Genomic DNA, 113,920 nt, shown 5'->3' on the forward strand with positions numbered 1-113,920 from the left:
CGGAAACACCGGGCCAGATGACAACTAAAATGCCAAACAGCACGGCCGCGATGCCCCGGATAATCAGCGCAGTTCCTGATCCCTTAAACAATTGTTGTGCCAGTGTGTCAGACATAGCCAGACCTCTGTTTCTGGAAACGGTTAATTCGTAAACTTGCCGGCCGCGGCCTTCGAACATGGTCTATTCTTTTGCTGTGCTCCCCAGCGTGACTTTCAATGACTTTGTGTCTTGCCCGCGCTGGAATTCGACGTCGGACTGCTGCCCCGGCTCTTTCTTGCGGATAGCGGCCAGGAGGTCGGTCACACTGGCGATCTTCTGCCCGTCGAACTGGCTGATGATGTCCCCTGGCTGCAGTCCCGCTTTGGCTGCCGGTCCTCCCTGGGCAACTTCGATGACCAGCGCGCCCGACGTCTTGGGGAGGCCAAAGCGGCTTGCGACCTCAGGAGAGATGTCGGTCGGAATAATTCCAAGGACCGCGTGCGTGGCCACCCCGCTCTTCAGTATCTGGTCCGCTACGTCGATCACAGTCGCCGCGGGAGTCACGAACCCGATCGACACGGCGCCCGAGCTGGGTGGCAGATACGCTTCTGAGAGCCCTATGATCTCCGAGTTGTTGTTGACCACGGCTCCACCGGAATTGCCCGGGGAGATGGGCGCGTCCGTCTGGATGAGGTCGATAAGCCCCTGAGGCGATCCCTCTGACGGTGGCATATTACGGTGAAGTGCGGAAACGATGCCCGCCGTGACGGTCTGCTCCAGCCCCAGCGGACTGCCAATAACAACCGCCAGCTGCCCAACTTCGGGAAGCGTCGTCGAGAACCTGGCGGCCGGAAGGTTGCTCCGATCAGTCTTCACCACTGCCACATCGGTTGGGTCGTCAACACCGACGACGGTGGCCAACGCCTGAGATCCGTCCGCGAAGTGGATCCGGACGCTCTTGAACGGCTTCTTTTGATTGTCCTCCACCACGTGGGCGTCCGTGACGATGGTGCCGTCGCTGCGGTAAACCACTCCGCTGCCGATGCCGCCTGATGTCTGGATCGTGACCACAGAGGGCTCGACTTCTCTAACGATCCCAGGAACGGCTGAAAGGTCCCCTGTGGAACTGGAACCCCCAGCGCTGGCGGATTGTGACGGAGCCGGAGGCGACCCTGTACATGCTGACCCGAATATGAGTAATCCCGCGCCGAGAATGGCGGTCCACGCCCGCCTGCGTCCTGGCGCCGGGGGCGAGGCCTTTCCCCCGGCGGCCGCTGGTCTGCTCATACTCATTGGATTCCCGCTGCCTTCTCTGGCTGTCTACGGAGACATGTATCAGTCTGAGTCTCCTCCGCCGCCATCGCGCCCGCATGGCCCCGGGACGCCCAAAAACCGCCCGTATTTGACTCCCTCAGGTCAAAACGCAGGCAGCCGATGCGCGCTTCCACTTCGCGCTTGATCTGAGCCGTCAGCGCGGCCGTGCGGATCGCAGGCGCCAGGCGCGCGTGGCAACGTGCAGGTTGAGGCGGGTCTCGGGGTCAGCAAGGTCAAAACCGGTAATCTGCCGGATGGACTTCAGCCGGTATCGCAGCGTGCTCCGGTGAATGGCAAGGCTGTCGGCCGTGTCGTCGTAGTTGCCGCCGTGATCCATATACTGCGCCAAGGTGTGCACCAGATCAGATCCTCGGCGAGCATCGTTGCTCTGCAGGGCACCTAGCCACTCCTCGACGTAGCCGGAGAGGTCAGTTTCGCTGCCGGGCATGTCGAGGATGCGGTAGATCCCCAGCTGGTCGTAGCGCGTGAGCCCATAGGGGTCGATGGAATGTACCCGGATGTGCAGCGCACGCAGGGCCTCCGCGTAAGAGCGTGGGAGCTGGTTGACATCGCGGCTCGGGCCTCCGATGCCCACAGCTCCGGTGGTGCTACGCAGAGTCCTTGCCGCAACGGTAAAGAGCTCTGTATCGAGCGGATCTCCCGTAGCCACGGCAAGTGTTATGTCCGAACGCCGTGAAACGAGCGCAGGGGTCTGGAGTTCCCGCAGCGTCCTGCGCAGGGCGACCACGACCGTATCGTCCGTTCTTGGCGGTTGCCACTGAGCGACGATGACGTGCTGCGGACCCGTGATGTCATATCCCAATGCCTCGGCACGCACGGCTGCGGTCTCTTCATCCATTCCGGACACCAGTTCATACACCAGGTCGCGCCCCAGCTTCAGTTCCAGCTGGGCAATGCTGCGGCGGTGCGACAACTCGACCTGCAAGAGCCGCGTTCCATACTCCAAGGCGAAGACGTCGTCGGCCGTATAGGGCCTGCCGTTCTCGAGCAAGCACATTGCCCCGAGCACGTCCCTGTCCGGCAGAACCAGAGCAACGAGCCCTCGGGGTTCTTGGACCGGCAAGCCGGAGGCAAGCCAGAGCTGCGCCGTTCGTGACCTGTCGGTTGCGCTGGGCCGGGGGTACGGGCGCCCGGATTTGGTCCCGGCCGCGGCGCGGATATTGCCGAACCCGTCCTCAATGCAGACCGGGCGCCCCGTCAGCAGTGACAGGACTTCCGCCAAAAGGGACTCCCGCGACGTCATTTGTCCGAGGGGGGCGGTGAGAGTGCCATCCAGGGCGTTCTGGATCGACGTTCGGGTTTCGAGCTGCAGTACCGTTGCCGAGAGGATACGCAAGCGATCGTCCATGTCACGGGCATTTGAGAGCAAGGCCGTGTGCTCCTGCTTGTGTGCTCCTGCCGATTCCCCAGCTGGGCCGGGGACTGTTGTTCGGGCCGTTGCGCGTAGCTTGATCATCTGGGCCGGACTCGGAGCCGTGCCGGCGTAGAGGACAAGGCATCCGTTCAGTTCTCCGCTGGCGCCAAAGGTGGAGAGCGCGTATCGCCATCCCGGGGCTGGGGTCGGGAGTGCGGCATCCCTGCCTTGGAGCTGGCGGACATCGTGGCCCTGGGTCGTCGGCGCCCGGTTCGGGCTCGGAATCAGGTGACCGTCCACCACAAGATAGGAAGCTGCTACATGGCAGAATTCCAGTGCAGAAACAGAGTGTAGGGCCTTGCCGAGAATCTCCTCGGCCCTTAGTCGATCGAACATTTAGTTGACCTGCAGTCTCTGTGCACAGCTAAGAGACTCGCTCGTGGGCGAGATGTGTGGCGGCGGATCCCCGAATTATCCCAGCGTCTTCGAGGATACGCCTGTGGAACCTATCCTGGTAGGTCAATTCCCTGGAGCATATTTGGACCCCGGAGGGTCATGCCGTCGTTCCCCTCCACGGGGCAGACTCAACCCTGTAAGGCCCCATGACAAAGCCCTTTGAGCCTCGCGGCCCGGCAGGACAGGGCGTGGAATCATGCGGTGCAATCTCGGGCGGACGTCGCCACAGGACAGGGTCGCGCCCTCTAGGACCGGAGCGAGTCATGGCCAAAGCAGTAGGAATTGATCTTGGGACAACCAATTCAGTGATCGCCGTCTGGGAAGGCGGGGAAGCCCGCGTTATACCCAACGCGGAAGGAGCCCGGACCACGCCCTCGGTTGTGGCTTACACGGACAGCGGGGAACGGCTTGTGGGGCAACTGGCCCGCCGGCAGGCGATTCTCAACCCCAAGGGAACTATCACGTCGGCCAAGCGGTTTATCGGCCGACACTATGACGAGATCACGGATGAGGCCAAGGCCGTGAGTTTCGACGTCGTAGCGGACGACAACGGCGTGGCGCGTTTTCAGGTTCAGGGCAAGAAAGTCGCACCCGAAGAGGTGAGTGCGCTCGTTCTCCGCAAGCTAGTGGACGACGCCGCGAAGCAACTGGGCGAAAAGGTGACGGAGGCCGTTATCACGGTTCCCGCGTACTTTAACGACGCACAGCGCACCGCGACCAAGGACGCGGGCAGGATTGCCGGGCTGGAAGTCCTGCGCATCATCAACGAACCGACGGCAGCCGCGCTGGCGTATGGCATCGACAAACGTCAGCATGAGACGGTTTTGGTTTTCGACCTTGGCGGCGGAACTTTTGATGTGAGCCTGCTGGACGTGGGGGACGGGGTTGTGGAGGTCCGCTCCACGGCGGGTGACACGCACCTTGGCGGAGACGATTTTGACCGCCGCCTTGTCGATTACTTGGCCGACGACTTCCAGAAGCAGGCGGGCATCGACCTCCGGTCGGACGCCCAGGCGTTGCAACGCCTGTTTGAGGCGGCCGAGAAAGCTAAGGTCGAGCTGAGTTCTGTGACCCAGACCCAGGTCAACCTTCCCTTTATCACTGCCGACGCCACGGGCCCCAAGCATCTGACAACCACCGTTCGGCGCTCCGTTTTTGAAGACATCACCCATGACCTGGTGGAACGCACCATGGATCCGGTCAAGCAGGCGATGACGGACGCCAAGGTAACCGCCAACGACATCGATGAAGTGATTTTGGTCGGCGGCTCCACCCGCATTCCCGCGGTACAGAACGTCGTTCGGCGTCTGACCGGCGGCAAAGATCCCAACATGAGCGTCAATCCGGACGAAGTCGTGGCTATCGGTGCGGCGATCCAGGCCGGCGTGCTTAAAGGAGAGGTCTCGGACGTCCTGCTACTAGACGTTGTGCCGCTTTCCCTGGGTGTCGAGACCCGCGGCGGTGTGATGACAAAGATCATCGAGCGCAACACGACCATCCCCGCAAGGCGCAGCGAAGTCTTCTCCACCGCCGACGATAACCAGCCCGCCGTGGACGTGGTGGTCTTGCAGGGGGAGCGGGAACTGGCGGCGGATAATCGGGTGCTGGGCCGGTTCCAGCTGACCGATATCCGGCCAGCGCCTCGCGGAGAACCGCAGATCGAGGTCACGTTCGACGTCGACGCTAACGGCATTCTGAACGTCACCGCCCGCGACAAGGACACGGGCAAGGAACAGGGCATCACCATCAGCGAAGGCTCCAACCTCGACGCCAAGGAAGTCGAGCGCATGATTGCCGAGGCTAAGTCCCACAGAAGCGAGGACCTGCAGAACCGGGAGCGGATCGACACCCTCAACGAACTCGATGCGGTGGCCTACCGTGTTGAGCGGGCCGTCAATGAGCTTGGTGGCGCAGTCCCGGTGCACGACAAGGCCCGAGCGGAGCTGCTGGTTGGCCAGGCGCGCGACGCCGTCAGCAACCAGGCGGACGTTGGCACCGCGAGGGAACTGATTTCCGAGCTTCAGCAGCTGCAGGCGGCGCTGAGTGCCTCCGCTGCCTCCGCGGCCACTGTAGGGGCGGGCCAGGGATCCGCATCTCAGCCCGGAGCGTCCAACGATGTAGATGAGGATGACATCGTCGATGCAGAATTCGATCGTGGCTAGGAACGGCCATGAGCGACCAGGCAGGGCCGGCTGGACAGGCCCATCCAGGAAGTGACGAGGCAGAGGCCGCCGCACCCGATGAAAGGGAAACCGAAGCGGCGGCACAGGCGAACGCGCTGGCCAAAATGGAGGATCTGTGGCGCCGTGCGCTGGCTGACGCAGATAACGTTCGAAAGCGCGCCGCACGGGACGGCGCACAGCTAAGGGCACAGGAGCGCGCAGCGGTCTCTTTGGCGTGGCTGCCTGTCCTGGACAATCTGGAACTGGCCTTGGCTCACGCCCCGTCTGCCGGGGACCCGCTCGTCGATGGCATAGCCGCTATCCGATCCCAGGCCATCGATACCCTGGCCCGCCTGGGCTACCCGCGGATCGACGCCGAGAACGTCCCCTTCGACCCGCGGATTCACGAGGTGGTCAGTGTGTCGGAAACGGACGAGGCTCCCCCCGGGACTGTGTTGACCGTACTGCGCCCGGGCTACGGCGGCACGGACACCATCCTCAGGCCAGCCGCCGTCGTTGTGAGCCGGGCGGTGAACGCTGACCGTGGCTAAGGACCCATATTCCGTTCTCGGCGTCTCCCGGACGGCGGACGCCGACGAGATCCAGCGCGCCTACCGCAAGCTGGCGCGAAAATATCATCCGGACGTCAATCGCGATCCGGACGCCGCTGACCGGTTCAAGGAAATCGGCGAGGCCTACAGCACTCTTTCGGATGCCGAAACGAAGGCGCGCTACGACCGTTTCGGCGCCGATTTCCGGCAGTACGCCAGCAGCGGTGCCGGTCCGGCTGGAGGCACTCCGCGATGGGGGTCCGGCGGCCCTCGGCCAGGTCCGCGGCCGGGACGCGGCGGGTACGGCAACGTCGACGTGAATATGGGTGGCGACGTCGATTGGGAGGATCTGCTCGGTGGCTGGTTCCGTCAGCAGGGAGCAGGCCCGGCCCAGGGGGCGGACCACGAGGCCGAGCTTCGGCTGACCCTCGAAGAAGCGATCCGTGGCGGGCGGCGCACCGTCCGGCTGGCCCAGCCGGGTGGCGAAACCCGGAACTACGACGTCGACGTGCCCCCCGGTGTGCTGGACGGCCAGCGTATCCGCCTCGCGGGGGAGGGCGCCGCGGGCCGCGACGGGGGTCCGCCGGGGGATTTGTTCCTGACCGTACAGATCGAGCCCGGCGCCAAGTACCGGCTCAAGGGCCGGGACATTCACTTCGAACTTCCCGTCACGCCGTCGGAAGCCGCTCTCGGGGCCAAGATCAAGGTCAACGCGCCCGCCGGCCCGGTCAGGATCACCGTACCGGAAGGCTCCTCCAGCGGGCGCCGGCTGCGGCTGCGCGGGCAGGGGATGCCCGATCCGAAGGGGCTGCCGGGGAACCTCTACGCAGAGATCCGCATCGTGGTGCCTCGCCGTCTCAACAAGGAGGAGCGCGAGTTGTACGAGAAGCTCGCTGCAGTATCCGACTTCAATCCGAGGGAGGGGCTGTGACCCTAGCCTATCCATTGGCCTATCCATGGCGCCTGAACCTTGAGGCCGTGGCGCGGAGCAGCGGTGTCCACCCCGACGTCGTCATGAGGTTTGTGGAGCTGGATCTGATCCGGCCGCTGGGCGATGCCTCGGGCGGACCCTGGTTCAGCCCTCGGGCCCCGGAACTGATAGCGCGCGTCATGAGACTCCATTCGGAGCTGTCGCTGAACTACGCGGCAATCCCGTTGGTACTCGATCTGTTGGTGCGGGTCGACTCGCTTGAACGACGATTGGTTGAAATCACGCAGGTGGAAGGGACTGCTTCACGATGAACATGGAGAGTTTGACGCAAAAGTCGCAGGAGGCCTTGGCAGAGGCTCAACGGATAGCCCAACGCAATGGGCACCATGAGACCGACGGCGAACACCTGCTGCTGGCCCTGCTGGAGCAGGAAAGTGGCCTTGTCCCGCGCCTGCTCGTGGGCATGCAGGTGGATGTGGATGAGCTGAGGGCTGCCGTCGAAGCCGAGCTGAGGCGCAAGCCAAAGGTCACGGGCCCGGGAGCGGCACCGGGCCAGGTGTATGTGAGCCGCAGGCTGGGCGCACTCTTGGACGCCGCCGAACGTGAAGCCAAGCGACTCAAAGACGAGTATGTCTCGGTGGAGCACCTGCTGGTTGCCTTGGCGGAGGAAGGACGGTCCACTGCGGCCGGAAGGGTGCTGGCTGATCACGGGATCACCCGCGAGGCATTTCTGTCGGTACTGACCCAAGTACGGGGAAATCAGCGCGTCACATCGGCAACACCGGAGCAGACCTACGAGGCGCTGGAGAAGTACGGCCGCGATCTGGTGGCGGACGCCCGCACCGGAAAGCTGGATCCGGTCATCGGCCGCGACGCGGAAATCCGGCGGGTCGTCCAGATACTTTCACGCAAGACCAAAAACAATCCGGTGCTTATCGGCGAGCCTGGAGTCGGCAAGACCGCCATTGTGGAGGGACTGGCCCAGCGGATCGTCCGGCAGGATGTGCCGGAAGGGCTGAAGAACAAGACCATCTTCTCGCTCGACCTGAGCGCCCTCGTGGCCGGTGCCAAGTACCGCGGCGAGTTCGAGGAGCGGCTGAAGGCGGTGCTGGCCGAGGTGCTGGCGGCAGAAGGCAGGATCCTGCTCTTCGTCGACGAGCTGCACACCGTCGTAGGGGCAGGCGCGTCCGAGGGGTCGATGGACGCCGGGAACATGCTGAAGCCAATGCTGGCCCGCGGGGAGCTGCACATGATCGGCGCCACCACCCTTGACGAATACCGCAAACACATTGAGTCGGATGCGGCTTTGGAACGCCGCTTCCAGCCGGTCACGGTTGACGAGCCCGACGTCGAGGACGCCATTTCCATTCTTCGCGGGCTGCGGGAGCGGCTTGAGGTCTTCCACGGCGTCCGGATCCAGGATAGCGCTCTGGTGGCTGCGGCCACCCTGTCACACCGGTACATCACTGACCGGTTCCTTCCGGACAAGGCCATTGACCTCGTGGATGAGGCGTGCGCCCGGCTGCGGACGGAAATTGATTCGATGCCGGCGGAACTGGATGAGCTTACCCGGAAGGTCACGCGGCTCGAGATCGAAGATGCGGCACTCTCCAAGGAGACCGATCCGGCCAGCAAGACCCGGCTCGAGGAGCTGAGGCGTGAATTGGCGGACCTGCGCGCGGAGGCCGACGCGAAGAGGGCCCAATGGGAAGCCGAGCGCCAGGCGATCCACAAGCTGCAGGAAATCCGAAGTGAACTGGAGCGGGTGCGGCAGGAGGCTGAGGAAGCCGAGCGGAACTACGACCTCAATCGGGCGGCGGAGCTGCGCTACGGACGCATTGCCGACCTCGAACGGCGGCTGATCAGCGAGGAGGAAAGGCTGACCGCGAAACAGGGTGAAAAACGCCTGCTCCGCGAGGTGGTGACGGAGGACGAGATCGCCGAAATCGTGGCGGCCTGGACGGGCATCCCCGTTGCACGGCTGAAGCAGGGCGAACGTGAAAAGGTCCTGCACCTGGATGAAATCCTGCGCGCCCGCGTGGTTGGCCAGGACGAGGCCATCCAGGCGGTCACGGACGCCATCATCCGCGCCCGCTCCGGTATCCGGGATCCCCGCCGGCCCATTGGATCGTTCATCTTCCTGGGCCCGACCGGCGTCGGGAAGACCGAGCTTGCCAAGGCTCTGGCTGCGGCGCTCTTCGACAGCGAGAACGCGATGATCAGGCTGGACATGAGTGAGTACCAGGAGCGCCACACCGTTAGCCGCCTGCTGGGGGCGCCTCCCGGGTACATCGGTTACGACGAGGGCGGCCAGCTCACGGAAGCGGTACGCCGGAAGCCGTACTCGGTGGTGCTGTTCGATGAGGTGGAAAAGGCCCATCCGGACATTTTCAACACCTTGCTGCAGGTCCTCGACGACGGACGGATTACGGACTCGCAGGGCCGCACCGTCGATTTCCGCAACACCGTCATCATCATGACCTCCAATATCGGCTCCCAGTATCTTCTGGAGGGTTCGGCCGAGGGCGGGGTCATCACCGAGGAGGCGCGCGGCATGGTGGTGGGTGAGCTCCGGGCGCATTTCCGCCCCGAGTTCCTCAACCGCGTGGACGATACGGTCCTGTTCGCGCCCCTGGGACTGTCGCAAATCGAACGCATCGTTGATCTTCAGTTCCAGCAGCTCCGGCAGCGGCTGACCGAACAGCAAATACAGCTGCATCTGACCGAGGAGGCGCGCCTTCTGATAGCCGAACGCGGCTTCGATCCGGTCTACGGAGCCCGGCCCCTGCGCCGCTACATTTCCCACGTGGTGGAAACGCAGGTGGGCCGGGCCCTGCTGCGTGGCAGCATCGCGGAGGGCGGAGCGGTCACGGTGACCGCATCCGGAGGGGAACTAGTGGTTGACTACAGCACGATGGAGCTGGAAGGGGCCGGAACAGCATGAACAAGGCCATCATCAAATGTCCCAATTGCGGCAAATCCAACCGCGTGCCGGCCGTCGCCGACGGCAGGCCACGCTGCGGGAGTTGCCGCCGGGAGCTTCCCTGGGTTGTTGAAGCGGGCGACGACGACTTCGGCGAGATCGCCGAAAGGTCCGGCGTTCCGGTACTGGTGGACTTTTGGGCGGTGTGGTGCGGACCCTGCCGGATGGTCAGCCCGGTGCTGGACGAGTTGGCACACGAACGCGCGGGGCGGATCAAACTTGTGAAGGTCGACGTGGACCACGCGCCGCAGCTCTCCGCCAGATTCGCCATTCAGGCAGTGCCAACGTTGCTGGTCATCGTCGACGGCAAGATCGTCGCGAGGCAGGCCGGCGCAGCTCCCGCGCCCGTGCTGAGGTCCTGGCTGGAGGGGGCAATCACGAAGTAGCTCAAGAACAGCGGACGACGGCGCGAATCTCGCCGGGTTGGGGTCAACTGTACTGACACATATTTTCCGGCCTTTCTCACTACAATTGACCCAATGTGGGATCTCTGGACGACTTGTCGGACCAAAAACTGCGCTCTGCAGGGAACTTTGACCGTCGGCCCGACTGTAGAGACAGATTGGCGGGATGAGCCGACTGTGCTGAACGGTACGTACCCGATCCGCTCTCCAGCCGCCAGCGCACCCTAACATCGAGTTCCAGGCATTTCCAGAAGAACGTCAAGACACTGGGAGCGACGACGTCAGGTTGGGGTGTGCCCTAACCGGACGCTCTCCCTGCCCATGAGCCAGGTACTCCGGACCTGATGAGTCCGGTTACACAAGGGGCCGTGTTCGCCAAAACTTTGAACAGGCCGGCCCAGCTCAGAAGGCACGAATAGTTTGAAATCGAATATGCACGCAAACCAGTGTTTGTGGTGGTCCCGAGACTAGCCCACTGCAAAAACAAGGGCGCCCGCCACCCCGGGAGGGAGGCTGGCGGGGCGCCTTTTACAGTACGCTTCCAGCTGTCGTAGGGGTCGGCCATGCCGATGTATTGGGTAGTGGGTGTATTCGGCGATTCGTTCTGAGCCGCCTTCGCGGCCTAGGCCGGACTGTTTGACACCGCCGAAGGGTGCTGCGGCGGTGGAGATGACGCCGGCGTTGAACCCGACCATGCCGAATTCGATCTGTTCGGCCACGCGCAGGAGCCGGTTGAAGTCCCGGCTGTAGAGGTAGGAGGCGAGCCCGTATTCGCTGGCGTTGGCCAGCCGGATGGCGTCTTCCTCCATGGCGGGTTCGGTGCCGCGTCCGGTGTTCAGGGCGCCCATGCGGCGGCGAACTTCCCATGCTCTCAGCATGTCGGGGACCGGCCTTGCATGGTTTCGGCAACCTGGAGGCGTGTTTTCTAGGCACCTGGAGGAAAAATTCTGACCGGACGTTGGGGAGCTTGCGAGCGAGGGTCGGAAATAGCTGCGGCGCGGCTGGCACGGCAAGAGTCCGTCCATTATTCCATTGTTGTATCATTGCACTAAGAGCTTCTTCACCTTGCCTTATCGCGGGGAGGCTGACATTTTTGTTCTGATCGCATCGCCAAGCCCGTCTGATGACGGTCGACAGGGGGGGCAGTGGCCACCAGCACCTCAGACATGTTCCTCCCCGTCAACGTTGACCGCGCTTCGCAGGTCATCGTCGACCAGATCAAAGTTCTCATTCGTGCGGGTAAGTTACAGCCGGGCGATCGGCTGCCCAGCGAACGCGAGTTGTGCCAGCGGTTTAATGTCAGTCGTGTGACTGTCCGCGAGGCGCTAAGGGTGCTTGAGACTAACGGACTGCTCACCATCCGCGTCGGCTCTCATGGTGGCGCCTTCCTCACCAGCCCTACGGCCGAGCGACTCGGCGTGGGTCTGGCTGACCTCATTTCGCTCGCGCCTGTCACGGCACACAACGTCACCGAAGCGCGCTTCATCGTCGAGCTTGGCACCCTGCCCCTGGCGGTTGAGCGAGCCACGGAGGAGGACATCGCGGCTCTTTTCGCGATGGTCGAAGAGGCCGAGCATGCCATTAAGGCGGGTCAGTACAACGTGGAGCTCTCCGCCGCATTCCACACCCGGATCGCACAGTGCACCCACAACCCAGCGATCGAGATGCTGATGCAGAGCTTCAACGGTCCCATGCGGATGTCACTCGAGGAATCGCACATTTCCGCGCCCATGGGCCAGCAGGGCGTTGCAGAGCACCGCAGGCTTGCCGAGGCCATCGAAGCACGCGACATCGAAGCCGCACGGACGGTCATGACTGAGCACCTCGGCCGGACTGCCGAGCGCGTTCGCACCCACACCCCCTAGGCGGGGCCGGGCAAAGAACCGCCTTAGAAACTCAACGGGCGAGCCCGGGACTCACCGCGCCGGATCTGGCCAAGGTGAAGGTCCCGGCGACCTTTGGTTACCCAAGGAGATGTCCGATCGTGGCCCTCGTGGGCGAGTCTGGCGACACGTCACCGCATCCCCGCTATCTTCCACCGGACGCACGTCCTGCCCCGCTGAGGAATGCGCTTGGAGGGGCGGTCGGCTCGCGGCGCCGACAGCTAACCGAATGAATCCGGTGCAGCCGAAAGTCGCAAAGCAAGGGTTTCGTGAGTTGGATCCATAGAACTTCGCAGTCCTGCACCTCAAACAAGCGCCTCGCTCCGCTTCTTGTTGAATCCAGAGCCGCGGCCTCTCTGAGTTCAAAAAATGTCTCACTTCAACTCTCGCCAAAAGGGCTCGGTGGCATTACGGTATAATGGACTAACCAAAGGAGGTTCACATGACCATCCCCGCTCCCGGAACCCTCATCGTCGGTGCCAGCCAGGCCGGCCTGCAGATTGCAACATCGCTGCGCGAATTCGGTGACACCGAGCCCATCATCCTGGTCGGCAACGAAGACGTCGCCCCGTACCAGCGCCCCCCGCTGTCCAAGGCCTACCTCGCTGGCAAAGCATCGGTCGAGTCTCTCGGCTTCCGCTCAATGGACTGGTACGCCGAGAAGCAGATCGAGCTGCGACTCTCCACCCACATCGAGAACGTCCAGCTTGACGCTCCGGGCTCAGGCAGCGGCGTCGCTATCACCAGCACAGGAGAGAAGCTCCCCTTCGCGCGCCTCGCACTCGCCGTGGGGGGCACGCCGCGCCGGCTCCCCATTGCCGGCGCCGAGCTCGACGGCGTGTGTGTGCTGCGCGATATTGCGCACGCTGAGGATCTGCGCACCCGCCTGGGAACGGCGGAGAACGTCGTCGTCATTGGCGGCGGGTTCATCGGGCTAGAGGCGGCTGCCGCCGCGACGACCGCTGGTAAGGACGTGACCGTGGTCGACGTCGCCGATCGCCTTCTCGGCCGAGCCGTGGCCCCGGAGGTCTCGGCGTTCTACCTGGCGGCGCACCAGCGCCGCGGCACCAAGGTGCTCCTGTCCACCGGCATCGACGCGATCGAGGGCAACGACCAGAACACCGTGACCGGTGTCCGCCTCGCCGACGGGACGGTGCTTCCGGCCGACATCGTACTCGTGGGCATCGGGCTCGTGGCACACACTGATCTCGCCGCCAAACTCGGTCTCGAGATCGATCGCGGAATCGTCGTGGATACGCTGGCTCGCACCAGCAACCCGAACATCGTGGCCGCGGGTGACTGCGCCACGCTCCCCCATCCGCTCACCGGTGAAGGCCGCCATCGCATCGAGTCGGTCCAGAACGCGATTGCTCAGGCGCAGATCGCCGCAGCGACGCTCGTGGGGCGCCCGCAGGGCGCGGCTGCCGTGCCCTGGTTCTGGTCGGACCAAGGGGACCTCAAGCTCCAGATTGCCGGCCTCTCCACCGGCTACGACGAAGTGGTGGTTCGTGGCGAGCCGGACACGGAGCAGTTCTCGGTGCTCTATTACGCTGCCGGACGCCTGATCGCGATCGACTCCATCAATGCCCCGCGCGACTACATGGCGGTCCGGAGGTTCCTCGGCACCGGCGGCACCATCCCCGCCGACCTCGCCGGAGACACGAACATTTCGCTCAAGGACCTCCTGGCAGCCCCGGCAGTCTGATCCAGCCAACAGTCTGTGCGGCACCCAGCAAACGACGGCGCCCCTCACCTCCTGGAGGTGAGGGGCGCCGGCATTATTGCCCGGATGCTCGGCTCAGGAAGCCGCGGGAACGCGTGCGGCCAGTCCCGGATAGACCTCAACGGCGTTCTCCAGGAGGATCCGGCGTTCATTCTCCTCAGACAGACCGGCACTCTGGACGTAGACCAGGGTGTTGTCCCACTCCACCCCGGTCTCCGGGTCCGCGCCACGCACGGCACCGAGCATCTCGGAAGCGAAGAGGATATTGCGGGACGGGACAACGCGGGTCAGCAGGTCTATGCCCGGCTGGTGGTACACCGCGGTGTCGAAGAAGACGTTCTTCAGCAGCTCGGAGGGGTCTTGCCAGCCGTTACGCATGGACAGGCCACGGTAACGGCCCCAGTGGTACGGGATCGCGCCGCCGCCGTGCGGGATCACGAAACGCAGTCCCGGGAAGCGCTGGAAGAGGTCCGACTGCAGCAGCTGCATGAACACGCTTGTGTCCGCATTCAAATAGTGCGCACCGAGTGTATGGAAGTTCGGATTGCACGCCGTGGACACGTGGATCATGACGGGGATGTCGAGTTCCTGGATAACCTCGTAGAGGTCAAACCAGGACGCGTCCGTCAGTGGCTTTCCCGCCCAGGTCCCTGAGGGATCCGGGTTAAGGTTCGCGCCCACGAAGCCAAGCTCGGTGACCGTGCGTCGCAGCTCGGCAATGACACCCGCGTGGTTGCCCTCCGGTGTCTGTGGCAGCTGGGCCACCGGCGCGAAGTGCTCCGGGTATAGCTCGCTCACACGATGCACCAGGTCGTTCGAGGCCTGCGCCCACGCGTTCGCGATGCTGGCGTCCGGGACGTGGTGTTCCATGCCCGAAGCCCGCGGGGAGAAGACCATGAGGTCCCCGCCGCGCTCCCGCAGCACGCGAAGCTGGTTCGGCTCCACGCTTTCGCGAAGCTCGTCGTCGCTGATCGCCGCGAGCGTGGCGTTCCCACTGGTGAGCTGGGCCTTGCGGAAGGCGAAGAGCTGCGCAGGCTCCGTGGTGTAGTGGCCGTGGATGTCGATGATCACTTCCTGGCCTCCTGAGTCCAGTCCTCGTAAGAGACGTAACGGATGCCAGCCTTTTCAATCAGCGGACGCATGTTGTTGACGTCCAAGGCAACCTCGCCCGCCTGGTACCGCGCACGCGCCTTCGCTTCCTTCTCCTCGCGCGCCTTCGAGGCGGCGAGTACCTCGGCTGCCTTGAGGCGAGGCACGACGACGACGCCGTCGTCGTCGGCGATCACCACGTCACCAGGGTTAACAATTCGGCCGGCGATCGAGATGGGGACGTTAACGTCGCCAAGGGTTCCCTTGCCCGTTCCCTCGGCCGAGACAGTCTTGGACCACACCGGGAAGCCCATCTCCTGAAGATCGGCCACATCCCGCACCCCTGCTTCGATGACGAGTCCGCGCACGCCGCGTGCTCTGAGCGAGGTGGCAAGGAGGTCGCCGAAGTAGCCCATATCGCACGGCGCGGTGGGCGCGACAACCAGCACATCGCCGTCGGCGCACTGCTCCACCGCAACGGCGATGGTGGTGTTGTCGCCCGGGGCGACCGTGACGGTGACGGCGTTGCCGGCGATCCGGGCTCCCGTCTGGACAGGGTTGATGTGTGAACCGAGCAGGCCCTCGCGACCCTGGGCCTCATGAACAGTGGCGACGCCGTAGCCAGCGAAGGCGTCCACGATGTCCTGTTCGGCGCGCGGCGGGTTAGTCACGACAAGGCCGGCCATCAGCGCACCGCTCCGCCGGGCTGTCCGATCAGTTCGGGCATCATCGAGACGTGGATGGCATCCTCATCGGTTTCGCCGGCGAGCACGCGTATGGCGTGGTCGACCTGGTCGATGCCGTAGCGGTGCGTGGCGAGCTTCTCCAACGGGTAGCGGTGGGAGGCAAGCTGAGCCACCGCAAGTTCGCAAGCGTTGAAGGAGTGGCCGCGGGCCGATTTGATGGTGATTGCCTTCTCGGTGACCTGCTTGACCGGGAAATCCGGGAATGCCGCCAGCTCGCCCTGAATGAGCAGGGTGCCCTCGCGGCGCTTGAGGACGTCGACGCCGAGCAGCACCGGAGCAGTACCGGCTCGGGAGGTGCAGTCGAGCACGTAGTCCACGCCCCGGCCGTTGGTCAGATCCATGATCTTCTCGCGCGGGTCCTCGGTGAGAACGTCGATTACCTCATCGGCGCCCAGTTCCTTGGCCAGCTCGAAGCGGGCTTTGTCACGCGTGGTGCCGGAGACGATCACCCTAGCAGCACCGGCGGTTCTTGCGGCAACAAGCTGGGCAAGGCCCTGCTGGCCGGGACCCTGAATTAGCACTGTGTCGTTGTAGCCGACGCCGGCGGTCAGGAGCGCCCATTCGATGCCGTTGGATAGCGGCATGACCAAACCGGCCTCTTCCGCGGTGACGGTTTCCGGGATCTTGTGGAGCACCGCGTTCCACGGCAGATACATGTATTCCGAGAATCCGCCCCAGAGAGTTCCGGGGAAGTCAGCGGAGGTGTATCCGAAACGGCGCGCGTCCGGGTTGGTACGCCAGTCGGTGGCCTCACAGTGGCGATATTCACCGATGCGGCACCACTCGCAACTGAAGCAGGCAACATAATGCTCCACGAAGACGCGGTCGCCTTCTTCGAGTCCTTGGCGCTTCTTAAACTTTTCGCCGGCCTCCACGATGACGCCGACGTTTTCATGGCCCATAATCACCGGGCCCTGCGTGGCCGCGGTCCTGGGCGGTTTGGAATAAAGCTTCACGTCCGTGCCGCAAATTCCTGCGACCTCGATCCTCAACAGGGCCGACTCATCGTCGATATTCGGTCGGTCAAATTCCCGCATTTCGGTGGTTCCAGGAGCAACCCGGACCGCCGCAAGCACCTTCTCAGACATCTACTGGCTCCCTCGAGCATGGCCTACAGGCCTTGGCAAAATGGTTAGTCCAATCTAACATGCAAGTGTTGGCCATCACTAAACCTCATCGGAGGCAATATGCCCGTCCCGCTTTCCGCCCTCAGCCGATCCCAAGGGAATAACAGCCGTGTCAAGGACGGTACGGTCGTCCCTGAAGGCTTCTCGCTCGACTTCGAGGAGGTGCCCGTCCTTGTTCAGGGATTCCGTCGCATGGTCCGCGGGCTTGCCTTCGACGTCAGCGAAATGGCGCTCACCACATACCTCACCGCCAGAGAACACGGCGTAAAGTTCACGGCCCTGCCGATCTTCCTGGTCCGCGGTTTCCACCACAACGCGATCGTGGTCCGCCGAGACTCGTGTATCACTGATCCCGGGCAGCTTGCGGGTAAGCGGGTCGGTGTGAACCGCGGATACACCGTGACCACCGGCGTCTGGGCCCGCTCAATTATGGCCAACCAGTATGGCCTTGACCTCGACTCCGTCACTTGGGTCCTCTCCGGCGACGAGCACGTCAAGGCGTACACGCCGCCATCAAACGTCATTTCCGCTCCGCCTGGCAAGACGCTTGAACAGATGCTGCTCGACGGCGAGCTGGAGGCCGCGATCGGCGTCAAGAGCGATTCCCCCGACATTGTCCCGCTCATCCCGAACGCGAACGACGTCGCCCTCACAGCCTTGCGCGCAACGGGCCTCTACCCGATCAACCACCTCGTGGTCATCAAGGACGAGGTCCTGGGGGCACGCCCGGACGCAGCCGTTGCCGTGTTCGAGGCGTTCGCCGAGTCCAAGCGCCAGTATGTCGCCGATCTGAAGGCCGGTGCGATCGCTAAGCCCGATTCCGCTGACCGCCTCCACCTTGAGGTCCTCGAGGCGACAGGCTGGGATGATCCGCTCCCTTACGGCATCGAGCCGAACTGTGCCGCGCTCGAGGACCTCATTGAACAGGCAAGCAAGCAGCGCATCTTGACCAAGACCGTGAAGCTGGAGGAGCTATTCGCGGAGTCCGTTCGAGGGCTCGTCGGCTAAGCAAGAGACTGCTCGTAATGCGTATCGCCGTCGCCGCCAACCACAACGTATCGAGCTCAAAGCTCGGCTGCTGCTGCGGCTCCGCGAGCGTGCCCACGCGACGTTCGACGCCGGGGCTTACGAGCCCGGCGTCGTCGTCGATCATCCGCCGTTATGCGCGGCGGTTAGCCGCCGTGTCGCCCTCTAAGAAGCGGAGTTGGCGGTGATCAGCGAAGTCGAAATCACGGAACTAGAATCTGCGCCTGGATAGTGACCGGGACCGCGGTGCCCAGCTCTTTGCAGCCCGTTTGATCCAGGGACATCCCCGTGCAGACGTGCATCAGGGCCCGCAGCGCATTGCCATGCCCCACCACCACCACGGTTCGGTCCGCGGCGAGTTCCGGGGCCAGGACATTGTGCCAGTACGGCATCATGCGTTCTACGACATCCGCCAGGCTCTCCCCGGAAACGGCCGCCGCTTCAGGAAGCGCGGCATAGCGCGGATCGGAGCGCTGGGCGGCAAGTGCGGCGTGGTCTGCCTGGGGCGGTCGGCCGTCGGCGCCACGGCGCCACCACTGAACTTTTCCGGCGCCGAACCGCGCCCGGGCTTCGTCCTTGACCAGGCCCTGAAGCGCGCCATAATGCCGCTCATTCAGCCGCCAGTGTGCGCTCGGTGTCAGCTCCCAGCCGGCTTCCTCGATCAGCAGGCGGGCCGTTTCCACAGCCCGCCTGAGAACGGAGGTGTGTACCGCGTCGGGACACAGCCCCGCAAGGCTCCCGGCGGCGTCGCGCGCCTCGGCGCGGCCGCGCTCGGTGAGGGGAACGTCGAGCCAACCGGCGAATACATCCTCGGCATTCGCGACGCTTTCACCGTGGCGCAGCAGCACCAGGCCGGGCATCAGTACTGCTCGAGGAAGGCCCGGATCCGTGCGGGGGCAGTTTTCGGAGTCTGTTCGGCAACCGGAATGTCCCAGTAATCGTGAAGCGGGAGGCATTCTTCGAGGTAGCGCGCGGCGGATGGCGCGTGCGAGCTGTCTTGGCCGGGCACAATCAACCCAGGCACCTGGAGGGTCATGAGATCCTCGGCCTCGACACCCGGCACCGTATCCCTGTCAAAGAGACCGCGCACGGTTCCGTCCACGATGAGCTCGTACTTCTTCACGTCCAGGGCTGCGTAAGCCGCGGCGAACTCATCGTTGCTGCGCAGCGGCGCCGCCCAAGGCCCGACGCGCGGGTCCTTGCTGAACCCGGCGGTGCTCGAACGGGCGAGCTCGACGACGGCCTGCATGCCGTGCTCCATCGCGAAGGCGAGGTGCTGGGTGAAGCGGCGGTGCTGTCCCATGCGGTATTGCGGCCCTCCGGCGGGCGAGAACAGCACCATGCTGCGTACGCGTTCCGGGTGCCGCACGGCGAGTGCGGCCGCCGTCGAACACCCAACGCAGCCGCCCATGGTGTGGACGGTATCGTAGCCGAGGTGATCGATGAGCCCCAGCGCCTGGGTGACATAACGGTCCCAGGTGAGGCGCTCCACGCGGCCGCCCGACTGTCCGGACTCGCGACGGTCAAAGACCACGCAGGTGTAACTGTCCTTGAGTGCATCAACGAAGCCGAGGTCGCGGTAGCGGCCGAAAGTTGTCCAGTTTTCCAGGGTGGAGTCGAATCCGCCCGGGCTGAACATCAGCAGCGGCGGGCCGTCACCCACCGCTTCGTAGCGGGTGGGGATTCCATCAATTTCGACAACGGGCATGACTACCTCCTGTTAGCCTTGGCCGCGCAGATGCTGCGCCGCGCGAATATCGGCGATGCACTCGGTGAGGGCGTCATAGGCGACTCGCCCAACATTGGCATAGGTGGTGGGTTCCTTGTCTATCCACTTGGCGTTGTAACCGATGGCGGCGGTGGACATCCGGATCCGGCCGTCAAGCCAGGGACCGCCGCCGAAACCGCCGAGCACCGGGATGGACACGGCGTCCACCACGGCTGGCCCCACCACGGGACCCGAGTTCGTGAAGTTGAGCGCGACGGCGCCCGCAGATTCGAGCCGCTTGGCCTCAGTGACGAACTGCTCCACCATCTCGTCCGGGACCAGGGCGCCTTCGGCTTGCGAATACGCGACGCCGTACTTGAGTGCCGTCTGTGGTGTGATACCGAACTGCGCAAAGACGGGCACGCCGGCACGTGTGACGGCCTCGACCGCCTCGGGGAAGTCGGCGGCGCCGTCGAGCTTGACGAGATCGACGCCGGCCTCTTTCGCAAGGCGGATGGCTGCACTGACAGCCTCTTTAGCACCCTCCTGAAGGGGGCCGAAGGGGAAGTCGCAGCTCAGGAGCGCGTTGTCGACGCCACGGCGCACCGCTTTGGCGGCCACGAGGATCTCCTCCATGGTGATCTCCAGCGGATGCGACTGGCCCCAAAGGTTGACGCCCACGGAGTCGCCCACGGAGATGACGTCCGCGCCAGCGCGGTCGGCGATGCGTGCCATCTGGTAGTCCCATGCGACGATGCAGGCACTCTTTTGACCGGCCGCCTTCATGGCTTGGAGCTGGGGAATGGTCATGGTGCTCATGCGCGGGTGGCCCTCAGCAGTTCAATCAGATCGTTTTCTTCCGCCGGGACCAGCAGAATCCTGGCGTGGGGACGGAGGTGGAAGAGGGCGTCACTGGTGAGCGCACCCGGGGTGACGACCAGACCTGCCGTCATGATGCCGCGTTCACGGGCGAGGTCACCGATGGCGGCGACCGCCGTCGCGTTCTCGCCGGAAGTGGCCACCATGACCACCGTGTTGGTGTCGGTCATGACCTCATCCAGGGGCAGGTCCGATCCGCCTACCTCAGCCAGCACCTCGCCCGGGTCGGTTATGGAGAAGAAACGAGCCTGACCCCAGTCAAGCAACGCCGCAGAGCGAATGATCCGCTCCGCTTCGTCGTCCAGGGCGACGACGCGGGTGTTCCGCGCGGCCGACAGAGGGTAGTCGATCCGGTAGGCCGCTTCCTTGGCGGTCGCAGCCTCAGCGCACGAGCTCGGGCCAGCCGGCACCGAGCGCGGACCACCCGCGTGGTCGTGATCGTGGTTAGACATGGCTCAGACCGAGGTGTGCGGCTTGGCGGGTTCGGCGACCATGGCTTCGCCGATGCCCTCGACGAAGGACTGATCGGCCGGGAGCACGATCGCGACCGAGCGAACCTTCTGGTCCTTAGCGCGGTTGCCGGTAGGCTCGACGCCGTCCTGCAGCGCCTTGACGGCCTTGTAGAGCTTCTGGCGGGCCTTGATGATGCCGGCGTCGGTGGCGACGAGGCGTTCCTTGGTCCGGTCCACGAGCGGGCCCATTGACTCCTGCAGCGAGGAGTCTTGAAGCGCGATTCCCTCAATGCCCGAGTAGTTTTCGCCGCGCTTCTGTGACTCACGGTCCATCAAATAGTCGTTGTCCTTGTTCGCCAGTGGGCGGTAGGACGCGTCGTTCGCGCTGTGGACACCCTTGCCGGCACGCATCGCAGCGACCTCGGCGTCCGTGAGCTGGCGGGTGGGGTGGTAGTCGAAGCTGTATGCCCAACAGTTGTCGTCGTCGATCGGCACCCAGAAGTGACCGTGGACGGGGTGGTCACCACGCGGCGGAACCATGGTGAAGTTCGGCAGTACCCACGGTGTCACGCGCCAGTAGTACTTACCTTCTTCAGCGTTGCGGCGGGCCCCGATCAGCAGGCCGCCTTCGGAATCGACCACCTCGAAGAAGGGCTTGAGATCGCCCTTGTTGTACTCGTTGCCCTTGGAGCCCTTGAAGAGCGGGTCGCTTTCCAAGTTGCCACCGTGCAGGAAGGTGACATGGCTCGAGTCGATGCCGCCCTCGAGCGCCTGGAGCCAGTTGCACTCCTGCAGGCGCTTGGAGGTGAAGACCTGGCCGTCCGGAACCGTGTAGGCCTCCCACTCAGGCAGCGGCGGCTGAGCGGCAGGGTCGCCAAGGTAAGCGAAGAGCACGTCGCCTCGCTTGACCATCGGGTAGGACTTCAGCTTGACGTTGGCGCAGAAGTTGCTCGCCGCCGGCTCGCTCGGGACCTCGACGGCCTGACCGGTGACATCGTACTTCCAGCCATGGTAGGGGCAACGCAGGCCGCCTTCTTCGTTACGGCCGAACCACAGCGAAACACCGCGGTGGGCGCAGAACTCGTCCATCAGGCCGTAGCGGCCCTCAGAGTCGCGGAAAGCAATGAGACGCTCGGAAAGCACCTTCACGCGTACCGGCGGGCAGTCGTTCTCGGGGAGTTCCTCGGCGAGCAGCACCGGCTGCCAGTAGCGGCGGAATAGGTCACCCATGGGGGTTCCCGGACCCGCCTGAGCCAACAATTCATTGATGTCCGTACGCAACATGCGAAGGATCCTTTCGTCCTGACTGGAGTTGAGAGTTACTCACTGTTGTCCGGGCACGACATGTACCTACGCCCGGATGGTGAGATTTAGGGCTGAGTGGGGGGCAGGTCGACGACCAAACCGTCGAGCTTCTCTTCAAGCACAATCTGGCATCCGAGGCGGCTGCGATCGCGCGGCTCCGAGACGCCCATGTCGATCAGGTCCGCCTCTATGTCACCCGGGGCGCCGACGGTGTCCCAGAATTCTTCGCGTACCCATATGTGGCAAGTAGCGCAGGAGTTGTTCCCACCGCACTCGCCGATGATGCCGGACACTCCATTACGGAGAGCGACCGACATGACCGAATCGCCGGTCTCGGCGTCAACAACACTGGTTTCGCCTGCGGCACTGACATACGAAATCTTAACCATCTCGACCTCCTACTAATGGTCTAACCATTATGCCCTTGTAGGAGCGGAGGTGTCAACGGTTTCTGGCAAGCGGAGTTGCGGAGCGTCAAAATTTTCTCGTGATGACGAGGGGGCGGTGGCCCGTCTTCGTTCAATTCCAGCGAATTTCCACACGCCAAGGTGCGCGAGCCAAGCCGTCAAGAAGGGCCCGACAAGCAAATAAAAAGCCCACGCCGTCCAATCGATGCTCGGGATCACCGCAAGCGGGGCAGCCTGTTTCCCGACACTGGAGGCAGGCAATTCTGGCCGCGGCATTCACGAGGTTGCGACGGTCGTGCCAAAGCGCACGTGTCGTAACGCTAGCTCGTGACAGACCTCAGGCAACTCGATTCGACCGGACTCACCCTGTGATCAACCCCGCCAGCACGCCCAGGGCCAGCTCGCTGTCACGCAGTTATACGCCGTCTCGAAGGCTCGGGGTGCATTGTCCGCGAAGACACCACATGGATAAAAAGGAGCTTGAGAAGCTCTTGCTCTCCCTCGCCTGACCTGCAGGGAACCACGACGCCATACCGGGGGAGTGGCCCCGAACTGCCCTCCGCACGGTCCCCAGCTAGCTGTATTGACCACGGACGTTAGTGACGCTCGGCGTGGTTTGGTGACATGAAGAAGACCTCCGGGTGGAGTGGGGCTTGTCTAGAGTCCAATTCCACGCACGGAGGTCTTCATGTCCCACCCTAACGCTCTTCTGACCCCGCGTGGCCGGTTGCAGCTCGCGCAATGTGTCGTTGACCAGTGCTGGAGTCTGCGCCGGGCCGCGGAACGGTTCCAGGTCTCGGTCCCGACCGCTGCGCGCTGGGCCGAGCGCTACCGCGAGCATGGCGCGGAGGCGATGACGGACCGCTCCAGCCGCCCGCACTCTTCGCCCCGGCGGACTGCAACGCGTATCGAGCGGCGGATCATCGGCCTGCGTGTGAACCGTCGGTGGGGTCCTGCCAGGATCGGTTATCTGCTGGGCATCCACCCCTCCACTGTGCACGGGGTGCTGTCCCGCTACCGGCTGGCGAAACTGACCTGGCTGGATCGTGCCACCGGAAGGGTGATCCGCCGCTACGAACACGCCAGGCCCGGGGACCTGGTCCACGTGGACATCAAGAAGCTCGGCCGGATCCCGGACGGCGGCGGACACCGGGTCCTGGGCCGGACCGCTGGGTGGAAGAACAAGGCAGGCACCACGGCCAACCGCGGGCCCGGCTACCACTATCTCCATAACGCTGTCGATGACCATTCGCGCCTTGCTTACACCGAGATCCTGGCGGACGAGGCAAAGGAAACCGCGGCAGCCTTCTGGCAGCGCGCCAACGCCTGGTTCCAAGCCCAAGGGATCACGGTCCAGCGGGTCCTGACCGATAACGGCAACTGCTACCGGTCCCGGGCCTTCGCCGAAGCCCTGGGCCCGGACATCAAGCACAAACGCACCCGCCCCTACCGCCCACAAACCAACGGCAAGGTCGAACGATTCAACCGCACGATGCTGGAGGAGGGCGTACATCCGGCCCTACCGCTCAGAGTCCGAGCGCGTCGCCGCTTTCTCCGACTGGCTCCATGCTTACAATCACCACCGAGCCCACACTGCACTCAAAGGCCAGACACCTGCCAGCCGCGTCATCAACCTCTCAGGTCAATACAGCTAGCTGAACCACGACCCTATACATCCACTGGTGTAACACCGAAAGAATCCCCACAATGCTCGAGGGCCTGAGCCCGGTAGAATACCGTGCTCAGGCCCTCGCAGCCGAGGCTCTTACTTAGCCGGTCCAATTTTCGGGGACCAGTTCACGTCTGTCAGGAGCGTCTCATGCTCTCCGGAATCTTGCCCGGCTTCGGCTGATGCTGCTCCTGTGAAATGCTCCGTAGTCGTTGGATCATCTTCGCTGATGTAACCTGCCGGCGGTTTGCGGTTTATCCGCAGCTGGAAGACGTCATTGCGGTTGTAATGCCCCGCGAAATCCTGCGCGATCTTCTGACGAGCCCATTGGTCGAAGTCTAGGTCAGCGTAGATAATTCCCTCCGTTCTGCCGTCGAGCGGGCCTGCGAGGACCCTGGTGTCCGGGCCGATGATGGCCGATCCCCCCTGACCGGCGCCTGAGGCGATCTTCTGCGCTGATTCCGCGCTGATCCCCAGATCTTCGGCGTAACCGGGATGAACGATTCCACAAGCGCTGATGACGAAGGCCTTCGACATTAACGCGAAATTTTGAGCAGCGAGCAGCGAAGTCTGGGGCATCAATGACGTTCCGTTTGCAGCGGAACGAAAATGCGGCGGCCAGCTCATCCCGTGCAATCGGGTTCCCGCGGCGGTCAGGGCAAAGATTTCCAACGGATTGGAGTTCTCGCCGCAGACCAAGGCGCTCACAGGTCCGTATTCCGTTTCAAATGGGCCGAGAGTATCTCCCCACCCTCCCCAGTGCACGATACGTTCACCAGCCGTGGGCTGAAGTTTTTGATGCTTGCCCAGGTATTGGCCATCCGGTCCGAAGAAGAGCTGCGAGTTGAAGAGGGAGCCTTGCGCACCCGAGGCCCGCTCGCACACCCCCAGGACGACGTACGATCCCGCGTCCCTAGCCGCTTGACCAATCGCCTCAACCTCCGGGCCAGGTACTCGTACAGCGTTCTTGAACAATCTGAGATTCAGTTCGTTAGAGAGCGGGCTGCTCACTGGTTGGAAATGGAACCAGGTCGGGTGGCCCGGCAAGAAACCCTCAGGAAAGACGATAAAGTCTGCCCCTTTGGAGCCAGCCTCCCGGATGAGGTCACAGGCCTTGGCCGTGCTCCTCTCCAGGTCGAGGAATACCGAGGAGGCCTGAACGGCTGCACCCGATAGATCCGAAGAACTCAGCCATTTTTTTCCTTTCGTGAGTCCCTTGCCTGATTCTGACAGGAGAACTCGAATGGGCGGTGGTAGCAGGGGCACAGACTAGCCGCTCGAAGTGCTTGAGGCGCGGCTGAGTTGTCACAGCTCTTGCCAGTATTTGTAAATGCTCTGAACGTCTGCAATGGTCAAAGAAGCAGCCGACTTAATGGTGAAATGAGTAGCTTCCAGAATCCCCTTCAACTGATCATCGGTAAGTTTTCCATCCCTGGAGCTCATCGGAATTTCCTCTTTGATGATCCTCGCGGCGAGCTTCGGATCCATTCCCCAATCCTCAACCATCATTTGTGTGGCCAAGCTCTCGTCGTCCATGATCCTGGCCGAAGCCTTGTAGTAGCACTCGGCGAACGCTTTGACCTCTTCCGGCCGCTCGTTGATCATCTTGTTGCTCGCGAACACCACGGTCATGGCGTTGGGACCCACGACATCGCGCACGTTCTCCAGGACCTTGGCGCGGCCAGCCATCTCGAGACCGAAGGCCGCGTGTCCGCCCCAGAGGAACGCATCCACCGTTCCACTTTTTAGTCCTGCCTCGATGCCGTCGAGGCTGCCCATGGTCACCTTCTTGAACTCGTCATCACTCCACCCCGCTCGCTGAGCCAACTTCTGGGTGGCGTAGTCGCCTGCCGAGCCAAAGCTGCTGATCGCAAAGGTCTTGCCTTTCAGATCTGCAAAAGATGTGGCAGAGCTGTCAGGCCTGACTACCAGGTATTCATCAAAGGCAGACATTGAAGCGCCGATGATCGACGCGTCCAAACCCTGCGAAACGGCACCGATGACTCGATTGGGGGAGGCGATCCCGATATCGGCGCTACCAGCAGCGACGGCCTCGGCTACTTTCTCACCGGCGGACACGCTGACTTTCATTTCCGGATCGCAAGTAGACCAGATATTGAGGTATTCCCCGGCCTCCGCGCCCAGCTCAGTGGGGTCGTGCTTGTTCGATTGAATGACGCGGATTTCCCGCGAGCCTTTGTCGTTGGCACCCGCAGAACCGCCGCAGCCACTGACGAGCAGCACCAAGATAGCCCCCACGGCGCCTATCCGGATACTTTTCGTGGCGGCAGACCGGGCAACATTTCTGACAAGCATGTGACTCCTCTATCTCTGATTGTTTGGGAGCGAGTTCAAGTCTGGCGTTCGTAGGGCAGGTGGTGTCCGCTTGACGCGACGGTCTTCTGCCGTGGTGATCTACGCCACAACCCTGTCGCATCTTATGGCGCTCTCGATTGGTCTGTCAATTATAATGAACTAATGAACTGCTTGGATTGGCAAGCTCTTTTGCACGCGCATATTCGTGCCTTTACGCACTATGTGGCGGGGGTTGCCCGACACCTTCTTGGCGCGCAATCTGGATCGAGACTGTAAGAGGAGCGGTGGGAACGGCGTGGCCTGACCGAACGGCAGGAGGCGCGCGAGTGGGCGTGAGCCTGCTTGACCGTGGCGAGCTCCCGGACGGCCTCACAAAAACGTGCTGGAAGCGGAGAGCGCCTTGGCCACGAGAGGCCTGGGCCGGCCGAGAGCGGGAACGCCCGCAACGGGACCCGGTCCAAAACCGTATTCACGGAAGTCGGCCCGGTGGAGATCGTGGTCCCAGGGACCGGGAGGGCAGCTTCGAGCCGCAGATTGTCAAGACAATCCAGCGCCGCCTGGTTTCGGAGGAGATGGCCGTGAGTCAACAGACCCTTGTCCGCGTCTACCCGGTGGTTTTATTGACGCGATCAATGTCAAGGTCCTTGAGGGGCAGGTCCGCCGCAACAAACCCTTCTAGATCGTCCTTGGCGTCACCGTGAACGGCTAACGCGACATCCTCGGGATCTGGGCCGGAGGCCGCGGCGAGGGAGCGAAGTACTGGCTCGGGCGCTCACGGCGTTCAAGAACCGCGGCGGAGGACGTGTCCATCTCGGTCTGCGCCGGGCTCAAAGGCCAGCCCGACGCGAGCACTACGGTCTGGGAGCAGGCCACCGTCAAGACGTGCATGATGCACCTGATCCACGGTGACCCCAACTCCGGCCGCCGGCCTCCACCGGCAATATCAATGGCCCTCGAAAGGCATTAGCGGGCGGCTTCCAAAACTTCAAATACCTGACCACCGGTGTCGAAATGGACGGCTATCCGGCGTGATCCATAACCGCGAACCCGAAACGGGCTCTACGCGGGTAAGCCGCTGGCCGCTCGGATGGCCACCCGTCCAGGTGCTCGTCATAGCTATCTGTAATGCCACGCACGACAGGCCTCTATTCACAAGTCCGGAGGAATTAACTCGAATAGCCGGCATCACCCCGGCCGAATTCAACGCGCCGGGCGGGCTGCGCGGTCCAATACGGACGGGAATGATGCTAACAGGACGTAGACACTATAAATCTGTAGGCGGATTCTGGCTCTTGCCTAGCGGACGCCGCTTAGTCTTCCTCGCGATAACAAAAAAGGAACCAGACGAGGCCGCTTAAGCGGCAATAATGTCATTGACCTTCAAGACTTGTGCGTACTTGGCGTTCATCTCGAAGAGGCTGACATCATGGCTTAGCTTTGCGCGATCGAAGGACGCATCTTCCGCGACGACGACCGGCCACCCGAGAGAGTGTCCGTCCACTACCGTGGCACGTACGCAACCGGACGTCGTGCACCCCACGACGATAAGAGAGTCGACCTTTTGCTTAATTAGCAGACCTGTCAATGGCGTCCCGAAGAAGGCGCTGGCTCGCGCCTTAGGGATGACAGCTTCCCCGGGAAGGGGGGTGATCGCGTCCGGAATTTCGGACATCGCCGATCGGCTGGCCGGCCTGTCATCGACCACGTTTTTCAAGGCCCCACCGAGGATACCTGAATCTCCCACTGTGTAAATGACGGGAAAGGCCCGGTTTCGCGCCCACTCCAGGAGAGCCTGAACCCGCGGCAGTGCCAGCCATCCAGCCGGTCCGCAACTCAAAGGTCGATCGGCAAGCGAGGCTGCCAGCGAGAGGCCCTCTTCACCCAGGAAAGCGGTGACAACATCGATAACTAAAAGCGCCGGTCGCTGCCCCACTACGGGGGTGCGATCTCGGACGGCGTCGAAATTTTCGTAAGCTTCGTCCGACATAACGTCTCGCCAAGAATTCACGGTTATTCCTCGTTAGTTAGGTAGCTGCGTGTCGTCCGCGCCACTGCGGGCGCTAGAAACGACACTTTGCGTACTGTCTTACAATTTCATGGCACATAATCCCCGCATCAGGCAGGGGTATCAAAAAAATAGAAAACGCCTTGTACTATTTTCGGCGAAACGATTGGCTGATAAAACATGTGGAAAGCGACAGGTCGATCCGGATACTTGGCAACGCGTGACATCTGTATATGGAGCTTTCTAGCTGAATCGTCAGTCCAAGAATGGCCGCAAGTTAGGCTTTGGAGTGGGGCTGCCCGTCCGGTACATGAACACGACCGCTAGAAAGGCAATTGCAGCTAGCGACGCGCCGATCAATAGGACACCTTGAAAGCCTGCCAGGAAGCGGTCGGCAGGGATCTCGGCTGTTGCGGGAGAGCCAGCAAACAGCTGGTAAAGCAACACGGTGAGCGCCACTCCTATGGACCTACCCAGGTTCCGGAGAGTTGCGATTGTGCCGTTGGCGACTCCCGCCTGGTCCTGCCCTAAATCGCCCATCACGGCCGAGCTGTTCGGCGAGCTGAAGAGCCCGACGCCGACACCCAAGAGCGCCAGAAGAACAGCAACCAACCATGGCGAGGAATCCGCCTCGAGGAACGACGCGGCTAGGAACGTGAGGACCATGACAACCAAGGCCACCAAGGCCGGCCGTCGGGAACCGACGCGATCACTCCACCAGCCCGAAACGGGCGACACCAGGAGCATCGCGAAGGCTTGACACGTCATCACCAATCCGGTTAAGCCAATCGACCAACCCAAAACCTCGTGCAGGTAAAGAGGAAAAAGAAACGCAGGAAACAACATAAGGATGTACGAGAGGAACGCCGCCAGCATTCCCCAGCCGTAGACACGTCTGCGGAAGAACCGGAGGTTAATAAGGGGGCCAGTGGTGGTTAGCTCGCGCAAAATGAAGAGCACGCAAGCGATCACAGCCGCTGCCAGCAGAGCGACGACCATCTCGCTCGACCACCCGAGGCTCGGCGCGAAACCTAGTCCAAGCAGCAGAGTGGACGAAAATGCAATGAATAAAGTCAGGCCGAGCACATCCAGCTGGAGCGCCCCGCGCACCTTGCTTGAGTCCTTCGGGAGCAAGACCAGGGTGCCGATTGCACCTACCAGCCCGACCGGGACATTTATCAGGAAAATTGCGCGCCAGCCGAACGCTCCCGTAAGGACTCCACCCAAGGCTGGCCCTAGCAACGTCCCGGCGGCCACCATACTGCCGATGATTCCGAGAATCCGCCCCCTTTGGTCCACCGGGAAGATCGCCAGGGCCATTGGAGTGATAGTCGCCATGAACATGCCGGCTCCAATTCCTTGGAATACTCGGAACAGAATCATGACCCCCAGAGCCGGCGCCATGGCCACACAGAGTGAAGCGACGACGAATATAAGCAGGCCTAGGCTCAGGATTCTCTTTCGGCCGACGGCATCCGAGAGCTGGCCAAAGAAAGGCAGCACCGCCGTGATGGCTAGGAGGTAGGCTGACAGCACCCATTGCAGAGCGTCAATTCCAACGCCGAACTCCCTGGCCATCGTGGGCAATGCCACAACCACCGCTGTGGCATCGACATTGGCCATGAACGTTCCTGTCGTGATGGAGAAAAGAATTATCCATCTTGGCAGTACCCCCAAGGACCGGCGCCCGGTCGGTTGCACTTCGGTTTCGGACATGCTCCACAGCCTTCCAGTCATTGCGTTTTTGGACATCGGTCCGAATCCACCAGGTCTAGGGTGGCTTCGGCCAAAGCTCGGCGATCTCGGCTGCAAGACCGGTCATCACTCGCTCCTAAACCTGGACGGGCCCTCTCTAGTTAGTGGGCGACATTGATAATTTTTCCTCGATCGCGCCTAGGCGTGAGCAAGAGGTTGACCAATCCTTGAAGCACCCCGACTAGGGCCATGAGCAGAATGATCATGGCAAAGGCCTGGGGAGCAGCGAAGGTTTGACTGTTCAGCGCCAGTTGGTAACCGAGTCCCGCCGTCGAGGCAAGCATCTCGGCGAAAATGACCGTAATCATTGAGGCGCCGGCACCGATGCGTACTCCGGAACTGATAAGCGGCAATGCACTCGGCAACTTGATTAGGAAGTCGGTCTGGAATGAGCTGGCGCCGAACGCCTTTGCCACCTTCAGCATCGTGGGCTGCACCGTAGCAAAGGCTCGCAACGAGTTATAGGCGATTGGGAAGAAGGCGCTGACTGCCCCGTAGCCAATTTTCGACCCCACTCCCGTGCCGAAGGACAGAATAAAGATCGGGTAGAAGAGGATTAATGGTGCGAGGTAACCCCAGACAAAGATTGATTGGAAAACCTGCAGCCGCAAAGGTGTCCTCGCAGCCCAGAAGCCCGCGGCAAGGCCGAACACCGATGCGATGATGAATGCGGCGAGGATTTCCCCGAAAGTGATCGCGGCCGCTTCATAGGTCGAGAACTGCGACAGTGCTTCCCCGAGCGCTTCCAACACCCTGGGGATAGTAGGCAAAACCAGCGGCGAGATCCCTCCAGGACCATTCCCGAAAGCCCAAACGCCAATCAACGCGCCGAGCCCAAGCGCCCGCAGCGGCCATACAAGCGGGGAGGTTTTGTGTTCTTTCATCGATCTTCCCTACGCTCTCTGCGGTTCTAGCGGATTCGCCTGCTGGTCGTGGCCCATGGCCTCGTTCAGCATTAAGAAGAGCTGGGAACGCAATTGGGCGAAATCTTCTTGGGCGATAAATTCGAGTGGGCGTGGCCGCGGCTGCCGGATCTGGACTTCGGCCATGACTCGGCCAGGGCGCGCCGACATGACTATGACGCGATCCGCCCAGTAGATGGCCTCGTCTAGGCTGTGTGTGACTAGGACCACCGTCTGCTTGTTCTGCGTAAGAACTGTCGAGATACTTTCGCCTAGCGAACGCCGAGTTTGTTCGTCCAATGCACCGAACGGCTCGTCCATGAGCAGGATTGACGGATCCATCGCCAAAGCTCTGGCCACCGCTACGCGCTGCTGCATGCCGCCTGACAACTGTCCCGGATGAGATTCACCCCACTGGGACAAACCCATCATCTCGAGCAGCTCCTGACTTCGCTGGCGTCGTTCCTGTTTTCCGACTCCGGCGAACCGCAGACCAACGCCAACATTGTCCAGAATGTTTTTCCAGGGCAACAGAGAATAGTCTTGAAAGACGAAGGCGGCCCTCCGCGGATCCGGATTTTCTACAACTGAATCGCCGACGACGATCTCGCCCTTTGTGGGCGTCATCAACCCTCCCAAACAAGTCAACAGCGTGGACTTGCCGCAGCCGCTTGGACCAAGAAGGGCTACGAATTCTCCTTCGTGCAGCGACAGGTTGATATCTTTGAGTGCTTCGACCGTCGATCCGGCACGCGTGAACGTGACTGAAACATCGTTGATGGACATTCGCATTGCTGTTTACCTAACTTGTCGCGGTTGTTGTTGCGGCTCCGGCGGCGGAGCTTTGCCGCCATCGCGTCAGCCGTGTTTCTAAGTGATTCCAGATAGTGCCCGCAATAATGGCGAGAAAGGTGACTGCCAACATTAGGGCGAGGGTCTTGTCTGTGTGGAGTTGTTCCGCGTAGACCCGGATCAGTCCACCTACCCCATCCGAAGAAGCCCAAAGTTCCGCGATCAAAACCCCGATGAAGGCATGTCGGATCCCGAACCACAGGGCCGTAAAGATCCCAGGCAGCGCAGAAGGGAGCACCACGGCAAGGATGGTCTGTGCCCAGGACGCTTTGAATGCGCGTGCCACCTTCATGTGGCGATCTTCGACGAGCGCCATGCCTGCGGCCACGTTAATAGTTACGAACACCGCCGCTTCGAACGCGCCGAAGACAACGGCAGACGTGGAACCGATGCCGCATAAAAGGATGAAAATCGGCAGGAATATCGACTTCGGCGTGGACATCAGGAACAACAATGGAGCCGAGTATGCCTGCCACAGCGTTTTGGACAGGCCCATCACAGTCCCGGCGATAACGCCAATGACCGTACCGATGATGAATGCCAAGAGGATATTTCCTCCTGTGCTGGCCAACGCTGACAATACTTCTGAGTTGCGCAGCATCTCTGTGAACGCAACGCCTACGGCGATTGGAGTGGAAACGAAATCGCTGTCGATTAGGTCGAACCGGGTTAGGAGTTCCCAGACGAGCAGGCCCGCCACGACGACCGCGACCCGGCCGATTCGTGCTTGGGTTTTCACATCGGCAGTCCGCAACGACTTAGGAGTGGAAAGTCGTGGTTGTGTGCGAGGTGGTGCTGAAAGATTGGTTTGCATCGGTTCAGCTTCCTGTGCCCTGGCGAGTCATCATCACAGGCTCTTCCAATGCTTGTACATGCCCTTGACGTCGTCGATGGTGAGCGACTTAGCGGATTTGATCGTAAACTGCGTAGCTTCAAGGAGTCCTTCCAACTGGTCCGGGCTCAATTCACCGTCCCGCGAGCTCAGGGGAATCTCTTCTGCGACAATCTTCGACGCAAGTGCCGGCTCCATTCCCCAGCTTTCGACCAGCATCTTCGTGGCCAGGCTAGAGTCGTCCATAATTGCCTCGGTGGCCTTGTAGTAGCACTCGGCGAAGGCCTTGACTGCCGCTGGGTTCTTCTGGAGGATCTCGTCGCTGGCGAAAACTACTGTCATGGCGTTTGGTCCAACAAGATCCTTCACACTGCCGAGAACCCTCGCGGATCCTTCCAGTTCCAGACCAAAAGCCGCCTGGGCGCTCCAGAGGAAGGCGTCTGCTGTGCCGCTTTTGAGCCCCGCCATGATTCCATCAAGGCTGCCCATAGTGACAGTCTTGAAATCGTCAGGACCCCAGCCCTCCTCACGGGCGATCTTCTGAGTGGCGTAATCTCCCGCAGAGCCGAAGCTGCTGATGGCAAAGGTGGAGCCCTTCAAATCGCTAAACGACTTGGCCCCGCTGTCCTTCCTAACAACCACGTACTGATCCCAAACCGGCATGGATGATCCTATGATCTTTCCCTTGAGTCCCTGGGACATCGCACCGATAACGCGGTTCGGGGATGTAATTCCGATGTCAGCGCTGTTGGCCGCCAACGCCTCAGCCACCTTCTCGCCGGCAGTTAGGTCGACCTTCACCTCTGGGGAGCATTTCGACCAAATATTGATGTAGTTGCCAGCTTCCGCTCCGAGCTCGGTCGGATCCTGCTTGTTGGACTCGATGACCCGAAGCTGAATCGGCGCGCCGTCAGAGTTGGATGCGCTGCCACTACCGCCGCAGGCGGTTAGCGCCAGCGCCGCCACTGCTGCCATTGAGGCCAAGGCGGGGAGACGCGCGGGGCGGTACTTCTTTCTGGCCAGTATCCAAGCAAACATCAAAGCTCCTCTTTAGGTTCAAACAGCTGTGAAATGGGTTCGACGCATTGCAACCGGGAGTGGAGCAGGCGAACCACGCTGTTCAGGCAGCGAAGTTTGCTGCCTCTTGAAGGAGAGTAATTTACATCACGAAGGCATGTCAATAGTATGGTCAAACCATTGGCCCAAAGTGGAGGATATTACGTGAAACGGCTTGATACTACGAAGGCGGCAATCGTCGTCATCGACATTCAGAACGACTTTTGCCACACCCGCGGCTACCAAGGGCTACGTGGCCGGGACGTCGGGCGCGTGCAATCCGTCGTTCGCCGTATTGAAGAATTCACGCAGGAAGCCAGGCAGCTCGGAGTGCCTGTCGTCTTCATGCACAACCTGCATGATCCCGATACTGATACAGACGAGTGGCGCGCTCGTCATCTAGAGCCCCGCGATTCACAGTCCTGCCGGCCCGGAACGTGGGGGGCGGAGTTCTTCACACTAGTACCGCAGCCACAGGACCACGTGCTGCCCAAAGCACGCTACAGCGCCTTCACGAACACGGGGTTGGAAGAGCTCTTACGATCTCTCAATCGCACGTCTTTGTTCTTCTGCGGGACAGCAACGAGCATCTGCGTAGAAACCTCGCTACGTGATGCAACTTGTCGCGACTTCCTGGTCACTCTCGTCGACGACTGCTGTGGAGACTACTCGGAAATAGCCCACAACAACACTGTCAGGTCTGTCGCGAGCGGCTTCGGCGCCGTTACGCAGAGCAAGCACGTTATTGAGGGGCTCCGGATCTCCGCCGAACGCGGGTGACCTTAGTCCCAGGGGCTGCGATCCGAGGCCCTCGGAAGCGGTCACTTCATGGGAGAAATACTCCTTCTCGAGCACGTCCCCCGAGGGCGTGGACAATCTTGCCCCGCATTCGGTCTTTACTGTTGCATCAGTACATCCGCCGATCGTCCAGTTCACGTCTGTGGGGAAGAAGGATTCGCTGCGCAATATCCGCGCCCGCGGGGAGTTCCTAGTCATGCCGTGGTTGATCCGGACATTCTGGATGGCAGCCACCCACGCATCGACCTGCTGGAACGGCCGGCACGGTTGGGGCTAGATGAATGGGGCACAACGGGTTCGGTCAGGGAACTGAAGCGGATCCGCAGGGCAGACTGGCCTGGCGAATTCCGCCGGAAGAACCGCTCCGAGGGCTAGCCGTTGCGGGGTACCCGGATGGTCCCGGACGCCCCGCAACGGGGCTTGTTGGTTAGCCGAGGCCGAGCTGGACGAAGATAAGCCAGACGAGGAGCGGCACTACACCGATCATCGCGATCGCCCAGAGCAGCAAAGCCCTGAAGAACATCCGCTCATCCTTCGGTTGGGCGCTGGCCATGAGAAGTGCCCCGCTGGTGGACATCGGACTGACATCCACCACGGAGGAACTGATGGCGATGGCTGTGATCACGCCGATGGGGGAGAGCAACGGGTCCATAGCGATGGGGGTGACGATCGGGCTGACCACGCCGAGAGTGCCGGTTGTAGAGGCAAAGGCGGAGACGACCGCCACCACGTAGCTGGCGATCAGGGCGGCGAGGGAACTGTCGCCCAAGCCGGCGATACCTGCCTCCAGTTCCTTCAGGGCGCCCATTTCTTCAAGCATGCCCACGTAGGTGACGATGCCGGTGACCAGGATGATGGCGGACCAGGGCATGCTCTCAACAGCAGGCTTCTGTACGCCGGGGTTCACGCAGATCAGCACCAGGGCGACGACGAGGGACGCCACTCCGACGTCGATGCCCAGAACTGTCGTCAATGCCAGCAGCGCTCCCAGGCCGATAAGGGTCAGGATCCGCATCGGAGTTGCCGCCACCTTGACCGCGCCCTGACGCAAGGCGGGGTCCGTGGCGACCCGCGCAGGAGCTGCAACGGTGAGCACCGAGGCCCCCGACTCGCCGGCCACGCCCCCGGCCCCGGGATGTACGGGGTCCCCGCTGTCATCGGCTCCGGCGAGACCCGTTTCACTGCCGCTCTCACGTGTAACGCGGCGTTTCATGATCCACTGCACGAGGACGTAGGCGATGACTGCCAGGACGGCGTTGAAGACGAAGCAGTAGACATACAGCTTCAAGGAATCGGCGGACGCTCCTGCCTCATCGAGCATGACGTTGGCGAGCACGCCGAAGGGGTTGACCGGAGAGAATGCTCCGGCGTTTGCGCCCTGGACGATGACCAGGCCCATGGCCAGGGTGCTGATTCCGAACCGCAAACCAAGCGCCAGGGCCACCGGGGCGACGATCGCGATGGCGGCCGGCGTGAATGCCCCCGCCGACGCGAGAGCAGCGGTCAGGAGGAACATCAGGACGGGAACGAGCACCTTGCGATCACCGGCGAGACGTTCGGCCCAGTAGGCGAGCAGGTCAATGGTGCCATTGATCCTCACGATGGCGAAGAGCAAGGTGGCGCCGACGAGAATGAAGAACAGGCCCGCCGGGAACTGGCCGATGACGTCCTTGATGGGCATGCCCACCAGAAGCGTGCCTACGCCGAAGGCGGCGACGAGGGCGAGGAGTCCGGCGTTGATCCTGGTGAACGAACCGATGGCAAAGGCGGCTACAAGGGTGAAGAACGCTATGAGGGATAGGGACATGGCTGTGTCCGTTTAGATCGTCGCGCCGGTAAGGGCGCGCGTTCCCGAAAGTAGACTGCCGGCGCCGGTGATGGCCGGAGTGTGCCCGAGTGCCTTCAGGATTTCGTACGTCGTGGCCGTCGCCGCGGTGATGACGGGCAGGCCGAGCTCATCTTCAACGGCCTGGACCGCCGGAAGTGAAGGCATCTGGACGCAGGCGGAAAGAACAATGGCTTCGGCGCCTTCGCGCTTGAGGTTACGCGCAATGCCCGGCAGGTTCTGCGGGTCCAGGCAACCGACCGCCAGGTTGTCGGCAACTTCGAGACTGGTTGCATCCAAGACGGTGATTCCGGCGCCCTCGATGTACTCGACCACCATCTGGGTCAGCGGCTTCATGTACGGGGTGATCATGGCAACCTTGCGGACGCCCATCTCCTGCAGGGTTCGTACCAGCGCTCCGGCGCTGCTGGTAACCGGTGCCGGATGCCCGTTTCCGGCGGCGGCAGCGGCGATGACCTCTTCGGATCCGGCATGGGCTCCCGGCCCCTGCGCCATGACAGCGACCAGGCAGGCGTAAGCGATGACGTCCACGTCGGCGTCTGACACGGCTTCGGCGCAGCCCGCAGCCTTGCCCACCATCGCCAATAGCTCTTCACGATTGACGTTTTTCATGCCCGCCCTTGCGGAGTGGAAGGTGTACTTGTGCCCGGTGGCCTCGGACTGGCGGCGGAAGAGCTCGGGAAGCTCGGTTTCCATAGTGGTGTTCGAACTGGGAACAATCAGGCCGACGCGGGACGCACCAGGGCGCTTGGGTTCGGCGGCAGTTTCACAGGTGACTTCAGGCGTGCTCATGGTTTCTCCACGACGTTGTGCTGACAGGTAAACCCATAATCTGGGTTGCCATCCCATGATGTGGGTCTCACTGGTAGAATGTCAAACGGATCACACACCGCTTGCGGGAGGCTACGGGAAGCCCGCTTCCCGCTTGTCTAGGATGGGATCCGCGCAAGATCGGGAATTACAGCAGAAAGGACCCTCCGTGACATCCGAGCAGGGCTCAGGCTCCTCACCGCTTCTGGTGCTCCACAAGGTCGCCGAGATACTGGACTGTTTCTCCGTCGCCGAACCCGAGCCGACTCTCCAGCAGATCATCCGGCGGACGGGACTGCCCTCCAGTACCTGCCAGCGGCTCGTTCAGAACATGGTCCGGGAAGGATTTCTGGACCGGGAGGGAGACCAGTACCGGATCGGAATCGGCATGGTCCGCTGGGCCGCACCCGGAACCCTGGGGCTCGACCTCGTCAAGCTGGTAAAACCCGTGCTGCAGCAGCTCCGCGACGAGACAGGCGAAAGCGCATGTCTTTACGTCAGGGACGGAGCGTTCCGTACAGTGGTCGCAGTCGCAGAAACGCGCCACGTGGTGATGCGGCCCTTCATGGTCGGAATGGTGATGCCTCTTCACGCCGGAGCTCCTGGCAAGATCTTCCTGGCGTATGACCCGGATGCCTGGAGTTCGTTGTCCGAATCGGAGATGAGACGCTATACCCCTGCAACTCCGGACACCCTCGAGCTTCTCCGGCAGCAGGCGCAAGCGGCCAGAGAGCAGGGTTACTATGCGGCCTTCGGTGAACGGAACGAAGACGTCGGATCGGTCAGCGCACCCGTTTTTGACCACACCGGCCGGCTCGCAGGCGTTCTGGGCCTCGGATTTCCCACCCAACGCATAGCGCCCGCCGACGTGCCCAGGCTCGGCCCCATCGTGGCACGGGCCGCCGCCTCCGCGAGTAGCGCGCTGGCGCATCAGGATATGAACGCATAACGGGGACACTCGACCGCCGATTCGGGTCTTCTCCGGGATGACACTTGCCGGCTGGTGGCCCCGTGCGCCCATACGCCTTATATACGGCTGGGTCCTTCGCTTACTGGACGGTCTCCTCGGTAAAAGCTCCGTGTCCGACCACGTCGGTTCAAGAGTTCCTCCTAGTCCACGGGACACAGCAACTTCCACCGTTTGCTTCCATTGGCTCGCTGGAAAGAAGCCTCTATGTCATTTGACTTGAACGGGCCCGCTTGCTCGCCTCAAGAAACGGAACAGCCGTCTAAGTTCGTTCGCGTGCCAGCCGTTTGCGGCGCTCCTCCTCGCGCTTTGAGTACGCGGCCGCTCGGATCGCTTCGTCCGACTCCAGGCCCGTGCCAAGGGCGCCTCCGACGGTTGCCGCCGACGCGACGAACCACGTCAGCACGAACAGGTCGCCGTAGCCGACTGATGCGTGGAGATGGCCGCCCATTACAGCGGGGTCGAGGACAAGCAGCGCCCAGACCAGATTCACGACGTTGAGCGCCAGATAGCATATGAGCACCCCAATGGTCAGGGTCACCAGCGTCGAGGTGTTGTAGAGGCGGGACCGCTCCCTTGCCTCGGCAGAGTTTTCGTCGGGCCGGTCCCATAGTTCGCCATCAATCACGAGCCACGCGACAACGAGCGCGATGGAGGCGATCGTCGCGATCATCAGGCGCCACCACGGCAAGGAGCCGGCCAGTAACCAAACTGTGGCGACGGCTCCGGTTGCCAGTGCCGCCACCAGCGCGGATTTGAGCCCGGGCACGAGGAGCCACGGACGGTTGGCGAGCACCATGCCAAGGAGCAACTGCCAGCGGCCTCTGAGGCGGGGGAGTGGCACGCGGTGCTCGTCCTGCGAGGTTGGCTGGGCCATGCCTCTGACGAGCGCGCCCACCGCTTGACGGGCGCGTGCAGGCGGAGCCCGCCGAGCGCGGGTAACGACAGCACAGCCGTGCGTCGTTGCGGGTCGGTTTGGGCCAGGAGGTACCGGCGGTTATCGTCGTCGCGGAGCGGAAGCTCGGTCAGTCCGATGACGAGGTCCCATTCGTGCCGGCGAGCCTGGTCCCGCAGCCGTGCCAACGCGGTGTCGACGTCCTCGGAACCCACGGTGAATGGCTCGCTCACGACCTCGAGGTCCCAGGCGTCGCGATCCTCGCGGCCCGGCGGTCCGAGGTCGCTCATCCGGCGCGCGATCGAGCTGGGCGAGGCGGGGTCAGCGACGAGTCCGACGTGGATCGCTTTCATCCCGGTAGGCTGCGCACAGCGCACGCGGTGTTGGTCAGGTGCGTCTTATGCATGTGCATGGAGTTCCACCTTGCTGTTACCGAATTTCGATCGATGTAGAGCGAGGGCACTCTGGGAGGTGTGTCTCTTGATTTCCATCGCCACCTAGCCAGTCAGCGCATGGGCCAAGTGACGCTGCGGGGATGTCGACTGATGGCTTAGGTCGCCGCGCTTCTTACCGAAGCGGGAGGAGATCCCGCGGGCGGAATCTCGCTGAGCATCGCCGTCTCGGATTGTCCGCGCCCAACGTCCCGAACGAGGGCATATGGCTCTCCGACGTATCCAGGTCTGCGGCGATCAGAACCAGCCCATGGGCTGCGTCCGTTGTAATTCCGGTAGGCGTACCTGCGCATGGTCCACGACGGATTGGCCGCATCAGGCCCACCTACCGGAAATTGCTCGTTCCGATATCGAGATTCTCTTAGGCTCCGGCCGGGTGGAGGACGACCTTGGTCCAGCCGTCTTCGCGGCTGTCGAAGTTCTTGTAGGCCTCGGGGGCCTGATCCAGCGGCAGTTCGTGGCTGACGAGGAAGGAGGGGCTGGCTTTCCCGCCGGCGATGAGGTCGCGCAGGGCCCGATTGTATTTCTTAACCGGACACTGGCCCGAGCCCATCGTTTGTCCCTTGAACCAGTAGTTTCCGTAGTCGAAGGCCACCTGGCCCTTTTGGGCGAGTTTGTCGGGTGCACCGGGGTCTTGGGGTAGGAACACACCTACCACGCCCAGACCACCGACGAACCGGACGGAGTCCACGAGCCGGTTCAGGGTCAGGTTGGGCTGTTCGTTTCCGCCCGGGTCGTGCGCCTGGTAGCCGACGCATTCGCATCCGCGGTCCGCCCCGAATCCCATGGTCTGGTCCTTGACGAACTCGACAGGGTCCACTTCGGAATCGTCCACGGGGATGGCACCGATCTGTTCCGCCAGCTTCAGCCGGTCACTTTGGCGGTCCACGACCATGACTTTTCCGGCGCCTTTGATAATGGCTGAGTAGGCTGCCATGAGTCCGACGGGTCCTGCACCGTAAATAACTACCGAGTCGCCCGGGTATACCCCGGCGAGCTCGGTGGCATGCCATCCGGTGGGGAAAATGTCGGCGACCATGACGTAGTCGAGCTCTTTCTCCACGGAGTCCTCGCCCAGGCGCAGGCAGTTGAAATCCCCGTACGGCACGCGCAGGCATTCGGCCTGTCCGCCCTGGTACGGGCCCATGTCCGCGAACCCGTAGGCCGCACCGGCGAGCTGGGGTTCGGGCTGCATGGTCAGGCAGTAATTGGTGAAACCACGTTCGCAGTTCTTGCAGAATCCGCAGGCGATGTTGAACGGCAGCACGACACGTTCGCCCACCTTGACTTTGCTGACCGCCGGGCCGGTCTCGATCACTTCGCCGAGGTTCTCGTGCCCGAAAGTGCGTCCGGGCTCAAAGCTGGTGCGGCCCTCGTACATGTGCAGGTCCGAGCCGCAAATATTCGTCGAGGTAATCCGCACCAGCACATCCGCGGGGTGCTCAATCTTGGCATCCGGTACGTCCTCGACGCTAACGTCGTTCGGTCCTTTGTAAACTACTGCCTTCACTTTTCCGCTCTTTTCTTTTATCCCATCCCGAGCAGGCCAAGCAGTTGTAGCTTCCGGGGCGTTGCAAACTCAGAAAGCTGAAGGGCCGGGCCCGAAAGGCGGCGCGGACGTCACCCAATAGGCCTATTTCAGTCGGGAAGGGGGATGGGGGAATTGGGATTGTGGCCTGTGAGTCCACCCGAAGAGGTTGGGAGGCCAGAAGCTTTCAGACGGCAGGCTGTGGGAAAATCCACCAGACCGGGTCTGTACGCAATAAGAGGAACTCGTCGAGGCTCAATACTAAGCACACTTAGCAAAGGTGTCGAGGGGCGCGTTTACGCAGCCAGGATACCCGGCTGTCGGCACCGCCGGGCCGCCGCCACCGCAGTAGCGCGCTGACCTAGCGAGATGTGTCACGTGAGGGCTCGAGCAGAGTGCCGCCGGCACCCCTAAGTTCTGTCTGCGCCGACCCTAAGGAGGCGAAGCTGCCCAAGAACGATTCGTGCCGCCAGCGGCCACGCGTTCAGTTCCGTGTGCTTCGCGTGGGGTTTCCTGGATCGTCTTGTAGGCCGAGCGCCTCGTTCCACATCACCTTGGTGAGGGGGATTGCATCGAGCACCGCAGCTCTCGGCAGGGCGGGCTGATGCCATTTTGCCATTGACGGCGGAGTATGGCGGGGTGGCTCTGTGACTACCCGCAAGTGGGGGACTGCCACTTGGCCGAAGAAACGGGAAGCTTACTTATTAAAAGTCCTTGACCTCTCCCGCTGACTGGTGGAAGCCTGAGACCCTCTAACGGCCAGCTTCTGAGGCGGCAATGATGAAGGCAATGGTTTATCGCGGACCGTATAAGGTCCGGGTGGAAGAAAAAGACATTCCGAAGCTTGAACATCCCAACGATGCCATCGTGCGTGTTTCCCTGGCTGCGATCTGCGGTTCGGACCTGCATCTCTATCACGGCATGATGCCCGATACTCGCATCGGGATGACGTTCGGGCACGAGTTCGTGGGCGTTGTCCATGAGGTGGGCAGCTCGGTGCAGAACCTGAAGCCCGGGGATCGGGTGATGGTGCCGTTCAACATCTATTGTGGCTCGTGCTATTTCTGCTCGCGTGGGCTGTATTCGAACTGCCACAACGTGAACCCGAACGCCACGGCGGTGGGCGGGATCTATGGATACTCCCACACCTGCGGCGGTTATGACGGCGGGCAGGCGGAGTACGTTCGCGTCCCCTTCGCGGACGTGGGGCCTTCCCTCGTCCCGGAGTGGATGGAGGAGGAGGACGCGGTACTGCTCACGGACGCCGTCGCCACGGGCTACTTCGGCGCCCAGCTCGGTGACATCAGCGAAGGTGACACCGTGGTGGTCTTTGGTGCCGGCCCGGTCGGGCTGGTCGCCGCCAAGTCGTCCTGGCTGATGGGCGCCGGGAGGGTGATCGTAATAGACCACCTCGAGTACCGCCTCGAGAAGGCCAGGGCCTTCGCCCACGCCGAGACGTACAACTTCGTGGAATACGGCGACATTGTCCTGCACATGAAGAAAATCACGGATTACCTCGGCGCAGATGTAGCGATCGACGCCGTAGGGGCCGAAGCGGACGGCAACCTCACCCAGCACGTCACGTCCTCGCAGCTGAAGCTGCAGGGCGGGTCCCCCGTAGCGCTGAACTGGGCCATCGACTCCGTCCGCAAGGGCGGAACTGTGTCCGTCATGGGGGCTTATGGTCCAATGTTCAGTGCCGTCAAATTTGGCGACGCCATGAACAAAGGCCTGACGCTGCGGATGAACCAGTGCCCGGTCAAGCGCCAATGGCCGCGGCTCTTCGAGCACGTCCGCAACGGCTACCTCAAACCCAACGACATCGTCACGCACCGAATCCCGCTGGAACACATCGCCGAGGGCTATCACATGTTCTCAGCCAAGCTCGATAACATCATCAAGCCACTCATCGTCCCGAGTGCCAGCTGAAGGAGCGGACGCCATGCCCTACACAGCAGATAAGCCCAAGCCCAAGGAAAGCAGCGCGCAGCTACGGGCCCGCATCCCGGGATGGGGCGTCGACCTGGATCCGAAGGACCGGCCCTCCGTGCCGCGGGAACGCACCGACCTCGTCACGGGCGCCCACTGGGAGTTCCCCGAGCGGCAGGAAGAGAAGTGGCCGCGGGAACGGTCCGTCGAGCACAGATTCCTGACCCCCGTCTTCGGTACGTCCACTCCGCCCGCAGGCCTCTCCGGAATGATGCGGAAGGTCGCCTACCGGTACAGCGAGGGCCGGGCGGCCCACTGGCTGATCCTGCTCGCCGCGGACCGGGTAAACGCGTGGGAGAGCCACCTCAAATCCTTCATCTCGCTGCACCCGGACAACCCGATCACCGAAACCGGGATCCTCAGCGAATTCTCCCGGCATGGCCTCCGTTCGAGATTCGGCAGGAAACGCGCCGACCTCGCCCACCAATGGATCGACCCGGCCATAGCCGCAGGCCCCTGGATCCTCGTCGGCGGAGGCGTGTACGCCATCGCCCGAACCTTGGCCCGGCGCAAGACCTAGTTCCCGCCCCCGTCCGGGACGACCACGAGCATTCCCGTCAGGTCTGGTAAGAACGGGCGGGAACGACCGCCCCTCGATCCGGGCATTGAAGACACCCCGGCATCCTGCCCGCCCGTAATCAGCGCAGGCCGCAAACGGCGCTTACACATCTTGCCTGGGGGCTCAGGGACGGCACGCGGAACGAAGGCGTTCTGAACGCTTGCTCAGATTGGTCATGCAGCACCTTCAGGATAGAAGCACATAGTTCACCGGACTGATTCAGAGCCGATGTAGTGGCCACACGCAGCTGACATCCGGCCTGCCGGCCTCTTCTCTGCAGCTAGCGGTCCTTGAGTACGTTGACTGGTTCATCCGGCCGGTGCCGGCGAAGTGGCCACGGCGGTAAGGCTGTGTTTCGGTATTCGGACAGCCACAACGGAGCCGATCAGGAAGAGGATGCCCGTTCCGAGCCAGCCCAGTTCATAGGAGCCGGTAGTGTCCACAACAGCCCCGAAGGCAATTGGGGTGGCCATCAGGCCGAAGTAGAAAGCCGACTGTATCTGACCGGAAATCCTTCCGACGTCTTTACCGGCAAGGATCACGAACAGGTACACCAGGCTATTCCACGCGGCCGCGCTCAGGCCTAGTATGAGCGCGGCGACCCATAAAAGGGATGATCCCCAGGGGACAGACATGACCAGCAGGCCGGCGCTGGCAGCTGCTAATGCTGCCTGTCCGCACAGGAGCAGGTTCATTCTTTTCATGCCGAGACGTTCGGCTACTGCGCTCCACGCTATCCGGGCGATCATGCCCCCCACGCCGACCACCCCGACCGCCATACCGGCGACAGCCGGCGGGAAGCCGAGTTGCTCAAAACTGAATAGCGGCAGGTAAGTATTCACCGTGGAAAGCCCGCCGCCCATCAGACCCGCATAGCCCAGCGTCGCCCAATGAGCCCTACCAGGTTTCGGATTGCCGATGCCGGCGTCAAGGGTAGTCGACACTCGTGATCTCAGCGTGAACGCAGCCACGATGGCGAGTAGATAGCACCCGGCTCCACACACCGCCGCGGAGACTCGCCAGCCAAAAATTCCGGCCAGCGGGCCGACAACCATTCCCACGGCCAGAGCGCCGACCTGCACCCCGGACTGCTTCGCTCCCACGAGGATCGCCAGTGGGGGCTTCATGCCCGTCAGGAACTCGTTCGTTGCAGGGTTACTCAGCGCGGCAGCTATCCCCCCAACGCAGCAGGCAACCAACAGTAAAAGGACAGATGTCGACGCGGAGACCAGCAGACAACCTGTGCCGCTGGATAAAAACAGGAACACCAGCGCCTTGGCAGGGCCTGCCCGTCGAACGATGAGGTGAGTCACCGCTGACAGCACAGCCGCGGTCAAATAGAAGGCTGTGCTCAGGCTTCCGAGTTGAACTCGGTTCATTCCCAACTCTGCATCCAGGTGTGGAGCGAGGACGCCGAGCAGATAGACCAGAATGAGCCCAGCCGCCATCGCGCTGAGAAGCATGGAGCCGGCGTGCTGTCGTGCCAGCACTCCTCCCGCTCTCCCCCATGAGATCACCCGCGGCACGTGCGGCGGCCTGTCGCAAAGCCAAGGGCACAACCCGACGCCGGCGCACCGCGTCCTGCCCAGGGCTTTCGTCCTTGAGTGGTCACGTCCTGAAAGGAGGCGGCGTTCATAGCCGGAACTTGGCTCATTATCAGCGTCCTGTCTGTTCTGGTGCTGTTCCGCTTGCTGAAAGCGGGGTCGTCATCGGGCAGTGTGTTCAGTTGGCCAGCGCCGTTCGGCAAGCGCCAATGCCTTGGCGAGCAGGGTGCAGTCGATTCCTGCCACCAGCGCGGGACCCCGGCGCCGGCCAGGATTTTCGAACCGATCGGACCGAGAACACCGAGAGGACGCACAGCTGAAAGGGAGAGGAGGGCGGCCGTGAACGTCCTGCGGCTCTATCCCCTGCAGTGGACTGGGATGGACCGGCAGTCAGGAAACCAACCTGCGGAATGTTGACCCGTGGAAGACGAGTGGCTCGGTCTCGGGGTAGTCCTCGACGGACTTGACCTCTAGAACGACGACTAAGTGGTCGCCGGCTTCACTTTCAGAGACGATCTCGCATTCCATCCAAAGCGCGGAGCCAGGTATTAGGATGGCGCCTCCCTCGCTCTTGTGGAAGTTGATTCCAGCAAAGCGATCCCCGCTTTTCGAGGCAATCTGCCGGCAGACCTGTCCGTGGTTCTGGGAAAGGACTGAGATTCCGAGTCGACTGGCCTGCCTCAGGACGGGCCAGGTTTCAGAGCTCTTCTGCACGGCGAAGAGCACCAACGGAGGCTCTAAGGAGACTCCCACGGTAAATGACGAAGCAACCAGGCCTCGGGGAACGTCCTGGACCTCTGCGCTTATGGCGGCGACGCCGGACGGAAATCTGGAAAACGCAGGCCGGAGTACCGACGGATCGAGACCAACAAGTGTCTGCATGAGGTGTCCTTCCTAATTCTTTCGTTTGGTAGCTGCGCGCGTATTCTGGGCAGCAATAAATGAGACTGCCGGCATGGCAGAGGATGCTCTTGCCCTCCGCGCAGGGGAGGGCAAGAGCCGGCACCCTGTATACGTGGGGTGCCGCACGTGGCGGGCGCCGGCAATCGCCCGCCTAAGTGGCCACGATTCAGAAAACGTGGAGGTATGCAGGGAGGAGGCTAGACGGTGACCAAATCCGGGAGCTGGAGTCCCAGGCTCCCGCGAAGAGTGTCGTGTTCGTACTCATGGTGGAAGAGGCCCCGTTCCTGTAGCTCGGGTACGAGCATCTCGACTACCGCGTCCAGGCCCTCTGGCAGGATAGGGACCATCAGCGTGAACCCGTCGGCCGCGCCGGCGTCAAGCCGTTCCTCCATGGCGTCCGCTACCTGTGCCGCCGTTCCTACAACCTGGAAGTGGGCCGTAGGTGCCTTCTCGATGAGCTCGCGAACGGTGAGGTTGTCCTTCAGAGCAAGGTTGACGATGCTGCGTCGCCATCCAACGCCACCCTTGAAATCCTCGTCGGAGCTGAGCAGATCGACGCGTAGGGGTTTGTCCAGTTCCAGTGCGTCCACGGGCAGTCCGGTCCAGCGGGACAAACCGCTCAAATGCTTTGACATCGGTACGGTCTCGTGCAGGATCTTCTTACGGTCCCAAGCCTCCTGCTCCGTTGCACCGAGGATGACCGACATGCCAGGGAGAACCTTGATTGAGTTGGGGCTGCGCCCGTAAGCTTCAGCGCGCCGCCGGATGTCGGCGCGGAATTCCCGCGCCCCCTCTGTTGTGTGCTGTGCCGTGAATACGACATCGGCGACCCTCGCGGCCTGGTCGCGGCCGCGTTCCGAGGAGCCGGCCTGGAAGATCACCGGGCGACCTTGGGGCGTGCGGGCGAAGGGGAGTGGGCCCTTGACAGAGAAGTGCGCACCGGCGTGGTTGATGTCGTGGACCTTGGCCGGGTCGGCGAAGATGCCGTTTACCTTATCGCCGACGAGGGCACCTTCTTCCCAGCTGTCCCAGAGCTTGATGACAATGTCCATGAACTCATCGGCCCTTGAATAGCGGGCTTCGGCATCGGGCAGTTCGGTGTCGCCGAACTGGAGGGCTGTTCCCGCGTGCGCAGTGGTGACTGAATTCCACCCGGCTCGTCCACGGCTCAGGTGGTCCAGTGTTCCGAATCGGCGCGCGATCTCGAAGGGTTCGTTGTACGTCGTGGAGGCCGTGCCGACCAGGCCGATGCGGTCGGTGACGGCGGCCATGTAGGAAAGCACGGTCGCGGTGTCCAAGGTGCCCGAGGGGCGGTCGGTTCCGGAGTCGGCATTGGTGATTTGTTCGGCGAGGAAGAGAGCGTGCAGTTTGCCGGCTTCGGCAGTGCGCGCCAGGTTGGCGTAGTAGTCGGGTGACATGTAGTCGGAGGCTTCACCGGCCCGGACCTTCCATGCGTCGTGCAGGCCGCCGAGCCCATACATCACTGCCGCAGTCATGATCATTGGTTCTCTGTTCTTACTCATGCAAAATCACTCCCTGAACGTTTACCGGTTGGCGGTGGCCGCAGTCCGTAGCCCTGTCTCGGGCTGCTTTTCTGAAGCCTAGCTTCACCACCTAAGGGCAACAATCAAGGGTTTCTAAGGGAATTCATTAGCTGGACTAATAGCCCGGAACCTATCTGACTTCAGGCGTGAAGGCCGAGGCCTCGGCCGCCGTGCGCTGCAAGGCTTTCACCAAGTCACCCAGCGGCCCCGACCTGTAAGCCTCGGGAAGGGTCTGGATCATTATTTTCCTGTTGAACGTGCGGGGCGTCGTGGGACGCACCACGATGTCGTCACGCCGGGGCGTCAGCGACAGGCGCGGGACCAGGCTTACCCCTACGCCAGCAGCGACGAGTCCCAACAAAGACTGGTAATCGTCACTGCGAAATACGATGTCCGGTTCGAATCCTGCGATCCGGAAAACGGTATCGTGCGGGTCTTCATGGGGAGGGCGATGGGCGCGTATGACCCAGGGTTCACCAGCCAGTGCCGCTAGTTCGACCCGTTCCGCGCCTGCAAGAGGATGATCCTTCGGGAGGACAACCATCAGCGGGTCGTCGGTCAGATGGATGTTCATCAGCGCGGGATCGACCGGGCGGGGGTCAAAGTCGTACTCAAACATCAACAGGAGGTGGATGCTTCCGTCGCGGAGCAAACCGACGGGGTCGGAACCACTTAGTGAACTCGGCAACACACGAACGTTGGGGTGGAGCGCCATGAAGGACCTCAGTGCCTGGGGGAGAAGATCCGTGCCCGCCGACGGGAAAGTGCCCAACCGGATCTCCTGGGGCCCGTTGGCGAAACCGCGCATTTCTTGTTCTATTGACGAGATCTCGACAAAGAGACGGTGGGCGTGAGCGGCCAAGGTCTGGCCGGCCTCCGTCAGTCTGATGCCCCGGGGCATGCGCAAAAACAGTGCAACGCCGACCTCGCGTTCCAGGATGGACATCTGCTGCGACACGGCCGACTGGGTCATGTACATGCGCTGGGCCGCTGCGGTGAACGAGCCCACCTCCGACACCGCCGCGAAGATCCGCAAGCGCCTCAAGTCAAGCATGCGATCCGCGCTGACTCACGTTGCTGCCACGCAGCGGTACCTGTATAGCAAATTGGTCCTCCCTGTGAATCACGAACCCGGCAAGGCAACTCTAGGGGAGGACAAGGGCTTGTCCAAACAAATTGTCACAATTTCTTATAACATTTCATTGACAAGATGTTCGGCCGCTGGGAGGGTTGGTTAATCCGCTCCAGGCGGGGAAGGAGAGACACCATGAATGACACACCTGTCGGGAACGCCGCTTACCAGCGACTCCGCGAAGCCCTGGTGGCAGGGCGCTTCCAACCGGAGCAGCGCCTGGTAGAAACTGACATGGCCGAATGGCTGCAGGTCAGGCGGGTAGAAGTTCGAGAGGCATTCACCTGGCTTGAGAAAGACCGGCTCATTGAACGCCGGGCACACCGCGGCGTCATCGTGAAATTGCTGTCGCAGGACGAAGCCCGCGACATTCTTCGGGTGCGGCGGCATGTGGAGGGCCTTGTGGTCCGTTGGGCGGCCCAGAACCGCACTGATGATGACTGCCATCGCCTGGCCGCCAAGCTCGCAGAACTTGTCCAATGCCATGACGAGACTGATCTGACAGGATACTCCGCAGCCCAGGCTGCGCTGCACCACGAACTGGTCGACTTGGCCGGCTCCCCGACACTCGCCCGAATGGTTGAGAGCCTCAGCGCACAGACCGCGCAGACCCGGCTCCGAAGCCTCATGTCCGGCGGCCGGTTCAAGGCGTCCTTGAGCGAGCACTCAGCAATTGTCGAAGCGGTGGTAGCCGGCGACGCCGATCGCGCCGAGCAGGCGATGCACTCGCATATCGACAACGTTCTCGCAGCAGTTCTGGGCGAACACCAGCAGCACGACGTGTAGCCAGGACGGCCATCATCCTTCCGCTTGTCAATGACGATAGAGGAACCACAGATGCAACTCTCCATACGAAAATCACTCGCCGCAGTTTCAGTGCTTGCGGCGCTCTCCCTTACGGCATGTGCAGGAGCCAGCTCCGGGGCGGCCTCAAAGCGGGAGGGGGGACTGGCGCAGATCGACGTCGCAGTACTTGAAGCTCCGTCGCTGACGTCGTTCTACGCCCCCGTCATCAAGTCCCAAGAGTTCGACCGCAAGAACGGACTGGACCTGAAGTTCACGCCGAAATCCGCAACAACCCTACGCACCGAGGTCGCAAACGGGTCGGTACAGGTTTCAGCCGGGGCCACCGTACTGACGGACGTCGCACTCCTGAACCAGCAGGGCAGCAATGTCCGGTACCTGTTCAATGCCTTCGACTGGTGGGGTACCGTTGTTACCCCGACCGGCAGCGACATCAACTCGCTCAAAGACTTCGATGGCAAAAAAATCGTCGGTGCCCTGTCAACAACGAACTACGCGATGTTCAAAATCACCGCCGGGCTGGCCGGCAACGACGTGGGAAGCTTCCAGGAAAACAGCGCAGAACCGGCCGGTTTGGTGGCAGCGGCGAAATCCGGACGAGAAAAGGCGGTCCAGCTATGGGAACCGGCGCACACGGTCCTGACTAGCGGCAACTCCAACTTCCGTTCAATAGACCTCGTCAAAGAGTTCAAGGCTGCCACCGACACCCACGTGATCCCCTATGTAGGCGTGGCTGTCCAGGCGAAGTGGCTGGAGAACAACGGCGATCTCGTGCAGCCGCTGTACGACACCTTCAAGGACGCCGCCGCTTACGTGGCGGAGCATCCTGACGAGGCTGCGAAACTCATAGCGGAAGACACGGGCATCGGCGTCGACGTCCTGAAGTCGCTGTTGACGTCAGACCGGTTCGGTATGTCGGTGTATCCGGCGAAGGATGCCGCTAACGAACTGAACATCATCCTTAATGCGGCCGCCAAATACGGCGTGCTGAAGTCCGCGCCGGACCTGGACGGTCTTCTCGCGGAGCAGGAGATCACCAAATAATGAGCCTCCCTACGAAAGAACTGGCAGAACCAGCTCCAGCAGATCCCGGCACACCGCGGGGCCCGGTTCAGAATTCCTACATGGAGAAGATGCGGCGGCCTCTGCCCGCCATCATCTCCCTAGGCACCCTGGCACTGCTCTGGCAGCTCTCAGCGGTGTTCCTGAACCCGCTCGCCACCCCGCCACTGGCCACCATCGGCGAATCCATCTGGTCAATCGTCACCGACTGGGATCGCATGCAGCACCTGCTTCGCACGGGCGTCCGCATTCTGGGCGGCCTTGGTCTCGCCTTCATGATCGGGGCCACGATCGGCATCATCACAGGATTCAGCAACCGCATACGCACCTATGCCGGTCCCATCCTGTACTTCATCCAGGGAATCCCGGCGCTCTCCTGGGTCGTCTTCGCCGTCCTGTGGTTTCAGGACTCCGAGATCCGCATCGCCTTCATCATGGTGATGGTCACGTTCCCGAGCTTTGCGTTGTTCATCCAGGGCGCTGTCCGCGGCGTTCCTCAGGATTTCATACAGCTCGGACAGGCGTTCAGGTCCTCGGGATGGCAGCAGTTCAGGTACGTCGTCCTCCCTTCCATCGTTCCAACGATCATGAGTGCCTGGTCGGTCAACCTCGGCAACGGCGTCCGGGCCGTCGTCGTCGCAGAGCTGGTGGGCGCAACCATCGGAGTCGGAAACCAGTTGTTGCTGGCGCAGTCCCTTTTCAACATGGCCGATGCCATGGCATGGACTCTTCTGCTCGTCGGATTGCTCCTGATCTTCCAACAGGTACTCACCGTCATTGAGAGCCGGCTGCTGTCCTGGCGACCGATCGGCGAACGAGCATGATCAACACTGCAACAGGAAGCGAAAGCGACGTGACCATGAATCAGGCAGAGGCAACAGCGAAGGAAACCCTGGTCGAATTCGACAACGTTGTTAAGGAGTTCACGAAAACGGGGTCGGTCTTCCGGGCCATTGACGGTCTCTCTATCTCCATCCAGCGCGGGGAACGCGTGGCAATCGTAGGCGAAACAGGCTCGGGTAAATCAACCGCCCTTGCCCTCCTGCTTGGACTCCAACGCCCGACGTCCGGAAACGTGAGAGTACTCGGAATAGACCCGTTCGCCGAGTTCGGTGCGCTGTCAGGACGGCTTGGAATCATCTTCCAGTCCGACCGGCTGCTGCCATGGCGCACCGCACTGCAGAACGCCGCGTACGGCCTGCAGGTATTGAAGAAACCGCGTCCGGAACGCGAGGAAATTGCACGGCAATGGCTGGATCGCCTCGGCCTTGCCGCATTCGTCGATGCGTATCCGCACGAGTTGTCCGGTGGCATGAAGCAGCGCGTCGCGATCGCACGCACGATGGCGATATCCCCGCAGGTGCTGGTCGCGGACGAGGCTTTCAGCGCACTCGACGAAATGACTGCGTCGTCGGTGAGGGCCGACCTGCTGGCCGTCTTGGCCAATGTCGAGACGACGACCATCTTTGTCACCCATTCCGTCGCGGAATCCGTTGAACTGGCCGACCGGGTTCTTGTTTTCGCCCGTCCGGGCCTTATCGTCGACGAAGTCAGGGTGACGGACATGCGGTCACGGGGCATCCCGGCCTCGGAGATCCAGGAACGTGTCCGACACGGCCTGCGCACAAGTCAGCCGACAGCAGCATTTCCCGCTGCCACGCCCAGCGACCTTGAAGAGCCGTTGAGGGAGCCGGCCTCGTGACCGGTTCGCCCATAGCAAACCGATCTCCGGTCATCGATGCACACGGACACCTCGTGCCCCCGTCACTGCTCAGCCGCATCGGCGCGGCACGCCGGTTCCTTCCCGATGTCGAGGTCGTCCGTCATGGAGACCGGCTTTCAGCGCTGTCCATGCCCGGCCTGGATGTCATCCGACCGGTCGTCGAGGGCCTGACAGATCCCTCCTTTGCAGAACAGTGGATGAACGAACACGGCATTGATGGTCAGGTCGTCGCGACCTGGGCGGACTGGTTCGGCTACGAACTGGGCGCCGCGCAGGGCGCCTACTGGACCCGCCTCGTCAACGACCTGCAAATGGAAGAACTTCGGTCGAAACGGTTTCTGCCGCTGGCAATCTTGCCGCTGCAAGACACGGCGGCGTCCATTGCTGAAGCGGCCAGGGCGCACGACTTGGGATACAGGGCCGTGACGATAGGCTGTTCGGCTGCCGGTGACGAGCTGGACAATGTGCGTCTGGAACCGGTCTGGGAGGCCCTTGCCGGTCTGGGGCTCGGCGTGGTTATGCACCCGAGCTACCACGCTACCGACCAACGCACCAGCGGACTGGGCCTGCCCAACACGGTCGGCCGTCCGCACGACACGGATATCGCCGTGGCGAGATTGCTCTTCTCAGGCGTACTCAAACGGAACCCGGGTACGAAACTGCTCCTGATGCATGGCGGAGGTTCGATTCCTCTTCTCTGGGGACGGCTACAGCGCAATGCTGCGATCGCGGGTGTGGAGGATCCGGATTCCGGGCGGCAGTCATTGTGGCTCGACACCGTTGTGTACCGTCCGGACGCCCTTCGCTTTCTCGTAAACGAATTCGGATCCGACCGTGTCCTCCTGGGCTCTGACCATCCCTTTCCTATCCGCGATCCCGAGCCGCTCGCCATCGTCAAGAACGCGAATCTCGGTCAGCGCGCAGAGGCACAAATTCTATCGACCAATGCACAGGAGTTCTTCCAATGGCACGACGTCCGTGCGCGGGAGCCTCAACTACCAGCAACACATAAGGAGATCGCATGACCATCGAACAAACCGCCACATTGAGCGCGGAACCAAGCGTGCTTCCAACGAAGGAAGTCATCACGGCAGGGGAGCGGCGAATCGAGTTTCACCGCGTCGAGGGGCTCGAAAACATTGCCTCGGTGATCGGCGGCACCGAACACCTCGTATGCTTCGACGTCAACGACAATCGAATCCAGCCCAGCAACTACAACAAGGCAGACGGAGCCCCCCTCCGGATGCTGGACTCACCGGCCGCTAAGGTTGACGTTTCCAAACGCAGCGTCGAGGACATGGGATTTTGGCACCGAAGTGCCGATTTCAGCGAAGTCATCATCTGCATCAAAGGCGCACTGCGCTGGGAAACCGAACTGGGAACGCACGTACTGACCGCCGGCAAGGTTCTATCCATCCCACGCGGTGTCGCCCACCGCAGCGCGCTGTGCGAAGAATCCGGCGATGAGAATATCCTGATCGAGGTGAAAATCTCGGGCGATCTCACCTATACCGGCCCGGAACAGCCATGACCGCGGCTAACGACGGGGTCGACGTAGACCTGGTGATCAGGAACATCGAGTTCCTTATTACCGTCGACCCGGAACGGCGGATCCTCAGGAACGCCACCGTTGTCGTTGACGGCGGCCGTTTCGTGTGGATAGGCAGGGACAATGAGATGCCCCCGACCTACCGGGCGCGGCGGATCTTGGACGGGTCCAGATTCGTGGGAACCCCCGGCATGATCGATTGCCATCAACATTCCTCGTTCCAGCTCGCCCGTGGCCTCGCGGACGAGGCAAACGCCCGCGAATTCCTCATCGACAGAATGTACCCCTACGAGGCCGTGCTGGACGACAACGATGTGAGGGTAAGCGCCACTCTGGCCTCGAGGGAAATGTTGTTGCACGGCACGACATGTTTCGCAGACCCAGGGAACAACCACCCCTCAGCAACCGTAGAGGCCGTGACAAAGACAGGGCAGCGAATGGTCCTGGCCAGAAGCGCTTTCGACCTTCGCGGTTCGGACTTTGGGGTGGTGCCCGAATCCATGGTTTCCACGCCCGAACAGGCGCAGAGACAGGCACAGGAACTCATCGACGAATTCGATGGCTCTCTGGGCGGACGGATCCGGACGTCCGTGAGTTTCCGTGGCCTGAACAACAGCAGCGATGACCTCATCAAAGGGCTATCCGAAGTGGCCACTGCTGCTGGCGCGGTCTTACAAACCCATGCAGCGTTCAGTTACTCAACTCACGACGCCTCCGTAGCCAAGTACGGAATGAGCGAAATCTCACGGCTGGCCAGTCTCGGCGTACTGAACGAACGGACGATGCTCGTCCACTGCGGCTGGCTGGAACCCGGGGAACTGCGTTTACTCCAGGAGACCGGTGCCGGCGTCGTGGCGGCACCTTCGTCGAGCATGCACAACGGGTACGGAAATCTTTCCAGAGGATTCGCGCCTGAGCTCCGCGCCCTTGGCGTGCCGGTCGGATTGGGCAGCGATCATGCATGCTCCGGACCGGTCGACCTCGTCCGGGAAATGTTCCTCGTGACCTGCGGCTACAAGGAAGCGCGCGCGAACCCGCGCGTCATGCCCCCTGAAGCGGCCGTCGAGATGGCTACCATCGACGCGGCTAGGATCTTGGGCCTAGAGGATGAGATCGGTTCCATCGAAGTTGGAAAGCGGGCCGATCTCGTACTCTTTGACACTGACGATCCGTCTTGGCAGCCCCTGTACAACCCGGTATCGAACCTCGTTTACTCCGCCACGGGGTCAACAGCTGACACCGTTCTCGTTGACGGCCAGGTCGTAGCACTGGGCGGTCGCTTGGTTTCATGCAACGAGGCCGATCTCGTTGCGGAGGGCCGCGAAACAGCGTCTAAGCTCTACGGGAAACTGGACGGCGACCGGCTTGTGACCTCCCGCTGGAGCTATTCATGACTCTGGAAGGCCCTGAAGATCCAACCAGTGCGTGAACGCCGCGGCGGCCGTGGCCGACGGCGACCCTGATGTGGACGTCGTCGGCCATGGGACCTGGACCTTCCGAACATGAATCGCGGTCACCGGCATCAACAAAATCCAAGGTCTGATACCGGACCATGCTCCGCTCGCCCGACTTCAGCAATACAACAGTCGCTCTAGCGCGCACGACTCGAAACAGGAGGAAACATGGTGGTGCAGACCCTAGGGAATCTGGATACGGGCGTCGGGCTCGCGTCACCGGGTCAAGCCAAGGGCCCTACCAGAGTCACGGTCGCGGGTCCGGTTGCACAGCGCGATGCTCTGGGACGCCTGATCGGGTTATCCACGGCTCACTTGTCCCTGTCGGGCGTCGAGGCGGCCGACAGTGTTTGGGCGGCAATTGCCGAACTGGAGAAGGAACGTCTTCATGTAGCCGCGGTGTCGACCGGGCGGCGTATGACCCTCTACGCCCGGAAGGGCAGTCGACTGCTGGAGGCTCATCTACTCAATTTCCGCGAGGATGTATATGAGAGCAGGCTAAGAATAAGACTTCACAAGCAGCTGCAGAATCAGCGCCGTTCCGCCACGGCTGATGCGCTTCTCGAGCAGCTTCACCGGGATGTAGCAGCCACGGGAGAATCGGCCGAGCTTCATTACCCGGCGTCGTTGGCACCCCAAGCGCCGCCTCAAGAAGCCGGAATCAATTCATGAGTGCCCAACGAATCCCGGTTTGGGCGGTACAACGCGTAGCTGCAGTCATCACCGTGGAAAACCGCGCGGGGCGCCCTACGCCCGACGTGGCCGCACTGGCACGCCTAGCAGGCCTAAGCAGGAGTCTCGTTCGGCGTTGCCTTGCCGCCCGTCAAAACAATCAGGTGAGATCAACGGCTGCTCCCTAGCGTGTTCCCGTATGTCGGTCACTGCCGAAGGCTGGACATCACCATTTTGGACCGGCTTGGGCGGTCCACCGTGCTCGGGCTTATCGATGAGTTGCGTAGCCGGGCGTCAACCTCCGCGTCCTGGACCTCGGTGGCCGAAACGTCGAACCGGCAGGCCATGGGAACGATGGTCTTTACCGTGATGGCGCAGGTGGCCTGTTTGAACCCTGAATTTTGTTGATGAAAGCCTGTCTCCATGCACTAGGGGAGGACGCAGAGTTGTTCAGACCGGCATGGGTGCTCCACTTTGTAAACCCTGTCCGTCCTGCGATTGGAAAATGATGGAGTGCCTGCGGTTCACGGAAACATGGCGAGGAAGATGAAGGCCGCGAAGAGTACGAGGTGAATGCTTCCCTGCAGCCGTGTTGCCCGGCCCGGAACAACTGTCAGCGTGCCTACCGCCACGGTCAGGGCGAGCAGGACAATTTGAGTGCCATCCAGGCCCAGGGTCAATGGTCCTTCAATCCAGACGGATGCGATGGCGATCGCCGGGACCGTGAGTCCGATGCTGGCGATCGCTGAGCCGTAACCCAGATTCAGGCTCGTCTGGAGCCGACCCAACCTGGCGGCGCGCGTCGCAGCCAGGCCCTCAGGTAACAACACGAGCAGCGCTATGACGACTCCGACGAAGGACTCGGGAATTCCTGCCCGGGTCACGGCAGTCTCGATGACCGGCGACACTGTTTTGGCCAAGCCGACGACCGATACTAGTGCAGCCCCTAGCAGGCCGAGGCTGACCAGGGCGGCCCGCCGTGTGGGCGGAGGCGCGTGAGCATCTCTTACTGCATCACCATGAGTGGCGACCGGCAGAAAAAAATCACGGTGGCGCACGGTCTGGGTCAGGACGAACAGCGCGTACAGGAGCAGGGACGCGGCCGCAGCGAAACCGAGCTGCAGTGGTGAGAATTCGGGCCCGGGCCGGGAAGACGTGAAGGTGGGTAACACCAGAGTCAGGGTGGCGAGCGTGGCGATGACGGCCAAAGCCGCGCCGCTTCCCTCAGGATTGAAGCGGGTAATGCCGTGACGGATGGCACCCACGAGCAGCGCCAGCCCTACAATTCCATTGGCGGTGATCATCACAGCCGCGAAAACAGTGTCCCGTGCCAGTGAGTGGCTGCCGGGACCCCCAGCCGCTATCAGCGTGACGATCAGCGCGACCTCGATGACGGTGACGGCTACAGCCAGGACGAGGGAGCCGAACGGCTCGCCCACGCGGTGGGCAATTATTTCGGCGTGATGAACAGCTGCGAGGACGGCAGCCACCAGAACGGCTCCGATAAAAACAGCGAGGAGGGGTTCGGGGGAGATCTGCCACGTCAGCGCGAGGGCCACGAGAGCCGCAATCGGAACCACCGCGGTCCACTTGGAGCGAAGCGTGCCGGTCACGGTCTCAGCCCCGCTCCGGAACCGGACCCGGCCGGCATTGGCGGCGACATCATGCAAGGTCCTGTCATGACCACCACTATGGCCGCAGACGGCCCTAGTGACAATGAGCATCCCGGGAAGCGGAATTTGCCGTTCCGGTTCCAAGAAACAACGTCGGTTACACTTCGTAAGTGGACTTAGCATTTGAACTGACACCGGACCTTGCCGTTGCCTTCGTTACGCTTTTCGTGCTCGAGATCGTCCTGGGCGTGGATAACGTCATCTTCATCTCGATCCTGGCCAGCAAGCTGCCCGTGGAGCAGCAGGCCAAGGCCCGCAACCTCGGTCTCACCCTGGGGATGCTGATGCGGATCGTGCTGCTGTTCGCCGCGTCCTGGATCATCAGCCTGACGAACGAACTGTTTGAGCTCTTCGGTAAGGGCTTTTCGGGCAGGGACCTGATCCTGATTTTCGGCGGTCTGTTCCTGGTCTACAAGGCAGTCACCGAGATCCACGAAAAACTCGAAGGACGCGAGTCACACGGCCCGGGCCGGGTCACCAGCGTGACGTTTGGTGCCGTCCTGACCCAGATCATCCTGCTGGACATGGTGTTTTCCTTCGATTCGGTGATCACCGCCGTCGGCATGGTGGATAATCTCCTGGTCATAGTCACCGCGGTCCTGCTCTCGTTCAGCGTCATGCTCTTCTCCTCGAAGTTCATTTTCTCCTTCGTGAACCGGCACCCCACCGTGAAGATGCTGGCCCTGGCCTTCCTGGTGCTGATCGGAACGTTCCTCATCGCCGACGGATTCGAGGTCAAGATCGACAAGGCCCTGATCTACGGCCCGATGGCCTTCGCCATCGTCGTCGAGGCCCTGAACCTGACCTACAAACGACGCCAGGAAAAACTCGCAGGTGAAATCATCGAACCGGTCCATCTCCGCCACGCGTACTCCAAGGCCGATGACCGCGACGCCGTCGCCGCCGCCACGTCAACCGGTCCGGAAGCCGGGCAAGTCTGCCTTTCCCGCAAACCCGTGACCGGCCGAATCGTCGACGGAGATGGTCACCAGGAACCCGCCGGCCTGGGATAAGCCGAACTTGGGGATCCCCTCTTCCTGCCGCCAGGGCTGACACGGCGCGTCTAGAGCTGGACATGAGCTGCCGCCACTGGGCTCGTCACTCCTCGGAACCGCCCGTTCCAGCGTTCGGGGGTTCTTCGGGAGGCCGAAACGCGTGCCACTCGGCCCGAGGGTCGTAAAGCGAGCTCGTCGCCTCCACGTGCGCCGCGCAAGCCAGCAGGCCACGGATCACTTAGTGCACGAATTGTTCATGGACGAAACTCTCTGGTAGCTTTTCTATCGTCCTCTCGGCAGGTATGCCCCCAAATGCCTGCCGGGAGGAAGCGCCGAATCGGAGAACCCTGGGTGAAGTAATAGGGGACAGGCCGCCCATGCAGATTGAAGCTAGGTTTTCCTCTTAACAGCGAGAAGGTTCCATGGAACACATCCCTGCCTCCTGCGATGACGCTGGCGGGTTGGGTGCGGGGGAACCGCAGAGTGGGCTGATCCGGCGCTACGGCGTTCCGGCCGGGCTGAATCCGGAGGAAAGATTTGAACACTGGCGCACTTGGTACGGCAGTGCAGTTGATACTCCCATGCGGCTGGAAAAAGTCGAAAATTCAGTGCATCGCAATTTTAGTCCAACCGCTTCAAGCTTGGGTGGTCCCGGTTTCAGCATTGTTGAGCTTGTAAATGAGCCAGTGGCTGGCTACTGGAACCGGGATTCATGTTCTGGGGAAATCAGGCTTGTACATTTCAAAACTTCATCGGCCGAATTCAACTTCTCAGGACGTTCAGAAGTGATCTCTCCTGGCACAGTGAGGTTTCTGGATCTTTCTTCCGGTGGCGGCTTCAATGCGCCCGCCGGATTGGCCACGGTGCAGATCAACATCGACCGTAGCCTGCTTGGCCTGGACGAAAAGTCGGTGAAGCGACTACAGAGAATCGCCGATATCAGGGAGAACCCGCTGGTCCGGGGATTGCTTCTTCCCGGGTTGTCGGACTGGCAGCGGACGGGTCTCGATCGGGAGATGCACCGGCTCGGGCCGGTAGTCCGGTCCCTGATGGCGGCCCTGATCAGTTCCGTCCTGGAGGCCCCCGCCGAGGCCAGCGACCTCAAACCGGTTCGCCTCGCGGCGGTCAAGAAGTTCATACATAGGAACTTCAGAAACCAAGACCTTGATGTGGACGCCGTAGTGGCATACTCGTTCCTTTCCCGCCGCGCGCTCTACTACCTCTTTGAAGATGAAGGTCTGCCCGTGAACGGGTACATCCGCGCCCTCAGGACACTGGAGGCAGTCGATCTCCTCACGGACCCCAACTCCAGGAGACGTTCCCTGGCAGGCATAGCAGACGCCAGCGGCTTCAAGACCCTGCAAGCCATGCGGCGTGCCGTAAAAGAGTCAACTGGCTCCTCTCTTAAGGAATTGCAGGAGAACCCCGAAGTGCTGCGAAGTCGCGCGCATGAACTCAGGAAACTGATCGGGACTTAGCGTGGATGCCGGGCATGCTAAGCGGCGAAGTGCTGCCCGCGACTGCTGCGCGAAGTCCCCCCACGAAACCGGGGCCCGACAAGTAGTCGCCAGCCAATGTCCTGCCCCTGAAATCTCGCTTCAGACGTCGCCGGATTGTTTCAAGGATCTGCTCTGCGGTCTTGCTCCAGATGAAGGTTTGGGTTCTCGCTCCATGCTTTGACCCGGTTGTCGATGTCTGCCGCCAATGCATTGCACGGGAGGCCTCATTGAGCTTCAAAGATTGCACGCACTGAAAGCTGTCGCCAGTTGCTCCCGGCGTCACCAGCCGTAGGATTTTTACAGAACCGCAGATGGTGGAAGCCGGAACGGGAACCACAGCACTTTCCGAGCGTCTGCCCGATGTAAGGAGGCCTTCGGCCGGAAAGCACATCCGGCTCACAGGTTCTTCGAAAGCACGCGGAGCAGTGTTGACCCGCGGTTCGATAAGGGGATCGCATTGAGGCGCATCATGGCGACAAGTCCCCAGCACGACAGTGAGCGGAAGGCAGAATGATCACGGCCACGGAGACTGAACATATCTATCACGTCACGGGCGACAAGCCGCGGTTGATCGACGAGGACCTGAGCAAGGCCGTCGAGTTAGCCCAACGACGGGCCATGAAAGAGGGGAGGGGTGGCATCCTCGTAACGCGGTGTGCACCCGGGTCCTTCAGCGTGGAAGTGAGCGCCGACGTCCCCTACGGAGTGACGCGGGAATCGTGCGAGATGGGGATCCCTCACCCATGACTGGAAGCCAAGATCCTGTATCAATAAAAGCTGCATTTGAGTTCATTCCGGAGGGAAGCCACGTCGAGCTGATCAGCCACGGCCACCACATTGGGAGTGGCGTCATTGATGAGTGGATGCCAGATGGTTCATCTTTCTGGATCTGGCTCGATAATGGAGCGGGCAGACGCCTTGTACATGAGAGTGACGTCGTAAATATAGTCGCCTCCGCCCCGATCCGCGACAGCTGGTCTGGGCATGTGTGACAACCAATCTGCGTGGCCAAAACTCTTCGCCAGCTGCCACCACCTGCAGGCACCCCCCATTCTGGATCCCGTCGCCGGGCAGATTGTGGCCTGCGCGGGCCGAAGTCCGGGATTCGAGAGAGCGGGCCGTTTGTTGTCTCGGTGGTCAACAGTTTGGGCGCGCATGGTTTCGGTGCCATGACTGCGATAAATACCCCTACGGGCGATGATGATGTGCCGGACGAAGATCTTCTGCTTGAACGCCAGCTCTTCTTCGCCTTATCCGTTGCGTCCCGCACTGCCGTCAGTGCCTGCAAGCGAGTTCTTCAGGAATTGAATCTGACTCATCCGCAATACCTGGTGATGCTCACTCTTTGGGAGGCGAGTCCGCGGTCGGTCAACGAGATCAGTGAGGCTCTCCTCCTCGGACCGGCCACCGTATCCCCGCTGCTCAAGCGTCTGGAGGCGTCCGGGTATGTCACGCGGCGGCGGGTGCAGGGAGACGAGCGTTCTCTTGCCGTAGGCCTGACCCCGGAGGGCGCCGCGCTGCGGGACAGGGCACGCGCCGTTCCCGGCACCATGCTCGGAAGACTCGGTCTCAGCCGTACCGAAGCCGAGGAACTCCACGGGTACATGACCCGACTTCTCCGCTCCGCCAAGACGGACCGCGCGGAATCGGACAATGCTCCGGGCGCCAGCCAGGAGATCGCAGCCAGCGGCAACACATCCACTACGATTGGCCGTTGACACGGAAGGCCTTGACCCAATCCGATGCACGGGCGACCAACCGGCCGGAGACAAGCGAAGGGGTGCGACGCCGCCCGCCGAAGCACGAGGTTCCCTGACAGCAGGCCGGGGGATGCGTCGTTCACGTCTCAGCAACTCAGAGCGTGAAACTGGGGCATGGGCCGGAACTATCACGTGCCGGAACAATGATGCCCGGGAACGGTTCGACGGCAAGTTCTCGCGCCCGGAGCATCGCCTGCCCTGACGCTTCGATCAAGTTTCGTCCGCTAGCTGAGGATCGGAAGAGGTCACGTGCCCATTCGAACTCGGCTGCGGCATCCCGGTACCTCGCCTCCTCAAAAAGGCGCCGGCCGATCTGATGCCGTGCATAAGCTTCCCTTTCTAGCGTTCCGGCCAGCCGGAGGGCCTCCTCCTGAAGCCGAGCGGCCTCCTGCCACCGGTACTGGCCCTGGTAAACGCGTGCCAGAACGAGCAAGGGGTGAAACTTGTTGACGGCGCGCTCCAGCAACACTTGCCCGCGCTCCGCGGCTTCATCGCCTCGCCCCAAGAGACCAAGGAGCCAAACCCGTTCCAGAGCAGAACACACCTGGAGCCTCCTGACGATGGCATCACGATCCAGCACAGTGTCCCGCAGTGTCGTCGGATCAGTAGCCCAAAGCTCACCTCCCAATGCCGTAAGTTCCCTTCTGCCATGCCCCGCCAGCGAAGTGGTACTTCTTACTCTTCCGCTGGAGAGCACCAGCACGAAAACCCGAACTGCAGGACAACGTTTTCAAGCTCCGATCCGTCCGACCATGGGTCGTGCTGGAACAGATGCATCGACCGCGCCGAGATGAGGGACGGGGCGGGCTGCCCCGACACCAACCGGCCGGATCACCGGCCACTCGTACTGCGCGGATCAATGGTGCCAGATCCCATCTGCACGGCAGCGCCAAGACCAGGCCGGTTGTCTGCCTGGGAAACCTTGAGGAGACGAGCCATTCTTCCCCGAAGAAGTTCCTCGTCGTCCGTGCGATTGAGACCGAGTTTTCGGAGCATGGTGCCGGGAACGGCGCGTGCCCTGTCCCGCAGCGCGGCGCCCTCCGGGGTCAGGCCTACGGCAAGAGAATGCTCGTCTCCCTGCACCCGCCGCCGCGTGACGTACCCGGACGCCTCCAGACGCTTGAGCAGCGGGGATACGGTGGCCGGTCCGAGCAGGAGAGCCTCACTGATCTCGTTGACCGACCGCGGACTCGCCTCCCAAAGAGTGAGCATCACCAGGTATTGCGGATGAGTGAGATTCAATTCCTGGAGAACGGGCTTGTAGGCACTGATGACGGCACGTGAGGCAGCAGCCAGAGCGAAACAGAGCTGGCGTTCGAGCAGAAGTTCGTCCTCGCTCCCTGAAAGGGAAGTCATGACAGCAATGGTATCGAAAGGACGACGCGGCCCGGACCACGGGGGTCACCCGCAGAGAGCTGACCCCCACAGGTGGAAACCACACGTCTGGTGTTCGGCAGTGAAGAAGGTCGGCAGCCATCGGCCAGCTTTTTGAGGCCCGGGAGTTTCAGCAGATGCGCGGATTCAGTGCAAGTCTGGCGTAAGTTCGTGCACGAATTGTTCGTGTCCGAATTATCGGGTAGATTCTTCGTAGTTCCATCCCGCTATGCCGCCCCCAATGCTGGCGGGATGGAACCCTCATGGCCAGAATCGTAGTGCTTGCGGTGATCCCTCTGCAGCCTGCTGACAGCGCATTGCATCGACCGGAAAAGGCACATGCGAACGGAGCAGCTGGCCCACGCCGCAGTCCTAAGCGCAAGTAGCCTGGCGTGTTCTGGCTGCGCCCTTCCTGGCTCCCTTGGCATCAACTTATTAAGCGTTGCGGATGCCAAATATCGGGGGGAGACTGGGAAAAAGTGCGAGAGGAGCATTTGTCATGCGCAAGAGAACCTGGGTTATCGGAGCCGCAGTGGCAGGGCTTGCGCTCGGCGGCGCAACCGTTGCAGCCGCATCCGTGAACCCCTTCGACAACGAGGGAACCGCAGACGGCGGAACGCAGAGCCCGTTGAGCCAGACTGACCGTGACAAGGCAGTGCAGGCCGCCATGGCCAAGGTGGGCCAGGGAACGGTGACGGAAGTGGAGCGGGACGAGAACCCGAACTCCGCCTATGAAGTCGAGCTGCGGCTTGCCAACGGTTCAGAAGTCGAAGTCGCAGTCGGCAAGGACTTCCAGGTCCTGAGCCAGAGCCCCGACGACTGACGGGCGCTGGCCGCCGGTCGGGTGAAGAGCCTGACCGGGCTAGCCGGCGTTGACCGGCTCAGCCAGCCATTTTCCCGATTTCATCGTCGCTACGACGTCCAAATCCTCATCGAGCACCACCAGATCCGCGCGCCGGCCAGGCTCGAGGCGGCCGACGTCCGCCAGCCCCAGCATGTCCGCCGGATTCTGGGTGGCCGCCCGGACCGCGTCCGCCAGCGGAATGCCTGCCTGCCTGACCGCGTGCCGCACGGCCGCGTCCAGGGTCAGGACGCTGCCGGCGATGGCGCCGTTGCTGGCCAGGCGCGCCTCGCCGCCGGACACCCGGACTTCCAGGCCGCCGAGCTGATACGTTCCCTCGCTGGCGCACGCGGCAGCCATCGCATCGGTCACGAAGACGGCCCGGGCGGGGCTCCCCGCGATGAAGCGCACCAGCGACGGGTGCAGGTGCACGCCGTCGGCGATCACCTCGGCGAAAACGTCCGGGTCCTCCAGCAGCGCCAGCGCGGGCCCGGGTTCCCGGTGGTGCAGCGGACGCATGGCGTTGAACACGTGCGTCCCCACGGTGGCGCCCGCGGCAATCGCCTCGCGGGCCAGGTCGTAGCCGGCGCCGGTATGGCCGATGGCGGCGACGGCGCCGTAGCCGGTGATCTGCCGGATGGCAGCGAGCCCGCCCTCAAGCTCCGGGGCGATCGTGACCATTTTTACCGCCCCCCGGCCCGCCAGCATCAGCCAGTCGATGCTGGCAGGATCGGGCAGCCGCAGCAGCTCCTTGGTATGCGCGCCGCGGTGGGACGGGCTGAGCCAGGGTCCTTCCAGGTGGATCCCGGCCAGCACCCCGGCTTCGACCAGGCCGGCCAACGCCGACACCGCTGCCTCAAGATCGTCCAGAGGCGCCGTGACCAGACTGGCCATGAGCGTGGTGGTGCCGTGCTCCAGATGCACGCCGGCGATCCTGGCGGCAGCCCCGGCCGTATCCGCGTCGTTGAAGCTGAAGCCTCCGCCCCCGTGGATGTGGGCGTCGATGAAACCCGGGGCCAACGTCCCCTCCGGGAAGCTGACGTCAGGGTCCCGCGGAGGGGCCCCGGCACCCACGGCGCTGACCCGGGAGGACCGGGTCTCCACCCAGCCAGGCTCCAGGACAGCGCCGGGCGTGATGACGCGGGCGGCGGAAATGAGCGTCGTACTCACCAGGTTTCCGTGATCTTGCGCAGGCCCCGGGGCGCATCGGGATCGCGGTGGCGGGCGGCTGCCATGGCGTGGGCCAGACGCTGCAGGGGAAGAATCTCAAGGATCGGCGCGAGCTGCTCAGGAACCTGCGGCAGGGGCACCGCATGGTTCAGCGGCCGGGCTGAGGCGGGGTCGCCCACCAGGCAAACGTCCGCGCCGCGCTCCGCCAGCCTTTCCAGCACGGGCTGCAGCGCCCGGCCGCCGGCACCCTGCGACGCGATGGCGATGACGGGCCGGTCTTCGTCAATCATGGCGAACGGTCCGTGCAGCAGGTCTGCCCCCGAGAAGGCATGGGCCGCCAGGTAGGACGTCTCCATCAGTTTCAAAGCAGCCTCTCGCGCCGTGGGGTAGGAAAATCCGCGCCCGGTGGTGATGATGTGGTTCACGAAGCGGTAGCGGTTCGCAACCTCCAGTATCTCCGGCCGGGCCAGGGCATCCGCGGCGTGACGCGGCAGGACCGAGGCGTCGGTGCCGTCCCCGCAGGCCCAGGCGTCGATGAGCAGCCACAGCGCGAGCAACTGGGACGTGTAGCTCTTCGTGGCGGCCACGGCGCGTTCCGGTCCCGCCAGGATGTCCACATGGTGCCGGGCGGCTGCGGCCAGCGGCGACGACGGCGCATTGGTCACCGCAACGGTGACCGCGCCGGCCCGGGCTGCCGCCGCAGTGGAGTCCACCAGGTCCGGGGATCCGCCCGACTGGCTGACCGCCAGCCAGAGGACACCGTTCATCCGAGGTTCCGCACCGTAGACGGTAAGGCTCGACGGCGACGCCAGCCCCGCGGGCAGCCCGAGGACCGTCTCGATGAGGTACTTCGCGTACAGGGCGGCGTGGTCGCTGGTGCCACGGGCCGCCAGCAGGACATAGCGGATGTCCGAGTCGCGGAGCTCGGCGGCCAGCCGCCGGATTGCGGCCTGCCCCTGGTCCAGCTGCCGGGCGAGCGCCTCGGGCTGCTCGAGGATTTCGGCGGCCATCAGCGATCCCGGCAGCTCGGTGGCACTGGCGAGGGGTGTGGGGGTGTTCAGCGGGGTGGTCATGTGTCTCCTTGGGACGTGATGCTTGGCGGAATGAGAGGAATGAGGCCGGAAAGCTGATTCAGGCAGGGGACGGAACGGGCCGCTGCGGGTGGTGCGATGCTGGCTGGGCGGCGGAAGCGGCCAGGCCGCAGGCCAGCTTCACCGCGCCCCAGGCGGGATCCCGGTCCAGCACCCGGACGTCCGTCAGGGCGCGTGCGGCCAACAGTTCGCTGACGCGCCCAGCCAGGGAGGGTTGGTTGACCAGCATCCCGCCGGCCAGCAGGACCGGGGAGCCGGAGGTTCCCGAAGCAGAGGTCCCCGGAGCAGCCCCCTTGGGAAGCGTGCCCAACCGGTGGTTGACCGCGGTGGCCAGGGATGCCAGCTGCTGCGCGGCGTCCTCGGCGATCGTGCGGCTGGCGGCGTCTCCCCGGGCTGCGTGGCCGAACACCGTGCCGGCAAGGCTGGCCCAGTAGCGCCGTTCCGGGTTGCTGTAGAAGAGGTCCAGGAGTGCCGGCGGTCCGGAGACGCCGGTCCGTTCCAGGATGCCCGCCGACAACGGCCCGGGGTCCTCGCCGCGGTCGTATTCGGCGAGGGCGTTGCACACTGCACTGCGGGTGATGGCGTAGCCGCTGCCTTCGTCACCCAGCAGGTAGCCCCAGCCGCCGGCCCTGGCTTCGCGGCCGTCCGGTCCCAGTGCCCAGGCCACGGAGCCGGTGCCCGAGATGAGGACGGTGCCGGTCTCCAGGCCGCCGGCGGCGAGGATGATGCGCGTGTCATGGACTACCTGGATCAGGGCTCCGGGGAAGGTCCGTGACAGCAGGGCGGCGAGCCGTGCCCTGCTGTCCGGGGTGTCTGCCCCTGCCGCCCCGGCGCAGATCGCCTGGATCCCGTGGCCTGCCCCGTCGCGCGTGCCCAGCTGCGCGGCGAGGTCGGCCAGGGCGGCAGCCGCCGCCTCCTCGCCGACTGAGGCGATGTTCGCACTGCCGACGGTGCACTCGGAGGCCCGCTGCGCGCCGTCGTCGGCCTTTTGATTCCCAAGGGTTGCCGCCAGGATGGCGTGGGTCTTGGACCCGCCGATGTCGAGGCCGAGGACCCGGTCCATGCCGGTAGCGCGGCCCGCAACCGGCGGCATTACTTGGCCGCCGGCGTGCTGCCGGTCTGTTCGGGCCAGCGGGCGCCGTTTTCCCAGTAGTGGCGGATTTCTTCGAGGTTCCGGCCCTTGGTCTCCGGGGCCAGGCGGTGTACGAAGATGAACCCGGCGACGGCAAGGAGGCCGAAGACCGCGAACGTGCCCGCACCGCCGAGCCGCTGCAGCATGGTCAGGAAGAACGCCGCGACGATGACGTTGGCCACGAGGTCCGAAGTCAGCATCGCGCTGGCTCCCAGGGAGCGCAGGCGTGCGGGGAACGACTCGCCGGCGTAGACCCAGACGAGTGCGCCGAAGCCGAAGGTGAAGCCGACTGTGAACAGCAGGACCCCGAGGAACCCGACGACTGTCAGCGCGCCGCCGAAGTCGCGGCCGACCATGAAGACTGCCACGAGGATGATGTTGGCAACGATCATCATGCCGATGCCGCCAAGCAGGATGGGGCGCCGTCCGACCTTGTCCACGAGGGAGAGCGACACGAAGACGGCAACCAGTGCGGCGGCCTGGACCAGGGCGGGCAGCAGGAGCAGTGCGGCGTTGCCGGTGAAGCCCATCGCCTCGAAGATCCGCGGGCTGTAGTAGACCACGGCGTTGATGCCGGTGATCTGGATGAAGAACCCGAGACCCACCACGAAGACGGTTGCCTTCAGGTACGGGGAGCGGAGCATTTCGCGCAGGCCGCCGCCGCGTTCCTCGCTGATCGCCCGCTGCATGTCTGCCAGTTCGGCGTCCACGTCGGCATGGGGTTCGATCGAGGCAAGGGTGCGGCGGGCGTCCTCGGTGCGGCCCCGCATCATGTACCAGCGGGCGGTGTCGGGGAGCCGGAGCGTGACGGCGAGGACCAGCACGGCGGGGACGGCGGCCAGGCCCAGCATCAGGCGCCAGTTCTCGGTGGCTGAGAGGGCGTAGGCGGCCAGGTAGCCGACGATGATGCCGATGACGGTGGCCACCTGGTAGGCGACGAGCAGGGCGCCGCGGACCTTCGGGGGCGCGGATTCGGCCACGAAGACGGGCACCACCACCACCGAAATGCCGATGGTCAGGCCCAGCAGCAGTCGGGCGATGAGCAGCATCGGGACGTCCGCGGCCAGGGCGCTCAGCGCCGCGAATGCCGCGTAGGCGCCGGCGACACCCACCATGCAGGCCTTGCGGCCGAGGAGGTTTGCGAGCCAGCCGCCCAGCACGGCACCGAGGACTTCACCGACGACGACGGCGGTGGTCACCAGTTCCTGTTGGCTCGTGGAGAGCTGGAACTCCTTGGTGATGAAGAGGAGGGCGCCGGCGATATTGGAAAGATCGTAGCCGTAGATTATGCCGATGGTGGCGGCAGTGCCGCCGACGAGCAGGCCCAGGCGGGGCGTCTGGCGTAGGTCTTGCAGGAACGACATCATTGGGTCCTTGTCTGCCTGTGGTGAGGAGATTGGGTGGGGTTCCAGCGGGTGCCGGAATTGGTATAAACCAATTTCCTCCATTTTGGCGTAGACCAATTTTCCTGTCAATAGGTAATATCGCAGTCATGGAGACCCGCCCCGCCGCGCTGCCGAAGTACTACGTGCTCAAGGAGCAGATCCTTGCCCTCATCGAGGACGCGGCCCCTGGCACCCTCATTCCCACCGAGCGGGCGCTCGCGGAGCAGTACTCCACCTCGCGCACCACGGTCCGGCAGGCCATCGGGGAACTGGTGTCCGAAGGGCGCCTGGACCGCACCCAGGGGAGGGGCACCTTCGTCGCGCCGCCGAAGGTGACGCATGTCCGCCAGCTCACGTCGTTCTCGGACGACGCCGCGAGCCAGGGCCTGACGGCGTCGGCCAGGATTTTGGACATCGGCTCGGTGCCGGCCGATCCCGTGACTGCCCGGCGGCTGGGGCTGGCTCCCGGGGCGCCGGTCCACCGCGTCGAACGGATCAGGCTGGTCAACGGCGAACCGCTGGCCCACGAGACAGCGTTCCTGGCCGGCGACCTGCCGGATCTGGCGCACAACGTGGAGGTCCGCGGGTCCCTGTATTCGGCCCTGGGCGAGGACTACGGCATCCGCATCAGCGAAGTGGAGGACACCGTGGAGACCAAGCTTGCCGGCCCTGATGAAGTCCGGCTGCTGGATGTTGAAATGGGCGCCCCGATGCTGCTCGTGCACCGGCAGGGCTTCACCTTGGACGGAGGGCCTGTGGAATGGACCCGGTCAGTCTTCAGGGGCGACAGGTTCCGCTTCGTGGCCAGGATGCACGTCTAGCCCGCCCAGCCTTACGCCGTACTGCGGTGTGTTAACCCGTATTGCGTCCGGAGTCCGTGCATGTCCAAAAGCATTGTGGACCAACCGTTCGGGTGGTTGGTTTGGTGCACAGGCATCGACAGAATGGGGACCCCGATGATCACCGCTTTGGCTCAGCGCATCCGCACACAGTGCAGCGGAGAACTGAGCGTGTTCAGGGACCAGGTATCGGCTCTTGTTTGGCAGGACATCGGAACCGGGGGCCTGGAAGGGGCCGCGACGGCCATGGCCAGCCGGCCTTCGCTGGCCTCGCCCGGCGTCACTGTGGACATCGTGGGATTTACGGAATGGCAACCCGCCGACGGAATGGCTTCGGTGGGCGTCACGGTGGCGCTCCGTCTTGACGCCGGGCGCTCGGCGGCAGGCGTCCACTGGGAAGAGGCGCACGCCTGGGCCTGCGCCGTGGCCGACGGGCCATGGACGCTCGCGGAGTTCATCGGCTCCGAGGAGGCGCCCGGCGGCGTGGTGTTCCACTATCTCCTGAAGGACCCGGTGACGTTTTACCCCCTCGATGAACTGCAGGGCGCGCTGTAAGGCACAGGAGCGCAAAAAGGAGATCCGGCGGGAATGTTCCCGCCGGATCTCCTTTTTGTCGTGGATTCTTGCCTTCGTCCCTGTCAGTCCTTGCCCAGCCCGGCGGCGGACGTCTTCTCGCCGGCGACGCCGTTCAGCACCGTGAGGTCGAAGATGCCGTTGATGTCGGCCTGCTTGGTGGTCCCGGCGTCCACGCCGTCCTGCAGCAGCTTGGGGAAGGCACCCGCGAGCGGGTCCACGGTGAAGGTGATGTTCTGCAGCGAGCGGTCAATGACGTCCTGCGGCAGCGCCTTGCCTGCGGCCTCTTTCAGGGCTGCATTCACCTGGGTGGCCTTCTCGGCGGCCGGGGTGTCGTTGAGCCACTTCACCGCAGCCACGTGGCCCCTGAGCAGGCCTTCCACGGTCTGCGGGTGCTCAGCGGCGAACTTCTTGTTCACGATCAGGATGGTGGTGGGGAACTCGCCGGGCTTGCCGGTCTGGGAGCCGTCCCAGAGGTCCTTCTCGTCCACCAGCACCTTCGCACCGGCCTGGAGCACCAGGCGGGACGCCCACGGCTCCGGCAGCCACGCGCCGTCGAGCTTTCCGTTTTGGAACAGTTTCAACGTCTGGGCGTTCTCTGTCGGGTTGATGGCGACGTCGCCGCTGCCGTCGGTGTTGGTCTTGTAGCCCTGCTTGCCGAGCCAGGCGCGCAGTGCCACGTCCTGGGTGCCGCCGAGCTGCGGAGACGCGAGGGTCTTGCCCTTCAGATCCGCGGCGGTTTTGATGTCCGGTTTCACGACGAGCTGGGCGCCGCCGGAGGCTGCGCCGGCGATGATGCTGATGGACTCGCCCTTGCTCTTGACGAACGAGTTGATGGCCGGGTTCGGGCCGATGTAGGTCGCGTCGATGGCCCCGGCGTTCAGTGCTTCGATGGCGGCGGGGCCGGCGTTGAAGACCTGAGTAGTGAGCTTGGTGCTTCCCAGGTTCTCCTTGATGTAGCCCTGGTTGACGCCCACCAGGGCGGGTGCGTGCGTGATGTTTCCGAAGTAGCCCAGCTTCAGCTCCGCGGCGGGGCTGGTGGTGGCAGCGGCAGTGTCCGTTGACGTGTTGGTGTTGCTGTTGCCGGCCGTGGTTGCCACCGCGGCGCCGGCGCCGAGGAGGGCGAGCACGCCGACGGCGATGCCGATTTGAAGCCGCCGGGGGCGCTTCGGGTTGGAGGTCTCTCCCGCCGTGATGCGGGTGGACCCGGGGTTGTCCTGGGAGTTCGACATGGTGTTCCTTCGTGACTGGTCGGGCTGTTGGACCGAGGTTACGTAGGCCCGCCGGGCCGAAACAACGCCCGCCGTCGCGGAGGTTCACCGGGGTTCTTCGGAGTTAATCGAACGTCGTGTTAGTTCACCGAAGGCCACACTGCGTCAAAAACCGTCCGGCACCGACCTCAAGGCCTCCAGGATGGCAGGCAGGAGGCGCTGGTTCCGCCCCCACACCGGGTCGAGGACTTCGATGTACCAGGAGTCAGCAAGGAGGAGCGCCAGGGTTTCGTTGCTCTCCTCCGCCCAGTCCCTGATCTGGTCGGACTCGATGGGCGTCTCACTGGTCCCCAGCACGGTGACCACCCCGTCGCCGTCGAGCGTCACCGGAATGGACGCACTGCTCATTTCCCCCGGCGCGTGGGCGACGGCCACGAACTCCGTCTGGGACGAAAGCTGCAGAAGCCGCCTCGCCGACTCGGCGGAGCAGAATCCCGTCACGTACTCCCGCTGGGCGTTGCCGGTGTCCGGCGCGCGTCCCGGCTGGGATTCCTTCGTGAAGAGCCCGCTGCGGTTGATGTCGGCGAGTTGGCCGGCGATGGAGCGGGTCTCGTCGTCAAACGTGGGGGCCAGCGTCCCTGCCTGGTACTCGCTCTTTCCTTCCAGCCACCGCGCAGTCAGTTCTCCGGCAGCCGCCAGGGTGCTGGCCTGCCGCCACACCTCCCTGTCCACCAAGAGCCGCCCGTAGCTGTCCCGTTCGTCCGTGAAGTGATCATTCATAGGTTCGAGCCTAGACGCGGCAGGTGCCGGCCGGACAGGGGACATGACGGCTGCGGACGCAGGATGAACCGCCGTGACGCCGTGTCTCCCACGGTTTCGGGGCTCTTTGACCCGGCTATTTCGCTACCGGATAGTTGCTGCCACAACCACCGCAACCGCGACCTGCAAAGGGGAAATTCATGGACCGTTTCTCTCTCAAACCCGGCGTTGGCGTGGCCCTCGCCGCGACGACCCTCCTGGGGCTTTCCGCCTGCTCTGACCCGGGGGCATCGGCCGCCGCGAACACCCCGGCTTCCTCCTCAGCCCCTTCAGAGTCCAAGACCTTCAATCTCTCCCCGCAGCAGGACCGCTTCCCCGTCACCGTTGACCCGGCGGCCGCCGCCCTCGTCCCCGAGGCCATCAAGAAGGACGGCAAACTGACCGTGGCCGTCAGCCCCTTCGCGCCGCCCCTGGCGGTCTACGCCACCGACAACAAGACGCCGGTGGGCAACGAGGTGGACATCGCCGTCGCGCTGGCCCAGACGCTGGGGCTGGACGCTGACATCGTTCCCACTGCCTGGGCCGACTGGCCGCTCGGCGTTGAGTCCGGCAAGTACGAGGCTGTCCTCTCCAACGTCACCGTGACCGAGGAGCGCAAGCTCAAATTCGACTTCGCGAGCTACCGGGACGACAAACTGGGCTTCTACGCCAAGAGCGGCAGCGACATCGCCAAGGTGGAATCCGCGGCGGACGTGGCCGGAAAGCGCATCATCGTGGGCTCGGGCACCAACCAGGAAGCCATCCTGCTGCGTTGGGACGAGGAGAACAAGGCCAAGGGTCTCAAGCCGGTCGAGTTCCAGTATTACGACGACGACTCCGCCTCAAACCTGGCCCTTCAGTCAGGACGTGCGGACCTGACATTTGGACCGAACGCCACCGCCGCCTACAAGGCAGCCAGCGATTCCAAGACGAAGCTGGTGGGCCTGGTCGACGGCGGCTGGCCGCTGAAGGCCAGCATCGCCGCCACCACCAAGAAGGGCAACGGCTTCGCGGCCGCCGCCCAGGCGGGACTGAACCACCTGATCGAGGACGGCACCTATGCCAAGATCCTGGACCGCTGGGACCTCTCCACGGAGGCCGTCGCGAAGTCCGAACTGAACCCGGCGGGCCTGCCCTCGAAGTAGCCCGGCGGACGACGAATCCCCGCCGGGAGCCCTCCGGCGGGGATTCTTTCCGTGTGTTTCGGTGTCACCCCTTCTGGGGGCTTTGGGCTGGGGCTTTGAGGTCAGAGCAGCTGCTCCCAGACCGTCAGCTGGAGCCTGATGGTGCTGGCTGCCGATCCGGCGCGAGGGTCCTGGCCGTCCGTGTCCTCCGCGCCGCCGGACTCCGATTCGGCGTGCGGCGCAACCTGGCGCACCGGACTACCCTTTCAGGACGACGGCGGCGCCCCGGCGCACAGGCGTCTCCAGCCCGAGATTCTCCCGCAGTGTGCGTCCGGCGTATTCCGTGGGGTAGATGCCCCGCTCCTGCAGTTCGGGTACCAGGTGGTTGACGATGTCGTCCAGGCCCGTGGGGACGAGCCACGGCGAGATGTTGAATCCGTCCACCGCTCCGGTCCGGGCATAGTCCACCAGCCGGTCAGCCACCTCGGTGTAGGAGCCGGTGAACGTGGAGTCCCCGCGGCTGGTTCTGGCCGAGACGAACTGCCGGATGCTGAGGCCCTTTTCCTTCGCCTCGGCCCGCCACTGGTCCGCCAGCTGCTTGGCCTTGGCGCCATGGAAGCCGCTGCCACGGGTCTCGGACGTTTCCTCGACCACGGGGTCGATGTCCGGCAGCGGCCCGTCCGGGTCGAAGTCCTGCAGCTCGCGGCCCCAGAACTGTTCGAGGTAGGCGAGTGCCTGTTCGGGGCCTATCTGCAGGCTGCGCACCCATTCCTTCTTGTCCCATGCGTCCTGGGGCGTGGCAGCCAGGATGAATTCGCTGGCCGGCATGATCTTGACGTCGTTCGCGCCGCGTCCCGCCTGAAGCGTGCGCCGGACGATGTCGCGGCGGAAGTCGAGGGCGTCGTCGAGCTTCGGGTGCGCCGAGAAGATCACGTCCGCCTGGCGGGCGGCGAAGTCCCGGCCGTCGGGGGAGTCGCCCGCCTGGAACAGCACCGGCCGGTACTGGGCGCTCCGCGGCAGCCTGGGCAGGTAGTCCACGGAGTAATGCCGGCCTTCGTGCCGCACGCGCCGGGCCGAACCGGGGGCGGCCCAGGCACCGGCAGCCTGCGAGCCGGCGACGGCGCCGTCCTCCCAGGAGTCCCAGGTCTGCTTGGCGGTTTCGACGAATGCCTCCGCGTGGACATAGCGGTCCGCATGGTCCAGGTAGCCACCGCGGCGGAAGTTGGCCCCGGTCCAGGCATTGTCCGTGGTCACGACGTTCCAGGCCGCGCGCCCGCCGGACAGCAGGTCCAGGGTGGACAGCCGGTGGGCCAGGTCCGCGGGATCGTTGTAGGTGGTGTTCTGCGTGGCCACGAGTCCGATGTGCGACGTCACCGACGCGAGGGCCGCCAGCATGGTCTGGGCATCGGGCCGGCCCGCCACGTCCAGGGCATGGGGGCGGCCGAGGTGCTCACGCAGCCGCAGGCCTTCGCCCAGGAAGAAGGCGGCGAAGAGCCCGCGCTCGGCGGTCTGGGCGATGCGGCGGAACGATTCGAAGTCCGTCTGTGATCCCGAGTCGGGTGATTTCCAGATGGTCCCCGAATTCACGCCCTGGAAGAAGACGCCAAGCTGCAGCTGCCCGGACGGCACAAAGCCGCCGCCGATGGAGCGGCCGGTGGATGATTCAGTCATTGTTCTCTCCCTGGCGTGCAGCAGGATGGGCGGCGGGATGGACAGCGGAAGGGGCGCCAGCGGGCGGGGCGGCGTAGCGGCTGGCGGGGCGGGGCAGGCCCAGCAGCTCCCGGAACGTGGTGTCCGGCTGAACCGGTGCCAGCCGGCCGCGGCGGCGCAGCGCGGGCAGGACCAGCCGGGCCAGTTCCTCAAGCTCCACGTCGAGCACCGCCGGGTGCAGCCGGACGCCGTCGACGGTTTCCAGCAGGTCGGCCAGCAGTTCCGTCAGCCCGGCGGCGCTGCCGACGAAGCGGGCACGGGGGCTCTCCCACCGGCTGTGCGCGTCCAGCTCCGCGAGGCGCGCAGCGGCGTCCTGGCCGCGGGCGTCGAGGACGACGTCGAGCTCGGCAATGATGGCAGCCGAGGGCGTGGCGGCGCGGGCGTCGGCGACCTCGGCGGACAGCAGTTCCGGCGTCGGTGCGGAGACGAGCAGCGCGTCGGCCGATCCGGCGGACAGCGGTTCGGCGCTCAGCAGGCCCGCCGGAGCGAGCACCGGCACCTGGCCCTGAAGAGGGCGCGGGATGATCGAGGGGCCCTTGATGGAATAGCTGTCCCCAGCGAAATCGGCATAGTGCAGTTTGTCGACGTCGAGGTAGCGGCCGGTGGCGACGTCGCGGATCACGGCGTCGTCTTCCCACGAATCCCAGAGCCTGCGGCTGACTTCGACGGAGTCGACGGCCTCACGCGCCAGCCCCGCCCCGCCGACAAGCTCGCGCCCCACGGCGGCGGCGTCGGCCGCGTTATCCGACGCTGCGACCAGCCACCCCGCGCGCCCGCCGGACACGTAGTCCAGGCTGGCCAGCTGGGTGGAGACGTGGAACGGCTCGGTGTAGACGGTGTCCACCTCCGGCACCAGGACAAGTGAACTCGTGACGGGGCCGGCGAATGCCGCGCGCTGCAGGGCGTTTAGCCTGCCGGTGATGCCGGCACCGCCAGCGGGCAAGGCTCCGTCCGCGAACGTTGCCACGTGGAAGCCGGCGGACTCGGCGGCCAGCACCGTGGCCCGGATCCGGGCGCCGTCCAGCAGCCCGGTGGGAGCGTGCCGGGCCTTGCGCCACGCCGCGGGGTGAGCGCCGTCGCCGTCGAGTTCGAGCGCCAGGAAGCCCTGCGGTGCACTGACCCGTGTGGGGGCTTGGGCTGCATCGGGAGAAGTGCTCATAGTGAGGCCTGCCTCTCGTAGGGGAGCTGTTCGCCGGCCTCGATGTCCACGGGCAGCCGGTTTTCGGCCGGCGGCAGCGGGCACGTGGCGAGGTCGGTGTAGGCGCACGGCAGGTTCACCGCGCGGTTGAAGTCCAGGACCACCGTGCCATCCGTGTCCGGAGCGCCGACCGTCAGGGAACGGTTCGCCGCATACGTGGTCCGGCCGGAGGTGCCGTCCGTGAACAGCACGGAGAACGTCCCGGGGGAATGGCCGTTGAACGCCGTGAGGCTCAGGTCCTGGCCGTCCAGGCGGAACCGGATCTCGCCGGGGGCGTTGTACACGTGCCGGATGCCCGCGACGGCGGCCCCCACCGTGGTGGGCCTCTCCCGGTCGAACGGCACGTAGGTGCCCTCGACGGCGTAGCGCGGGTCCGGGGCGTAGGCCGGCGTGCCGCGGTACTCGTTGAGCAGCGGGTTCTCCGGGTGCCGGGGCCGGACGATGTATTCACCGCCGCGCTTGGCGAGTTCAACGACGGCGGCGCCGGCCGTGAGGTTGATGCCGTCCCGTTCGGCGATCGGACCGAACGCAACGGTGACGGTGCCGCCGTCGGGGTTCAGCTCCCTGCCGTCGCGTATGAGACTTTCGCCGGGCTCAAGAACGACGGTGACGGCGTCGTCCTTCACGCTCCAGATGCCGGGAACGCCGTCCAGGCGGGCGGGTTTGGCTCCCAGCCAATGCAGGTGCGTGACCGCGAGGAAGCCGTGGGGGTCGGCGCGGTGGCGCTCGTGCGCGGCGTGCCAATCGTTCCAGTTGGCGGCGAAGGCGGCGGTTTGGCGGTCGTCGTTGCTTTCAGTGCGCGTAGACGTGGGCATGGTCGCTCCTGTGGTTGTCGTGGTCGGTGCTGACGGCGGAGGCCGCATCCGGTTCGGTGGCTCCCGCTGACTCGGGACGGCCGCCGAAGGGATCCGCGGACTCCCAGAGGGTGGTGGGTGCTGCGGTGCGCACGGCAGGGATGACCTCGAGCGCGAACCGCTCCAGAATGTCCAGCTGCCGTTCGAAGGGAAGGGTGGTGGGAAGGGAAATGGACTGCAGGTCGTGCCCGTACAGGGCGTGGTAGCTCAGGATCTTGTCGATCACCTGCTCCGGGCTGCCCACGAGGGACGGACCTTCCGCGACGGCGTGGTCGATGTCCCGGAAGGGTGAGTTGTTGCCAGGGACATTGCGCGCAGCCGTGAGGGCCTCGTACACGGGGCCGTACTGGCGCTTGGCCTCCTGCGTGGTGTCCGCGATGAACACTCCGCCGGCTCCGCTGCCGGACCCTAGGTACCGGTGCAGCGGGTCGTGGCCGTGGCGCTCGTACTCATCCGTGTAGTGGTCGATCAGCACCTTGTAGTTTTCCCGCGGCTGGATGGCGTTCGCGGTAAACAGGGGATCGCCCCAGCGGGCCGCCAGCGCCGCGGAGGTCAGGGTTGTAGCAGACCCGTGCCAAATCCGGGGAGAGCCCGCGTACGGCCGCGGCGTGGTGGTGGTCCCGTTGGAGAGGGCCGGGCGGAAACGGCCCGACCAGGTCACGTCCTCCTCGCGCCAGAGCCGGCGCAGCAGCCCGTAGTTCTCCTCCAGCAGGTCCCACTGGTCCGCGAGATCCAGGCCGAAGAGCGGGTACTGCAGAACCTCGTTGCCCTTGCCGATCACCAGTTCCAGCCGGCCCCGGCTGAGCTGGTCGATCGTGGCGTAGTCCTCGGCCACCCGCACCGGGTCCAGGACGGACAGGACGGTGACGCCGCTCTGCAGCCGGATCCTGTCCGTGACAGCGGCGATGGCGGCCAGCACGGTGGTGGGTGAGGACGAGATGAATTCACCGGCGTGCCGTTCACCCACCGAGAAGCTGTCATAGCCAAGCTCCTCCGCCCGCTGCGCCGTCTGCACCACCTGGTTCAGCCGGTCCGCGGTGGAGACGACCGCCCCCGTGAGGGTCTTCCCCAACAGGGGGGTCTTCAGGTGCGGGATGATGTCGAGGACCTGGAATTTCATTGTGTCTTCCCTGCAGGAGCAGTCCCGAAGTTGGCCTCTGTGACGGTGGTGGACTCCGGCAGGGCTTCCTCGGACAGGCCCCAGCGTTCCAGCACCTTGGCATAGGAGCCGTCCTTGATGGCGGAGTTCAGCGCGTCCGTGATGGCCGGGGCCAGGCCGTTGCCCTTCAGCGTGGTGGCCGCCACCAGGGTCTCGGACGGCCAGCCGGCATTGACCTTGCCGACGATTTTGAGGTCGTCGCGGGTGTTTTCGCGGTAGGTGGTGGAGGGGTACGGCGCAATATTCAGGTCGGTGCGGCCGGAGGACAGCGCCAGGATGGTGTCCGCGTCGGAGGAGTAGTACTGCAGCGTGGCCGGTGCCTTGCCCTTGGCCTCGAGCTCCTTGTTCCAGGCCAGCAGGATCTTCTCCTGGTTGGTGCCCGAGCCCACGGAGACCTTCAGCCCGGAGATGTCGTCGGCGCCCTTGATGTTGTAGCTGGAGCTCTTCTTCGCCTCGAATCCCATGAAGGCGGCCCGGTAGCTGGCAAAGTCGAACAGCTTGACCCGGTCCTTGTTGATGCCCACGTTGGAGAACACGGCTTCGAAGTCGCCGGACTGGGTTTTCAGCGGCCAGTTTTCCCAGGAGGTGACCTGGACGTCGAGCTCCAGGCCCAGCTTGTCCGCCACGAGCTGGGCGATGTCCAGCTCGGAGCCGATGGGTGTCTTGTCGTCCGTGGCGTGGAAGGACAGCGGGATCGCACCTGCAGTGGTGGCAACGGTCAGCTTGCCGTCGTTGCTGATCAGCGCCGGGACCTTCGCTGCCAGGCCGGCGTCCTTTTCGGCGCGGATCCGCTGCTGTTCGGGCGAGGTGTTGTAGACGACGCCGTTGCGTGCCGCCGTCGTGCCCGTGGAGCCCGAGGCGCCGGCGGTCGCCGCCCCGGGATCGGAGCAGCCGGCGAGTGCTGCAGTGCCAAGGAGTGCCACCGCACCGAAAAGTACGACGGCGGACGGGCGGGGAAAGAGTGCCATGGAGCTTCCTTAGATGTTGAAGGCGGGTTCGATCACCTTGGAGAAGAAACTCCGGGTGCGTTCTTCCTGCGGGTTGCTGAAAATGTCCTGCGGAGGGCCCTGTTCCACGATCCGGCCCTGGTCCATGAACACCACCGTGTCCGCCACGTCCCGGGCGAAGCCCATCTCGTGCGTGACGATGATGAGGGTGGTCCCTGATTTTGCAAGTTCGCGGATCACGTCCAGCACTTCGTTGACCAGTTCGGGGTCGAGGGCGGAGGTGGGCTCGTCAAACAGCAGGATCTTGGGGTCCAGCGCCAGCGCCCGGGCAATGGCCACGCGCTGCTGCTGGCCGCCGGACAGCTGGCGGGGGTACGCGTCGGCCCGGTCGCGGAGGCCAACCCGGTCCAGGAGCTCAAGGCCGCGCTCGCGGGCCTCGGCCTTGGAGCGGCCCTGCGCGACGACCGGAGCCTCAGTGACGTTCTCCAGGGCCGTGAGGTGCGGGAACAGGTTGAAGTTCTGGAACACCATGCCGATTTCCCTGCGCTGCTTCAGGATCTCCTTTTCGCGGAGTTCGTGCAGCCTGCTGCCGCGAACCCGGTAGCCCACCAGTTCGCCGTCGATGGCGATGAAACCGCCGTCCACCTTTTCCAGGTGGTTGATGGTTCGCAGCAGGGTGGACTTTCCGGAACCGGACGGGCCCACGATCACGGTCACGCCGCCGGGTTGCACGGTGAGGGTGATGCCCTTCAAAACCTCGGCGGCGCCGAAAGACTTGCGGACTTTCGTGATTTCCACGAGCCCGCGGGTGGCGGGCGGTGCAAGGGTGGCCGTGCTCATCGGAGGCTCCTGACGGGGGCGTGGGTGGCGAAGAATTTCCGTGCCTTCTGCAGCGGGGTGAGCGGCAGGGTGCGCACCGCGCCCTTGGAGTAGTGCCGCTCGATGTAGTACTGGAAGACGCTGAGCACCGACGTGATCACGACGTACCAGAGCGTGGCCACGAGGAGCAGGGGCAGGACCTGCTGCGTGCGGTTGTAGATGACCTGCACCGTGTAGAAGAGCTCCGAGTAGGCAAGGACGTAGACGATGGAGGTGCCCTTGACCAGCCCGATGATCTCGTTGAAGGCATTGGGAAGGATGGCGCGCATGGCCTGCGGCAGGACGATCCGGGTTGATCTGCGCCATGCCGGGATGCCGAGGGCTGCCGCTGCCTCGAGCTGGCCCTGATCCACAGACAGGATGCCGCCGCGGATGATCTCCGCCGAGTAGGCCGCCTGGTTCAGGGTCAGGCCGAGCACTGCTGCCGCAAACTGGCTGATCAGTGTGGTGGTCTGGACCTCGAAGAACCGGACGTCCGTGAAGGGGATGCCCAGGCTGATCTTCTCGTAGAGATAGCCCAGGTTGTACCAAAGCAGCATCTGGACCAGGAGCGGCGTGGACCGGAAGATCCACGAGAACGTCCAGGACACCGAGAGCAGCAGAGGCGAGGAGGAGAGCCGCATCAGGGCGAGGATGAAGCCCAGAACGAACCCGAGCACGCCTGAGATGGCCGTGAGCTTGAGCGTCTCCGCGAGACCGTTGATCACGGACCGGGCGGTGAACCACTGCGCCACCACGCCCCATTCCCAGCGCGGGTTCGTCGCCAGCGACCACGCCACAGCGGCCACGCCCAGCGCCACCACGGCGGTGCCCACCCAGCGCCAGGGCCGGGGAGCCGGGACGAGGGGATAGTCCGCGTAGTCGACGGCAGCGCGGGTTGTCCTGTCGGCGACGACGGCTGCCGGCTCAGGGGCGGACTGCGACACGCTGGTTACTGCTGAACTCATGCGCCACCTCGCTTCTTTCGGTTGAACTTTCCGGTCGTTTGGCTGCCAATCTAGGGGCGCCGGAAAGCCGCGGCAAAGCGTCAAGTTGCATTGGTTCACGGGGCTTAGCGGGGCGTCATGAGTCGAATTCTTGCGCGCATTTACGCGCCATGACGCGGAGTGAACGGCCGTTACCGGCCCCTCGACGGAGGCCGGTTTCGGACCCTAGCCTGAGGGCTTCCACCCCGTCCCGTTGACCCGTTCAGGAGAGCCGATGCCTTCGCAGAACCCGTCCGTTGTTTTCCTCGGCGGCGGTCCGCGGACCGCGGGAATTCTGGAGCGGCTCGCCGCGAACCGGCCGGAGCTGGCCGACGGCCCGTTCCACATCCACGTTGTGGAGCCGTACGAGCCCGGGTCCGGCAGGATCTGGCGCTTCGGCCAGCACCCCGGGCTCATGCTGAATTCCGCGGCCGCGGACGTCACCATGTTCACCGACCAGTCAGTGCAGTGTGAAGGGCCGGCTGCCGATGGTCCGGCCCTCGCGGCCTGGGCGGCGGGAGTGCTGGATGGCACCATTTCGGACGTCCCGGAGTTGCCGGCTGCCCTGTGGGAGCAGCTCCGTTCGCTCCGGGGGAGCACCTTCCCGACGAGGCAGTTGCAGAGCAAGTACCTCGAGTGGTTCTTCCGCCGGGCCGTGCGGGCTTTGGGCACTGATGTCAGCGTCACCGTCCACCGGGACACCGCGGTCGGCATCGAACCCGGGCCCGACGGCGCCGGGTACAGCGTGCGGCTGGCCGGCGGCGGCGCGTTACGCGCCGACGTCGTGGTCACCGCGCTGGGTCACACCGATTCCCAGCCGGATCCCGCCTCTGAACGCTGGTCCCGTTTTGCATCCCGGCACGGCGGGTTCCATGCAGCACCCAGCTACACCACCGACGTCGACTATTCGCCGATTGCGCCGGGACAGGACGTCATCGTCTCGGGCATGGGCCTGGCGTTCATTGATCTGCTGGTGCTCCTGATGGAGGGCCGGGGCGGCCGGTTCGAGGAGACTTCCGGCTCCGGCCTGCGTTACGTTCCGTCCGGCTCAGAGCCCCGGCTGTGGGCAGGATCCCGGCGCGGCGTGCCCTACCATTCCAAGATTTCGTCGACCCTCCGCGGCGAGCCCGCCGGAGACCCGCGGTTCTTCACCGCCGAGGCCGTCCGCGGCCTGCTGTCACGCCACAGCGAGCTGGATTTCCGCAGGCAGCTGTGGCCGCTCATTGCCAAGGATGCGGCGTACGGCTACTACCGTGAGCTGTTCACCGGCAGCCCGGAACGGGTCACCATGGGCTGGGCAGAATTCTCCACCCGGTTTCCCGCCCTCGACTGGTACAGCAGCGCGCGCCGGGAGCTCGTGGCCACGGCCGTCCCCGATGCCGCGCTGCACTTGGACCTGGAGCGGCTGGACCGGCCCTTCGGCGGGCGGCGGTTCGCCGGCCACCACGACGTCCAGGAGGCAGTCCGCGGGTACATCGAACATGACCTGGAGCTGCGGACCGGCCCCGACCATCCGGAAACGCTCGCGCTGTTCACCGCCCTGCTGAGGGTCTATATGGAGCTGGGCCGGATCGTCCCGCTGGAACGGCTGAACGCGCGGTCCCAGCAGGACGTCCAGGGCTGGTGGCACGGTTTCTTCAGCTTTGTGGATTCCGGGCCCCCGCCCCGGCGGCTGCGGGAGATGCTGGCGCTGCACAGGGCAGGGCTGTTGCAGTTCCTCGGGCCCGGGCTGACGGTTGCCGCGGATGAGCTGACCGGGCATTTCGTGGCGACATCGCCGCAGTCGGATGTGACGGTCCGGGCGAAGGCCTTCATTGAGGCCAGGCTCCCCGGACCGGCGGTGGCGCGGTCCGCCAACCCGCTGCTTCGGTCACTGCACTCCGCCGGGATCGGCACTGAGCAGCAGCTCCTGACCTCCGAGGGCGCACAGTCCACCGGACGGCTCCTCGTCTCGTCCGGGCACGAGCTGGTGGGCCGCGGAGGGAAGATCCGGGGCAGGCTGTTCGGCGTGGGACCCGGGACGTCCGGCTGGGGCGCGGGCGCGTTCGCCCGCCCGGGAACCAACGCCGCTCCGTTCCGGGAAAATGATGCCCTCGCCAGGAAGATCCTCACTGCCGTCGCCGAGCTCACCCAGCCCTCTTACCCCTGTGCGTACCCTTGTGCCCGTCCCGTTGCCGCCGCCGTCGGAAAGGCGTGATCATGGAAACCGTGCCACCAACCGCCCTGCCGCGGTCCACGCCTGACACGACGGACGTCGCCGTGCTGGAACTGCACATGGACGACGTCCGCGTCCGGCCCCTCCTGGACGAGCTCGCCGTCGAATACGACGCCCGCTACGGGGACCTGTTCGGCAGGGGCTCGGCCGCGGAGGAACTCAGCAAATATCCGGCCACCGAGTTCCAGGCGCCAGGCGGCGCCCTGCTGATTCTCCAGGAAAAGGGCGAGTCCGTGGCGGGCGGAGCCTTCCGGCGCTACGACGCGCAGACGGCGGAGTTCAAGCGGATCTGGACGCACTCGGCGCACCGCCGCCGCGGGCTGGCCCGGCGGGTCCTGGAGGAGCTGGAACAGCTCGCCGCCGCGAGGGGGTACAGCAGGATCTACCTCACCACCGGTCCGCGCCAGCCGGAAGCCAAGCACCTGTACCTGAACGCCGGGTACACCCCGCACTTTGACCTCTCCGCCGATCCGGAGACCATCGGACGGCTGGCGTTCGCCAAGGATCTCAGGCCGCGAAGCGGCTGACTAAGGGGCTGACGAACGGGCGGGTCCCGGCCCCGGCTGCAGGAAACGTCATGGCCCGCGCCCGTTGCCTGCTTCTCCGCATGCGAATAGCCTGTGTCTCGGCAGTGTTCTTCAAACCTTGTTGGGGGGAGGCTTGAACGGCCTCATCTCTGAGGGCACTCGCCGGAAAAGGCTGGCTCCATGGTCTCAGCACGCCTGGAGCCAGCTTTCGGCACTTCAGCGCGCTGCTACCCGGACGATGGCCTGCTGGGTATATTGACATCAATGGGTAGGTTCCGGTCAGCCCCCTGGGGCTGAACTTTTCTCCGCATGTGGAAGTCCGGGAAGTGAGGATCGGGTGTCTCACGCAATTCCACCGGGGGCCAGCCGGCGGCTTTACAACGAAGACCTCGCACCGGCCGAACATCGTACGTGGGGTTTCTATTCGCTGTTTGCGATGTGGATGTCCGATATCCATTCGCTCGGCGGATACACCTTTGCGGCCGGCCTTTTCGCGTTGGGCCTGGGTGCGTGGCAGGTGTTCCTTGCGCTGGTGGCGGGGATTGTCATCGTTTTCTTCCTGATGAACTGCTCCGGATACGCCGGCCAGAAGACCGGTGTTCCCTATCCCGTGCTCGCCCGGATCTCCTTTGGAACGTTTGGCGCCAATCTGCCCGCCCTTCTCCGTGCGCTCGTGGCCATCGCCTGGTACGGCATCCAGACGTGGCTCGCCTCTCGGGCCGTCATCATCATCGCGCTGAAGATCTGGCCCGAACTGGCGGTCCTGACGGAGAACAATTTCCTGGGCGAATCGACGCTGGGCTGGCTGGCTTTCGTGTTGATGTGGGCGCTCCAGCTTCTTCTCCTGCGGAACGGCATGGAGACGATCCGCAGGTTCCAGGACTGGGCCGGTCCCGCCGTGTGGGCGGTGATGGGAGTCCTGGTTGTTTACATCCTGATCCATGCCGGATGGAAGATTTCCGTCGAACTGCCGGGCGGACAGGCGCAATGGGGGGTGGCACATGCCTTCTTTGCCGCCGTAGCGCTGACAGTGACCTATTTCTCCACCTTGATGCTCAACTTCTGCGACTTCTCCCGGTTCGCGCCATCCCGGAAGGCGGTGCGCACGGCGAACCTGTGGGGGCTGCCGGTGAACTTCATCGCCTTCTCCGTGGTCTCCGTCGTGGTCACTGCCGGAACGTTCCAGGTGTACGGGGAGCACATCTATGACCCGGTTGAGATTGTCGGGCGGATCGACAACATCTGGGCGCTTCTGCTCGGCGCCGTCACCTTCGCGGTCGCAACGCTGGGCATCAACGTTGTGGCGAACTTTGTCTCGCCGGCGTACGACCTCGCGAACGCCTGGCCCTCGCGGATCGATTTCAAGCGCGGCGGCCTGATCTCGGCAATGATCGCGCTGGTCATTACGCCCTGGAACCTCTTCAACAGCCCCGTGGTGATCAACCTTTTCCTCGGAGGACTCGGCGCGCTGCTCGGGCCGCTGTTCGGGATCATCATGGTTGACTACTACGTGCTCCGCAAGCAGCACGTGCTGGTTCGAGACCTCTTCCGGGAAGAGGGGTACTACACGTATACGGGCGGCTGGAACCAGAAGGCGGTCATTTCGTTCCTCGTCTCGGCTGTCCCGGCCGTGGTCTTTGCGCTCGTTCCCGTATTCGGCGCCATATCGGCGTTCTCCTGGTTCATCGGATCAATCCTGGCGGCCGTGGTCCATTACTTCATCTCGCGCCATGACCGGAGCCTGGCCGAGTCGATCACGGCCGCCGTCGCCGACGATACAGCTGAGCCGGGTGGGACAGAGACGCACATTCCGCAGGCCCGCTGAGCGCCCTGGCCGGGGGCAGTGGTCTGAGCATCAGCTCCTGCGGGCGCGGCTGCCACGCAGGCGCTGTACCTCGGCGGTGTCCGCGTATGCGGCCTGGGTGCCCTTCCTGGTGGCGGCCAGAGCCGCAGCCACGGAGGCAAACGCGGCCGCCTCTGCCAGCGATTCCCCGGCAGCCAGCCGCGCGGCCACCGCGCCCGTGAAAGCGTCGCCGGCCCCGGTGGTGTCCACCGCGGCGACCTTGGTGGGTGGAATCCGGGTGATTTGTTGTGTGCCGGCGGCCTGGGAATCCAACACCACGGAACCGTGGGCACCCAGCGTCACCAGCACCCGCTGCAGGCCGCGGCCTGCAAACTGACTGCGCACCGGCTCCCATTCGGCGGCGTCCGCATCCGCGGCGGGCATGGCGTCCTTCCCCAGGAACAGGGAGGCCTCATGCGCGTTCACCAGCAGCACGTCGCTCAGTCCGGCAAGGGCCTGGGGCACCTCGGCGTAGGGCGAGAGGTTCAGCAGGACCGTTGCGCCGGCGTCGTGCCCTGCCTGGGCGGCGGCAGCAACCGTGTCGAGGCCGACCTCCAGGCAGAGACAGACCACTGCGGCGTCGTCGAAAACTTCCCCGGCGGCCTTGACGTCCGCCGGGGACAGGCTGCCGTTGGCGCCGGCCGAGATGATGATGCTGTTCTCGCCGGCAGCGTCGACCGAGATGATGGCGACGCCGGTGGCGGCATCGGCGGCGCGGCGCACGCGCGAGACGTCCACCCCGGCGCGTGCCGTCGACTCGAGGAGCATGGCGCCGTTCGGGTCGTCGCCGATGGCGCCCACCAGGCTGACCTGGCCGCCGAGTTTGCTGGCAGCCACCGCCTGATTGGCGCTCTTGCCGCCCGGGTTGACGGCGAAGCCGTCGCCGTGGACCGTCTCGCCCGGCTGGGGGAGCCGGTCGCAGTAGATGGTGAGGTCGGCGTTGAGCGAACCAACGACGACGATCCTCGACAACGGAGCGCTGGCGCCGGCGCTGGGTTCGGTGCTCATGCGGTGACCTCGGCGTGGATGGGCTTGGGGATCAGGAGTGACGCGGCGAAGGCTGCCGTGGTGATGGCGAGGCCCACGACCACGACGGTCAGGTAAGACGCCCTCGCATCCGCCAGGGACGACGTCGCGACGAGGGCGGCCGGGAGGACCAGGAAGCTCAGCCCAGCGCCGAGGTTGAAGGCGCCGGCATTCATGCCCGGAAGGAAGCCGGGGTTGCCGGGCGGCGAGAGAACCACACCGAGCCCGTTCAGCATGATGTTGACCGTACCGGCGTACGTGATCCCCAGCAGTGCCGTGCCGGCCATCATCATCGGCAGGTTGTTGAGGCCGAGGAACGCGATGATCGCCAAGGCCGCCAGGCTGCCCAGCAGGCCGATGCGCAGGACCTTTGTGTAGCCCAGGACCGGGGCCAGCCGGCCACTGATCGGCCCGAAGAGCCAGCCCAGCAGGGCGTACGGCGTGAGGATGAGCAGGGACATCTCGGTGGGGCCGACGCCGAAGCCCGGGTCGGCCGCCTGGACGTACGCCGGGACGATGCCGTTGATGACGGCGAAAATGCCGGTCATGGTGAGCGTGGTGGTAAGCAGCGGCGCCCAGGTGGAGCGCTGGCGAAGGTGCACGGTTTCCACCATGGGCGACTTTGCCCGCTTCTCCACCCACCAGAACGCGCAGAACGCGGCGGCCGCCAGCACGGTCAGGCCGACAGCGAGCGTCAGGGTGCCGGCAGAGAAGGCCGTGGCGAGCTTGGAGCCTTCGTTCAGTGCGGTCAGGAGTGCCCCCACCGCGATCACGATGAAGAACACGCCCCGCCAGTCCATGCTGGTGCCTGCGGCCGGCTTGCTCTCTCCGGCCAGGACGGCAATCAGGACCGTTGCCGCCAGGGCCAGGACGACCATGAGCCAGAAGATGCTGCGGAATCCAAAGTTCTCGGCAAAGTAGCCGCCAACGAACGAGTCGACGCCGGCCACCCCGCCGTTGACCGCCGTGATGAGTCCCATGAGGGCACCGTACTGCCGCGGGTTGCTGACCGCGGAGCGGAGCATGATGAGGCACAGGGGTACGGTCGGGCCGCTGACTCCCTGGATGATGCGGCCCACGAAGAGCCAGGTGACGTCGGGCGCGAGGGCAGCGATGACCGAACCGACGGCCATCAGCAGCATCATGCCCAGCAGGATCTTCTTGCGGCCCACGATGTCACTGAGGCGCGGGAGGAATAGCGAGAACAAGGCCGCGGCTGTGAAGAACCACGTTTGGGACAGGCCGATGACGGCCTGGTCCGTGTGAAGCTCGTTGCCCATGGTGACAAGGGCCGGGCTGAGCATGGAGGCATTGAGCTGGAACGCCACGCAGGCGGCCAGCAGTGCGACGACGAGCGCCGTGACGTTGGCGCGGGTGGACTTGGTGTCGGCGATCAGGGTGGTCATTTACTTGGCCCCTCCTGCAACGGCGCCTGCGGTAACGGCCCCGGCCACAGCGGTGACCTCCGCTGCCATGGCGGCGGGAGCGCCGCCGTCGGGCTCTCCGATCCGGATAATCGCGTCGGTGACGAGGTCCCAGAACTTCCGATGGTCAAGGTCCACCGCGACGGACGTGTGGCAGTCGTCCGGGGCCGGCGCGCGGAAGTCGGCCACGGTCATGCCGAGCGTCAGTTTCCCCTGCAGCTCAATGTCCACCGGGACTTTGCGGGTGGTCATCACGGTGGGGTCGATGACGTAGGCAACTGCGCACGGATCGTGGACCGGCGGGTAGTCGAAGCCCTGTGCGTCCTTGTAGGTCTTGGTGAAGAACTCCATCAGTTCCAGGACGAACGTGGCCGGTTTGGTGCCGATGGCCGCGATCCGGTCAACAATCTCCGGCGTGGCCAGTGCCTGGTGCGTGAGGTCGAGGCCCACCATCACCACCGGCCACTTTTCGTTGAACACGATGTGCGCGGCTTCGGGGTCGATGATGATGTTGAATTCGGCCACGGCGCTCCAGTTGCCCACGTGGTAGCCGCCACCCATGAGGACGACTTCCTTGACGCGTTCCACGATGCGCGGTTCCTTGCGCGCCGCCATGGCGATGTTGGTCAGGCCCCCGGTGGGGACCAGGGTGACCGTGCCGGGTTCATGCGCCATCACAGTTTCGATGATCAGGTCGACGGCGTGGCGGGGGTCCAGCTCGATGGTGGACTCGGGCTGGTCGGGGCCGTCCATGCCGGTCTCGCCGTGGATGCTGGGGGCCGTTTCGATGGTGCGGACCAAGGGGCGGTCGCAGCCTGCGGCGAACGGGACGCCTGTAATGCCCGCAATCGTGGCGACCGAGAGTGCGTTGCGGGTGACCTTTTCGAGGGTTTGGTTGCCCACGACGGTTGTGACGGCGAGCAGTTCGACATCCGGGCTGCCGTGAGCCAGCAGCAATGCCACTGCGTCGTCATGTCCGGGGTCGCAGTCAAGAATGATCTTCTTGGGTGCCAGGGCAGGGGGCTGGGATTCCATGGTTGTCTCCACGTCATTGGGGTAAAGCGTTCACGGGAATTCTGGCATCCCTCCGCGGCGTACGTCAAGCGCTTAACGTGAAGTGCGTCAAGCGCTTGATGCCATGTGATGCCTGAAAGCGCGAAACCTTGGCTACGATCGATACATGGACACCCTCGATCGGCCCAACGCCCGGGCGCCCCGTGTCACGGCCGCGATGGTGGCCGAACGCGCCGGCGTTTCCACCGCCACGGTGTCGTTGGTGGCCAACGGAAAAACCCGAGGGCGCGTGTCTGAGGACAACATTTCGCGTGTGCGGCAGGCCATCTCCGAGCTGGGCTACGTGGTGGACGGCATCGGAAGCTCGCTGGCCAAGGGCGTGAGTTCGATCGTCATCCTGGTGGCCCCGGATATCTCCAACCCGTTTTTCGCCAAGGTGATCGCCGGAGTGCGGGAGTCGCTCGGCGCCTCCTATCAGCTGCTGCTGTCCGTCACGGACGCCGGGGAATTTCCGCAGGCTGAGGACGTCCGGAAGCTCATGGCGCTCCGGCCCGCCGGCCTCCTGGTGGATGCCCCCAACGCCGGCTTCCTCGACGAACTCTCCGTAGCCGGGCCCCTGGTGCTGCTTGATGCACCCGGCCTGGAGGGCTACGCCGCCTCCGTAAACCTGGACGTCGCGCACGGCGCACGTGAACTGGCGGCGCACCTGGCCGATTCAGGGCACACGCGTGCGGCCTACATCGACAGCGTGACCGGTACGGCCACCTTCGACGTGCGGCGCAACGCGTTCCTGGAGGAGGCCCGGGCACGCGGGATCTCGGTCCCGCCGGACTGCACCATGAGCACCACGATCGACGTCGGGGCGGCCGCCGAGGCGTTCGCCCGGGCCTGGCCGGAGTGGCAGCGTTCGGGGGTCACCGCCGTCGTGTGTGGTACCGACACACACGCCTACGGTGTGCTGCAGGAGGCGCGTGTGGCCGGTGTCCGCATTCCGCAGGAACTGGCCGTGGCGGGCTTCGACGATCTGCCCTACTCGGCAACGAGTAACCCCGGCCTGACCAGCGTGCATCTGCCGGGGATGCCGCTGGGACGCAAGGCCGGCCAACAGCTCCGGGCGCTCATGGAGGGACTGGAACTCGAGGAACCGCACGTGACGCTCGACAGCTCGCTGGTGGTCAGGGGTTCGACGGGCTAGTTGCGTCGCTCCACGGCCTCGGCAATCCGCTGCGCTGCCCGGACCACGAGGCTGCCATGGTCCTGGCCGGGAGATTCGGATACCCGGGCCAGGGGCATGGCCAGGCAGACCGCGGCGATGATTCCTTCGTCGGCGCGCACGGGGGCGCTGACGGAGCCCAGTCCGGGCGTGCGGGAACCCACCGACTCGATCCAGCCCGCTGACTCCAGCTCGGCCAGGGCATCCTCTTCTGCCGCGAGGAGGCGGCCGCTCGACCCCTGGGGCAGGGGCAGCCTGGAGCCGGGAGGCAGGGTGGCACGGAGTTCGTGCCGGCTGTCGGCGCTGAGCAGGCAGACGCGTTCGTCGCCCCGCCGCACCCACAGCTGCGCAGTCTCGCCGGTTTGGTCCCGCAGGTCATTGAGGACAGGTATGCCGGCATTCTCCAGGGCTGACCGGACGAACCGGTCCCCGAGCCGGAAGGCGCCACTGTCGGTGCGGCGCAGGAAGTCGTAGTCGGCCAGCTGCAGCGCCAGGCGGTGCGCCGTCGACAGTGACAGTCCGGTCCGCCGGGACAGCTCGCTGGCTGAGACGGCGGACCGGCCCACGGCATCAAGGATGGCGGCGGCGCGTTCGAGGGTCCGGTTGCTTCCGTTGGTGTCAGTAGACGGCATGTGGCCAGCTTATGGTGTCCGCTTAGCCGCTGGCGGCCACGGACTCCGCCATGAACTCGGCCACCACTTTCTGCGAAATGGCTACGTCGAGGACGAACACGCCTTCCTCGTGGGTGGTGAGCCACTCGTGCAGCTGGTCCAGGTCCGCCAGCGTGCGGGCTTTGGTGCCTTGGGCGCCAAGTGCACGTCCGACGGCGGCGAAGTCCACTTCGTCAATCAGCATCGCCTGGTCGTGGAGCCCCTTGGCGGCGTACTGGTGCAGCTCTGCCCCGTAGGCGGAGTCGTTGAGGACTACGACCACACCCTTGCGGGTGGCCCGGAGGAAGGTCTCGAAATCGGCCAAACCCATCAGTCCGCCGCCGTCGCCGCTGACCAGGACGGTGATGCGTTCCGGGCGGGCCGCCGAGACGCCGGCGGCGGAGCCGAAGCCCAGGCCGATGGACTGGAAGGCGGTGCCTACCAGGACCATGGCGTGCGGGTCGGGGACTGAAAGGTACATTGGCGCCCAGCCGATGAAATGCCCGCCGTCCATCACCACCGAACGTTCCGCCGGCAGGATGCGGTCCAGGGCGGCGACGACCGCTCGCGGGTTCAGTCGTCCGTCGGGGCCGAACTCGTCGGGGTCCTCGCTCGGGCGGGATGACCGGAACTCCGCCTGGGATACTTCCGGGACCTGGGCGCGCCAGGTGGAGGTGGCTGTTGGGAGCCGTTCCAGCAGTCCCTCGATGAACGGGCGGATGTCCGCCCGGATGTACTCCGCTGCGGGGTGTCCCGGGTCCGGTTCGTTGTCCACGCGGATGATCCTGGTTCCTGCGGGGAACAGCGTTCCGTAGCGCGTTTGGAAGGTGTTCAGGCTGGCTCCCACTACCAGGACGACGTCGGCGTGGCGTGCGACGTCGAGGCGGTGGCTGCGGGTGAATCCGCCGGCGATGCCCAAATCCCACGGACTATCGAAAACGTTGGCTGCCATGACCGAGGTCATGAAGAGTGCGCCGTGCCGGTCTCCAACGGCGCGCAGGGGCTCGGCAGCCTGGGCCAGCAGGACGCCGCGTCCCGCCAGGATCAGCGGCCGTTCCGCCCCGGCGAGGAGGTCCGCCACGCGGTCCAGTTGGGCCGGTTCCGCGGGCCATATGGGCTTTGCGGGCAGGGGTTCTAGCGGTTCCGGGTCCGAGGGCGGGGCGGTGGCGAGGTCGTAGGGAATGGCCAGCACCACGGGCTGGACGGTCTGCAGGGCTAGGTCGAATGCACGGTGGGTGATGGCGGCGGCGTTGCCCGGGCCCGCCACGAGGGTAACGACGCCCGCCGCATCAGCTGCCTTCGTCTGGTCGATGTCGAACGGCCGGGGACCGCTGGAGGGTGCGTCTCCCACCACCAGAACCAGCGGGATCCGGGCGATCCGTGCCTCGGCGAGGGTGGTGTAGGCGTTGGTGAAGCCCGCGCCGTAGGTGGTGGTGGCGGCCGCCACGCCCCCGGTTGCCCGATGGTAGGCATCTGCCATGGCGACGGTTGCGGATTCGTGCCGGGCCGAGGTGAAGGGAAAACCACGGCGGGTCAGCCGGCTGATGAGGTGGGCGTTGCCGTTGCCCATCAGTCCGAACAGATGCCCTGCGCGCTCGGCCACCACGTCGGCGACGATCGCGGACACATGGCTGTCGTCCGGCAGGGCAGTGGCCTTGCCGCCGGCTGGAAGTTGGGTGCTGGCGCTCGTCATGGCTTCTCTTATCTTTCTGTCTTCGGGCAAGGCACTATCGGGCGGAAGGGACCAGCGGCACAGCGCCGCGGTGCTTCCGGGCCAGCCCGGTATAGGTGGTGGCGTTCTGGCTGCAGTGCTCGATTTCTTCGGGCGTGAGGGGGCGTCGCACCTTGCCGGGGACGCCTGCCACCAGTGATCCCGGCGGAACCTCTGTGCCCTCCAGCACTAGCGCGTTTGCGGCGATCAGTGAGCCGGCGCCGACGACGGCGCCGTTCAGGACGGTGGCATTCATTCCGATGAGCGCGCCGTCACCGATGGTGCAGCCGTGCAGCACGGCTCCGTGGCCCACGCTGACCCGGTTGCCGATCAGTGCCGGATAGCCCGGATCGGCGTGGACAACGGCGCCGTCCTGGATGTTGCTGTCCGCGCCAATGCTGATGTCCTCCATGTCCGCCCGCACCACGGCGCCGTAGAAGATTCCCGTGCCCGCGCCAATGGTTGCGGAGCCGACGACGGTGGCCGTGGGGGCCACCCAGGCGTCGCCGGAAATGGCGGGTGTGCGGCCGTCAACGGCCAGGACGTTGTCAATCATGGTGGTCCTTTGGGTGAGGTGAAGGGGCGGTGCCCCGCAGTAGTGGCGGGGCACCGCCGTCGTAATCCATGCTGCTTTGTGTAAAGGCCGTCAGGCTAGGAACGGGACGATCAGCGAGGTCACGAAGAGGACCAGCGCTCCGCCCAGGCGGTTGGTGAGGGCCGCGAACGGCATGAGGTGCAGTCGGTTCGCGGCGCTCAGGACGGCCACGTCGCCGCTGCCTCCGGTGTCCGCCATGACCAGGCCGGGCGTGATGGAGGCTTCCACGAAGTTGAATTTCACCAGCCAGCCGAGGACGCCTGAGGTCAGGGTCGCGATGATGACGGTGCAGACCGTGAGAAGGATGAACAGCGGGTTGCTCAGCGAGGCCAGGACCTCTGTGATGTCGATGTAGGTGAGGCTGACGCCCACCAGGAGCGCGGGAACCAGGACGGCGCCGATCAGGTCGCCCCAGTCCGCGGTGGAGTCTTCGACGTCCTGCGGGAGCAGTCCAAAAATCTTGACGGCGGCGGCGGCGATGATCGTCCAGGCATAGGGGTGCAGCCCGGGGAGGAACGCGGCCGCGAGGTTTCCGAAGATGAAGAGGCTGCCGGCGATGAGCAGTCCTTTGCCCAGGGCGATGAAGGAGGACGTGTCGCGCTTGGGCGGCAGGGCCAGCTCATCGGAGCGGCCGCTGATCCGCAGCAGCTGGCCGTGGCCGTTGAACCCGATGAAGAGCTGCTTCTTGCGCTTGCCCAGCCCGTTGTAGATGCCGGCGATGAGGATGCAGACCACGTTGGCCATCACGACCGCGGACATCAGGTCCCCCATGAAGGTGGCAGAGTCCCCGCCGGTTGCCGACGCGTACATCTCGGACATGGGCAGGGCTCCGACGCCCAGGCCGCCGGCCATAATGGGGGCGGCAATGAAGAGGATGCCTTCGACAAACCCGAAGCCGGTCAGCGCGGCAATTAGCCCGACCAAAACGAACGTGGCGATGAGGCAGCCGATCAGGGGGACGGCGAAGCGTGGGCCGGCCTTCAGCAGCAGTGCCCGGGGCATGCCAAGGATGGAGCCGGCGATGATGCCCACCACGAAGAAGTCCAGGAAACCCTGTCCATCCACGAAGTTCTGCACAACGGTGATGATGTTCTCCGGCATCAGGCCGAAGAAGGCGAGGGTGGCGGGTGCAAACGTGCACAGGACGGTGGGGAGCCCGAAGTCCCGGACCACCGGGAACAGGTTGCCGATCCAGATGAACAGCCCGCCGAGCAGGATGGTGGTGGCAAAGCCGACAACCATGGTGTCCGGAAGGTTGCCCGTGAGGGCGGCGGCAAGGACCAGGCCCGCGAGGACGAGGTAGAGGGGAGCCGGGACGCTGGCGATCCGGGATCCCAGCCGGCCGGGGTGGTGGGTCCCGGGCCGCGGGCCCGCGGTGCGGGTTACCGGATGTTCGATGCCGCCGGCGGGGCCGGGGGAGGTCTCGCTCATGGCAGTGTCCGTTGGGTCGTCAGTGAGTTCCGTGGTGCGTGGGCTTGTAGACATCATCGTCTCCAAAACGGTGAGTAGGAATTCTTATTGTGGTGTGCTGTGTGGGACTGGGGTGGAAAGTTCCTGGCGGGCAGGTTTGGCGGGCGGGTTTTAGCGGGCGGGGTCCAGCAGCCCGGCGGCGGGGGAGTGCATCACCACGTCGCGGGCCAGCCGGACGGCGTCGGCGAGGCGGTCCTCGTCAATGCCGGTGTCGTGGCCCGTGTCGTGCAGGTGCCGGACCAGTTCCTCGGTGGCGATGTTGCCGTGCGCCCCGGGGGCGAACGGGCAGCCGCCGTATCCGCCCAGTGCGGCGTCAAAATGGACGACGCCGGAGTCCACCGCTGCGCTCGCCGTCCCCAGCGCCTGGCCGTGGGCGTTGTGGAGGTGGAGGTAGTAGGTCAGGTCCGGTTCGGCGTCGCGGACGTGCTGCAGGCTGGCCATCACCTGGTCGGTGGGCGAGGTGCCCAGGGTGTCCGCGAGTCCGATGTCGGTAATGCCCATGTCCTTGAAGGCGCGGACCACGCGCAGCAGGTAGCCGGGGTCGATACTGCCCTCGAAGGGGCAGGTGAAGGCGGTGGAGATGCCCGCGAAGAAGCGGGCCTGTGGAAATCTGGAGACGGCCGCGCCGAGGCTGGCGAGGGCATCCTCGATGGCTTGCCCTGCGTTGGCGTTGCTGTGCGCCTGGCTGGCCGAGGCGACCACCTGGATGTCTGTTGCCCCGGCGTCGACGGCCCGTTCGATACCCTTCCCGTTGAGCGCCAGGCTGGTATAGGTGACTCCCGGGACTGCCGTCAGGGAGGAAATGATCTCTGCGGCGTCGGCCATCTGGGGTACCCGCTTCGGGTTCACGAACGAGGCCGCTTCGATGCGCTTCACGCCCGCGGCGACCAGGGCCTCGGCAATTTCCAGCTTGTGCGCTGTTGACACGATGACCGGTTCGTCCTGCAGTCCGTCGCGCAGGAAGACGTCGGTGATTTCCACCTGCATGTCAGCGCACCCCCTGCAGTCCGAGCGCGGCGATCTCGTCGGCGTCCATGCCCGCGAGCTCCTGCAGGACCTCTGCGGTGTGCTGGCCCAGCTCCGGGCCGACCCATTTCACGCGGCCCTCATGGCCGGGAATCTTCGGCACGACGCCTGGGAACCGGATCAGCTCGGGCTCGTCCTCGATGACCACCTCGTGGGCCTGGATCATGTCGCGCGCCAGGTAGTGCTTGTCCACGGCGATGCTCGGGGCGTCGTAGACCGGACCGGCGGGGACCCCGGCGTCGTCCAGCTTGTCCAGCACCTCGGTGAGGGGCATGCTGCCGGTCCAGGCGGAGATGGCGCCGTTGAGTTCTTCCTCACGGGCGCCGCGGGCCTCCGTGGCGAGAAGGGTTTCGTCTCCGGCGAGGTCCTCGCGGCCAATCGCCCGCATCAGGCGCACGAACACGGAGTTGGAGTTCCCGCCGATGACCACCTCCAGGCCGTCGCCACAGAGGTAGGAGCCGGTGGGTACGACGCCGGGCAGCGCGCCGCCGGTGCGCTGCCGGACCATGCCGTACGCGTCGTAGTCCGGGACCAGAGATTCGAGCAGGCTGAAGACGCCTTCGTAGAGGGCGACGTCGACCACCCGGGACGTGCCGGTCTCGAGGCCTCGGGCCTTCTGCAGCATAAGCATCAGGGCGCCGATGACCCCGTAAAGTCCGGCGACGGTGTCACCCATGCTGGCGGCGGCGCGGCCGGCGGGCCGGTCCGGCTCGCCGGTGATGTAGCGCAGGCCAGCGAAGGACTCTGCGGAGCTGCCGAAGCCGGCACGGTTCTTGTACGGGCCGGTCTGGCCGTAGCCGGAGATGCGCACCATGACCATGTCCGGGTTAAGTTCCTGGAGCACGTCGGGGCCAAGCCCCCACTTCTCGAGCGTGCCGGGACGGAAGTTTTCAATGACCACGTCGCACTGGGCCGCGATCTTCTTGACCGCCTCGCGCCCGGTCTCCGAGCGGAGGTCCAGGGCCACAGACTTCTTGTTACGGCCGATGGTGCGGAACAGCATGGACGTGGTGCCGCGGGTCTTGCGCCAGTCCCGCAGCTCGTCGCCGCCCTGGGGCTTTTCAATCTTGATGACCTCGGCACCGAAGTCACCAAAGAGCCGGGCCGCGAACGGCGCCGCGATGAAGCTGCCGAGCTCCAGCACGCGAATGCCTTGGAGCGGGAGGGAGTTGCCCTCCAGATGAAGTTCCTGCGTCATGTGATTCCTGCCTGCGTCTTTGAGTGCAAGACTTCCCACCTGATGGGAGATGCTTGTCATTGGGCGGATAGACAGTAGCAGGGCACTGTGACCGGCGCAACACCTTTGCGCGGGCGACGGTGATGGGCGAATTGCGCGGGGACCAGCGGGACCGGGTCTTATCAAGTTGAGCGCGAAACCTACCAGCCAGTACCTTTGAGGCGGCAACCTCCGCATATCCCCCATGTGCGGAGGTTGCTTCGTTAACAGCCAGGCAGGGCAGCCTGCTCCAGGCGGGACCGTTTAAAGGGCAGGGTCTCTGAGGGGCGCCTCTGCCGCCGCCTGCGCGTAGGATGCCGAGACCCTACGGTAGACCGGCGTCAGAAAGGCCAGCAGCGCGGCCGCGATCATGATGACCCCTGCAACCAGGAACACCAGCGCGATGCCGCGGGAGGTGCCCTCGCCCAGCAGCGGGGCAAGCTGGGCGGCGCCCTCAGCGGACCGTGCGTAGGGGATGATCCAGACCTGGGCGATCGGCGCGATGAGGAACGCGGTGACCGGCGCGGCCGCGGACTCGAAGGCCATGGCGAATCCGAACACCCGGCCCTGCCGGGGCAGGGGCACCACCTGCTGGATGACCGTCTGCTCGGCGGCCTCCACGAAAGGCACCAGGACGAGGTACAGCCAGATGCCGGCGATGTACAGCCACGCCCACTCCCGCACCGTGAACACCGCACCGAGGGCCCCCATCAGGACCACGGCGATGAGAAGAGTGCGCAAGGGGTTGGACCCGAGTCCGAACTTGCCGATCAGCGCGCCCCCCACGAGGATCCCCGTGAAGCCCACCGCGGAGAAGACTCCCCACAGCTCCACAGGGAACATCTCCAGGCCATACGGGTCCATGAGGGCCATGTAGACGCCGCCGATGAAGTTGTTGAACGTGGAGAACAGGATCAGCGCGAACAGTCCGGCAACGGCCAGCACGGCGGCGAGGGAGCCGCGCAGGTCGAATCCGCCGTGCGCGTCGGTGGCGGCCGCGCGCACCTCCTCGGGCATGCGCAGCGTGAGCAGGTGCGCGAAGGCCAGCGCCGTGAGCGCCAGGGCGACGGCGATCGTCCAGCCCATGCCCAGCAGCCCGACCGACAGCCCGGAGAGCACCGAGGTGACGATGAACATCAGGCCCTGCACCATGCCCACCAGCCCGTTGGCGTTGGCGCGCCGATCCGGCTCGATGAGGATGGTGACCGTGGTGGAGAGGGCGATGTTGCGCATGTTCTCCACCACCGCGCCGATCAGGATGACGAGGGTGAAGACCCAGAACCCTGGCTGTGTCAGGTCCAGCAGCCAGGCGGTGGGTGCCAGCAGGAACATGACTCCTGACAGCACGAACATCACCAGAGTGAAGGCGGCGGCGAAGCGCATCACGGCCAGCTTGCGGTAGCGGTCCACGAAGGTGCCGAAGCTGATGCTGGAAAGGGCGATCAGCAGCATGTAGGCGCCGCCGACCACCCCGGTGGCGATGACGTTGCGCGTCTCCAGGTACACCCAGAACGTCAGGGCGAACCACAGGTAGCTGGTGGTGACGTTGGCGAGCGCAGTGTTCACCAGGATCCCGGCGAAGGTGCGGGACCGCTGTGCCGGACTGCGCACTGAAGTGTCGACGGCGTCCGGATCGGCCCAGACCGGGGCCGGTTCCTGCTCGGTCATGCGTCCCAGTGTAATGACAACGGGCCGTCGTGGACACGATCACCGCACGGTCACCGCACGGTCACCGCGCGGTCACCGCACGGTCACCCCACGGTCACCCCCACCCGGCTTGCGGCACGCCCGGTGGCGCGGCCGCGGCTCAGAACAGCGGCGAGAAGCCGTTCCAGCCGGGACCCACCTGAACCCGCGGGAGGTGGCCGCCGGCCCCGTTGCCGGGATACAGCCACAGCACGCCGGCGCCGTCGCGCGCGAGGATGTCGGTCCTGCGGTCGCCGTTGAAGTCGCCGGGGCCCACGACGGCGGTCATGACGTTCCAGCCGCCGCCCACCCTCGTGCGGGGGAGCCAGCCGCCGGTACCGTTCCCGCCGTAGAGCCACAGCGTCCCCGTGGCGGTCTCCCTCGCAAGAACGTCCACGGCGCCGTCGCCGTTGAAGTCGCCGGGTCCAGCCAGGGCATTGAAGGTGTTCCATCCGGTTCCCACACGGAGACGCGGCAAGAATCCACCGGTGCCATTTCCCCGGTAGAGCCACAGGTGTCCGGTGGCGGTTTCCCTCGCCAGGACGTCCACGCGCTGATCGCCGTTGAAGTCGCCGGGGCCCACGATGGAGTTCATGACGTTCCAGCCGGCGCCGAGCCGCAGGCGCGGCAGGAAGCCGCCGGTGCCGTTGCCCCGGTACAGCCACAGGATGCCCGTGGAAGTCTCCCTGGCGAGCACATCCAGCGGGCCATCGCCGTTGAAGTCCCCGGGTGTTTCAAGGGCGAAGCCGTTCCAACCGATTCCGATCAGGACGCCGGCCAGCCTGCCGCCCTGCCCCGTACCGCGGTACATCCACAGCTCAGCCCGGGCCGTATACCGGGCCAGGATGTCGTTGTTCCAGTCGCCGTTGAAGTCGGCTGTTGCGCCCGAGAGCGTTGACGCCGGAATAGGCAGCGGCGTGAACGCGTAGGGATCGCAGGTGAGGTCGTAGTCCCGGGTGTTGTCGTACCACTGCGAAATATAGACCCGCCCGCCGGAGAAGCTCGGCTGGCGGCAGCGGTCCAGCGCTTCGTTCGGGTAGTCGAGCATGCCGGCCGTGGCCCAGACCGGCACGCCGGGGAGCCGCCACGAGCCGGTGATGCTTGCCCAGCCGGAGGTAAACGAGTAGAGGCCGTATGAGTAGCGGGCATCGCGCAGGCCCCGCATCAGGCCCTCGATGAGGTACCGGTTTTCACGCTGCTGCACTGCTGTGGCCGTGGGCCAAGGCTGGGCGGGCCGGGGTTCGACGTCGATCCAGACCACCCGGGGTGCGAAGCCCGTCTTGACGAGGCTGGCGATCGCGAAGCGCGCCTCCGCGTAGCCCACGTTGGACAGCTGCCCCGCGCGGGTGGCGGATGACCAGGGTCCCTGCGTCCTGTAGGTGGCGAGCTGCGCGGCGGTGGGGAAGGCCGCCATGGTGTACGCCTGGGCAGGCTTGCGGTTGTCGGTCGCCCACTTCAGCTGGCTGGCCAGGCACGGGTTTTCGGTGAAGGGGAGCCCTTTCGTCAGGCCGATGACGACGAACTGGGACGAAGCGGGCGGAAGGGGCAGGCCAAAGCCGCCCACCGCCGTCGGGCATTGCGGCCAGGAGATGTCATGGCCCCGCAGCGACACAGCCTGCGCAGGAGGGGCACCCGGAGCGGCCCCCACGATCAACGCCAGAAAGACAAGGACCGCGGTCAGGAGGCGCAGCGCCCGTGCCGCGGTCACGCCCGCCACCCGCTTCCGGCGGCGGCCACAGGGCAGCTGCCGGTGATCCGCTCGGTGCAGGTGAGCCCCGGAAGAACCAGCCCCGAATGATGAACCTTAGCGTCCATCGCCGCCGCTCCTTTGCCACCATCAGTTTACTTTCGCGGGCGGCGGGCGGCTCCGGCGGGTCCGGGAGTGTGGCCTAAATGCAATGGTGCGCGGTCCGGGCGGGCGCTACGCCTGCCGGCAGTGCGTCAGGCAGCCTCGTCAGGCGCTTCCGGCGGCGCGGGTGCTGCCCCGGACGATGAGGTCGCACGGAAAGTTGACCCGCCGCGCCGGGCCGCCCGGCGCGTGGATGCGCTCCAGCAGCATCTTTGCCCCCACGAGGGCCATCTCACGGCTGGGCTGCCGGACCGTGGTCAGGCTGAAGGAGTCCCAGGCGGCCATGTCAACGTCGTCATAGCCGATCACCCAGCAGTCGGAGGGCTGGACACCGTGGGCGCGCAGGGCATCCAGGGCGCCGAAGGCCATGAGGTCGTTGGCGCAGAAGACGGCCTGCGGCCGGTCGGCGCGGGACAGCAGCCTGCCCATGACCTGTGCACTGATGTCGTGCGAAAACCCGCCGTGGAAGCGGAAGTGCTCGGGAACGGCATGGCCGTGGTCCGCCATCCTGCCCAGGAAGCCCTGGCCTCGCTCGCGGGAGGTGCTGGCATTTTCAGCGCCGCCGATGAAGGCGACCCTGGTTTTGCCGTGCTCCAGCAGGTAATCGGCGACGGCGGCGCCTCCCTCGGTGTTGCTGCTGGTGACTTGGTCGCATTCCAGGCCTTCCACCACGCGGTTGATCAGCACGATCGGGCTGTTCTTTTCGATGGCGGCCTGGAGTTCGAGTGAATCTTCCGTTGCGGTGGTGAAGATGACGCCGTCGACGGCGTGTTCCCGGATGGCTTTCAAAGCGTCATGGTGGCTGCCGCCGCCGGCGTTCCAGATGACCACCCGGAAACCGGCGGCGTCCAGTGCACGGCTCAGCTCGTCAAGGACCTCGGGGTAGAACGGGTTGGTCAGGTCCGCCACCACGACGCCGATGGTGTTGGTCCGCCTGGTTTTCATGGCCTGCGCCCCGGCGTGCGGGACGTAGCCGAGTGTTTCCATGGCAGCCTGCACGCGCGCCCTTGTGGCAGGGGAGAGCTTGGCGGAAGAGGACATGACCCGGGAGACAGTGGCCTGCGAGACGCCGGCGAGTTCGGCAACGTCGCGGCTGGTAACCATCGGGGCGCCCTCATTTCGGTTGGATCAGGCTACGTGCTCGAGCCGGACTGTGAACTTCGTTGTTTCAGAGTAGCCAAACTTTCCAATACCGCGCCTGCCGGCGCCCGCCCCTGTAGAGGCGGGTGCCGGCAGGATGCGCGGTAGCGGTCCGACGGCGGCTTAGCGCCCGGTAGTCGGATCGTGTTCCGGGCTGAGGCCCCGGCGCAGCCGGACCTGCGGAGCGGTCTCCGGCGACCAGAGTGCTCCAACGATGGTGATGACCGAGGTGAACACCATGTACAGGGCCACGAGCCAGTAACGGTCGAAGTCCGGGCCGATGAGCGCGGTGGCGATCAGCGGAGCGAAACCTCCGGCGAAGACTGCTGCGACCTGCGGGCCCACCGATGCCCCGGAATAGCGCAGCTTGGGCTCGAAGAGTTCCGTGAAGTAGGCCGGTTCCACCGAATAGCACAGGTCGCGGCCCACGTTGCAGGTCAGGACCAGTACCAGCAGCACCATGAGGAAGTCGCCCGTCTGGACACCCCAGAAGAAGGGGAAAGCCATCAGGAGCATGGTGGCGGCGCCGGCGATCACGGTGTAGCGGCGGCCCCAGCGGTCCGAAACCCAGCCCCAGAACGGGATGGAGAAGATGCCAAGGCCGGCCATGATCATGGTGGCCAGCAGGATGCTGTTCTTTTCCAGCAGGATGGCAGGACCGTAGGCGAGCAGGAAGGTGGTGTAGATGTAGTAGTTCGCGTTCTCCGCAAAGCGCATCATGATGACCTTGAGGATGGTCAGCGGACGCGTCCTGATGACCTTGACGACCGGAAGCTTCTCAATTTCGCCCTTCCGCTTGATCTCTTCGAAGGCGGGGGACTCGTCCACATTGCGGCGGATGTAGAACGACAGCACTACCAGCAGGATCGAAACCAGGAACGGGATGCGCCATCCCCAGGCCATGAAGTCTTCGGGGGAGATGATGCCGCCCATGACGAAGAAGGCTCCGTTGGCGAGCAGGGTGCCGGCGGGAACGCCGATCTGCGGCCAGGAACCGAAGAAGCCGCGGCGCTCGGCCGGTGCGTATTCCGTGGCCATCAGTGCGGCGCCGCCCCATTCGCCGCCGACGCCGATGCCCTGGACGATGCGCAGGACCACCAGCAGGATGGGGGCTGCGATGCCGATGGTGGCGAAGTTGGGCAGGCAGCCGATGAGGAACGTGCCGGCGCCCATCAGGCCGAGCGTCATCATGAGCATCTTCTTCCGGCCCAGGCGGTCGCCGAAGTGGGCGAAGATGATGCCGCCAATCGGGCGGGCCGCGAAGCCGATGGCATAGGTGCTGAAGGAGAGCAGGATGCCGGCGAAAGGGCTCACCTGCGGAAAGAACTGGCTGTTGAGGATGATGGCCGCTGCAACGCCGTAGACGTAGAAGTCATACCACTCGATGCAGCTGCCGAGCACGGAGGAGACAAGCGCCTTGCGGCGCATCTTGGGATCTATTGCGGGTGGTGCGGTTGTTGTCGCGGGGGCGCTCATTCAGAGACTCCTTTGTCTTCGTCCGGACAGTGAGCCCAGCCACACTGACTGGCTCGTGACTAGGAGTGTATACGTATGCAAAGTATGAAAACAAGGTCTTGCGGCAAGAAATGTATACGTATACACTCGATCACCAAGCAGGCCTGCCGGCCTGGTCAGGGCGCTCCAGAGGTCGCCCATCAACGAAGATGGAAGGTAAACCTGATGACCGTTACAACAGCAATCAGCTCGGCCGTGGACTCCGCACTGCTGAAGGAGCCCGCCCGCAACAGCGTGTCCCGCGGCAGCACCCCCGAAGTGCGCGCCACCGTAGAAGCCGTCATTGCAGACATCCGCGCACGCGGCGACGAAGCCGTTCGTGAATACTCACAGAAGTTCGACAAGTACGCTCCCGAATCGTTCCTGCTCAGCCAGGTGCAGCTGGACGAGATCATGGCCCGCGTTCCGGACCAGGTCATCGAGGACATCAAGTTCGTCCAGGAGCAGGTCCGCGTCATGGCACGGAAGCAGCTCGAATCCCTGTCCGACTTTGAAATTGAAACCGTTCCCGGCGTCTTCCTGGGCCAGAAGAACGTTCCCGTCCAGGCCGCCGGCGCCTACATTCCCGGCGGAAAGTACCCGTTGCTGGCCAGCGCCCACATGACCATCGTGACCGCGAAGGTTGCCGGCGTGGAGCGCGTCGCGGCCTGCACTCCGCTGATCCAGGGCGAGGTCCCGGACGCCACCATCGCAGCCATGTATCTGGCCGGCGCAGACGAGATCTACCTGCTCGGCGGCATCCAGGCGGTCGCGGCCCTGGCCATCGGCACCGAGACCATCAAGCCCGTCAACATGCTGGCCGGCCCGGGCAACGCCTTCGTTGCAGAGGCCAAGCGACAGCTCTTTGGCGAGGTCGGCATCGACCTCTTCGCAGGGCCCACCGAAGTCCTCATCGTGGCCGATGAGCACGCGGATCCGTTCATCGTCGCGGTCGACCTGCTGTCCCAGGCCGAGCACGGACCCGATTCGCCCGCCGTCCTGATCACCACCAGCGAGGAGCTGGGCCGCAAGGTCATCGAGCACATCGACACGATCCTCGTGGACATGCCGACCCGCGACTACGCCGGACCCGCTTGGCGTGACTGGGGCGCAGTCCACGTGGTTGAAACCATTGACGATGCCTACACGCTGGCTGACGAGTACGCGTACGAGCACGTGCAGGTTCTCACCCGGAACCCGCGCGAAGCGCTCGAGAAGATGCACGACTACGGCGCACTGTTCCTTGGCGAGGGAACCTGCGTCTCCTACGGCGACAAGGTCATCGGCACCAACCACGTCCTGCCCACCCGCGGCGCGGCCCGCTACACCGGCGGCCTGTGGGTCGGCAAGTACCTGCGCACCGTCACCTACCAGGAAGTGACCAACACGGAATCGAGCGCCTTCTTCGGTGAGCTCTGCGGCCGCGCATCCAGGGTGGAACGGTTCGAAGGCCACGCACGCTCGGGCGACGTCCGGGCGGCCAAGTACCGCGGCACGTCCCTGCCCTGGTCAGACCACAAGTTCGACAACTAAAGGTCACCAACGTGCCCAATTTCCGCCTGGACGGCAAGAAGGCGCTGGTCACCGGCGCGGCAGGGGGACTCGGCAAGGCCATCGCCGATGGCCTTGCCGAGTCCGGGGCCACTGTTTACGGCACCAGCCGGGACGCCGCGAGCGCGCAGCGGATCGGTGCAAGGTATGGAACCGCCCCACTCACCGTCGACGTGACCAGCACCGGCAGCATTAGCGGCTTCATCGACTCCCTCCTTGAGGAAAGCGGCGGCATCGATCTGCTGGTCAACAACGCCGGAGTCAACGTGCCCAAACCCGCCGTGGAGCTGACCGAGGACGACTGGGACTCGGTGATGGACACCAATCTCAGGGGCGGTTTCTTCCTGACCACCGCCCTCGCTCGGCGCTGGCTGGACCAGGGATCGCCCGGGGCAGTGGTCAATATCGCGTCCCAGGCCGGAATCGTCGGTATCGAGGAACGGGCTGCCTACGGCACCAGCAAGGCAGGCCTGATCCACCTCACCAAGATCCTGGCGCTGGAGTGGGCGTCCGCCGGCATCCGGGTCAACGCCGTAGCACCCACATTCGTCCGCACGGAACTGACGGCCTCCACCCTCAGCCGGCCCGACTGGGCGGCGGAACTGCTGTCCCGTATACCGGCCGGCCGCTTCGGTGAACCCGAGGACATTGCCGGGGCGGTGGCCTTCCTGCTCTGCGATGCCTCTTCCCTGATCACCGGGCAAACCCTTGCCGTCGACGGCGGCTACACCATCCGCTGATACGCCACCTTCTGCCGCTGCGACCTACCTGGAGCATCCTTATGAATATCATCGACACCATCTCAACCACGGCCGTCGTCGGGTCAGGCTACATGGGCGGCGGAATCGCCCAGGTCCTGGCGCTGCACGGCCACAAAGTCTTGCTGGGCGACGTCGACGGCGAGACCACCGAGCGTGCCCGTGTCCGCCTCGTGGAACAGGCCGGGGACTTTGAGGCACAGGGGCTGATGCCCGCAGGCGCCGCAGAGACCATAAGCAAAAACCTGGCTGCCGCGGGCAGCCTCGAAGAGGCGGTGGCGGAAGCGGATTACGTAGCGGAGGCGGTTCCAGAGAATTCCGATCTCAAAGCCGCCATCCTCAGCCGGATCTGCACAGCCGCCCCGGGCAATGCCGTCATCGGTACGAATACCTCGGCCATCCCCATCGGGCAACTGGCCAACTCGGTGACCGGCCCTGAGCGGTTCCTCGGCGTGCACTGGATGAATCCCGCCCCCTTCATCCCCGGCGTCGAACTCATTCCCGGTCCTGACACCGCGCCTGCTGTGCTGGACTGTGTGGAGGCTCTCATGCGCGGACTGGGCAAGACGCCAGCAAGGGTTGCCGACACCCCGGGATTCGTAGCCAACCGGCTGCAGTTCGCGCTGTACAAGGAAGCGGTTCAAATTGTCGACGACGGCACTGCGACGCCCGCACAAATCGACGCGGTGGTGAGTAATACGTTCGGATTCCGCCTGGCGCTGTTCGGGCCGTTCGCGATCGGTGACATGGCAGGACTGGATGTCTACGAGTCATCGTTCCGCACGCTGGAGAAAGCCTACGGCGAAAGGTTTACCGTTCCTGGCGCGCTGGCCGACGCAGTCGCGGAAGGCAACCTCGGGCTCAAGAACGGGCGGGGCTTTCGGAATATCGATCCGCAGGACAGGGCCGCGCTGCTGGCCTACCGCGACGGTGCCTACGGGCGGCTTTCACAGCTCCGCGCTGAACTCGGGGAGGCGCCGGGGCTATAGGGAGCGTCCGGCTCCGGCCGGAGTGGAGACGTTCCCGCCATGACTGCGGCAGCGGTCCGCCTGCCTCAGCGGAGGTCCTTGATTCCCCGATCCCTGATGAACTGGCCCACGCGGTCACGGGCCAGGGCGGACCGCAGCTGCGCCAGCGCGACCGTGTCCTGGAGGACGATGGAGCGTCCGTCGGGAGACGTGCCGACGCCCGAGGTGGGCAAGGAGAGGAACACCGCATCCTGCAGCCGGACGCCCCGCAGGCTGTAGGCGAGGCCCGCCATGGCCGACTGGTCAAGGCCGGTGCTGACGGGGACCAGCGACGAGAGGTAGCCCACCGTCTTGCGGAGCGTCACCGGGTTGGTCAGCGTCTTGGGGCTGATGAGTTCGGCGATCAGCGCCTTCAGGAAGGTCTGCTGGTTCCGTACGCGCTGGTAGTCGCCGTCGACGAAGGCATAGCGCTCCCGGACGAACTCCAGGGCCTGGGCGCCGTTGAGGTTCTGCACGCCCTGCCGGAACGTGTGGCGCCCGTCGTGCGTCGACGTGAAGGGCGTGGTGACGTTCACCCTGACTCCGCCGAGGGCGTCGACCAGTCCCTTGAACCTGCCGAAGTCGATCAGGATCGAGTGGTCGATGCGCTGCCCGAACAGGGCGCCGGCGGTTTCCCGCATGAGGGGCACTCCGCCGAATGCCAGGCCGTCGTTGATCTTGGAGTAGCCGTAGCCGGGGATTTCGGCCCACAGGTCGCGCATGACGGAGACGCCGTAGACGTTCTTGCGGTCGGCGCTGACGTGGATCAGGAAGAGGGCATCGGCCCGCTGGTCGGTGGCGACCCTGCCCGCGGTCGCCTTCGAATTGTCCTCGCGCGTATCGCTGCCGATGAGCAGGATATTGACGGGCCGCCCTTTGAGGCGGTCAACCGGGGGTGCCGGAGGTTTGGGCTTTGGCTTCGCTGCAGGGGCCTTGGCTTTTGGCGTTGGCGTTGCGGTGGGCGTCGGGGACGTCACGGGAGGCGCACTCGGGGCCGTCTCAGGGCTGTTGGCGCTGCCCTGGGACCAAAAGTAGAGCCCTCCCAGCAGCGGCACCAGCAGGCCCAGCGCCACGAGGAAGGCCAACAATCTGGGCTGCACGCGTCGTTGCGTATCACTCATGGGATAACTATGGTCCTGAAAAGCCCGAATGAAAATGGACGCGCCGGGCGGCGGTGCATGCCATAGAACCGAAGCGGCGGCGCCGGACCCCACCGGGCCGGCGCCACCGCAGCGGGTGCAACAACCGGACCCGCTGCTACCCCAGCGTCGAGGCGTCGATGACGAAGCGGTAGCGGACGTCGGAGGCGAGGACGCGCTCGTAGGCGTCGTTGATCTTCTCGGCCGGGATGACTTCGATTTCTGCTCCGAGCTGGTGTTCGGCGCAGAAGTCGAGCATTTCCTGGGTTTCGCGGATGCCGCCAATGGCCGAACCGGCGAAGGACCGGCGGCCCAGGATGAGCGAGAACACGTTCACCGGAAGCGGTTCGGCCGGGGCGCCGACGTTGACGAGGGCTCCGTCGAGGGTCAGCAGCTGCAGGTAGGAGCTGATGTCGATCGGGGCGCTGACCGTGTTGATGATCAGGTCGAAGGCGCCCGCGAGCGTCTCGAACGTGGCCGGGTCGGACGTCGCGTAGTAATCGTCGGCGCCGAGGCGCAGGCCGTCTTCCTGCTTCTTCAGCGACTGGGAGAGGACAGTGACGTCGGCACCCATGGCAGAGGCCAGTTTGACGGCCATGTGTCCGAGTCCGCCGAGTCCGACGACTGCGACCTTCTTGCCGGGGCCCGCGCCCCAGTGGCGCAGCGGCGAGTAGGTGGTGATGCCCGCGCAGAGCAGGGGAGCGGCGACGTCGAGCTCGAGGCCGTCCGGGATCCGCACGACGAAGTCTTCGGTGACCACCACGTGGCTGGAGTAGCCGCCCTGGGTGATGGTGCCGTCGCGGTCCACGGCACCATAGGTGCCGGTCATTCCGTTGAGGCAGTACTGTTCTTCGCCCTTGCGGCAGTTCTCGCAGTCGCGGCATGAGTTGACCATGCAGCCGACGCCGACACGGTCACCGATCTTGTGCCGGGTGACGTCGGAACCGATCTCCGTGACGACACCGGCGATTTCGTGGCCGGGAGCCAGCGGATACTGCTGCGGGCCCCAGTCGCCGCGGACGGTGTGGATGTCGGAGTGGCAGATGCCGGCGTATTTGATCTCGATGAGGACGTCGTGCGGGCCGACGTCGCGGCGTTCGATGGTGGTAGGGATGAGGTCCCCGGTCGAGGACGGGGCAGCGTAAGCATTGGCGGTAAGCATTGGTCTCCTGATCAAGGATCGTTAGGTCTGGCGCCCTGCTTCAGTGGGTGTCCACGCTCAGGCATCGGTCGCGGGAGGAGGGCGCACTATCCATGCAACAGGAGTTTCTGCGCATGCGGGAGTCCCTGCTGGTACAGGTACTGGCAGAACCTCCCTCGCGGCCCGGGCCGTTCGCCCACGTAAACTGGCACCATGCGGTTGGTAGCGAGTGACATAGACGGAACGATTCTTGGGCACGACGGAAAGATCAGTGACCGCACCGTCCGTGCGTTCCACGCCTGCCGGGAGGCCGGCGTCGAACTTGTCTTTGTCACCGGCCGCCCGCCGCGCTGGCTGCACCCGCTCGAGGAGCAGCTGGGCCACACGGGCACCGTCATCTGTTCGAACGGGGCAGTCGTGTGGGACCTCGAGGCCGGTCAGCTGGTTTCCGCCCGGACCATGGCACTCCCGGACGTGTTCGAGGTCCGCCGGATCATCAAGAAACTGCGTCCCACAGCCCTGTTTGCCGCCGAAACCCTCAACGGCTTCCACCTGGAGCCGGGCTTCATTGAAAACGACACGAGCGAGCTCCTGTCCGAGTACACCCCGGCCCCGCTCTCCGAGACGCTCGCGGCGGATGACGCCGTCGTCAAATTCCTCGCCATCGTCCGAGAAGGCACCGCGGATGACTTCCTGGCCGCAGTGGCTCCCGCCGTCGGGGACCTGGCCAATGTGACGCATTCGGCGCCCACCGTGGCCATGCTGGAGCTGTCTGTTCCCGGCGTCAACAAGGCAGTCACGCTGGCCAAATATGCTGCCTCGCTGGGGATCGACGCAGGGGACGTGGTGGCTTTCGGCGACATGCCCAACGACATCGAAATGCTCCGCTGGGCCGGCCACGGGTATGCGATGGCCAGCGGCCATCCGGAAGCGATCCGCGCCGCCGGCCAGCAGGCGCCGCATTTCGACGACGACGGCGTGGCCCAGATTCTCGAGGGAAAGCTTGCCGAGCTCGGCGTCAGCCGGCCGTGAGCCCGCCGTGACGCTGCCCTTCTTCGCCGCCCCGGGCGGCGGCGCCGGCAGGCCCGTCGCGATGGCCCACCGCGGCTTCTCGCTCGACGGCCTGGAGAATTCCATGGCAGCGTTCAGAGCCGCCGTCGGACACGGCTACCGCTATCTCGAAACGGACGTGCACACCACCGCCGACGGCGTGCTCCTCCTCTTTCACGACGCCGCACTCGACCGGATCACGGACCGCGCCGGAAGAATTGCCGAGCTGACCGCTGAGGAGGTGGCCAAGGCCCGGATCGGCGGGCGGGAAACGGTGCCCACCTTCGATGAACTCGTGGCGGCCTTTCCCGAAACCCGCTTCAACCTGGACGTCAAGGACTGGCATTCCGTCCGGAGCCTCGCGGAGGCCATCGAACGGCACGCTGTCCACGACCGCGTCCTCGTCGCCAGTTTTTCGGACCGACGGCGGAGGGCGGTGCTGCGCCTGCTCAGCCGCCGCACAGCGTCGTCCGCCGGGACGGCGGCAAACGCTGCCTTCATGGCGCTGTCGCCCTTGCTGGCCGTCCCGGTCCTGCGGTCACCGGCGCGGGCCGTACTGCGCCGCGTCCTGCGCGACGTGGACGCCCTGCAGGTACCGGTCCGGTACCGCGCCATTCCCGTGGTGTCGCCCGGCTTCGTCCGCCGGGCGCACTCGCTCGGGCTCTACGTGCATGTGTGGACCGTCAACGAACCGGCCGAGATGCACCGGCTCCTGGACCTCGGCGTGGACGGCCTCGTTTCCGACCGTGCCGACTTGCTGAGGGATGTCCTCGAGAGCCGCGGCGCCTGGTCCTGACCCTGTTACTTACCCGGTGACTTATCCGGCCCGGACACTTGGCTAGCTGCGGCCCAGGCCGGTGGACGGGTCCTGGTCGCCCTCGGAGGGATCCGCACGGAGCTCGTCCGGATCGGGGTCGGGGAGTCCGGCGGGACCGGCCACGTCCCGGGGCGCGTCAGGGGCGTCGGCCTCGTTGCCGCCTGACGCTGCGCCGGATCCGCCGCTGGCCTCCGCGCCGGGGCCCTGCGGGGTGTAAGTCGTCCGGCCGGTTCCGCCGCCCGGTGAGGCATCGCCGTCGTCGTCCATGGCGTTGGAGCCCTCGCTGATGGAGGAGTGGACCTGGATGTCGTCAGCCTCGGAGCCGGGCTCCGGCGTGTGCGCGTCATCCGATTTTTTGGACGTTCCCGCCAAATCCTCCATGGCGTTCTCCGCTGCTTTTCCAATGCTGTCGCCGATTCCCATCAGCTTGCTCCTTCGATCGTCTCCGGTCCGGGCCGGAGTTCGCGGCATCTGACTGTTCCAGAATTATCAGCATGCTTACAATTAGTCCAGTGCCGCCGGGTTTCCATTCGCCGACCAACCACACACCACGGAGGATCGCAGAATCATGAGCAGCTACCATCCCGAAAACGACCCCGCCAACCCTGACCGGCCCGGAGCCGCCGAGGGCCAACCGCGTCCGGAGGGAACCGGGCGGGAGGATTCCGCCAGCTCACCAAACCCCGACCCGCTGGACGGCAATATCACAGGCCTCGAGCCCGGCGGCGGAGTGCCTCCGGGCGAAACGCCTCCCGCCGAGGACCAGATGAGCGGAGACCAGGGCCACGACGAGTAGCAGCCTGCGCTCCCGCTGACTGCAGTCGGGGCGGTGAGGCGCCACCGAAGGCTCAGTCATGCCTGCCCAAATGGCGGAATTGGCAAGCCCGTTCCCGCGGCTTGCTGGCAGGATGGTGCCATGCGCATCCTCATCGCCCCGGACAAGTTCAAGGGTTCCCTCACCGCCATTGAAGCCGCCGCCGCCATCGCCGAAGGCGCCCTCCGCGTCTATCCCGATGCCGTGGCCACACAGTTCCCGGTCGCCGACGGCGGCGAAGGGACCCTTGACGCGGCGGTTGCCGCCGGCTACGAGGAGCGGCTCAACGCCGTCGTGGGCCCGATCCTGGCGCCGATCGGCGCGGCCTGGGCGTTCCGCAAGGATGCCGCCGGCCGGGCCACGGCGGTCATCGAGACGGCCCAGGCCTCCGGTCTGGCCCACATGGAGCCGACGCCGGAGAACGCCCTGCGCGCGCACAGCTACGGCTGCGGGCAGCTCATCGCGGCGGCCCTGGATGCCGGCGCCACGGAGATCGTGCTCGGCGTCGGCGGTTCGGCCATGACGGACGGCGGCAGCGGCGCCCTGCGTGCATTGGGCCTCAAGCCCCTGGATGCGGCCGGGAACGTGGTGCCGCTTGGCGGCGGATCGCTGGCCGATGTGGTGGCACTGGACGCCTCCGGCCTGGACCCCCGGCTGGCCGCCGTTAACTTCCGGATCGCCGTCGACGTCCGGAACCCACTGGTGGGCAGCACCGGCGCCGCCCACGTCTTCGGCCCCCAAAAGGGTGCCGACGAGGACGCCGTGGAGAAGCTCGACGCCGGGCTGCGCAACTGGGCGTCGCTGCTCAGGGAGGCCACCGGCCGGGACGTCAACGTTCCGGGAGCCGGCGCCGCGGGCGGCTTCCCGGCGTCGTTCCTGGGCTTTACGCAGGCCACGCTGGAAGGCGGCTTCGCGCTCGTGGCCGGGCTGACCGGGCTTGCCGGGCAACTCAAGGAAGCCGATCTGGTCATTACCGGCGAAGGCTCCATGGACTCGCAGTCACTCACCGGCAAAGCGCCGATTGCCCTCGCAGACGCCGCCCGCGAGCTGGGCATTCCGGTGATCGTCGTGGCCGGGCGGATCCTCGTCACGCCGGAGGACCTGGCCGGACACGGCGTGGTGGCCGCCGCGCAGCTGCTGGACGTCGCGCCAAGCCCGGAGGAAGCCATCGCGAATGCGGGCAAGTACCTGACCTGGGCCACCACCCAGGTGCTGGAAGGAGCCTGACTCTTCCTGGCGAGGGCGCCTTGCTTGAATAGCGCTGCTCAGTCGCCCTGCTTCCGGGCCTTCCGGTGCAGGTGCAGGGGGACGTAGGCCAACAGGACGGCGAGCACCGCCAGTAGGATTCCTCCCGCAGTAAGCCCGGCAGTCCGTCCGGCCGTGACGTCAAAGACGAGGGCGGCCGTCCCCACGCTGAGCGCCGCCACGCCGCTCAGGGCGATCTTGGTGATGTTGTCAGCGCTTGTCACCAGGGTCTCCTTGAGGCGCTTGCGGAAGAGCCGGCGGTGCACGCTGACCGGGAGCAGGATGAAGGCGGTGGTCAGGGCGGCCAGTGCGACGTTCACCAGGTACAGGGTCCGCTGGAAGTCATCCAGAGTTTCAAAACGACTCTGGAACGGCAGCGTCAGCAGAAAGCCGGCAAGGATCTGTACGCCCGTCTGCAGGACGCGCAGCTCCTGCAACAGCTCCATCCAGTTCCGGTCGAGCTGCTCCTCGCGGGTCTCGTTCCTGCCGCTGCCAGCCGGGGCGTCCGGATCTGTCATGCATCCTCCTCCATCTGGCCGAACGGCTGGCGTGTGCTCCAAACCTAGGCTTTGCCACCCCGGAATTCAACAAGTGCTAAGTTTGCTGACTATCTTTGGGCCAGGTTGTGGACTTGGTCCTCACCACTGCGTTAGGTTCGAAGAGCCGGACCCGGCGAAGCCTTGGAAGGGTGGACGATGAGTGATTCAGCAAAGCAGCCTGACCAGCCCAGGGATCCCCGTGGAACCTACCACTCGGGCCCGTTTCCCGAGCAGGAACAGAAGCAGCCAGGCCTTACGGCCCCCATGGATCCGCAGCCTGACCACGGCGAGTTGAGCTACGAGGGCAGTGACAAGCTTCAGGGCAAGGCCGCCCTCATCACGGGCGGCGACTCCGGCATCGGCAAGGCGGTGGCGATTGCCTTCGCCCGCGAGGGGGCCGACGTCGCCATTTCCTATCTGCCGGAGGAGGAAGAGGACGCCCGGGACACGGCCGACTGGATCCG

Annotated in this window: 103 protein-coding genes and 2 pseudogenes (2 of these 105 cut by a window edge); 43 read left to right on the forward strand and 62 right to left on the reverse strand. The window is 64.5% G+C overall.

Features of this window, described 5'->3' with window-relative positions:
- From JYA52_RS19480 to JYA52_RS19490, 3 genes are all read right to left on the reverse strand, one after another.
- Positions 1-115 carry the 5' end (the start) of an HdeD family acid-resistance protein gene (locus JYA52_RS19480; RefSeq protein WP_205654934.1) on the reverse strand. Its footprint begins 458 nt before the window's first position, so only the first 115 of its 573 coding nucleotides appear in the window; it begins with the start codon at positions 113-115; its stop codon lies off the left edge, out of view.
- 66 nt (positions 116-181) lie between these two features.
- On the reverse strand, positions 182-1,051 hold the full coding sequence (locus JYA52_RS19485) for a S1C family serine protease (protein WP_205654936.1): 870 nt from the start codon (positions 1,049-1,051) through the stop codon (positions 182-184).
- Between the two features lie 397 nt (positions 1,052-1,448).
- Positions 1,449-2,663, reverse strand: a complete 1,215-nt coding sequence (locus JYA52_RS19490; protein WP_240460548.1) for a PucR family transcriptional regulator — start codon at positions 2,661-2,663, stop codon at positions 1,449-1,451.
- A 725-nt stretch (positions 2,664-3,388) separates the two neighbouring features.
- Between JYA52_RS19490 and dnaK the strand changes: the two genes are divergently transcribed.
- From dnaK to trxA, 6 genes are read left to right on the forward strand one after another with little or no spacing between them, the layout of a single operon-like run.
- On the forward strand, positions 3,389-5,287 hold the full coding sequence (dnaK, locus tag JYA52_RS19495) for a molecular chaperone DnaK (RefSeq protein ID WP_205654939.1): 1,899 nt from the start codon (positions 3,389-3,391) through the stop codon (positions 5,285-5,287).
- A gap of 8 nt (positions 5,288-5,295) precedes the next feature.
- Positions 5,296-5,838 carry a nucleotide exchange factor GrpE gene (locus tag JYA52_RS19500; RefSeq protein ID WP_205654941.1) on the forward strand — a complete coding sequence of 181 codons (543 nt, stop codon included), beginning with the start codon at positions 5,296-5,298 and terminating at the stop codon, positions 5,836-5,838.
- Positions 5,831-6,769, forward strand: a complete 939-nt coding sequence (locus JYA52_RS19505; protein WP_205654942.1) for a DnaJ C-terminal domain-containing protein — start codon at positions 5,831-5,833, stop codon at positions 6,767-6,769. Before JYA52_RS19500 ends, JYA52_RS19505 begins: the two co-directional genes overlap by 8 nt.
- A complete protein-coding gene (locus JYA52_RS19510; RefSeq protein ID WP_205654944.1) occupies positions 6,766-7,080 on the forward strand; it encodes a chaperone modulator CbpM in 315 nt (104 codons plus the stop codon). Before JYA52_RS19505 ends, JYA52_RS19510 begins: the two co-directional genes overlap by 4 nt.
- Positions 7,077-9,713 carry an ATP-dependent chaperone ClpB gene (gene clpB / locus JYA52_RS19515; RefSeq protein WP_205654946.1) on the forward strand — a complete coding sequence of 879 codons (2,637 nt, stop codon included), beginning with the start codon at positions 7,077-7,079 and terminating at the stop codon, positions 9,711-9,713. The genes JYA52_RS19510 and clpB overlap by 4 nt, the downstream gene beginning before the upstream one ends.
- The gene (gene trxA, locus JYA52_RS19520) at positions 9,710-10,138 is read left to right on the forward strand and encodes a thioredoxin (RefSeq protein WP_205654948.1); all 429 of its coding nucleotides are present in this window, start codon (positions 9,710-9,712) and stop codon (positions 10,136-10,138) included. The genes clpB and trxA overlap by 4 nt, the downstream gene beginning before the upstream one ends.
- Before the next feature lie 568 nt (positions 10,139-10,706).
- Here the strand turns inward: trxA and JYA52_RS19525 are convergent.
- Positions 10,707-10,962 (reverse strand): annotated as a pseudogene (locus JYA52_RS19525) (aldehyde dehydrogenase family protein); the annotation flags it as partial.
- Between the two features lie 360 nt (positions 10,963-11,322).
- Here JYA52_RS19525 and JYA52_RS19530 point away from each other — a divergent pair.
- Both JYA52_RS19530 and JYA52_RS19535 read left to right on the forward strand, forming a co-directional pair.
- Complete coding sequence (locus tag JYA52_RS19530) at positions 11,323-12,021, forward strand: FadR/GntR family transcriptional regulator (protein WP_240460615.1); 699 nt, start codon at positions 11,323-11,325, stop codon at positions 12,019-12,021.
- A gap of 460 nt (positions 12,022-12,481) precedes the next feature.
- Positions 12,482-13,744, forward strand: a complete 1,263-nt coding sequence (locus tag JYA52_RS19535) for an NAD(P)/FAD-dependent oxidoreductase (protein ID WP_205654952.1) — start codon at positions 12,482-12,484, stop codon at positions 13,742-13,744.
- Between the two features lie 93 nt (positions 13,745-13,837).
- Here JYA52_RS19535 and JYA52_RS19540 read toward each other — a convergent pair whose 3' ends face one another.
- The 3 genes from JYA52_RS19540 to JYA52_RS19550 are packed head-to-tail and all read right to left on the reverse strand — an operon-like array spanning position 13,838 to position 16,685.
- The gene (locus JYA52_RS19540; RefSeq protein WP_205654953.1) at positions 13,838-14,833 is read right to left on the reverse strand and encodes an amidohydrolase family protein; all 996 of its coding nucleotides are present in this window, start codon (positions 14,831-14,833) and stop codon (positions 13,838-13,840) included.
- Positions 14,830-15,537, reverse strand: coding sequence for a 4-carboxy-4-hydroxy-2-oxoadipate aldolase/oxaloacetate decarboxylase (locus tag JYA52_RS19545; RefSeq protein ID WP_205654954.1), 708 nt, complete (start codon positions 15,535-15,537; stop codon positions 14,830-14,832). Before JYA52_RS19545 ends, JYA52_RS19540 begins: the two co-directional genes overlap by 4 nt.
- Positions 15,537-16,685, reverse strand: coding sequence for a zinc-dependent alcohol dehydrogenase (locus JYA52_RS19550; RefSeq protein WP_205654956.1), 1,149 nt, complete (start codon positions 16,683-16,685; stop codon positions 15,537-15,539). Before JYA52_RS19550 ends, JYA52_RS19545 begins: the two co-directional genes overlap by 1 nt.
- Before the next feature lie 99 nt (positions 16,686-16,784).
- On the opposite strand from JYA52_RS19550, the gene JYA52_RS19555 reads away from it, so the two are divergent.
- Positions 16,785-17,732 (forward strand): substrate-binding domain-containing protein, encoded by a 948-nt coding sequence (locus tag JYA52_RS19555; RefSeq protein ID WP_205654958.1) that lies wholly within the window; start codon positions 16,785-16,787, stop codon positions 17,730-17,732.
- Between the two features lie 221 nt (positions 17,733-17,953).
- On the opposite strand, the gene JYA52_RS19560 is transcribed toward JYA52_RS19555, so the two are convergent.
- From JYA52_RS19560 to JYA52_RS19585, 6 genes are all read right to left on the reverse strand, one after another.
- Positions 17,954-18,610, reverse strand: a complete 657-nt coding sequence (locus JYA52_RS19560) for a 2,3-bisphosphoglycerate-dependent phosphoglycerate mutase (protein WP_205654959.1) — start codon at positions 18,608-18,610, stop codon at positions 17,954-17,956.
- Entirely contained in the window at positions 18,610-19,458 is an 849-nt protein-coding gene (locus JYA52_RS19565) for an alpha/beta hydrolase (protein ID WP_205654960.1), read from the reverse strand. Before JYA52_RS19565 ends, JYA52_RS19560 begins: the two co-directional genes overlap by 1 nt.
- 12 nt (positions 19,459-19,470) lie before the next feature.
- Positions 19,471-20,277 carry a 3-methyl-2-oxobutanoate hydroxymethyltransferase gene (locus JYA52_RS19570; RefSeq protein ID WP_205654962.1) on the reverse strand — a complete coding sequence of 269 codons (807 nt, stop codon included), beginning with the start codon at positions 20,275-20,277 and terminating at the stop codon, positions 19,471-19,473.
- Positions 20,274-20,789 (reverse strand): hypothetical protein, encoded by a 516-nt coding sequence (locus tag JYA52_RS19575; RefSeq protein ID WP_205654963.1) that lies wholly within the window; start codon positions 20,787-20,789, stop codon positions 20,274-20,276. The genes JYA52_RS19570 and JYA52_RS19575 overlap by 4 nt, the downstream gene beginning before the upstream one ends.
- A gap of 3 nt (positions 20,790-20,792) precedes the next feature.
- On the reverse strand, positions 20,793-22,019 hold the full coding sequence (locus tag JYA52_RS19580) for an aromatic ring-hydroxylating dioxygenase subunit alpha (RefSeq protein ID WP_205654965.1): 1,227 nt from the start codon (positions 22,017-22,019) through the stop codon (positions 20,793-20,795).
- 140 nt (positions 22,020-22,159) lie between these two features.
- Positions 22,160-22,483, reverse strand: a complete 324-nt coding sequence (locus JYA52_RS19585; protein ID WP_205654967.1) for a 2Fe-2S iron-sulfur cluster-binding protein — start codon at positions 22,481-22,483, stop codon at positions 22,160-22,162.
- 706 nt (positions 22,484-23,189) lie between these two features.
- On the opposite strand from JYA52_RS19585, the pseudogene JYA52_RS19590 reads away from it, so the two are divergent.
- Positions 23,190-24,156 (forward strand): annotated as a pseudogene (locus JYA52_RS19590) (IS481 family transposase).
- Positions 24,157-24,199: 43 nt separating this feature from the next.
- The gene (locus tag JYA52_RS23120) at positions 24,200-24,274 is read left to right on the forward strand and encodes a hypothetical protein (protein WP_486303304.1); all 75 of its coding nucleotides are present in this window, start codon (positions 24,200-24,202) and stop codon (positions 24,272-24,274) included.
- On the opposite strand, the gene JYA52_RS19600 is transcribed toward JYA52_RS23120, so the two are convergent.
- A complete protein-coding gene (locus JYA52_RS19600; RefSeq protein WP_205654969.1) occupies positions 24,267-25,436 on the reverse strand; it encodes a carbon-nitrogen hydrolase family protein in 1,170 nt (389 codons plus the stop codon). The genes JYA52_RS23120 and JYA52_RS19600 overlap by 8 nt on opposite strands.
- Positions 25,437-25,475: 39 nt before the next feature.
- The gene (locus JYA52_RS19605) at positions 25,476-26,414 is read right to left on the reverse strand and encodes an ABC transporter substrate-binding protein (RefSeq protein ID WP_307869482.1); all 939 of its coding nucleotides are present in this window, start codon (positions 26,412-26,414) and stop codon (positions 25,476-25,478) included.
- 796 nt (positions 26,415-27,210) lie between these two features.
- Between JYA52_RS19605 and JYA52_RS23125 the strand changes: the two genes are divergently transcribed.
- Positions 27,211-27,453 carry a hypothetical protein gene (locus JYA52_RS23125; protein WP_372433958.1) on the forward strand — a complete coding sequence of 81 codons (243 nt, stop codon included), beginning with the start codon at positions 27,211-27,213 and terminating at the stop codon, positions 27,451-27,453.
- Positions 27,454-27,840: 387 nt separating this feature from the next.
- On the opposite strand, the gene JYA52_RS19615 is transcribed toward JYA52_RS23125, so the two are convergent.
- The 6 genes from JYA52_RS19615 to JYA52_RS19640 form a co-directional block, all read right to left on the reverse strand.
- On the reverse strand, positions 27,841-28,473 hold the full coding sequence (locus tag JYA52_RS19615; protein ID WP_205654971.1) for an isochorismatase family protein: 633 nt from the start codon (positions 28,471-28,473) through the stop codon (positions 27,841-27,843).
- 273 nt (positions 28,474-28,746) lie between these two features.
- Positions 28,747-30,207 (reverse strand): MFS transporter, encoded by a 1,461-nt coding sequence (locus JYA52_RS19620; protein ID WP_205654972.1) that lies wholly within the window; start codon positions 30,205-30,207, stop codon positions 28,747-28,749.
- Between the two features lie 140 nt (positions 30,208-30,347).
- Positions 30,348-31,130, reverse strand: coding sequence for an ABC transporter permease (locus JYA52_RS19625; protein WP_205654973.1), 783 nt, complete (start codon positions 31,128-31,130; stop codon positions 30,348-30,350).
- Between the two features lie 9 nt (positions 31,131-31,139).
- On the reverse strand, positions 31,140-31,934 hold the full coding sequence (locus JYA52_RS19630; RefSeq protein WP_205654974.1) for an ABC transporter ATP-binding protein: 795 nt from the start codon (positions 31,932-31,934) through the stop codon (positions 31,140-31,142).
- 16 nt (positions 31,935-31,950) lie between these two features.
- Positions 31,951-32,814 carry an ABC transporter permease gene (locus tag JYA52_RS19635; RefSeq protein WP_205654975.1) on the reverse strand — a complete coding sequence of 288 codons (864 nt, stop codon included), beginning with the start codon at positions 32,812-32,814 and terminating at the stop codon, positions 31,951-31,953.
- 33 nt (positions 32,815-32,847) lie between these two features.
- Positions 32,848-33,870: an ABC transporter substrate-binding protein gene (locus tag JYA52_RS19640; protein WP_205654976.1), complete on the reverse strand. Its 1,023-nt coding sequence runs from the start codon at positions 33,868-33,870 to the stop codon at positions 32,848-32,850.
- A 183-nt stretch (positions 33,871-34,053) separates the two neighbouring features.
- Here JYA52_RS19640 and JYA52_RS19645 point away from each other — a divergent pair, with 183 nt between their 5' ends.
- Positions 34,054-34,668, forward strand: coding sequence for a cysteine hydrolase family protein (locus JYA52_RS19645; protein WP_205654977.1), 615 nt, complete (start codon positions 34,054-34,056; stop codon positions 34,666-34,668).
- A 445-nt stretch (positions 34,669-35,113) separates the two neighbouring features.
- On the opposite strand, the gene JYA52_RS19655 is transcribed toward JYA52_RS19645, so the two are convergent.
- Both JYA52_RS19655 and JYA52_RS19660 read right to left on the reverse strand, forming a co-directional pair.
- A complete protein-coding gene (locus JYA52_RS19655; protein ID WP_205654980.1) occupies positions 35,114-36,493 on the reverse strand; it encodes an SLC13 family permease in 1,380 nt (459 codons plus the stop codon).
- A gap of 12 nt (positions 36,494-36,505) precedes the next feature.
- Positions 36,506-37,324, reverse strand: a complete 819-nt coding sequence (locus tag JYA52_RS19660; protein ID WP_276208601.1) for a maleate cis-trans isomerase family protein — start codon at positions 37,322-37,324, stop codon at positions 36,506-36,508.
- A gap of 187 nt (positions 37,325-37,511) precedes the next feature.
- Between JYA52_RS19660 and JYA52_RS19665 the strand changes: the two genes are divergently transcribed.
- On the forward strand, positions 37,512-38,291 hold the full coding sequence (locus JYA52_RS19665) for an IclR family transcriptional regulator (protein WP_205654981.1): 780 nt from the start codon (positions 37,512-37,514) through the stop codon (positions 38,289-38,291).
- A gap of 280 nt (positions 38,292-38,571) precedes the next feature.
- Here the strand turns inward: JYA52_RS19665 and JYA52_RS19670 are convergent, their stop codons facing one another.
- Positions 38,572-39,186, reverse strand: coding sequence for a hypothetical protein (locus tag JYA52_RS19670; RefSeq protein WP_240460551.1), 615 nt, complete (start codon positions 39,184-39,186; stop codon positions 38,572-38,574).
- Positions 39,187-40,017: 831 nt separating this feature from the next.
- On the reverse strand, positions 40,018-41,166 hold the full coding sequence (locus tag JYA52_RS22975; RefSeq protein ID WP_205654982.1) for a glutathione-independent formaldehyde dehydrogenase: 1,149 nt from the start codon (positions 41,164-41,166) through the stop codon (positions 40,018-40,020).
- A gap of 798 nt (positions 41,167-41,964) precedes the next feature.
- Between JYA52_RS22975 and JYA52_RS19680 the strand changes: the two genes are divergently transcribed.
- A complete protein-coding gene (locus tag JYA52_RS19680; protein ID WP_205654984.1) occupies positions 41,965-43,113 on the forward strand; it encodes a zinc-dependent alcohol dehydrogenase in 1,149 nt (382 codons plus the stop codon).
- Between the two features lie 13 nt (positions 43,114-43,126).
- Complete coding sequence (locus tag JYA52_RS19685; protein ID WP_205654986.1) at positions 43,127-43,693, forward strand: hypothetical protein; 567 nt, start codon at positions 43,127-43,129, stop codon at positions 43,691-43,693.
- Positions 43,694-44,040: 347 nt separating this feature from the next.
- On the opposite strand, the gene JYA52_RS19690 is transcribed toward JYA52_RS19685, so the two are convergent.
- The 4 genes from JYA52_RS19690 to JYA52_RS19705 all read right to left on the reverse strand — a co-directional run bounded on the left by JYA52_RS19690 (position 44,041) and on the right by JYA52_RS19705 (position 48,777).
- The gene (locus JYA52_RS19690) at positions 44,041-45,222 is read right to left on the reverse strand and encodes an MFS transporter (protein WP_205654988.1); all 1,182 of its coding nucleotides are present in this window, start codon (positions 45,220-45,222) and stop codon (positions 44,041-44,043) included.
- Between the two features lie 444 nt (positions 45,223-45,666).
- Positions 45,667-46,158, reverse strand: coding sequence for a flavin reductase family protein (locus JYA52_RS19695; protein WP_205654990.1), 492 nt, complete (start codon positions 46,156-46,158; stop codon positions 45,667-45,669).
- Between the two features lie 218 nt (positions 46,159-46,376).
- On the reverse strand, positions 46,377-47,702 hold the full coding sequence (locus JYA52_RS19700) for an LLM class flavin-dependent oxidoreductase (protein WP_205654992.1): 1,326 nt from the start codon (positions 47,700-47,702) through the stop codon (positions 46,377-46,379).
- A 151-nt stretch (positions 47,703-47,853) separates the two neighbouring features.
- Positions 47,854-48,777 carry a LysR family transcriptional regulator gene (locus JYA52_RS19705; RefSeq protein ID WP_205654994.1) on the reverse strand — a complete coding sequence of 308 codons (924 nt, stop codon included), beginning with the start codon at positions 48,775-48,777 and terminating at the stop codon, positions 47,854-47,856.
- Between the two features lie 213 nt (positions 48,778-48,990).
- Here JYA52_RS19705 and JYA52_RS19710 point away from each other — a divergent pair, with 213 nt between their 5' ends.
- The 8 genes from JYA52_RS19710 to JYA52_RS19745 all read left to right on the forward strand — a co-directional run bounded on the left by JYA52_RS19710 (position 48,991) and on the right by JYA52_RS19745 (position 56,119).
- On the forward strand, positions 48,991-49,641 hold the full coding sequence (locus JYA52_RS19710) for a GntR family transcriptional regulator (protein WP_205654996.1): 651 nt from the start codon (positions 48,991-48,993) through the stop codon (positions 49,639-49,641).
- A gap of 51 nt (positions 49,642-49,692) precedes the next feature.
- A complete protein-coding gene (locus JYA52_RS19715; protein ID WP_205654998.1) occupies positions 49,693-50,703 on the forward strand; it encodes an ABC transporter substrate-binding protein in 1,011 nt (336 codons plus the stop codon).
- Between the two features lie 80 nt (positions 50,704-50,783).
- A complete protein-coding gene (locus tag JYA52_RS19720) occupies positions 50,784-51,545 on the forward strand; it encodes an ABC transporter permease (RefSeq protein WP_205655000.1) in 762 nt (253 codons plus the stop codon).
- 35 nt (positions 51,546-51,580) lie between these two features.
- The gene (locus JYA52_RS19725; protein WP_240460621.1) at positions 51,581-52,423 is read left to right on the forward strand and encodes an ABC transporter ATP-binding protein; all 843 of its coding nucleotides are present in this window, start codon (positions 51,581-51,583) and stop codon (positions 52,421-52,423) included.
- On the forward strand, positions 52,420-53,469 hold the full coding sequence (locus JYA52_RS19730; protein ID WP_205655004.1) for an amidohydrolase family protein: 1,050 nt from the start codon (positions 52,420-52,422) through the stop codon (positions 53,467-53,469). Before JYA52_RS19725 ends, JYA52_RS19730 begins: the two co-directional genes overlap by 4 nt.
- Entirely contained in the window at positions 53,466-53,975 is a 510-nt protein-coding gene (locus tag JYA52_RS19735) for a cupin domain-containing protein (protein ID WP_205655006.1), read from the forward strand. Before JYA52_RS19730 ends, JYA52_RS19735 begins: the two co-directional genes overlap by 4 nt.
- Complete coding sequence (locus JYA52_RS19740; protein WP_205655008.1) at positions 53,972-55,387, forward strand: amidohydrolase family protein; 1,416 nt, start codon at positions 53,972-53,974, stop codon at positions 55,385-55,387. The genes JYA52_RS19735 and JYA52_RS19740 overlap by 4 nt, the downstream gene beginning before the upstream one ends.
- A gap of 228 nt (positions 55,388-55,615) precedes the next feature.
- Positions 55,616-56,119 carry a riboflavin kinase gene (locus JYA52_RS19745; protein WP_205655010.1) on the forward strand — a complete coding sequence of 168 codons (504 nt, stop codon included), beginning with the start codon at positions 55,616-55,618 and terminating at the stop codon, positions 56,117-56,119.
- Between the two features lie 524 nt (positions 56,120-56,643).
- Here the strand turns inward: JYA52_RS19745 and JYA52_RS19750 are convergent.
- Entirely contained in the window at positions 56,644-57,732 is a 1,089-nt protein-coding gene (locus tag JYA52_RS19750; protein WP_307869462.1) for a calcium:cation antiporter, read from the reverse strand.
- 170 nt (positions 57,733-57,902) lie between these two features.
- On the opposite strand from JYA52_RS19750, the gene JYA52_RS19755 reads away from it, so the two are divergent.
- The 3 genes from JYA52_RS19755 (at position 57,903) to JYA52_RS19765 (ending at position 62,004) form a co-directional block, all read left to right on the forward strand.
- Positions 57,903-58,805 carry a TerC family protein gene (locus JYA52_RS19755; RefSeq protein ID WP_205655014.1) on the forward strand — a complete coding sequence of 301 codons (903 nt, stop codon included), beginning with the start codon at positions 57,903-57,905 and terminating at the stop codon, positions 58,803-58,805.
- 404 nt (positions 58,806-59,209) lie between these two features.
- Positions 59,210-60,265: a helix-turn-helix domain-containing protein gene (locus JYA52_RS19760; RefSeq protein ID WP_205655016.1), complete on the forward strand. Its 1,056-nt coding sequence runs from the start codon at positions 59,210-59,212 to the stop codon at positions 60,263-60,265.
- 1,190 nt (positions 60,266-61,455) lie between these two features.
- Positions 61,456-62,004, forward strand: a complete 549-nt coding sequence (locus JYA52_RS19765) for a MarR family winged helix-turn-helix transcriptional regulator (RefSeq protein ID WP_205655018.1) — start codon at positions 61,456-61,458, stop codon at positions 62,002-62,004.
- Positions 62,005-62,877: 873 nt separating this feature from the next.
- Here the strand turns inward: JYA52_RS19765 and JYA52_RS19770 are convergent.
- Positions 62,878-63,402: a MarR family winged helix-turn-helix transcriptional regulator gene (locus JYA52_RS19770; RefSeq protein WP_205655020.1), complete on the reverse strand. Its 525-nt coding sequence runs from the start codon at positions 63,400-63,402 to the stop codon at positions 62,878-62,880.
- A gap of 517 nt (positions 63,403-63,919) precedes the next feature.
- Here JYA52_RS19770 and JYA52_RS19775 point away from each other — a divergent pair.
- On the forward strand, positions 63,920-64,243 hold the full coding sequence (locus JYA52_RS19775) for a PepSY domain-containing protein (protein ID WP_205655021.1): 324 nt from the start codon (positions 63,920-63,922) through the stop codon (positions 64,241-64,243).
- A 39-nt stretch (positions 64,244-64,282) separates the two neighbouring features.
- Here JYA52_RS19775 and nagA read toward each other — a convergent pair whose 3' ends face one another.
- Genes nagA through JYA52_RS19795 form a run of 4 tightly spaced genes read right to left on the reverse strand, consistent with a single transcriptional unit; the run spans position 64,283 to position 69,018 of the window.
- A complete protein-coding gene (gene nagA, locus JYA52_RS19780; protein ID WP_205655023.1) occupies positions 64,283-65,431 on the reverse strand; it encodes an N-acetylglucosamine-6-phosphate deacetylase in 1,149 nt (382 codons plus the stop codon).
- Positions 65,428-66,504, reverse strand: a complete 1,077-nt coding sequence (locus tag JYA52_RS19785) for an SIS domain-containing protein (protein WP_205655025.1) — start codon at positions 66,502-66,504, stop codon at positions 65,428-65,430. The genes nagA and JYA52_RS19785 overlap by 4 nt, the downstream gene beginning before the upstream one ends.
- 58 nt (positions 66,505-66,562) lie before the next feature.
- Positions 66,563-67,615, reverse strand: a complete 1,053-nt coding sequence (locus tag JYA52_RS19790) for an N-acetylglucosamine kinase (RefSeq protein ID WP_240460552.1) — start codon at positions 67,613-67,615, stop codon at positions 66,563-66,565.
- On the reverse strand, positions 67,615-69,018 hold the full coding sequence (locus tag JYA52_RS19795) for a sugar porter family MFS transporter (protein WP_205655027.1): 1,404 nt from the start codon (positions 69,016-69,018) through the stop codon (positions 67,615-67,617). Before JYA52_RS19795 ends, JYA52_RS19790 begins: the two co-directional genes overlap by 1 nt.
- A 128-nt stretch (positions 69,019-69,146) precedes the next feature.
- Between JYA52_RS19795 and JYA52_RS19800 the strand changes: the two genes are divergently transcribed.
- Both JYA52_RS19800 and JYA52_RS19805 read left to right on the forward strand, forming a co-directional pair.
- Positions 69,147-69,860 (forward strand): GntR family transcriptional regulator, encoded by a 714-nt coding sequence (locus tag JYA52_RS19800; RefSeq protein WP_205655029.1) that lies wholly within the window; start codon positions 69,147-69,149, stop codon positions 69,858-69,860.
- Between the two features lie 135 nt (positions 69,861-69,995).
- Positions 69,996-70,433: a hypothetical protein gene (locus JYA52_RS19805; RefSeq protein ID WP_205655031.1), complete on the forward strand. Its 438-nt coding sequence runs from the start codon at positions 69,996-69,998 to the stop codon at positions 70,431-70,433.
- Between the two features lie 83 nt (positions 70,434-70,516).
- Here the strand turns inward: JYA52_RS19805 and JYA52_RS19810 are convergent, their stop codons facing one another.
- A complete protein-coding gene (locus JYA52_RS19810; protein WP_205655033.1) occupies positions 70,517-71,683 on the reverse strand; it encodes an ABC transporter substrate-binding protein in 1,167 nt (388 codons plus the stop codon).
- 144 nt (positions 71,684-71,827) lie between these two features.
- Positions 71,828-72,442: a DUF6919 domain-containing protein gene (locus JYA52_RS19815; protein ID WP_205655035.1), complete on the reverse strand. Its 615-nt coding sequence runs from the start codon at positions 72,440-72,442 to the stop codon at positions 71,828-71,830.
- Positions 72,443-72,621: 179 nt separating this feature from the next.
- On the opposite strand from JYA52_RS19815, the gene JYA52_RS19820 reads away from it, so the two are divergent.
- A complete protein-coding gene (locus tag JYA52_RS19820; RefSeq protein ID WP_205655037.1) occupies positions 72,622-73,605 on the forward strand; it encodes an ABC transporter substrate-binding protein in 984 nt (327 codons plus the stop codon).
- 101 nt (positions 73,606-73,706) lie between these two features.
- Here the strand turns inward: JYA52_RS19820 and JYA52_RS22850 are convergent, their stop codons facing one another.
- From JYA52_RS22850 to JYA52_RS19855, 8 genes are read right to left on the reverse strand one after another with little or no spacing between them, the layout of a single operon-like run.
- Positions 73,707-73,838, reverse strand: coding sequence for a hypothetical protein (locus JYA52_RS22850; RefSeq protein WP_276208602.1), 132 nt, complete (start codon positions 73,836-73,838; stop codon positions 73,707-73,709).
- Positions 73,839-73,842: 4 nt separating this feature from the next.
- Entirely contained in the window at positions 73,843-75,255 is a 1,413-nt protein-coding gene (locus JYA52_RS19825; RefSeq protein ID WP_205655039.1) for an NtaA/DmoA family FMN-dependent monooxygenase, read from the reverse strand.
- Positions 75,248-76,453 carry an LLM class flavin-dependent oxidoreductase gene (locus JYA52_RS19830; protein ID WP_205655041.1) on the reverse strand — a complete coding sequence of 402 codons (1,206 nt, stop codon included), beginning with the start codon at positions 76,451-76,453 and terminating at the stop codon, positions 75,248-75,250. The genes JYA52_RS19825 and JYA52_RS19830 overlap by 8 nt, the downstream gene beginning before the upstream one ends.
- Positions 76,450-77,307 carry a DUF1684 domain-containing protein gene (locus JYA52_RS19835; RefSeq protein WP_205655043.1) on the reverse strand — a complete coding sequence of 286 codons (858 nt, stop codon included), beginning with the start codon at positions 77,305-77,307 and terminating at the stop codon, positions 76,450-76,452. Before JYA52_RS19835 ends, JYA52_RS19830 begins: the two co-directional genes overlap by 4 nt.
- Positions 77,285-78,466, reverse strand: a complete 1,182-nt coding sequence (locus JYA52_RS19840; RefSeq protein ID WP_205655044.1) for an LLM class flavin-dependent oxidoreductase — start codon at positions 78,464-78,466, stop codon at positions 77,285-77,287. Before JYA52_RS19840 ends, JYA52_RS19835 begins: the two co-directional genes overlap by 23 nt.
- Positions 78,463-79,473 (reverse strand): ABC transporter substrate-binding protein, encoded by a 1,011-nt coding sequence (locus JYA52_RS19845; protein ID WP_205655046.1) that lies wholly within the window; start codon positions 79,471-79,473, stop codon positions 78,463-78,465. The genes JYA52_RS19840 and JYA52_RS19845 overlap by 4 nt, the downstream gene beginning before the upstream one ends.
- 9 nt (positions 79,474-79,482) lie before the next feature.
- On the reverse strand, positions 79,483-80,292 hold the full coding sequence (locus tag JYA52_RS19850; RefSeq protein ID WP_205655048.1) for an amino acid ABC transporter ATP-binding protein: 810 nt from the start codon (positions 80,290-80,292) through the stop codon (positions 79,483-79,485).
- Positions 80,289-81,278 carry an amino acid ABC transporter permease gene (locus tag JYA52_RS19855; protein ID WP_205655050.1) on the reverse strand — a complete coding sequence of 330 codons (990 nt, stop codon included), beginning with the start codon at positions 81,276-81,278 and terminating at the stop codon, positions 80,289-80,291. The genes JYA52_RS19850 and JYA52_RS19855 overlap by 4 nt, the downstream gene beginning before the upstream one ends.
- A 253-nt stretch (positions 81,279-81,531) precedes the next feature.
- On the opposite strand from JYA52_RS19855, the gene JYA52_RS19860 reads away from it, so the two are divergent.
- The 3 genes from JYA52_RS19860 (at position 81,532) to JYA52_RS19870 (ending at position 85,863) form a co-directional block, all read left to right on the forward strand.
- On the forward strand, positions 81,532-83,493 hold the full coding sequence (locus JYA52_RS19860; RefSeq protein WP_205655051.1) for an FAD/NAD(P)-binding protein: 1,962 nt from the start codon (positions 81,532-81,534) through the stop codon (positions 83,491-83,493).
- Positions 83,494-83,495: 2 nt separating this feature from the next.
- Positions 83,496-84,038, forward strand: coding sequence for a GNAT family N-acetyltransferase (locus JYA52_RS19865; protein ID WP_205655053.1), 543 nt, complete (start codon positions 83,496-83,498; stop codon positions 84,036-84,038).
- A 337-nt stretch (positions 84,039-84,375) separates the two neighbouring features.
- Complete coding sequence (locus JYA52_RS19870) at positions 84,376-85,863, forward strand: NCS1 family nucleobase:cation symporter-1 (protein WP_205655055.1); 1,488 nt, start codon at positions 84,376-84,378, stop codon at positions 85,861-85,863.
- 30 nt (positions 85,864-85,893) lie between these two features.
- Here JYA52_RS19870 and JYA52_RS19875 read toward each other — a convergent pair whose 3' ends face one another.
- The 3 genes from JYA52_RS19875 to uriH are packed head-to-tail and all read right to left on the reverse strand — an operon-like array spanning position 85,894 to position 89,366.
- A complete protein-coding gene (locus JYA52_RS19875) occupies positions 85,894-86,889 on the reverse strand; it encodes a ribokinase (protein WP_205655057.1) in 996 nt (331 codons plus the stop codon).
- A complete protein-coding gene (gene uriT, locus JYA52_RS19880) occupies positions 86,886-88,313 on the reverse strand; it encodes a uridine transporter UriT (RefSeq protein ID WP_205655059.1) in 1,428 nt (475 codons plus the stop codon). The genes JYA52_RS19875 and uriT overlap by 4 nt, the downstream gene beginning before the upstream one ends.
- Positions 88,314-89,366, reverse strand: coding sequence for a uridine-preferring nucleoside hydrolase UriH (gene uriH / locus JYA52_RS19885; RefSeq protein ID WP_205655061.1), 1,053 nt, complete (start codon positions 89,364-89,366; stop codon positions 88,314-88,316).
- Between the two features lie 196 nt (positions 89,367-89,562).
- On the opposite strand from uriH, the gene JYA52_RS19890 reads away from it, so the two are divergent.
- On the forward strand, positions 89,563-90,540 hold the full coding sequence (locus tag JYA52_RS19890) for a LacI family DNA-binding transcriptional regulator (RefSeq protein ID WP_205655287.1): 978 nt from the start codon (positions 89,563-89,565) through the stop codon (positions 90,538-90,540).
- Here the strand turns inward: JYA52_RS19890 and JYA52_RS19895 are convergent.
- The 10 genes from JYA52_RS19895 to JYA52_RS19940 all read right to left on the reverse strand — a co-directional run bounded on the left by JYA52_RS19895 (position 90,537) and on the right by JYA52_RS19940 (position 103,377).
- A complete protein-coding gene (locus tag JYA52_RS19895; RefSeq protein ID WP_205655063.1) occupies positions 90,537-91,190 on the reverse strand; it encodes an IclR family transcriptional regulator in 654 nt (217 codons plus the stop codon). The two genes, JYA52_RS19890 and JYA52_RS19895, sit on opposite strands and share 4 nt — an antisense overlap.
- A gap of 22 nt (positions 91,191-91,212) precedes the next feature.
- On the reverse strand, positions 91,213-92,901 hold the full coding sequence (locus JYA52_RS19900) for a thiamine pyrophosphate-binding protein (RefSeq protein WP_205655065.1): 1,689 nt from the start codon (positions 92,899-92,901) through the stop codon (positions 91,213-91,215).
- 34 nt (positions 92,902-92,935) lie between these two features.
- Positions 92,936-93,475 carry a gamma carbonic anhydrase family protein gene (locus JYA52_RS19905; protein ID WP_205655067.1) on the reverse strand — a complete coding sequence of 180 codons (540 nt, stop codon included), beginning with the start codon at positions 93,473-93,475 and terminating at the stop codon, positions 92,936-92,938.
- A gap of 90 nt (positions 93,476-93,565) precedes the next feature.
- Complete coding sequence (locus JYA52_RS19910; protein WP_240460554.1) at positions 93,566-94,999, reverse strand: 2-hydroxycarboxylate transporter family protein; 1,434 nt, start codon at positions 94,997-94,999, stop codon at positions 93,566-93,568.
- Between the two features lie 96 nt (positions 95,000-95,095).
- Positions 95,096-95,971: a hydroxymethylglutaryl-CoA lyase gene (locus tag JYA52_RS19915; protein ID WP_205655069.1), complete on the reverse strand. Its 876-nt coding sequence runs from the start codon at positions 95,969-95,971 to the stop codon at positions 95,096-95,098.
- A 1-nt stretch (position 95,972) separates the two neighbouring features.
- Positions 95,973-97,208 carry a CaiB/BaiF CoA transferase family protein gene (locus tag JYA52_RS19920; protein ID WP_205655071.1) on the reverse strand — a complete coding sequence of 412 codons (1,236 nt, stop codon included), beginning with the start codon at positions 97,206-97,208 and terminating at the stop codon, positions 95,973-95,975.
- A gap of 282 nt (positions 97,209-97,490) precedes the next feature.
- Complete coding sequence (locus tag JYA52_RS19925; protein WP_205655073.1) at positions 97,491-98,894, reverse strand: MFS transporter; 1,404 nt, start codon at positions 98,892-98,894, stop codon at positions 97,491-97,493.
- A 139-nt stretch (positions 98,895-99,033) separates the two neighbouring features.
- On the reverse strand, positions 99,034-100,620 hold the full coding sequence (locus JYA52_RS19930; protein ID WP_307869465.1) for an FG-GAP-like repeat-containing protein: 1,587 nt from the start codon (positions 100,618-100,620) through the stop codon (positions 99,034-99,036).
- A 246-nt stretch (positions 100,621-100,866) separates the two neighbouring features.
- On the reverse strand, positions 100,867-101,865 hold the full coding sequence (locus tag JYA52_RS19935) for a LacI family DNA-binding transcriptional regulator (protein WP_205655077.1): 999 nt from the start codon (positions 101,863-101,865) through the stop codon (positions 100,867-100,869).
- A 159-nt stretch (positions 101,866-102,024) separates the two neighbouring features.
- Positions 102,025-103,377: an MFS transporter gene (locus JYA52_RS19940; protein ID WP_205655079.1), complete on the reverse strand. Its 1,353-nt coding sequence runs from the start codon at positions 103,375-103,377 to the stop codon at positions 102,025-102,027.
- A 204-nt stretch (positions 103,378-103,581) separates the two neighbouring features.
- Between JYA52_RS19940 and hisD the strand changes: the two genes are divergently transcribed.
- The 3 genes from hisD to JYA52_RS19955 are packed head-to-tail and all read left to right on the forward strand — an operon-like array spanning position 103,582 to position 106,693.
- On the forward strand, positions 103,582-104,928 hold the full coding sequence (gene hisD / locus JYA52_RS19945) for a histidinol dehydrogenase (RefSeq protein ID WP_205655081.1): 1,347 nt from the start codon (positions 103,582-103,584) through the stop codon (positions 104,926-104,928).
- Positions 104,929-104,939: 11 nt separating this feature from the next.
- Positions 104,940-105,686, forward strand: coding sequence for an SDR family NAD(P)-dependent oxidoreductase (locus JYA52_RS19950; protein ID WP_205655083.1), 747 nt, complete (start codon positions 104,940-104,942; stop codon positions 105,684-105,686).
- Positions 105,687-105,727: 41 nt separating this feature from the next.
- A complete protein-coding gene (locus tag JYA52_RS19955) occupies positions 105,728-106,693 on the forward strand; it encodes a 3-hydroxyacyl-CoA dehydrogenase family protein (RefSeq protein WP_205655085.1) in 966 nt (321 codons plus the stop codon).
- 65 nt (positions 106,694-106,758) lie between these two features.
- Here the strand turns inward: JYA52_RS19955 and JYA52_RS19960 are convergent, their stop codons facing one another.
- Positions 106,759-107,832 (reverse strand): LCP family protein, encoded by a 1,074-nt coding sequence (locus JYA52_RS19960; protein ID WP_205655087.1) that lies wholly within the window; start codon positions 107,830-107,832, stop codon positions 106,759-106,761.
- Positions 107,833-107,968: 136 nt separating this feature from the next.
- Complete coding sequence (locus JYA52_RS19965; protein WP_205655089.1) at positions 107,969-109,012, reverse strand: NAD(P)-dependent alcohol dehydrogenase; 1,044 nt, start codon at positions 109,010-109,012, stop codon at positions 107,969-107,971.
- A 192-nt stretch (positions 109,013-109,204) separates the two neighbouring features.
- Between JYA52_RS19965 and JYA52_RS19970 the strand changes: the two genes are divergently transcribed.
- Positions 109,205-110,023, forward strand: a complete 819-nt coding sequence (locus tag JYA52_RS19970) for an HAD family hydrolase (RefSeq protein WP_205655090.1) — start codon at positions 109,205-109,207, stop codon at positions 110,021-110,023.
- Between the two features lie 7 nt (positions 110,024-110,030).
- On the forward strand, positions 110,031-110,837 hold the full coding sequence (locus JYA52_RS19975) for a glycerophosphodiester phosphodiesterase family protein (RefSeq protein WP_307869466.1): 807 nt from the start codon (positions 110,031-110,033) through the stop codon (positions 110,835-110,837).
- Positions 110,838-110,879: 42 nt separating this feature from the next.
- Here JYA52_RS19975 and JYA52_RS22605 read toward each other — a convergent pair whose 3' ends face one another.
- Positions 110,880-111,281, reverse strand: a complete 402-nt coding sequence (locus JYA52_RS22605) for a hypothetical protein (RefSeq protein ID WP_240460555.1) — start codon at positions 111,279-111,281, stop codon at positions 110,880-110,882.
- A 145-nt stretch (positions 111,282-111,426) separates the two neighbouring features.
- On the opposite strand from JYA52_RS22605, the gene JYA52_RS19985 reads away from it, so the two are divergent.
- Together JYA52_RS19985 and JYA52_RS19990 are read left to right on the forward strand one after the other, a co-directional pair.
- On the forward strand, positions 111,427-111,654 hold the full coding sequence (locus JYA52_RS19985; protein ID WP_205655092.1) for a DUF6480 family protein: 228 nt from the start codon (positions 111,427-111,429) through the stop codon (positions 111,652-111,654).
- Between the two features lie 120 nt (positions 111,655-111,774).
- Positions 111,775-112,899: a glycerate kinase gene (locus JYA52_RS19990; protein WP_205655094.1), complete on the forward strand. Its 1,125-nt coding sequence runs from the start codon at positions 111,775-111,777 to the stop codon at positions 112,897-112,899.
- Positions 112,900-112,937: 38 nt separating this feature from the next.
- On the opposite strand, the gene JYA52_RS19995 is transcribed toward JYA52_RS19990, so the two are convergent.
- Entirely contained in the window at positions 112,938-113,435 is a 498-nt protein-coding gene (locus JYA52_RS19995) for a DUF6328 family protein (RefSeq protein WP_205655096.1), read from the reverse strand.
- 177 nt (positions 113,436-113,612) lie between these two features.
- On the opposite strand from JYA52_RS19995, the gene JYA52_RS20000 reads away from it, so the two are divergent.
- A protein-coding gene (locus JYA52_RS20000) for an SDR family oxidoreductase (RefSeq protein WP_205655098.1) crosses the window boundary here: on the forward strand, positions 113,613-113,920 show its start. 592 nt of this gene lie beyond the right edge of the window; 308 of the gene's 900 nt are visible here — the first part of the coding sequence; its start codon is at positions 113,613-113,615; its stop codon lies beyond the right edge, outside the window.

It is taken from the genome of Arthrobacter pascens (assembly GCF_017052465.1).
GTDB classification, from domain to species: Bacteria; Actinomycetota; Actinomycetes; order Actinomycetales; family Micrococcaceae; genus Arthrobacter; species Arthrobacter pascens.

Excerpts from the sequence above, each read along its gene's own strand:
- JYA52_RS19490 (WP_240460548.1), bottom strand. The coding sequence starts at position 2,663 with ATGGACGATCGCTTGCGTATCCTCTCGGCAACGGTACTGCAGCTCGAA.
- dnaK (WP_205654939.1), top strand. The coding sequence starts at position 3,389 with ATGGCCAAAGCAGTAGGAATTGATCTTGGGACAACCAATTCAGTGATC.
- JYA52_RS19500 (WP_205654941.1), top strand. The coding sequence starts at position 5,296 with ATGAGCGACCAGGCAGGGCCGGCTGGACAGGCCCATCCAGGAAGTGAC.
- clpB (WP_205654946.1), top strand. The coding sequence starts at position 7,077 with ATGAACATGGAGAGTTTGACGCAAAAGTCGCAGGAGGCCTTGGCAGAG.
- trxA (WP_205654948.1), top strand. The coding sequence starts at position 9,710 with ATGAACAAGGCCATCATCAAATGTCCCAATTGCGGCAAATCCAACCGC.
- JYA52_RS19530 (WP_240460615.1), top strand. The coding sequence starts at position 11,323 with ATGTTCCTCCCCGTCAACGTTGACCGCGCTTCGCAGGTCATCGTCGAC.
- JYA52_RS19535 (WP_205654952.1), top strand. The coding sequence starts at position 12,482 with ATGACCATCCCCGCTCCCGGAACCCTCATCGTCGGTGCCAGCCAGGCC.
- JYA52_RS19545 (WP_205654954.1), bottom strand. The coding sequence starts at position 15,537 with ATGGCCGGCCTTGTCGTGACTAACCCGCCGCGCGCCGAACAGGACATC.
- JYA52_RS19550 (WP_205654956.1), bottom strand. The coding sequence starts at position 16,685 with ATGTCTGAGAAGGTGCTTGCGGCGGTCCGGGTTGCTCCTGGAACCACC.
- JYA52_RS19555 (WP_205654958.1), top strand. The coding sequence starts at position 16,785 with ATGCCCGTCCCGCTTTCCGCCCTCAGCCGATCCCAAGGGAATAACAGC.
- JYA52_RS19560 (WP_205654959.1), bottom strand. The coding sequence starts at position 18,610 with ATGCCCGGCCTGGTGCTGCTGCGCCACGGTGAAAGCGTCGCGAATGCC.
- JYA52_RS19565 (WP_205654960.1), bottom strand. The coding sequence starts at position 19,458 with ATGCCCGTTGTCGAAATTGATGGAATCCCCACCCGCTACGAAGCGGTG.
- JYA52_RS19570 (WP_205654962.1), bottom strand. The coding sequence starts at position 20,277 with ATGAGCACCATGACCATTCCCCAGCTCCAAGCCATGAAGGCGGCCGGT.
- JYA52_RS19575 (WP_205654963.1), bottom strand. The coding sequence starts at position 20,789 with ATGTCTAACCACGATCACGACCACGCGGGTGGTCCGCGCTCGGTGCCG.
- JYA52_RS19580 (WP_205654965.1), bottom strand. The coding sequence starts at position 22,019 with ATGGGTGACCTATTCCGCCGCTACTGGCAGCCGGTGCTGCTCGCCGAG.
- JYA52_RS19585 (WP_205654967.1), bottom strand. The coding sequence starts at position 22,483 with ATGGTTAAGATTTCGTATGTCAGTGCCGCAGGCGAAACCAGTGTTGTT.
- JYA52_RS19615 (WP_205654971.1), bottom strand. The coding sequence starts at position 28,473 with ATGTCGGACGAAGCTTACGAAAATTTCGACGCCGTCCGAGATCGCACC.
- JYA52_RS19620 (WP_205654972.1), bottom strand. The coding sequence starts at position 30,207 with ATGTCCGAAACCGAAGTGCAACCGACCGGGCGCCGGTCCTTGGGGGTA.
- JYA52_RS19625 (WP_205654973.1), bottom strand. The coding sequence starts at position 31,130 with ATGAAAGAACACAAAACCTCCCCGCTTGTATGGCCGCTGCGGGCGCTT.
- JYA52_RS19630 (WP_205654974.1), bottom strand. The coding sequence starts at position 31,934 with ATGTCCATCAACGATGTTTCAGTCACGTTCACGCGTGCCGGATCGACG.
- JYA52_RS19635 (WP_205654975.1), bottom strand. The coding sequence starts at position 32,814 with ATGCAAACCAATCTTTCAGCACCACCTCGCACACAACCACGACTTTCC.
- JYA52_RS19640 (WP_205654976.1), bottom strand. The coding sequence starts at position 33,870 with ATGTTTGCTTGGATACTGGCCAGAAAGAAGTACCGCCCCGCGCGTCTC.
- JYA52_RS19655 (WP_205654980.1), bottom strand. The coding sequence starts at position 36,493 with ATGTCCCTATCCCTCATAGCGTTCTTCACCCTTGTAGCCGCCTTTGCC.
- JYA52_RS19660 (WP_276208601.1), bottom strand. The coding sequence starts at position 37,324 with ATGAGCACGCCTGAAGTCACCTGTGAAACTGCCGCCGAACCCAAGCGC.
- JYA52_RS19670 (WP_240460551.1), bottom strand. The coding sequence starts at position 39,186 with ATGGCCCAGCCAACCTCGCAGGACGAGCACCGCGTGCCACTCCCCCGC.
- JYA52_RS19680 (WP_205654984.1), top strand. The coding sequence starts at position 41,965 with ATGAAGGCAATGGTTTATCGCGGACCGTATAAGGTCCGGGTGGAAGAA.
- JYA52_RS19685 (WP_205654986.1), top strand. The coding sequence starts at position 43,127 with ATGCCCTACACAGCAGATAAGCCCAAGCCCAAGGAAAGCAGCGCGCAG.
- JYA52_RS19695 (WP_205654990.1), bottom strand. The coding sequence starts at position 46,158 with ATGCAGACACTTGTTGGTCTCGATCCGTCGGTACTCCGGCCTGCGTTT.
- JYA52_RS19700 (WP_205654992.1), bottom strand. The coding sequence starts at position 47,702 with ATGAGTAAGAACAGAGAACCAATGATCATGACTGCGGCAGTGATGTAT.
- JYA52_RS19705 (WP_205654994.1), bottom strand. The coding sequence starts at position 48,777 with ATGCTTGACTTGAGGCGCTTGCGGATCTTCGCGGCGGTGTCGGAGGTG.
- JYA52_RS19710 (WP_205654996.1), top strand. The coding sequence starts at position 48,991 with ATGAATGACACACCTGTCGGGAACGCCGCTTACCAGCGACTCCGCGAA.
- JYA52_RS19715 (WP_205654998.1), top strand. The coding sequence starts at position 49,693 with ATGCAACTCTCCATACGAAAATCACTCGCCGCAGTTTCAGTGCTTGCG.
- JYA52_RS19720 (WP_205655000.1), top strand. The coding sequence starts at position 50,784 with ATGGAGAAGATGCGGCGGCCTCTGCCCGCCATCATCTCCCTAGGCACC.
- JYA52_RS19725 (WP_240460621.1), top strand. The coding sequence starts at position 51,581 with ATGAATCAGGCAGAGGCAACAGCGAAGGAAACCCTGGTCGAATTCGAC.
- JYA52_RS19735 (WP_205655006.1), top strand. The coding sequence starts at position 53,466 with ATGACCATCGAACAAACCGCCACATTGAGCGCGGAACCAAGCGTGCTT.
- JYA52_RS19740 (WP_205655008.1), top strand. The coding sequence starts at position 53,972 with ATGACCGCGGCTAACGACGGGGTCGACGTAGACCTGGTGATCAGGAAC.
- JYA52_RS19745 (WP_205655010.1), top strand. The coding sequence starts at position 55,616 with ATGGTGGTGCAGACCCTAGGGAATCTGGATACGGGCGTCGGGCTCGCG.
- JYA52_RS19760 (WP_205655016.1), top strand. The coding sequence starts at position 59,210 with ATGGAACACATCCCTGCCTCCTGCGATGACGCTGGCGGGTTGGGTGCG.
- JYA52_RS19765 (WP_205655018.1), top strand. The coding sequence starts at position 61,456 with ATGACTGCGATAAATACCCCTACGGGCGATGATGATGTGCCGGACGAA.
- JYA52_RS19770 (WP_205655020.1), bottom strand. The coding sequence starts at position 63,402 with ATGACTTCCCTTTCAGGGAGCGAGGACGAACTTCTGCTCGAACGCCAG.
- JYA52_RS19775 (WP_205655021.1), top strand. The coding sequence starts at position 63,920 with ATGCGCAAGAGAACCTGGGTTATCGGAGCCGCAGTGGCAGGGCTTGCG.
- JYA52_RS19785 (WP_205655025.1), bottom strand. The coding sequence starts at position 66,504 with ATGACCACCCCGCTGAACACCCCCACACCCCTCGCCAGTGCCACCGAG.
- JYA52_RS19790 (WP_240460552.1), bottom strand. The coding sequence starts at position 67,615 with ATGCCGCCGGTTGCGGGCCGCGCTACCGGCATGGACCGGGTCCTCGGC.
- JYA52_RS19795 (WP_205655027.1), bottom strand. The coding sequence starts at position 69,018 with ATGTCGTTCCTGCAAGACCTACGCCAGACGCCCCGCCTGGGCCTGCTC.
- JYA52_RS19800 (WP_205655029.1), top strand. The coding sequence starts at position 69,147 with ATGGAGACCCGCCCCGCCGCGCTGCCGAAGTACTACGTGCTCAAGGAG.
- JYA52_RS19805 (WP_205655031.1), top strand. The coding sequence starts at position 69,996 with ATGATCACCGCTTTGGCTCAGCGCATCCGCACACAGTGCAGCGGAGAA.
- JYA52_RS19810 (WP_205655033.1), bottom strand. The coding sequence starts at position 71,683 with ATGTCGAACTCCCAGGACAACCCCGGGTCCACCCGCATCACGGCGGGA.
- JYA52_RS19815 (WP_205655035.1), bottom strand. The coding sequence starts at position 72,442 with ATGAATGATCACTTCACGGACGAACGGGACAGCTACGGGCGGCTCTTG.
- JYA52_RS19820 (WP_205655037.1), top strand. The coding sequence starts at position 72,622 with ATGGACCGTTTCTCTCTCAAACCCGGCGTTGGCGTGGCCCTCGCCGCG.
- JYA52_RS19825 (WP_205655039.1), bottom strand. The coding sequence starts at position 75,255 with ATGACTGAATCATCCACCGGCCGCTCCATCGGCGGCGGCTTTGTGCCG.
- JYA52_RS19830 (WP_205655041.1), bottom strand. The coding sequence starts at position 76,453 with ATGAGCACTTCTCCCGATGCAGCCCAAGCCCCCACACGGGTCAGTGCA.
- JYA52_RS19835 (WP_205655043.1), bottom strand. The coding sequence starts at position 77,307 with ATGCCCACGTCTACGCGCACTGAAAGCAACGACGACCGCCAAACCGCC.
- JYA52_RS19840 (WP_205655044.1), bottom strand. The coding sequence starts at position 78,466 with ATGAAATTCCAGGTCCTCGACATCATCCCGCACCTGAAGACCCCCCTG.
- JYA52_RS19845 (WP_205655046.1), bottom strand. The coding sequence starts at position 79,473 with ATGGCACTCTTTCCCCGCCCGTCCGCCGTCGTACTTTTCGGTGCGGTG.
- JYA52_RS19850 (WP_205655048.1), bottom strand. The coding sequence starts at position 80,292 with ATGAGCACGGCCACCCTTGCACCGCCCGCCACCCGCGGGCTCGTGGAA.
- JYA52_RS19855 (WP_205655050.1), bottom strand. The coding sequence starts at position 81,278 with ATGAGTTCAGCAGTAACCAGCGTGTCGCAGTCCGCCCCTGAGCCGGCA.
- JYA52_RS19860 (WP_205655051.1), top strand. The coding sequence starts at position 81,532 with ATGCCTTCGCAGAACCCGTCCGTTGTTTTCCTCGGCGGCGGTCCGCGG.
- JYA52_RS19865 (WP_205655053.1), top strand. The coding sequence starts at position 83,496 with ATGGAAACCGTGCCACCAACCGCCCTGCCGCGGTCCACGCCTGACACG.
- JYA52_RS19875 (WP_205655057.1), bottom strand. The coding sequence starts at position 86,889 with ATGAGCACCGAACCCAGCGCCGGCGCCAGCGCTCCGTTGTCGAGGATC.
- uriT (WP_205655059.1), bottom strand. The coding sequence starts at position 88,313 with ATGACCACCCTGATCGCCGACACCAAGTCCACCCGCGCCAACGTCACG.
- uriH (WP_205655061.1), bottom strand. The coding sequence starts at position 89,366 with ATGGAATCCCAGCCCCCTGCCCTGGCACCCAAGAAGATCATTCTTGAC.
- JYA52_RS19890 (WP_205655287.1), top strand. The coding sequence starts at position 89,563 with ATGGTGGCCGAACGCGCCGGCGTTTCCACCGCCACGGTGTCGTTGGTG.
- JYA52_RS19895 (WP_205655063.1), bottom strand. The coding sequence starts at position 91,190 with ATGCCGTCTACTGACACCAACGGAAGCAACCGGACCCTCGAACGCGCC.
- JYA52_RS19900 (WP_205655065.1), bottom strand. The coding sequence starts at position 92,901 with ATGACGAGCGCCAGCACCCAACTTCCAGCCGGCGGCAAGGCCACTGCC.
- JYA52_RS19905 (WP_205655067.1), bottom strand. The coding sequence starts at position 93,475 with ATGATTGACAACGTCCTGGCCGTTGACGGCCGCACACCCGCCATTTCC.
- JYA52_RS19910 (WP_240460554.1), bottom strand. The coding sequence starts at position 94,999 with ATGTCTACAAGCCCACGCACCACGGAACTCACTGACGACCCAACGGAC.
- JYA52_RS19915 (WP_205655069.1), bottom strand. The coding sequence starts at position 95,971 with ATGCAGGTGGAAATCACCGACGTCTTCCTGCGCGACGGACTGCAGGAC.
- JYA52_RS19920 (WP_205655071.1), bottom strand. The coding sequence starts at position 97,208 with ATGACGCAGGAACTTCATCTGGAGGGCAACTCCCTCCCGCTCCAAGGC.
- JYA52_RS19925 (WP_205655073.1), bottom strand. The coding sequence starts at position 98,894 with ATGACCGAGCAGGAACCGGCCCCGGTCTGGGCCGATCCGGACGCCGTC.
- JYA52_RS19935 (WP_205655077.1), bottom strand. The coding sequence starts at position 101,865 with ATGGTTACCAGCCGCGACGTTGCCGAACTCGCCGGCGTCTCGCAGGCC.
- JYA52_RS19940 (WP_205655079.1), bottom strand. The coding sequence starts at position 103,377 with ATGAGCGCCCCCGCGACAACAACCGCACCACCCGCAATAGATCCCAAG.
- hisD (WP_205655081.1), top strand. The coding sequence starts at position 103,582 with ATGACCGTTACAACAGCAATCAGCTCGGCCGTGGACTCCGCACTGCTG.
- JYA52_RS19955 (WP_205655085.1), top strand. The coding sequence starts at position 105,728 with ATGAATATCATCGACACCATCTCAACCACGGCCGTCGTCGGGTCAGGC.
- JYA52_RS19960 (WP_205655087.1), bottom strand. The coding sequence starts at position 107,832 with ATGAGTGATACGCAACGACGCGTGCAGCCCAGATTGTTGGCCTTCCTC.
- JYA52_RS19965 (WP_205655089.1), bottom strand. The coding sequence starts at position 109,012 with ATGCTTACCGCCAATGCTTACGCTGCCCCGTCCTCGACCGGGGACCTC.
- JYA52_RS19970 (WP_205655090.1), top strand. The coding sequence starts at position 109,205 with ATGCGGTTGGTAGCGAGTGACATAGACGGAACGATTCTTGGGCACGAC.
- JYA52_RS22605 (WP_240460555.1), bottom strand. The coding sequence starts at position 111,281 with ATGGGAATCGGCGACAGCATTGGAAAAGCAGCGGAGAACGCCATGGAG.
- JYA52_RS19985 (WP_205655092.1), top strand. The coding sequence starts at position 111,427 with ATGAGCAGCTACCATCCCGAAAACGACCCCGCCAACCCTGACCGGCCC.
- JYA52_RS19990 (WP_205655094.1), top strand. The coding sequence starts at position 111,775 with ATGCGCATCCTCATCGCCCCGGACAAGTTCAAGGGTTCCCTCACCGCC.
- JYA52_RS19995 (WP_205655096.1), bottom strand. The coding sequence starts at position 113,435 with ATGACAGATCCGGACGCCCCGGCTGGCAGCGGCAGGAACGAGACCCGC.